The organism is Paraburkholderia sp. NPDC080076 (assembly GCF_050281145.1).
GTDB lineage: Bacteria > Pseudomonadota > Gammaproteobacteria > Burkholderiales > Burkholderiaceae > Paraburkholderia.
Map to the genome: position 1 here is coordinate 402,771 of NZ_JBNNWQ010000004.1, position 113,435 is coordinate 516,205.

Here is a 113,435-nt window from a genome sequence, read left to right on the forward strand (position 1 = left end):
TGAACAGCAGCAGGCCGTAGCTGATGCCGTTCAGCAGGTTGATGACGAACGACTGCACGCGCCTAGTCCGGCTGTTCTGCGACGCTCAACGGTTCGAGCGCCGCGCGCAATGCGGCGGGCAGATTCACCGGGCGCCTTGTGACACGATTCACATACACATGCACGAAGTGCCCTTGCGCGGCGGGTTGATCCTCGCCTTCCTTGAAGAGACCGACCTGATAGCGCACGCTCGACGTTCCGAGCCGTATGACGCGCAGACCCGCGTCGATCCGGTCGGGAAACACCAGCGGCGCGAAGTAGTTGCATTGCGTCTCGACCACGAGACCGATCGTCTCGCCCTGCTCGAAATCGAGCACGCCGGCGCGGATCAGATACTCGTTCACCACGGTGTCGAAGTAGCTGTAGTAGACGACGTTGTTCACGTGACCGTAGACGTCGTTGTCCATCCAGCGGGTGGGGATCGTCAGGAAATGCGGGTACGCGCTGCGCAAGGCGGATGCGGGTTTGTTCATGCTGGTGTGGTTGTCTCGGGTGTGGTTGTCTCGGGTGTGGTTGTCTCGGGCGTGGTTGTCTCGGGCGTTATCGTGAACGTTGTGTGGCCGGTTGTTTTGGTCAATGCCACTTGGTCAGCATGCGGCACGAGCGCCTTTGCTACCGGCGCACGGTCGGACAGGAAATATAAGCCATGCCGCGCTCCTCGCTGAGCGTGGGTTCATCGCACCGCTCATCGACGTGTTTGTCGGCTGGCTCACTGCCCCGGTCTTTCGACGAACTCGAACGGCAGGCCGCGCCGCCGCATCCATTCGCCGAGCGCCTGGCCGGTGCCCGCGCGCCATGGGCGCAACCTGGCCGGCTCGACCAGCCGGTACTCCAGCAATTCCGGCGACAACGCAATCGTTCCGTAAGCCTTCACGTGATACGCAATGATCAGTTCGTTCTTGCGAATGAATTCGTACACGCCGATCAACTCGACCGTCTCCGCGTGCAACGAGGTTTCCTCGAGCACCTCGCGGGCAATGCCCTCTTCCGGCGTCTCGCCGTTTTCGAGGAAGCCCGTGATCAGCGCGAACATGCCCTCGGCCCAGGCGGCATTGCGCGCCAGCAGAATCTTGCCTTCGTACTCGACGATCGCCGCCACCACCGGCAGCGGGTTGTTCCAGTGGACGTAGCCGCACGCCGGATCGGGACAGGTCTGGCGGATGCGGCCGCCTTCGTGTTCGGCGTCGGCGCGCTGGGTCAAAGGCGTGGCGCAACGTGGGCAAAATCGGTATTCGGTCATGGCGAAGGTGACGTTCCGTTTGTCTTGTGTGATGGCTTGCAGCTTATGGGTGTGACGCTTGGTTTGCGGTGCCGTTTTAGTCGGCGCGCCCAATGGTGCGCAGGGTCGCGTTCAGGCCGGTGCTCGGGTTGGCGCTCAGGTTAGCGCGCGATCTCGACGCGCTCATGGCCCGGCACTTCAGCGCCTCCGGTCCAACACGGCCTCACGCCGCGCACAACTCGCGCACCTCGGCGGCGAACCGCTCGACCGTTTCCGGTTGCGTATCCCACGCGCACATCAGCCGGCATCCGCCCGCGCCGATGAATTCGTAAAACTTCCAGCCGCGCGCGCGCATGGCCTTGGCGGCTTGCGCGGGCAATTGCGCGAAGACCGCGTTCGACTCTCCGGGAAACATGATGCTCACGCCCGGAATTTCCTGCAACCGCGTTTGCAACAGTTGCGCCATCGCGTTCGCGTGACGCGCGTTGCGCAACCACACGTCGTTATCGAGCAGGCCGAGCCACGGTGCTGAAATGAAGCGCATCTTCGAAGCCAGTTGGCCGGCCTGCTTCAGACGGTAGGCGAAATCGTCGGCGAGCGCGCGGTCGAAGAACACCACCGCTTCACCGACCGGCAAGCCGTTCTTGGTGCCTCCGAAGCACAGCACGTCGACGCCCGCGCGCCACGTGATCTCCGACGGATGCACGTCCAGCGCGGCGACCGCATTGGCGAAACGCGCGCCGTCCATATGCACTTTCAGATGACGCCGTTTGGCGATCGCCGCGATCGCCCGCACTTCCTCGACGCTGTAGACCGTGCCGACTTCCGTCGATTGGGTCAGCGTGACGACTTTCGGCTTCGGGTAATGGATGTCGGCGCGGCGCGTGACCACCGCTTCGATCGCGTCCGGCGTGAGCTTGCCGCCAATGCCCGGCGCCGTCAGCAGCTTCGAACCGTTCGAGAAGAACTCCGGGCCGCCGCATTCGTCGGTTTCGATGTGCGCGAGTTCGTGGCAAATCACCGAGTGATACGACTGGCACAGCGACGCGAGCGCCAGCGAATTGGCCGCCGTGCCGTTGAACACGAAGAACACTTCGCAGTCGGTCTGGAACAGTTCGCGCAGACGGTCGCACACCTGGTTGGTCCAGGAATCGTCGCCGTAGGCCGGCTCGTGGCCGCTGTTGTTGGCGGCGATCAGCGCGTCGAGCGCTTCGGGACAGATGCCGGCGTAGTTGTCGGACGCGAAATGTTGCATGGCTGGCGGCGCGTCCGGCGATGGGCGCGCTGGGATGACGGGAAAGCGGTCATTTTAGTGCGCCCTTCGGTTATTTGTTTTCCGGCTATGGGATTGACTGGGACGCCTGCATCCACGCGCTTTCAATGGCAGCCGCATTCGGGCATGCGGCCCCGGCCACGCGGCATGCGCGCGACGACGATCAGCCCGGCCGCGCCCAGCAGCAACGCGCCCGCGGCCAGCCACAAGGCCGGCGAAAACGATCCGGTCTGCTCGGCGATCGGCGCGGCGACGAGTGGGCCGATGATCTGACCGACGCCATAGGCCGCCGTCGCGTAGCCCATCAGACCGGCAGCGTCGTCGCCGCGCAGACGCCGCGCCTCGCGCATCGCGAACAGCGTGATCGCGGTGAACGGCAAGCCGATCAGGATGCTGCCGAATGAGAAGCCGCCCGCCGTCGGCCAGACGATACCGAGGGCGATGCCGCACGCCTGCAGCACATAGCAGCCGGCAAGCAGCGTGCGGTTGTCCCAATGCACCGGCAAACGCGCAGCCAGCAGTGCGCCGACGATCAGCGCCGCGCCGAACATCGGCCAGAACAGGTCGGGCCATGCAGAGCCAGGCAATGCGTGACGCGCGATGACGGGCAGGAAGGTCGCAGTGATGATGTAGCCAAAACCGGGGACGCCGTAGAGAAGGATGAGCCAGAGGGCGTCGGCGTGGTGGTGGGTGGCGTGGTGGGCGGTGCTGGTCGTGGTGGGTTGGGCGGCGGGGCCTTGGATTGGTGTGGCTTGGGTTGCTGCGCTTTGACCTGCGGCGCGTTCCGTCGCGCCGAATTCACCGGTGTCACGTTGGCTCATCGCGCCAACACTCGTCTGATCACCACGACCAGAACCAACCATGCGAGCGCGCAGATTTATTTCTCCACTGCCGGACGCCGCGCCAAACACCGGCCAAACCACAACCGACAGAGCCGCCGCAATCAACCCGAACCCGAGCCACCCCACCGTGGCCCCATACCCGCCCGCCACGCTGACCAGCAGGCCCGTACCGACGATGCCCATGCCCGGCCCCGTGTAGATCACCCCGCCCCATCCATGCGCACCGAGCTCGGCGAGCCGCCGCAAGCCCCACTGGGACGCGAATACGAACGTCCAGGCGCTGACCGCGCCCGCGATGAACCGCACCACCGCCCATATCCAGAACTGGCTCGCCACACCCATCGTCAGCGTCAGCAGCACCGTCGCGACGAGCCCCCAACGCACCATGCGCGCCGGCTCGATCCGCAGCGCCGCGCACGTGACCGCGCCGAGGAAATACCCCGCGTAATTGAACGACGCCAGCCAGCTGCCATGCTGAATATCGAGCTGCGGCTGACCGAACGCGTCGCCGTGAAGCATCAGCGGCAAGAGCGGCGTGAATGCAAATCGCCCGATACCGAGCGCGACGGCCAGCGTGACCATGCAGGCAAGCGCCGCGCGGCGGGCGGGGTGGCGTCCGGCGAAGCTGCCGTGCGTGGTGGAGGCGAGATTGTTCATGAGCAGGCGACGATACGTGCGGTCAATCGATCAGATGGCTTACGTCCATAGTAGCTTGACCTTTCAATCACGAAAAATGAATAATTCGGATACCACCCATCGCCTAGAGAGAATCATGGATCTGGCCGCTTTGACCATTTTTCGTGCCGTCGTGCGGGAAAACGGCGTGACGCGCGCCGCTGCCAAGCTCAATCGCGTGCAATCGAACGTCACCACGCGCATCAAGCAGCTCGAAGAGCAACTGGGCACCGACCTGTTCATCCGCGACGGCCGCCGCCTGGTGCTGACGCCCGCCGGCGAGACGCTGCTGCCCTACGCCGAACGCCTGCTCGCGCTCGCCGACGAGGCGCGTCATGCGGTGCGCGAGGACCGTCCGAGCGGGCGGCTGCGTTTGGGCACCATGGAAAGTGTCGCCGCGACGCGTCTACCCGCGCTGCTCGCGCGTTATCACCAGCAGTGGCCCGCCGTCGCGCTGGAACTCGAGATCGGCACGACCGGCAAGCTGATCGAGCGGGTGCGTGAATTCGAAGTGGATGCCGCGTTGGTGGCGACGCCGTTGGACCCGGCTGCGCTCGGCGAATTATTCGAGTCGGTGTCGGTGTTCAGGGAAGAACTGGTGATGCTGACGCCGCGCGGGCATCGGCCGATTCGCGACGTCCGGGACATCGCACTGTCGACGCTGATTGCGTTCGAGCGTGGCTGTGCTTACCGGTCCTATATCGAGAAGTGGTATCTGGAGCACGGCGTGAGGCCGGCGCGCGTGCTGGAGCTGGGCTCCTACCACGCGATCGTGGCATGCGTGGCCGCTGGCGCAGGGGTGGCGGTGGCCCCGCGGTCGGTGCTGAATTTGCAGACCGATGCCAGCAATATCGCGGTGCATGAGCTGCCCGACATCGGAGTGATCGAGACACTGCTGGTGTGGCGACGCGGGCACTTTTCGTCCGCACTGAATGCGTTGAAACAGGCGCTGGTGATGCGGCAGGATGCGGTGAGCTTGCCCGAGACTGTGACTGCTGCGGAAGGGGCGTCCTGATTTTTTGACTGCACGGTTGTTGACAGCACGGTTGCTGCGCTTCCGCCAGACGCTCAAAAAACTTAGGCCACGCGACACGCCCAACCTCCCGACGCTCCGCGTGGCCCAATCACATCAGAATCAAAGCTGGCCTTCGACCCAACCCTTCACGCCGGCCAGTGCCGCCGGCAGATTCGCCGGCTCGGTGCCGCCAGCCTGCGCCATATCCGGACGGCCGCCGCCCTTACCGCCGACTTGCTGCGCCACGAAGTTGACAAGCTCGCCCGCCTTGACTTTCTTGCTGGCGTCCGCCGTGACGCCGGCGATCAGGCTCACCTTGCCGCCTTCGACGGAGGCCAGCACGATCGCCGCGCTCTTCAGCTTGTCCTTCAGCTTGTCGACGGTTTCGCGCAGCGTCTTGACGTCCGCGCCTTCGAGCGTAGCGGCCAGCACATGCACGCCGCCGACTTCGATCGCCTGACCCGCCAGTTCGTCGCCCTGGCTCGACGCCATCTTCGACTTCAGCGCGCTCAGTTCCTTCTCCAGCGACTTCACCTGGTCCTGTACCTGCGTGATCCGCTGCGTCAGTTCCGACGGTTGCGCCTTCAACACAGCCGCGGCCGCGTTGATGCGCGCGTCGAGATCCTGCACGAAGCGCACGGCGTTGTCGCCCGTGATCGCTTCCACGCGACGGATGCCCGCCGCCACGCCGCCTTCCATGACGATCTTGAAGAAGCCGATGTCGCCGGTGCGATGCACGTGCGTGCCGCCGCACAATTCACGCGAGAAGCCCAGGTCGAGCACGCGCACTTCGTCGCCGTATTTTTCGCCGAACAGCGCCATCGCGCCGCCTTTCACCGCTTCGTCGAACGGCATGACGCGCACGATGCCCGGCGCGTTCGCCAGCACCTCGGCGTTGACGATTTCCTCGACACGGCGGATCTGCTCGTCCGTCATCGGCGCGTTGTGCGCGAAGTCGAAACGGGTCTTGTCGGCGTCGACGAGCGAGCCCTTCTGCTGCACGTGCGAACCGAGCACTTCACGCAGCGCCTTGTGCATCAGGTGCGTGGCCGAGTGGTTGCGTTGCGTGCGGGCGCGGCGCACCGCGTCGATTTCCGCCTTGACCACGTCGCCGACCTTCAGCGTGCCCTGCTCGAGCGTGCCGTGATGACCGACCACGTCGGCCTGCACCTTCAGCGTATCGCTCACCGCGAAGCGCACGCTCGCGTTGGCCAGCACGCCCTGGTCGCCGACCTGGCCGCCCGATTCCGCGTAGAACGGCGTGTGGTCCAGCACGACGACAGCCTGCTGGCCGTGGCTCACTTGCTGCACCGAGGCGCCGTCCACATACAACGCGACGACCTTCGCGTCGTCGAAGACGATTTCTTCGTAACCGTGGAACGTGGTTTTCGCGCCCGAGTATTCGAGGCCTTGCGCCATCTTGAACTTGCCCGCCGCGCGAGCCTGCTCGCGTTGACGCGCCATGGCTTCGTCGAAGGCGGCTTCGTCGACCGTCACTTCGCGCTCGCGGCACACGTCCGCCGTCAGATCGAGCGGGAAGCCGTACGTGTCGTGCAGCTTGAATGCGAGTTCGCCGTCGAGCGTCTTGCCGCCCTTGGCTTCGAGGTCGGCCAGCGCGCCCTCGAGAATCGACATGCCGTGCTCGATGGTCTCGAAGAAGCGCTCTTCTTCCTGACGCAGCACGTCGGTCACGCGCTGTTCGGCTTCCTTCAGTTCCGGGTACGCGCCGCCCATCTGCGCGACGAGGTCCGCCACCATGCGATGGAAGAACGAACCCTTCTTGCCCAGCTTGTAGCCGTGGCGGATCGCACGGCGCACGATCCGGCGCAGCACATAGCCGCGGCCCTCGTTGCCCGGAATCACGCCGTCGACGATCAGGAACGAGCACGCGCGGATGTGGTCGGCGATCACCTTCAGCGAATTATTGGTCAGATCGCTCACGCCGGTTTCGCGCGCGGCGGCCTGGATGAGCGCCTGGAACAGGTCGATCTCATAGTTGCTGTGCACGTGCTGCAGCACGGCGGCGATGCGCTCCAGACCCATGCCGGTGTCGACGCACTGCTTGGGCAGCGGCGTCATGTTGCCTTGCGCGTCGCGGCTGAATTGCATGAACACGAGATTCCAGATCTCGATGTAGCGGTCGCCGTCTTCCTCGGGCGATCCCGGCGGGCCACCCCACACGTCCGGGCCGTGGTCGTAGAAAATTTCCGAGCACGGGCCGCACGGACCGACGTCGGCCATTTGCCAGAAGTTGTCCGACGCGTAACGCGCGCCCTTGTTGTCGCCGATGCGGATGATGCGCTCGACCGGCACGCCCACTTCCTTCGCCCAGATGTCGTGCGCTTCGTCGTCTTCGTGATAGACGGTGACCCACAGCTTGTCTTTCGGCAACTGGTACACGCCCGTCAGCAGTTCCCACGCGTAGTGGATCGCGTCGCGCTTGAAGTAGTCGCCGAACGAGAAGTTGCCCAGCATTTCGAAGAACGTGTGGTGACGCGCGGTGTAGCCGACGTTTTCCAGGTCGTTGTGCTTGCCGCCGGCGCGCACGCTGCGCTGCGCGGTCGTGGCGCGCGAATACGGGCGCGATTCCGCGCCGAGGAACACATCTTTGAACTGCACCATTCCCGAATTGGTGAAGAGCAGTGTCGGGTCGTTGCCGGGCACAAGGCTCGACGAGCGAACGATCGTATGGCCCTTCGATTCGAAGAACTTGAGGAATTTCTCGCGGATTTCGGCGGCTTTCATAGCGGGCGGGGGACGGGTTTGCCAGTTCCCTGGCTGTTACCGGCGGCATCGTGGGATGCGCCAACTGTTTGTTTCTTAAACGACTGATTATACGGGATCGGCGCCCGTGCGCGGCAGCGCGGCCTGCATGGTTGGCCGTTCGGCCAGGTTTGAGCGGGCAACGTAGGACATCGCGGGACTTTGTGGCGCGTGTCATTCGTCCTATGCCGTTCGGCCGACTGCGCCTGCGCGCGGGAATCGCTTAAGATTGCCCCCATTCGCGGCGCCTTGCGCGCCGCTTGGCCACAAAGGAGACATTGACCAATATGGGCGCTCTCAGTCATATCCGCGTGCTGGATCTCACACGCGTGCTCGCCGGACCCTGGTGCGCGCAGACTCTCGCCGATTTCGGCGCCGACGTGATCAAGATCGAACGCCCCGAAGTCGGCGACGACACCCGCCACTGGGGGCCGCCGTACCTCAAGACGCCGGAAGGCGAAGACACGCGCGAGGCCGCGTATTATCTCGCGGCGAACCGCAACAAGCGCTCGGTCACCGTCGACATCGCCTCGCCCGAAGGCCAGCGGATCATCCGTGAATTAGCCGCGCAGAGCGACGTGGTGCTGGAGAACTACAAGGTCGGCCAGTTGAAGAAGTACGGTCTGGACTACGCGTCGCTTAAGGAAGTGAAGCCCGACCTCATCTACTGCTCGGTGACCGGCTTCGGGCAGACCGGGCCGTATGCGCAGCGCGCCGGCTACGATTTCATCGTGCAAGGCATCGGCGGCTTCATGAGCATCACCGGCGAACGCGACGGCCAGCCAGGCGGCGGCCCGCAGAAGGCCGGCGTCGCGATTGCCGACCTCATGACCGGCATGTACTCGACCATTGCTGTGCTCACCGCCCTCACCCACCGTGACCGGACGGGCGAAGGCCAGTACATCGACATGGCGCTGCTCGACGTCCAGGTGGCGATGCTCGCCAACATGAATTCGAACTACCTGGCAAGCGGCCAGCCGCCGGTGCGCTGGGGCAATGCGCATCCGAACATCGTGCCGTACCAGACCTTCCAGACGAGCGATGGCTGGATCATCGTCGCGGTCGGCAACGACGGGCAGTTCCGCAAGTTCGTCGAAGCGGGCGGCCGCCCCGAACTGGCGGACGACGAACGTTTTGCCACCAACCCGGCGCGTGTGCGCAACCGCGAGATCCTCGTGCCGATTCTCGCGGACATGGTCCGCCTGCAGGGCAAGCAGCAATGGATCGCCACCCTCGAAGCTACTGGTGTGCCATGTGGGCCCATCAACGATCTTGGCGAGGTGTTCGAGAATGAGCAGGTGGTGGCGCGCGGGCTACAGGTGGATCTGCCCCATCCGTCGGGCGGCACGGTCAAGCTGGTGCGCAATCCGATCAATATGACCGGCACGCCGCCTGAAGCGCTTGCGCATCCGCCTACGCTCGGTGAACACACCGAGACCATTTTGCGCGACGTGCTCGGGTATGACGAAGCGAGGATTGCGGCGTTGCGGGGGCAGTCGGTGATTTGATTCTGGTGGGCGCGCGGTGGGCGCGTTCAGCGCGGGCGTTACTTAGCGACAGTTTGGCGCGTCAAACGACTCCAGCCACTCGCGCCCTTCGTTCCAATCGCCGAGCCCGCTGTCCGCGTTGATATGGCCGCGCGGGCCGATGTCGATCCAGCGGCTGCCCCACGCGTTCGCACAGGTCTTCGAAAACGGCACGCCGCCGTAGGGATCATCGCTGCTGGCCACGACGATCGTCGGAAACGGCAGCCGCTTGAGCGGCACCGGTGCGAAACCGGTCGCGTCCCGCGGAAAATGCGCCTCGGCGGGATCGGGCAGCGCGACCAGCAGTGCGCCCGCCACCTTCGCTAGCTGCGCGGCGCTCGCGTATTGCGACGCCCAGAAAGCCGTCGTCAGGCAACCGAGGCTGTGCGCGGCGAACACCACGGGCGCGTCGGCGGCGGCCACCGCGGCGTCGAGCGTGCGGCACCAGGCGTCGCGCTGAGGGTGGTCCCAATCCGGCATCTGTACGCGCACAAATGCCGGGCTCAATGCTTCCCAGCGTGTCTGCCAGTGGCCGGCGCCGGAGTTCTGGTAGCCTGGCAGCACCAGCGTGTCAGGTTGTTTTTGTCCGCTCATCGCGTTCCCCGTAGTTGGTCGTTATTCGCAGTTTATTGTTTTTGTTCGCGCCGCCGCCAGGCCGCGTCAATGCATCACGCGCCCCACACCCACGCCGCGTGGGTCCGCCGCCGGCTCGGGCGTCGTGCCCTCGATGCGGATCAACTGCACGTCGCCGTTGAACGACTGCCCTTCGAGCGTGTAGCCCTTGGCTTGCAATTGCTCGGCCAGCTCACCTGTGATCGGACGATACGGCTCGAAATAGATCGTCTTCTGCGGCAGCAACTGATGGTGGAAACGCATGGCGGCGAGCGCGTCGACGGGCGACATGTTGAAGTCGTACAGATCGGTCATCACCTGGAAAATCGACGTCAGAATGCGCGAGCCGCCGGGCGTGCCGATCACCAGCGACACCTTGTTGTCCTTCAGCAGAATGGTCGGCGTCATCGACGACAGCGGCCGACGTCCGGGCGCCACCGTGTTCACTTCGGCGCTGCTTGCACCGGACGCGCTTGCGGCAGCGGGCTTGGTGACGAAGTCATCCATGGCGTCGTTCAGCAGGAAGCCGCCGCCGTCCACCACCACGCCTGAACCGAAGTCTCCGTTCAACGTGTAGGTGTTCGACACGGCATTACCCCACTTGTCGACCACCGAGAAATGCGTGGTTTGCGCTTTCTCCGGGGCCGCGTCGCCGAGGCCAGGCTTCACCGGCGCCGCGCCCGGCACTTCGTCAGGCTTGACTTCGTCGGCGCGCTGCGCGAGGTAGGCGTCGTCGATCAATTTGCCGGTCGGCACCTTGTACGCATCCGGATCGCCCAGGTATTGCTGGCGATCAGCGAACACGCGGTCCTCGATCTGCGCGATCAGATGGATATACGGCACGGAGTTCAGCTCGAGGCCGTCGAACGCCTGCTTCAGATCGGCTTTCATCTTCAGCATCTGGATCAGCCCAACGCCGCCCGAACTCGGCGGCGGCGCGGTCACGATCTGATAGCCGTTCCAGTCGGCGGTAAGCGGCTGGCGCCACACGGCCTTGTATTGAATCAGATCCTGTTTCGTGACCAGACCGTGGCCGTACATCTGCTGGGCGATCAGATCCGCAGTGCGGCCCTCGTAGAACTCGCGCCCGCCGTCGCTCGCAATGCGCGACAGCGTCTGCGCAAGTTCCGGCTGGCGGTACGTCACGCCCGCCTTGAGATTCGAAAAGTAGGCGTCGAAATTGGTCTTGCCGGCGAAGGTCTTCGCCGCCGCGTCGTGGCGCTGCTGCAACCACGGCTCGACCTGGAAGCCGTCGGTGGCGTAGCGGATCGCGGGCGCCAGCACCTGCTTCCACTTCAGCTTGCCGAACCGCTGCTGCGCCTCCCACATCCCCTCGACCGTACCCGGCACGCCCACTGCGCGATGCCCGACGGCGCTCATGCCAGGCAGCAGGTTGCCCTTGTCGTCGAGGTACATTTCGCGGGTCGCCTGTTGGGGAGCGCGCTCGCGATAGTCGAGAAAGTACGGCTTGCCGTCCATGAACACGGTCATGAAGCCTCCGCCGCCGAGATTGCCCGCATCCGGCGCGGTCACGGCCAGCGTGAAGGCGATGGCGACGGCGGCATCCACCGCGTTGCCGCCGGCGGCGAAGATCTGCTGCGCCGTGTCCGCGCTGTAGCGGTCCGGCACGGCCACCGCCGATGCGTCGAACACGGCCTTCGGCGGCGGCGTTTTTGCCAGCGCGGGCACGGGCGCGACGACGACGCCGGTGAACGCGGCGAGCATGGATACCGTCAGGATCCGGGCCAGAGAAAGCGAGGTGAAAGGCGCGCGAGGCGCGCCGTGCGTCGGGACAGACATCCGAGAAACTCCGGCAACTAAGGGCGCCATGGTGCACGAACGGCAAGAATTCGTGCAAGGCGACAAAGGGCGGTGCGGCCTGCGTGGACGGCTGCGACGAGTGCACGCGCTGCGCGTCATGGCGCAAGCTGCACTGCCCCGGGAAATGATCGGGCGGCGGGCATGTGAGGCAAGGCGGGACGGCTAATGCGCCTTGCTATACGCGGTGATTTTCCGCCCCGCGCGCTCAGGTTGCGAGAAAAGCGGCCTGATGCTGCGCGATGCGGCCTGAACGCGGGCGCACAACGCCTATTGCGGCGTCCGGAAACCCCACGCGGACCTACCATGCGGCCCTCGCGGACGAACCCGCGCCGCTGGCATCCTAAGGCGGCGGCGGGCGCGCGAACAAAACGTTTTACCTCCTGTTACAGCGCCGGCCTGCCCCCTGAATTGCCGCCAAAACCGCTCAAACGTTGGCTGCACGCCGCACTCGCCTGCTGCGACGGGACTCGTCAGGTAGAATTGTCGGATAAGTGGACGCATTGCGCGCCCCCGACAGACTTTCACCTTCTCGCATGAATACCGAACGCAACGACGCGCCAGCGGCATCCAATTTCATCCGCAACATCATTGACGACGACAACCGCACCGGCAAGTGGGGTCAGCGCGTCGAAACGCGCTTTCCGCCCGAGCCGAACGGCTATCTGCATATCGGTCACGCCAAGAGCATCTGCCTGAACTTCGGCGTGGCGCGCAGCTACGGCGGCGTGTGCCATCTGCGCTTTGACGATACCAATCCGGAAAAGGAAAGCGTCGAATACGTCGACTCGATCATCGACGCCGTGCGCTGGCTCGGCTTCGAGTGGGAAAAAGGCGGCAAGGAAGAGCTCTACTACGCGAGCGACTACTACGACAAGCTGTACGAATTCGCCGAACTGCTGATCGAACGCGGCAAGGCCTACGTGGACAGCCAGTCGGCGGAAGAAATGCGCGCGAACCGCGGCTCGGCCACGGAAGTCGGCACGCCGTCGCCCTTCCGCGAGCGTTCGGTGCAGGAGAATCTCGACCTGTTCCGCCGCATGAAGGCCGGCGAGTTCCAGGAAGGCGAGCACGTACTGCGCGCGAAGATCGACATGTCGTCGCCGAACTTCAATATGCGCGATCCGGTGATCTACCGGATTCGTTTCGCGCATCACTACCGCACCGGCGACAAATGGTGCGTGTACCCGATGTACGACTACACGCACTGCATCTCGGACGCGTTGGAAAACATCACGCATTCGCTGTGCACGCTGGAGTTCGAGGACCATCGTCCGCTGTATGACTGGATCCTGAACGAACTCGCCGAGGCCGGCATTTTCACGCGCCCGCTGCCGCAACAAATCGAATTTTCGCGCCTGAACCTGACCTACGCGATCACCAGCAAGCGCAAGCTGCTGCAACTCGTGACCGAAGGCCATGTGGACGGCTGGGACGATCCGCGTATGCCGACCATTGTCGGCGTGCGCCGGCGCGGCTTCACGCCGGAAGCGATCCAGCTGTTCTGCGAGCGCATCGGCGTGACCAAGGTCGATTCGTGGATCGACATGAGCGTGTTCGAAGGCGCGCTGCGCGACGATCTGGACGATAAGGCGCCGCGCACGGCCGCCGTGCTCGATCCGGTGAAGCTGATCATCGACAACTTCCCCGAAGGCGTGACCGAGCCATGCAATGCGCCGGTCCATCCGCATCACCCGGAAATGGGCGTGCGCGAGTTTCCGATTTCACGCGAGCTGTGGATCGAACGCGATGACTACAACGAAACGCCGCCGAAGGGCTACTTCCGCCTGTTCCCGGGCAACAAGGTACGTCTGCGCTACGGCTACGTGATCGAATGCGTCGGCGCGGACAAGGATGAGAACGGCAACATCGTCGCGGTCCATTGCAACTACTTCCCGGACAGCAAATCGGGCACCGAAGGCGCGAACAACTACAAGGTCAAGGGCAACATTCACTGGGTCAGCGCGGCAGCCGCGTGCCCGGCCGAAGTGCGCATCTACGACCGCCTGTTCAAGGAACCGCAACCGGACGCCGGCGGCCGCGATTTCCTCGAAGCGCTGAATCCGGATTCGAAGCGCGTGGTCAACGCCTACCTGGAACCGGGCGCGCGCGAAGCGCTGCCGGAGCAACGCTATCAGTTCGAGCGTCATGGCTATTTCGTCGCCGACCGCGTCGATTCCAAGCCGGGTAAGCCAGTATTCAATCGCATCGTCAGTCTGCGCGACAGTTGGGGCAAGCCGGCGTAAGCTGGAACGCACCCTTTTGCAGCGCATCTGAAGTTGGATATGGCGTGCGTCTTGATAGAAAGATGCACGCCGTTTTGTTGCATCATGTTCCATCGACAGCGACGGCGCGGCATCCGCCAACGCCAGTCCGGGAGGTCCGATGAAAGTTGCAGCCCGCCGCAGGGCGAGTACCCGGCGCACAACGGGAAGCACGGCGCGCGCGGCGCGTTTCGTTCAGGGCGCGCGTTGCGCGCTCATGGCGCTGACCACGTTCGGCGCGGCGTCGCTCGCCTGCTCCGCTCAAACGGATGAACTCACCGGCACGCTGAAAAAAATTCACGACGACGGCGTGGTCGTGCTCGGCGTGCGTGAAGCGTCGATTCCTTTCTCTTACTTCGACGGCAAAGGCACGGTCGGCTATTCGCAGACCATCGCGCTGCAGATCGTCGACGAGATCAAGAAGACGTTGGGCATGCCGCAACTGAAGGTGCACGAGATCACCGTGACCTCGTCGAACCGCACGCCGATGCTGCTGAACAACCAGATCGATCTGGAATGCGGCTCGACCACGCACACGGTGGAACGCGAAAACGTGGCCGCGTTCTCGAACAGTTTCTTCCAGTACGCCGTGCGCATGATCGCGCGCAAGAACAGCGGCATCACGGATTTTCCCGACCTGGCCGGCAAAGCGGTCGTGACGACCGCGGGCACCTCGGATGAACGCCTGCTGCGCCGCCTGAACACCGACAAGCACCTGAACATGCGCATCACCAGCGCACGCGATCATTCGGAGGCCTTTTCCGCGCTCAAGGACGACCACGCCGTGGCCTTCGTGATGGACGAGCCGATCGTGTACGGATTCAAATCGACCGATCCGCGTCCCGACGATTTCGTGGTGACCGGCACGCCGCTTGGCTATGAAGTCTACGCGTGCATGTTCCGCAAAGGCGATGAACCGTTCCGCACGCTCGTCAATGGCGTGATCACGCGCAGCCAGACTTCCGGCGAAGCGGAGCGTCTGTACAAGCAGTGGTTCACGCAACCCATTCCGCCGCACGGCATCAATCTGAACTATCCGCTGTCGGAGCAGAACCGCGCTTTGTTCGCGCATCCGAACGACCGCGCACTCGACTGAGTGTCGGGCGGTCCACGCAGTCGCTGGCCTCGCCGCTATAACAACCGATGCAATTCCGCGAGCGACAGCGTGGTCTGAAAGAGCCGCGTGAGACTGCGGCTCGCATACTTGTCCACTTCGTGAGGCGCGGCCCAGCGGTAGGCATCCATTTCGGGAATCAGCGTGCCGTCGGAGCGGCGCGGAAAGAGCGACGTGCAGGTGCACACGCTCAGATCGAGTTCATCGACAGTGGCACGCGCGCCGAACAGATGCAGGTCCTTGTCGCGCCGATAGACGAATAGGCCGAGGTCTTTCAGACGCTCGGGCTCGATTGCGATACCGGTCTCCTCGACCATCTCGCGCAGCGCCGTGACGTGCGGCGCCTCGCCTTCTTCGCCGTGTCCTTTGGGAATATCCCAGTGCGACGTTTCAGTGGCGTGCGCGAGCAGCACGCGGCCGTCCGGGTCGAGCAAGACGATGCCGCACGAGACAATCCGTGTGCTCATTGCCGCACCATTTCAAGCGAACGCAACGAACCATCGACACGCACATGCATGGCTTCGAGCCGCGCCGTCTGCCAACCGGCGCGCGCCGCCATCAAGGCCCGCATGTTCAGTGCTTTTTCTGCAATTGCCAGTTGCCGCTGCCGTGCTTGCAGAACTGCGGGCGCAGGTTCATCGATTGCCCCTTGGCGCTCAGCACGACGCCGACGTCGCGGCAGGTACGGTCGCCGTCCTTGGCCGTGCTGGCCATCGTGATCGCGGCGTCGATCTTCACGCTGTTGCCCGTGCCTTCATTGACCCAGTTCATGGTTTCGCCGTCCTGCTTGTCGTTCAGTGCGGAGAAGACCGCCTTCTTGACGGAGTCGATGTCGCGTTGCTTCATGTAGCTGATCGGCGTGTCGTTCAGAAAACCAAGATTCGCAGCTTGCGCGCCGATCGCAACACCCAGCAACAGGCTACCGGCAGTCAGTTGAGACAGGACACGGGTTCGCATCGACATGAAGGGTTCTCCTCGAAATTGTTCGGCGGTCTCGAGCGCGCGGGGCGCATCGTGATCTGGACCCCAAAAGCATAGCATGTCCCCCTCGAAGGGACCGCGAGAAACGGCCGGGCTCTCAGCCGAACAGGGCGGCCGCCAGCGGAATCTGCGGCGCGCTCTATTGCTTGAATCACGCGCCACCGGACACAACGAGCGCCCCTAATTTTAGGACAGCTCCCATTCCTAGCAGTAGGACGACTTCTTAAGATTGATTGATTGCGCATCCGCCCCAATCAGAATCTTAAGACGCTCCGCCATGCACACCCTCTCCGCCCTCAAAACTTTTGCTATCGCACTTGCGCTGCTGTGTGTCGCGCTCGTACCGGTTGCGATCAGACGCGATCCCGGACTCGCGCGGCGCGTCGTGCGGATGGACGCGTTGCCTCGCGCTCGCTGGCCGAATCTGCTGACGCGTGTTGGCGTCGCCTGCCTGTTGCTGTCCTTCGCCATGCTGCTCGTCGGCTGCTATTACATGCTGGCGAGCGTCGGCAACTAATCCTGACCTGAGCGACCGGCTACGCCAGCAGCCATCGCGTCACCTGCCTCACTTCGCGGCCACTGAATCGGCCGCCCCGCTTCCCGCCTTATACCCGTCGGTCAGCGTATTCAAAAACGCGACCACGTCCTTGATTTCAGCCTCGTCGAGCGCTGGCTTGTCACCCGGCTTGCGATCGAACGGCGGGTCAGTATTCAGATTGGCCCAGTACTGCTGGGGCAGATCGTCGAACTTCCGCACTTTGCCTTTCGCGACCGGATAGAACTTCTCCGGGTTCGTGTCGCGCTCGGCATAGAAGCGCACCACCTGATCGAGCGAATGATAGATGCCGTTGTGAAAGAAGCTCTTCTTCAGCGCCACATTGCGCAGCGTCGGCGTGCGGAAGATGCCGCAGAACTCGGCGCGACCCTTCAGATCGGTGCGCTCCGGGCCGCAGGCACCAAGGTCATAGAAATGCGGATCGCGATTCACCGACAGCGCGCGATTGCGCGGCACGCCGATCGCGATCAGACCGAAATCGCTGAACTGCGGCGGCGCACCGTCCATGGTCCGTTGGCTGATGTGGCAACTCGCGCAATTGCCTTTTTTCTCGTCGTTGAACAGTTGCAGGCCGCGCAGTTCGGCTTGCGTCAACTGAGCCTTGCCCGCCAGATAGGCGTCGTACTTGCTGGTGTACGGATAGAAAGTTTCCGGCGTCTGCTCGAAGGTTTCGAGCGCTTGCAACACGGCTTTGAAGGTGGCGTCGTCGCTATCGAAAATATGTGCGCCGAAGGCCGCGCGGAAAGCATCGGCGTAGGGCGCAGCCTTGAGCGCCGCAGTGACTTTGGCCGGCGTGCTGCCCATTTCAAACGACGACAGCAGCGGAATGCGCGCCTGGTCGCCACCGCGGTCGACGCGGCCATCCCAGGTCAAGCCGCCGGTCGGGCCGGCATCGACGCTTTCGTCGCCTTCGTCGTCCGACTCGTGGTAGTGCTCGGCGAATGCGGGCACCGATTGCAGATACTTCAGCGTCGGCGCGGCGCGCATGCCGGTGCGGTGCATGTCGTTGCCGCCGAGTTGCACCGACAACGCATTGGCCGGCGAAAACCCATGGTCCGGACTGTGGCACGACGCGCAAGCGAGCTTGCCCGACCCGGAGAGCGACGCGTCGAAAAATAACTGCTTGCCGAGCGCCGTCATCTGCCGCACGGATTCGTAGACTTGCGCACGGGACTGCCCCGCTTCATGGGCGGCCACCTGCACGGCCGACGCCGCCACCGGCGCGGACGAAGCCGAACCGCCCGCGACCGTGCTCGCCGCGGCACTCGCGACGGCTGCCGTCCCTGGTGCACCCGCATCGCACGCGGCAAGCGTCAAGGTCATGGCTGTCAGCGCGAACGCCGTCGCTTGCCGCACGCGCATCGTCGCGAGACCGGCGCCACGCCGCGCCTCGACCCGAGCCATTATTTTCCGAATCCCCGTCAGACCTGGCCGCATAAGAAAGATGTGAGTTTGCGATAGTGAAGTCCGCGAGCGTATTTCATTCCCATGTCTTTTAAATGACATACAGCCGACGATATTTTCATATCAGAAGCAATTCGTAATTAATTACATCTTTCTGTCAAATTGCCTTGCCAAACTTTCGCCCGCGGTCATCCGTGTAAGGAGTGCAGGTGACCCGTCCCCAACGCGAGAGAGAGAAACCACATCAAATGAACAAGAAACTGATCTGCGCGACGCCTATCGCGATCGCAGCAGCGTTGAGCCTGTATGCGTGCGGCGGTGACAAAGTCAACGAACCGGACATCACTTCGATCAAGAATGTCGTGGTGATCTACGCGGAAAACCGCAGCTTCGACAACCTGTACGGCAACTTCCCCGGCGCCAACGGTCTGCAGAACGTAACGGCGGCTAGCGCCACGCAGGTGGACCGCAACGGCACGACGCTCGCGACGCTGCCGCAGGTGTGGAACGGCCTGACGCAAACCGGCGTCACGCCGGTGGTCACGCAGGCCATGACGGCAAACCTGCCGAACAGCCCGTTCGCCATTGACGACCCGAAGGGTTTCAACACGCCGATCACGGCGACGACGCGTGACCTGTATCACCGCTTCTACGAGAACCAGATGCAGATCAACGGCGGCAAGAACGACAAGTTCGCCGCGTGGGCGGATTCGGGCGGCCTCGTGATGGGCCACTACACGCTCAACGCCGACAAGCTGCCGCTGTGGAAAATCGCCCAGCAGTACACGCTCGCCGACAACTTTTTCATGGGCGCGTTCGGCGGTTCGTTCCTGAACCACCAATGGCTGATCTGCGCGTGCACGCCGACCTATCCGAACGCGGACAAGAGCGTGGCGGCCAGCTCGATCTCGTCGGTGGAAAGCGACGGCGTCACGCTGAAGCTCGCGTCCAACTCGCCCGCTTCGGCGTTGAGCGGTCCGCCCAAATACGTGAACTCGGGCAACCTCACGCCTGACTTCTTCGCGATCAACACGATGCAGCCGCCGTATCAGCCGAGCGGCAACAAGCCGGCGACCGGCGGCGACGCGAACTTCGCCGATCCGACCCAGGCGACCACGCTGCCGGCACAGTCGCAGCAGCACATCGGCGATCTGCTGAACAACGCGAAGGTGTCGTGGGCATGGTACGGCGGCGCGTGGGGCGCGGCGGTGTCGGCGGCGCAAAACGGCACGTCGAATGTGATTTACGGCGCGAATCTGACGGCGCCGAACTTCCAGCCGCATCACCAGCCGTTCAACTATTTCGCCGACCTCGCACCGGGCACCGCGAACCGTTCGCAGCATTTGCTCGACGGTGGTCTCGCCGGCTCGGAGTTCATCAAGGCGATCGACAACGGCACGCTCCCGCAAGTGTCGTTCTACAAGCCGCAGGGCAACCTGAACGAACACGCGGGCTACACCGATGTCGCATCGGGCGATCAACACATCGCGGACGTGATCTCGCATTTGCAGAAGAGCCCGCAGTGGAACAACATGGTGGTGGTCGTGACCTACGACGAAAACGGCGGCTTCTGGGATCACGTGTCGCCGCCGAAGGCCGACCGCTGGGGTCCGGGCACGCGTATTCCGGCACTGATCATCTCGCCGTACGCGAAGAAGGGTTTCGTCGATCACACGCAGTACGACACCACGTCGATCCTGCGCTTCATCGCGCACCGCTTCTCGCTGCCGACGCTGCCGGGCATCGCGGCGCGCGACGCGGCACTGGTGAGCAACGGCAGCAAGCCGATGGGCGATCTCACGGCCGCGCTGAACATCAAGCAATGAGCGCAGGGCGAAAGGCGTTCGATTTCAGACGGACGACGTTAAGCGGTAAGCAACAGTCCGCCTGAGGGTGAGACTTTGACAGGGCAGCTTCGGCTGCCCTTTTTTATGGCTGCCGTGGAGTCCGACGCGTTTTCACGAGCGGCGTATGCTTCGACCCAGGACGCGATCGTCTCGTCGATGGCGGCTCGATATCCTCCGCAACACGTTGCAGCCTCGCCCACTCATTCAGGAGTTCGACAACATGACTGAAAAAACCATCAAGGTGCCCGGTCCCGATCATCCGATCACGGTCGTGCCGGCCAAAGCGCGCGTGGTCGTGACGGTAGCCGGCAAGGTGATCGCCGATTCGAAGAAGGCCCTCGTGCTGTGCGAAGCATCGTATCCAGAGGTGTATTACATTCCGCGCAACGACGTGGAAATGACGCTGCTGGAGCGCACCGATCACGCGACCTACTGCCCGTACAAGGGCGATTGCGCGTACTACAGCATTCCGCTTGGCGGCGAGCGGACGGTGAACGCGGTGTGGACTTACGAGTCGCCGTATGCGGCGGTGAAGGAGATCGCCCAACATCTGGCGTTCTATCCGAACCGCGTGGACTCGATCGATGTGAAACCGGCGGAGTGACAAGCGAACGTGGCGCGGCGCAAGCTATGCGCGACTCTGGCCGCGTGGTGCGGCGCGCGCGCGCCAACATGAGAAGTACGGCAGGAGGGACTCGAACCCCCCACCCTCGGCTTAGAAGGCCGATGCTCTATCCAGCTGAGCTACTGCCGTATTGAAGTGAGGCGATGCAACCACGCACGACGTGCATCACCCGCAATGAGAACCCGCTTTCGGGCATTGGAACCTGTGCACCTGCAAGCCACAGGGTTCGTCGAATACCGAAATTCTAACTGACCGTGCGGTAGACGGGAAATCCACTCCGGCGCCGCGCGGACATTCCGCGCGCCACAGCGGCCGTTGCCAGTCACAAAACAAACGGGCCCGGCAGGTTGAGCCGGGCCCGGATTATAACCGATCGCTCCCTGCCCGCCAGCACGCGCTAGCGGACATGGCGAACTCAATCACACCGGCTGCGGATGCAGCATGAACCAGCCGAGGAACACGATGCCGGCGATCACGCAATACACGCCGAACGAAGCCAGACGTCCGCGGCCTTCGAAATAGCGCATCAGGAAACGCACGCTGAGATAGGCGGCGATCGCGGTCAGCACGCCGCCGAGCAACGCGTCGGCGAGTTGGCCCGGCGCATGGAACAGCTTCGGCAACTCGAGCACGCCGGCCGCGAAGATGATCGGCGTGCCGAGCAGGAACGAGAACTCCGCCGACTTCTCCGCCGTCAGGCCGGCCGCATTGCCGGCGATCATCGTCAGACCGCTGCGCGAGAAACCCGGAATCAACGCACCGATCTGCGCGAGACCGACAAAAAACGCCTGGCCGAAAGTCAGCTTCTCCGGCGCCTGATGCGCACGCGTACGCTGCAGGCGATCGCCGAACCACAGCAGCACGCCATTGACGATCAGCGCGATCGCCACGATCCGCAGGTCGTGAAAAAGCCGTTCGAGCCGCTTTTCCAGCAGCAGTCCGACCAGACCCGCCGGAATCGTGCCGATGACGAGCGCCCACATCATGTGCGCGTCGTCGTTGCGGCGGCCGCCGAACGACGCGAAGAAGCCGCGCACCAGCGCGCACCAGCGCTTACGGAAGTACCACAGCAGCGCGAGCGCCGTGCCGAGATGCAACGCGACGAGGAACGGCAGCAATTGCGGCGCGTGTTTGTCGATATGCATGCCGAACAGTGCGGGCACGAGCAACGTATGGCCGAGGCTGCTCACCGGAAACAGTTCGGTGACGCCTTGCAGCACGCTCAGGAAAATGAGAAACGACAGGTTCACGCGGGGCGTCCTTGTAAGGAAAATGTCGGGGAAAGGCGCACCGGATAAGGAATCCACGGCCGCCTCGAAGCGCACCGATTATGCCTGGCTGCAATGTCAGCGCCAAGCGTTTGGACCGCATTCAGGGAAATTTTGTGCGTTGCGTCACAACTCGAAACCGTTGTTACGGCGCAGAAAAAGAAACGGGCCGCCGTGAATGGCCGCCCTGTGGATCAGCAGAATGACGTGAAGCGAACTACGTGGTGCCCGGCAGAAGAATCATCCACGGGACCGGATGCCCTTTGACGAGCTGAGCAAGACGATGCGAATGCCCGGATCAGCGTTCGAGCTTGTAAAAGAAGTAGACCGTGCTTGCCGCGAACATGCCGAACAAAGTCACAGCCATTGCCATTGCGAGATCCATACAGCCTCCTGAGGCAGTCTCGCCCGGTCGTCGAAGTTCCGAGCAGTCAGACGAATTATCAGCAAGGATGGCCTTGCGGCGACACCCGCAATTTCCCGAGAAGGGTTTCCCCGTAGCGGAAAGCAGCGCAAAATCATTCTCTCGCGCGGCGCCGCGCGGCAAATTCCGACGCTCGCATGCGAGGATTGCGCCGCTTCCGGGCCGCCTCGCTTCTGCCTTCAACCTCTTACTCATCAGTCCATCGACCATGCCCCTCTCCCCGCAACCGGACATTCTCGAGATCGCCCAGGATGCCTCCGTGCTCCGTTTCGCGCCGCAAGCCGGCGGCCGTCTGATGTCGTGGACGATCGACGGCGAAGAAGTCATCCATTGGCCGGAGCATGCCGACTGGAGCCAGCCCGCGCGGATTCGCGGCGGCAATCCGTTGCTGTTCCCGTTTCTCGGCCGGCATCGTGTCGACGGCAAGATCGGCTACTGGCGTGACGCCCAGGGCAAGGTGCGCGAGCTGCCGATGCACGGCTTCGCCCGCGACCTGCCGTTCGAAGCCCACGCGGACGTGCATGGCGCCGGCCTGCGCATGGTCCTGACCGACAGCGAGGCGACCCGTGGCGGCTATCCGTTCGGCTTCCGTTTCGAGGCCGCCTACGACCTCGCGGATGCGCACACGCTCGACGTCACATTCACCACCACCAATACCGGCAACGCGCGGCTGCCCTACTACGCCGGCCATCACTTCTATTTCACGCTGCCGCACACGCAGCGTGGCGAGACCTCGCTGGAGTTGCCACGCACGCAGCGGTGCTATCAGCAGGAGGACGGTTCGATCAGCGCCGCCGAGCCGGGCGAAGCGCGCTACACACTCGACGAGGCGCGCATCCATGACCGCTTCCATTGCCTCGTCGGCACGCCGGATCAGCCGGTGCGGCTCGTCGCGCCGGGTCTCGACCGGGTCGTCACGATCGACCTGCAACGGCCGGGCTCGGTGCCTTGGTACGCCGTCACCACGTGGACCGAAGCCGCGGAGTCGGACTTCTACTGTGTCGAACCGTGGCTCGGTCTGCCGGACGCGATTCACAACGGCAGGGGTCTGCGCTGGCTCGAACCGGGGCGGACCGAAGTCGCCGCGCTGCGAATCAGCGTCGCCAAGCCAGGTTGATTGCGGGGATTGCGGACCGAATCGCGCGGTCGGCTTTGAAGCCGGATTTGGAGCGAGGTTTCGCCAAAAATTTCGCTGCATTTTGTCGCATTGCGCACCGCACGAGCCTGCCGCGTTGCCCGCTTTTCGCGTGTTGCAGCGCAAAACCGTTAGAATCGAGCGCTTTGTATCCACCTGCCGCGTGATCGGGATCGGCGCGCGGCAGCGCTTTGCGAGGTCCAATGCGTAACACAACAAGAATGATGAAACGGCTCGCCTGCGCGTCGTTGGTGGCACTGCTCGCCGCGTGCGGGTCGGCGCCGGTGGGGCCGGGGTTTTATCGGGTGGAACGGGGCGATACGCTGTCGAAGATCGCACGCAGTAGCCGGCAATCGGTGCAAAGCATCGTGCGCTGGAACAATCTGACCAATGCGGACAGCATCGAGGTCGGCCAGGTGCTGCGCGTCGCGCCGCCGGGCGGCACGGCATCGACCAGTGGCGCGGTACGCAGCAGCGGAAGCGGCAGCGCTTCGGCCACGCCGCGTCCGGCGCCCGCCGATAGCGCGCCGTCCGCCGCGCCGGCTTCGACGATCTCGCTGGTATGGCCGGCCGACGGCACGGTCATCCGGCGTTTTGACGGCGGTAATTCGAAGGGCATCGATATTTCGTCGGCGGCGGGCACGCCCGTCATCGCTGCGGCGCCCGGCACGGTGGTGTACGCCGGCAACGGCTTGCGCGGCTACGGCAATTTGCTGATTCTCAAACACAACGCCGAGTATCTGACCGCCTATGCCCACAATCGCGTGCTGCTGGTGAAGGAAGGCCAGTCGGTCACGCGCGGCGAGAAAATCGCCGAGATGGGCGACACGGATACCGACCGTGTGATGCTGCACTTCGAACTGCGCTATCAGGGCCGTTCAATCGATCCGTCGCGGGCGCTGCCGCCCCGTTAGAGGCTGACTTGGGGCACGGCACTGTGCCGTCAGCGGGCGCTCTCGGCTCGCCCTGCGCGGTCCGTGCGCTTTCCCGCCGCTCGCGGCGCCTGCCACCGGGCACGCGCCCTGCAACCGCGGCCGAGGGAACCCGGCGTGTTATAAAACGCTCAATCAGGACACGACGTGGCTTCGCGTCACGTCTTCCTCCGTCAATCTGTAAGGAATTTGTATGAAGAGCGCATTTGCGTCCGTCGCAACGGCCGCGGCGATCGGTCTCGGCCTGCTGGCACTCGGCAGCCTCGGCGGCTGCTCCAGCACCACCACCATGACCTACCTGCCGAACGGCGACACCGGCTTTGCAATCAACTGCAGTGGCAGCGACGCAAGCTCGAGCTGGGCCGAGTGCTACAAACGCGCGGGCGAAGTCTGCGGCAACTACGGCTACGACGTGGTGTCGAAAGACGTCGACAATGGCGCGACCTCGGGTGGAACGGTCGGCGGTATTTTCGGCGCGAACGTGAAGAACCGGTCGATGGTGGTTCGCTGCAAGCAATAACGACGACGCCCGCGCACCGCCGCTCGGACTAGCGGCGGCGCCAGCGTCCCGAGCGCGGATCGATGCGCGCGGAGAAGGCGATCAGCACGCCAAGCGCAACTGGGCAGATGCCGAGAAAAATGATTAACGCGCTCATGCTCTGGGAAAGGGGAACTAAGTTTTCATGATCCACTACACATGTGAATCCGCAGTGACTCGGACGTGACTCGACGATGAGCGCGGCGAAAAAAAAGCCCGGCACGAGGCCGGGCTAACGGGGGTTCGGCGCATATCGGCAAAGGACCGGTTCACCATGCGCCAGAACGAAATCTAACAATCCCCTTTTACAAGCGCAATATATTAATTTCGCAGTCAATGTGATGCGGCGTACTGATTCCGCGTTACGTGAAGCGGAAAAGTCGGAAATAAACAGGCTAAATTCGCCCACCGTTTCACATTAAGCGCTTCAAATGGCCCCGGCTCGAAACTCAGGTATTGCCCGCCGGACCGCGCAAAGCAAGGGTCCGCCTGAAAGCGCCCGGAAAAGGCCTGAGGAAAGGGCGCTGGCCGATTTCGGCTAACCCATCCAGCATGATTCGGACGCTTTGCGTACTGCGTAGCTTTAGTGCGCCACCGCACTCTTTCGCATTATTAACCGATATTGACGGTTCAATTAAAGCAGTGATTTCTTCACAAAAAATTCGCGAATAGCGAAAATATTAAAGAGATTCAAATCCGCCGACGAATTCCTGCACTGAAAATCGAGCGGCTTTTGATTCGACCAATCGAATGATAAACATCGGCATCCAATCGTTCAAGCTGGCCGAATGGCTAAAAATCGGCCAGCCTGAGGCCGCGCTCACATGACCCGCAAACCGAGTTCGGTGACGAGCACGGCCGCCTGGGCATGCGAGATCGTCGCGCCCTTGAAGAGCGCCGCGTCCACCAGCCGCACGCCGCTCAGGTCGGCTTCGCGCAGATCCGCGCCGTCGAAGCGCGCGCCCTTCAGATGGGCGTCCTTCAGGCTGCCGCCGTCGAAAATTGCTTCACGGAAGTCGACACCGGCGAGATCGGCATCGGAGAAGTCCAGTTGTTGCAGCGTGGCCTTGCGAAACGACAGGCCGCGCAAGTGCGCGCCGACCAGCAGCGTTTCGACGAAGCTCAAACCCAGCGCCGTGCACGCTTCGAAATTGGCACCGGTCAGCTTGCAGCTATGAAACGACGCCGAAGCCAGCTTGGCGCGCCGCCAGCTGGTGTTGTTCAGGTCGCTCGACTGAAACGCCGCGTCGACCAGGTCGGCCGATGCGAAATCCGCCTCGCGGCCACGGCATCGGACCCAGCGGGTATGCGAGAGCGTCGCACCAAAAAACGAGGTCTCGACGATCGTGCAGCGATGAAACTCGGCGCCGCGCAGATCGAGTCGCGACAGGTCGGCGCCTTCGAAATCGCAGTCGGTGAAAAGCAGCGGCGCTTTATTGCCGGCGAGGCTCGCCGCGATGAGTCGCTCCACCTCGGCGCGCGTGAGCGCGGCATCGGTCACGACGTGAGCTTGCGCGCCCGAAGCCGGCGCCGTTGAATCCAGTGACATGAAGGTTCAGAATGAATTTCGAAGAACCCATAGCCTACCGGAACGCGCGCCGCGCCGGCGGCCCGCCCCAATGGTTTATAGTAACGGCCCCGTCAGAACCCGCTTACGATGACTTCCAACGACGCCACCCATAGCCCGCTGTACGCCAAGCTGCTCGCCGAAACCGCCAAGATCGGCTGGCCCGAACTCGAACGCTTCTTCGCACGCGGGATGCTGCTGCGCGTCGCGCGCGACCTCGATCTGGTGAGCGTCGCCGAAGCGATCGCCAGCGACGACACCACGCAGGTCACGCAATGGCTGTCCTCGGGGCTTGTCGAGCGCGTGCAGGCGGAAACCGCCGCCGACTTCGCCGAGCGCGACCCAGATCTCTGGGCCGTCGTCGTCTCGCCCTGGGTGTGCGTGCAGGAACGCAATTGAGCGAAGCCGCGCGCGACGCGGACCCGTCGGCCGCGGCACCCGCCGTCCCTGTGCACTGGCACCGCCGGGTGCTCGCGCTGGCGTTTCCCATCGTTCTCGCCAATCTGACGCAGCCAATTCTCGGCGCGGTCGACACCGCCGTTGCCGGCCATCTGGATGGCGCGTCGTATCTCGGCGGCGTGGCGCTCGGCGGCCTGTTCTTCAACTTCGTGTTCTGGGGCTTCGGCTTCCTGCGCATGGGCACGACGGGTCTCGTCGCGCAATCGCACGGCGCGGACGACCACGCCGAGTTGCGCAACAACGTCGTACGCGCGCTGTTGCTGGCGGCCGCGATCGGCGCCGTAGTGCTGGCACTGCAAATGCCGCTCATCGATTACGCATTGCGCGTGATCGGCGGCAGCGACGCGGTGCAACGCAACGCGCGGCTTTACTGTCATGCGCGCATCTGGGCCGCCCCGCTCGCCCTCGGCAACTATGTCGTGCTCGGCTGGCTGCTCGGCACGCAGCAGGTGCGGCTCGCACTGCTCTCGCAGGTGTTCATCAATAGCGTGAACATCGCGGCCGTGCTGCTGTATGTGTACGGATTCGATTGGGGCGTGGCCGGCATCGGCGCGGCCACGGCCACCGCCGATGCGCTCGGCTTCGTGCTCGGCGCCGCCCTGTTATGGCAGGGCAGGCCGCGCGGCCTGCCCGCGCTGAACCGCACCGCTTTGTTCGACGCGGCGGCGCTCAAGCGGCTCGTCGTACTCAATCGCGACATCTTCGTGCGCACCTTGTGCCTGCTCTCGTCGTTCGGCTGGTTCGCGCATCTGGGCGCGAAGCAAGGCGACGCCACGCTCGCCGCCAACGCGCTGCTGCTCAATTTTCAGACCTTCATGGCCTACGGACTCGACGGCTTCGCGCACGCCGCCGAAGCGCTGGTCGGCGCGGCGATTGGCGCGCGCGACCGGCACGCGTTCACGCAGGCGATCAAGGTGACGGCATTGTGGTCCACGCTCGGTGCGCTGGGGTTCTCGCTGGTGTATTGGGGCGCGGGCTCGTGGATCGTCGAACGTCTGACGGATCAGGCCGCGGTGCGCGCCACCGCTGAAATGTATCTGCCGTGGGCCGCGCTCTCGCCGGTAGTTTCCGTGTGGGGCTTTCTACTCGACGGCGTCTTCATTGGCGCGACCCGCACGCGCGAACTCATGATGTCGATGGTGGTGTCGTTCGCGCTGTTCGTGGCGGCGTCGTGGGCTTTGCTGGCGCTGTACGGCAATCACGGCTTGTGGGCCGCGATGCTGCTCTTCATGGCGCTGCGTGGTCTCACGCTTGCGCGCTATCTGCCGGGCGTCGTGCGCGGCATGGCGGGCGCGGCTGCTTAAGCGCCGTTTCGCCATGCGCGTGTGCTACTTATCTCGCCCAGCGCACTATTGCACCAAACCTCCAAGCGCGCCGACGTATCGGTGCATCGCGCTTCCCAGGCAAACGGGCACGAACCACCGCGCATCCATTTCGCATCGCGGCACCCGGTTACGGCTTGAAACAAGCGCACACATATCGAACGCGACGCTCGCCCTAGAATGACCTCAGCCCGCGCTCTCCGCGCGAAAAGTCTGCGCGGGTCAGAAGCGCCGGCGTGCCCGCGCCGGAGCTTCGCTTCCGCTGTTCACACCGTTGCCGAATCCGCTATCAGCCGACGCTCAGGGCGTGACCGGCGCAGGCACCATGGCGGGCGGACGGCTGTCGGTGGGCACGCCGTGATAGTCGGCGGGATCTTGCGGCGGCGGGCCGCCGTGATGGCCGGACGGGCCATTCGCGCAACCGGCAACGCCGGCAACCAGCAGCAACGCAAGCATCGAAACGCGGATCATAAACAGGAGTCTCTCGAAGCAGAATGAAAGAGCGGCTGCCCGGCGGTGACCGGGCAAGCGCGAGCGCCGAGAGTCTACCTGTAAAGCGCGTTCCACGACGCCGCGGCGAGCAGCGGGCCCCCTCCCATTTCGTTACGCGTGAGCTACTATGAAGTCACAGCCGCATCTCACAGGAGACTGCCATGGACGCTGAAACGATCGCGGGTCTGATCGGACTGGGAATAGGTCTGCTCGTGCTGCTCGTGTTGTCGATTTACGAATCGAGAACCTATCGGCGCGAACACAATGGCGAAGGCATGGTGCATCACTGGCTGACTCATCAGCACATGCCGCATTGGATGCGTCGCCGGCACTGAACGGAAAACCGGCTGCCAGCTGCGCCTGCGGCAGTTCCGGCTGATTCAACGGTTGATACGCTGCACCGCACGTGCGAGCCCGCCGCTCGCACGTCGGGCGCTGGCGCGGCGATGGCGGTCGCGCACCCGCCATCAGCGCGCAAGTTTTTCCTGCCTGCCATTTCCCCTGACGCATCACCGCGCCACGGCTAAAGCACGCAGCCGCCCGCCCTCTCCCTTCGAACTTGTTTTCCGTTCAGGCACATGCCTTGCTGCATGTAAGCCTGCAAGGAGCGCGCAGATTGCGCGTCGAGCGTCCCGGCGCGAATGCGCCGAACCAACAGACCAAATGGCTCAGGCCAGACAGGGAGAACTCGAATGACCATCGGAACCATACTGCTTATCGTGCTTATTCTTCTGCTGATCGGCGCATTGCCGACCTGGCCGTACAGCAGTGGCTGGGGCTATCGGCCGACCGGCGTACTCGGGGTCGTGCTGATCATCGTGATCGTGTTGCTGCTGATGGGACGCATATAACGCGGCGAATCGCGCATTCGAGCCTCCGTTTCGCACCGGCGCAATTCGTGATTGACTCTGGCACCCAATGCCACGTAGAATCTCGGATTCGTCGGAGCGTAGCGCAGCCTGGTAGCGCATCTGATTTGGGATCAGAGGGTCGAAGGTTCGAATCCTTTCGCTCCGACCACGAAAAGCAACACGGAACCCGCGTAGCCTCCGGCTTCGCGGGTTTTTGCTTTTTGGGCTTTCGGGCCGTGCTTGCGATATACCGGAACGCTTATACGGTCAGCTTGAGCCATCGCCTTGCGGCCTGGCGAGCCCGCGTGCGACAGTGATTGAAACCTGGCGCACGCCTGATCAGGCTCAAGCGCCGCAACCAGAGTCAAGGAGACACCCATGGATCTGATTCTCTGGCGTCACGCCGAAGCCGAAGACATCGCCAGCACCGACCTCGCGCGCGCGCTCACCACCCGTGGCCGCAAGCAGGCGCAAAACGTCGCCAAATGGCTGCGCACGCGGCTGCCCGACGACGCCGTGGTGCTCGCAAGCCCAGCCGTACGCACCATCCAGACCGCCGAGACCCTGAGCGATCAATATCGCGTGGTGCGCGAACTCGCGCCCAACGCGAGCGCGGACGACGTGCTCAACGCCGCCGGTTGGCCCAAGGGCATCGCGCAGACGGTGGTGATCGTCGGCCATCAACCGACGCTCGGTCACGTCGCCGCGCGTCTGCTCGGCAACAGCGCCGCGAGCTGGCCGCTGAAGAAAGCCGGCGTGTGGTGGATTGCGAGCCGTGAGCGCGACGGCGACGATCAGGCCGTGCTGCGAGCCGCCATGAGTCCTGATCTGGTCTGATCCGGAGTCGCGTCTCAACCAAACCAGCGGTCCATAAAATCCCACGCGGCGCAGGAGCGCCGCCGCTCTGCCCGCATCGATCACACACTTCACCCACATCGCCGGGATGGCACCGTCCCGGCGCTGAATCGCTCCCACCGTTTCCTCGACCCCACGTTTCGCACGGAAACAACACTCGCCGCTCCCCCTCGCGACATTACAAGCAGCGGGCAAGCAGCTTACGGGCAGTCATCCAATCGTCATGGGTTTGCCATGCGAGCGTCACCAGGCGTTACTACATTGGCGAAAAAAGAAATCTCCCTTTTTTCGACCAGGACCCCCCAATGCGAGAACTGCCGACGCCTACCCTGCCCCTCGCTTCGATCTTCGAGTCGCGCCGTCTGCCGCGCGCCGAGGAAACGGTCACCGCCCAGCATCGCCTGCAAGTCACGTGGGCTCGCACCGACGAAGAGCTGCGCGAAGCCCAGCGTCTGCGCTACCGCGTATTCGCCGACGAAATGGGTGCACGCCTGACGGGCCCCGCGGGTCTCGACGTCGATTCGTTCGACTCCTACTGCGATCACCTGCTGGTGCGCGATCTCGACACGTTGAAAGTGGTCGGCACGTATCGCGCGTTGCCACCGCATCAGGCCGCGCGTATCGGCCGCCTGTATGCGGAAAGCGAATTCGACGTGTCGCGTCTGACGCACCTGCGCGCCAAGATGGTCGAAGTGGGCCGTTCGTGCGTGCATCCCGACTATCGCAGCGGCTCGGTGATCATGTCGCTGTGGGCGGGTCTCGCCGCCTACATGAAGCACAACGGCTACGAGACGATGCTCGGCTGCGCGAGCGTGGCGATGGTCGACGGCGGCCACTACGCGGCGAATCTGTATTGCTCGCTGCGCGACAACGCGCTGACCGCGCCGGAATATCGCGCGTTTCCGCACACGCCGCTGCCGGTCGATGAACTGCAGACGGGCGCCGAGGTAGCGCCGCCGCCGCTGGTGAAGGGTTATCTGCGTCTTGGCGCAAAGATTTGCGGCGCGCCGGCATGGGATCCCGATTTCAATACCGCGGATTTCCTGACGCTGTTCCGTTTGTCCGATATCAACGCGCGTTACGCTCGCCACTTCCTCGGCGATGCGCTGCCGCGCTGAGCGGACTCGTTCGCGCGACGCGCTTTGATGCGCGTCGGCGAAACAAAACACGCTGCGACAAAAAAAGCCCGGCAATTGCCGGGCTTTCTCATTCATGCGCAGTGCGCGGGCAAGACCTCAATCGTCCGTATAGACCACGCGATACGGAATGCCGACCTTCTCCCACTCCGCGGCCTCCTGAATCAGGCTGTAGTCGGTCAACGGATTGTTCGCAACCCACTCGTTCGGCAAGCGCACCTCATAACCGCCGTTGACCTGCGCCACCGAGATGCCCGGCAAGCCGACATCCGCACGCCGCCGGCACAACAGCGCCGCGAGCCGCAGACAGAACAGCAGCGGCCACTCCACTTCCCGCGTTTGCGACAGCTTGCCGAGCTTGCCCGCGTGACCGAGCACGAGCGCGGCGAGCCGCGCCTGATCGGTGCGCGAAAAGCCCGGCATGTCCGCGTTGCTCGCGATATAGGCCGAATGCTTGTGATACGCGCTGTGCGAGATAGACAGCCCGATTTCGTGCAGCGCAGCGGCCCAACCAAGGAACATGCGGTTTTCCGCGCGGCGTTCTTCGTCGGGTTCCGCGAACTGGTCGTAGAAGCGCACCGCGAGTTCGCCGATGCGCCCAGCCTGCGCGCGATCCACGCCATAGCGGCGCATGAAGCCTTCCACCGTCACCGTGCGCATGTCCTCGTGCTGCGAACGGCCCAGCAGGTCGTACAGCACGCCGAGGCGCAGCGCGCCGTCCGTGGTATCGACATAGTCGACGCCGAGTTCGTCGAACACCGCGATCATGATCGACAGGCCACCGGCCAGCACAGGAACGCGATCGCCCTTCAACGCGACGAGCTTCAGCCGATTGACGTTCTCCGCCTTGATCAGCGCGCGCTTGAGCCGTTCGAGCCCACCGCGCGAGATGCCATGCGTGACGCCCGGATCGTTGAAGCCGTTCGCCTCGACCAGTTCGGCCAATGCGCGCGCGGTGCCCGACGAGCCGATCGCCTGCTCCCAGCCGGTTTTCTTGTACTCGGCGGAAATGATCTGGATTTCGCGGCCCGCGGCGAGTTCGGCCTGGCGCATCGTGTATTCGTCGACGTTGCCGGCCGGAAAAAACGCACGGCTATGGCTCACGCAACCGATATACAGGCTCTCCATCTTGATCGGCGTGTAATGCGAGCCGATGATGAATTCCGTCGAGCCGCCGCCGATGTCGACCACAAGACGTTTGCCCGGGCTCGCGGGCACGGAGTGTGCTGCCCCCGCGTAGATCAGGCGCGCTTCTTCGCGCCCGGCAATCACTTCGATCGGGAAACCGAGCGCGGCTTGCGCCTCGCCGAGAAATTCGCCGGCATTCTTGGCGATGCGCAACGTGTTGGTGGCGACCGCGCGAACGTGATCGGGATGGAAATCGCGAAGACGCTCGCCGAAACGCTTGAGTGCGTCCCAGCCGCGCACCTGCGAAGCACGGTCGAGCATCTTGTCGCGCGACAGACCGGCGGCAAGGCGCACCGGCTCGCGCAAGGCATCGACCTGATAAATCTGGCTGCCCGCGTCGGTTTCCTCGACCCGGCCCACGATCAGCCGGAAGCTGTTCGAGCCGAGATCGACGGCAGCGAGGAGTTGCGGAGTATTGACCATCGGGTAAGCGTGCTCCATGCGCGCGAGCGCGGCAGCGTTGGATGCAGAGGGCGCCGCATATCCATTGGGTGCCTTGGGCGCCTTATGGCCGGCCGCGCTGTTCAAAGACGCCATTCTAAGCGTACCGGGCCTCACGATGTCACCTCGCAGCAATGGGGGTGCCCCATGGTCCCATACACACTGCGTCATATTGACGACACGCGGCGAATACGGCGTAGAATTTAAAACATCGAGAATGTCATAACAACGTCATCATACTGTGAGAATTTCCGAGCGTCTTTCCGCCTCCCTTCCTGACATTCCATTCTCGCTGCCGATGTCCATCCGCTACCCCTTATTGAACCGCGAGCTGGGCATTCTGGGTTTCAACGAGCGTGTGTTGGCACAAGCTGCCGACCCAGCCGTCCCTTTGCTCGAACGCCTGCGTTTCATCTGCATCACCAGTAGCAATCTCGACGAATTCTTCGAAGTCCGCATGGCCGGACTGCAGGAACAGATGCGCGACAACCCCGGCGCACTGTCGCCGGACGGCATGTCGCTGCAGCACGTGTACGACCTCGTGGTCGAACGCGCGCAGAAGCTCGTACATCGTCAATACACCATGTTGCACGACACGGTGCTCACCGCGCTCGAAACAGAAGGCATCTATTTTCACGGCACGGAAGCGTGGAACGAAGCGCAGACCGAATGGGCGCGCAACTACTTCTTCGACGAACTTTTGCCCGTGCTCACGCCGATCGGACTCGATCCGGCGCACCCGTTTCCACGCGTGCTCAACAAGAGCCTGAACTTCGTCGTCGAACTGGAAGGCAAGGACGCGTTCGGCCGTCAGGCGATGATGGGCATCGTGCAGGCGCCACGCGCGTTGCCGCGGCTCGTGCGCATGCCGCAAGACCTGTCGGGCTATCCGCATGGCTTCGTGCTGCTGAGCTCGCTATTGCAACGCTTTGTCGGCGAGCTGTTTCCGAACCTCGTAGTGCGCAGTTGCAATCAGTTTCGCATCACGCGCAACAGCGAACTGTTCGTCGACGAAGATGAAATCACCAACCTGCGTGTCGCGTTGCAGGGCGAATTGCCGGCGCGGCATCTGGGCAACGCGGTGCGGCTCGAAGTGTCGGCGGAAACGCCCACGCATGTCGTGCGGCGCCTGCTCGACGAAAGCGGCCTGTCCAACAAGGATTGCTATTACGCCGACGGCCCCGTCAATCTCGTGCGGCTGATGCAATTGCCGGAGATGGTGGACCGCCCCGATCTGAAGTTCGTGCCGCACATTCCCGCGATTCCGCCGCAGATCGCCAACAGCGCCAACATGTTCGACGTGATCGATCAGGGCGACGTGCTGCTGCACCATCCGTATGAGAGTTTTCAGCCGGTGCTCGAACTGTTGCTGCAGGCGGCCAAAGATCCGAACGTGGTCGCGATCAAGCAGACCATCTATCGCACCGGCACCGATTCGCCGCTGATGGACGCGCTGATGCAAGCCGCGCGCAACGGTAAAGAAGTCACGGTGGTGGTCGAATTGCTCGCGCGCTTCGACGAAGAAACCAACATCAATTGGGCCTCGCAGCTCGAAGCGGTCGGCGCGCACGTGGTGTACGGCGTGGTGGGCCACAAGTGCCACGCGAAGATGATGCTGATCGTGCGGCGCGTGTCGGTGGGCGGCAAGGCCACGCTCAAGCGCTATGTGCACCTCGGCACCGGCAACTACCATCCGCGCACGGCACGCCTTTACACCGACTTCGGCCTGATGACCGCCGATCAGAAAATCTGCGAAGACGTGCATCACGTGTTCCAGCAGCTGACCGGCATTGGCGGCGAACTGAAGCTGCACGAGTTGTGGCAATCGCCGTTCACGCTGCATCCGAAACTGGTCGAAGCGATTCGCGCCGAAGCCGAGCATGCTCGCGCCGGCAAGAAAGCACGCATCGTCGCGAAGATGAACGCGCTGCTCGAACCCACGGTGATCGCCGAGTTGTATGAAGCCGCGAAGGCCGGCGTGAAGATCGATCTGATCGTGCGTGGCGTGTGTTCGTTGCAGCCGGGTGTGGCGGGGCTTTCGGAGAACATCACCGTGCGCTCGATCGTCGGGCGCTTTCTCGAACACCATCGCATTTTCTACTTCTACGACGGCGGCAAGGAGCAGGTCTACCTGTCGAGTGCCGACTGGATGGACCGCAATTTCTTCCGGCGCGTGGAAGTGGCGTTCCCGGTCAACAATCGCCGTTTGAAGCGGCGCGTGATCGCCGAAGGTCTGTCGGCATTTCTCGGCGACAATCAGTCCGCCTGGCTCATGCAAAGCGACGGGCATTATCGGCGCCGCCGGCCGGGCAAGTCCTCGCGCAACGCGCAGATGAGCCTGCTGGGGAAATTCTGTTCGTAACGTTAGAGATTGCACTCGCTTCGGCGAGCTAGCGACAGACACGCGAAAAAAAGCCCGCAACATGCGGGCTTTTTTTCAGGTCGATGCATTTACGTTCAAGCCGGCGCAGGTTGCCGGCGCGCCGTGCGATACACCGGGAAGCGCACGGTGAACGTGCTGCCACGTCCCTCTTCACTTTTCACATCAAGCTGCGCATCGTGACGTTGCAGCACGTGCTTGACGATCGCGAGGCCGAGGCCCGTACCGCCGGTGTCGCGTGAACGGCTGCGATCGACGCGATAGAAACGCTCGGTCAACCGCGGAATGTCCGCAGAGGGAATGCCGAGTCCGCTGTCCGTCACGGAAAACACCGCATTGCCGCCTTGCGCGTGCCAAGCCACCTTGATCGCACCGCCGTCCGGCGTGTAACGGATCGCGTTCGTGACGAGATTGCCGAACGCACTGAGAATTTCCGTTTCGACGCCGGTGACGGTGAGCCCTTCGTCGGCATCGAACACGATCTTGTGATGATCGCTCGACAGGTTTTCCGCGTCGTCGCGCAGATGCCGCAACACCGCGCGCATATCGATCATCTGATCGCTCGGCGGCTTGTTGTCGCCTTCGAGTTTGGCGAGCACCAGCAGATCGCTGACGATATGGCGCATGCGCGAAGCCTGCTGCTCCATCAGTTCGAGATAGCGCGAACGCTCGCCTTCGCTCAACGGCAACTCGCGCATGGTTTCCAGAAAACCCGAGAGCACCGTGAGCGGCGTCTTCAGTTCATGCGAAACATTGGCCACGAAGTCGCGCCGCATGGCGTCGGTCCGCTCGAGTTCGGTAATGTCTTGCGAGAGCACCAGCTTGCGATTCTCGCCGTACGGAAACACCTGCACCGACAGCACGTTCTGGCGCTTGTCGCCCATGCCGCGCATGATCAGCATTTCTTCGTAGCGGGACGAATTCAGATAGCGAACGAAGTCCGGCTGACGTACCAGATGCGTGATGTGCTGGCGCAGATCGCGCTTCGCATCCAGGCCGAAATGGAGTTCGGAGATCGCGTTGCACCACTCGATCTGATCGTGATCGTCGAGCATCGCCACGCCGTTCGGCGAGGCCTGGATCGCCTGGATGAAGCGCGAATGCTGCTGCTCGACCTGGCGCACCTGGGCGTGCCAGCGCTTCGCGAGCTTGTGCAGACGGTAGTAGATTTCGCCCCAGATGCCGGGGGCGCTCGGCACTTCGCCGTAAACCGGCGCGTCGAGCAAACGCCACAGACGCTGTTTATGAAAGGTGCTGAAAAGGCTCTGCGCGAGCAGCATGACAATCGCGAGGACGAGCGCTGCCTTGACGTTCACGAGTGCGCCGACCACCACGCACAGAACAGCCAGCAGCACGACCGACACGATGGAGCGCGCCCAGATGATGTTCATGGTCTAGCGATCGAAGAGAAAGGCCTATGCGCCGTGATGGGAACCGCGGCGCCTATCGTTGCGAAGATGACGTATCCGAAGCGGGCTCGAACAGCGCCACTGCTGAGCGAGCGTCAGGCGCTCTTCGCAAGCCGGTAGCCGCTGCCGCGCACTGTCTCAATCATAGCATCGCATCCAGCAGGCTTGAGCGCCGCGCGCAGACGCTTGATATGCACGTCCACCGTGCGCTCTTCGACGAACACGTGGTCGCCCCACACCTGATCGAGCAGTTGCGTGCGGCTGTGCACGCGCTCCGGGTGCGTCATGAAGAAGTGCAGCAGACGGAATTCCGTCGGGCCGAGATCGAGCTTGATCTCGCTGCCTTCGGCATGCGCGGCCACGCGGTGGGTTGCCGGATCGAGCTTGAGGCCGTTGATCGCGACCACGTCTTCGGTCAACTGCGGCGCACGGCGGCGCAACACCGCCTTGATGCGCGCCATCAGTTCTTTCGGCGAGAACGGCTTGGTGACGTAGTCGTCGGCGCCGATTTCGAGGCCGAGCACTTTGTCCTGCTCATCGCCACGCGCGGTCAGCATGATGATCGGAATATGCTTCGTGCGCTCGTTGTTGCGCAGATCGCGAGCGAACGCGATGCCCGATTTTCCCGGCAACATCCAGTCGAGCAGGACGAGGTCGGGCAGTACGTCGCTGATCAGGTTCTGCGCCTGTTCCGCGTTGTACGCGCGAATCGGGCAGTGACCGGCGTGTTGAAGATTGACCGAAATCAGTTCGGAAATGGCGGGCTCATCTTCAATGACGAGAATGCTGCTGGGCATCGGCACCTCTGGTCCTTATATCTGGATTAACTGAGTGCTTCGCGTTCGAGCGCGTCGCGCGACTTGTGCCGCACGTCCGTGCCCTTGACGATGTAGATGATGAATTCGGCGATGTTCTTCGCGTGGTCGCCGATCCGCTCGATCGCCTTGGCGATGAAGAGGAAGTCGAGGCCCACCGAGATCGAACGCGGATCTTCCGTCATGTACGAAATCAGCTTGCGCACGAAAGCGCGGAATTCTTCGTCGATCGCTTTGTCGTCGCGCACGATCTGCGCGGCGGCGACCGTGTCGAGGCGCGCGAACGCGTCGAGCGCGCGGCGCAGAATCGACACCGCCATTTCACCCGACAACTTGATCTCGGCGATATTGATGGTGCGCGAGGCGCCGTCTTCCATCAACCGCTTGGTGCGCTTGGCGATTTTTTCGGCTTCGTCGCCGGCGCGCTCGAGATTCGTGATGGTCTTCGAAATCGCGATCAGCAGGCGCAGGTCACGCGCGGCCGGCTGACGGCGCGCGATGATGTTGCTGCACTCTTCGTCGATTTCCACTTCCATCTTGTTCAGGCGCTCTTCCGCGGCGATCACCTGTTCGGCGATGTCGAGATCGAATTCGTTGAGCGCCTGCATGGCCTTGACGATCTGCGATTCGACCAGGCCGCCCATTTCGAGCACCTTGGAGGAAACCAGATTCAGGTCGGCGTCGAACTGGCTGGACAGGTGTTTGTCGGACATGTCGTACTCCCTTGTTTTGCTCGGCGTTTTAACCGAAGCGGCCAGTGATGTAATCCTCGGTTTCCTTGCGGACCGGCTTGATGAAGATCTTTTCGGTATCGCCGAATTCGATCAACTCGCCGAGGTACATGTAGGCAGTGTAGTCCGAACAGCGAGCCGCCTGTTGCATGTTGTGCGTGACGATCACCACCGTGTAATCGCTCTTCAGTTCGGCGATCAACTCTTCGATACGGCCCGTCGAAATCGGGTCCAGCGCCGAGCACGGCTCGTCGAGCAGGAGCACTTCCGGACGAATCGCGATACCGCGCGCAATGCACAGACGCTGCTGCTGGCCGCCCGACAGACCGTAGCCGCTCTGGCCGAGCTTGTCCTTCACTTCGTTCCACAGCGCGGCCTTGGTCAGCGCCCATTCCACGCGGTCGTCCATTTCCGAGCGCGGCAGCGTTTCGAACATCTTCACGCCGAACGCGATGTTGTCGTAGATCGACATCGGAAACGGCGTCGGCTTCTGAAACACCATGCCGATCCGCGCGCGCAAGAGCGAGATATCGCGCTTGGAGGTCAGCAGGTTTTCGCCGTCCATCAGGATCTCGCCTTCGGCGCGCTGTTCCGGATAGAGCGCGTACATCTTGTTCAGCGTACGCAGCAGCGTGGACTTGCCGCAGCCCGACGGGCCGATGAACGCGGTCACCTTGCCTTCGGGAATCTGCAGATTGATGTTCTTCAGCGCGTGATACTTGCCGTAGAAGAAGTTCAGGTCGTTGATCTCGATCTTCGGGCGCGACGACGCCTGCGACTGGCCACTCTGGGCGGGATCGAAACCGGCGGGCGCAGTGGGACGCGCGATCGGATTGAGTTGAGTTTCTGCCATATTCATCGGATTACACTCCGCCCTTACTTGTTCGAGAAGATCGTGCGCGCGAGGATGTTCAGTCCCAGCACCGCGAGCGTGATCAGGAAGACGCCGGCCCACGCGAGCGATTGCCACTGCGCGAACGGGCTCATCGCAAACTTGTAGATCGTGACCGGCAGGTTCGCGACCGGCTGGCCCATGTCCATCGAGAAGAACTGATTCGACAGCGCCGTGAAGAGCAGCGGCGCGGTTTCTCCTGCGATACGCGCCACGCCGAGCAACACGCCGGTGACGATACCCGCGATCGACGCCTTCAGCGTGATCGACAGCACCATCTTCCACTTCGGCGTGCCGAGTGCGAAAGCCGCTTCACGCAGTGCGTTCGGCACCAGTTTCAGCATGTTTTCCGTGGTGCGGATCACGATCGGAATCTGCAGCAAGGCGAGCGCGAATACGCCGGCCCAGCCGCTGAAGTGGCCCATCTTCGCGACGACCAGCGCGTAGACGAACAGACCCACCACGATCGAGGGCGCCGACAACAGAATGTCGTTGATGAAGCGCGTGAAACTCGCGAGCCAGCCCTTCTGACCGTATTCGGCAAGATAGACGCCCGCCAGAATACCGATCGGCGTGCCGACGAAAGTCGCGAGCCCGACCAGCATCAGGCTGCCGACGATCGCATTGGCGAGACCGCCGCCGTCGGTGTTCGGCGGCGGCGTCGATTGCGTGAACAACTCGACCGACAAGCCACCGATACCGAGGCGCAAGGTCGTGTACAGAATCCAGATCAACCAGATCAGGCCGAACGCCATCGCGGCGAGCGACATGGTCAGCGCAACGGCGTTCTTCATGCGGCGGCGGCCTTGCAGACGCACGCGCATCGCTTCGAGCGCGACCGCGTCGTTCGAACCCGGCATATTCAAAGTGGGCTGGCTCATTTCGCGCCCTCCCCTTTTTCGAGGCGAAGCAGCATGACCTTGGAGATCGCCAGCACGATGAAAGTAATCACGAACAGAATGAGGCCGAGTTCCATCAACGCCGACGTATGCAGACCCGGATCCGCTTCGGCGAATTCGTTGGCGAGCGCCGACGTAATGCTGTTGCCCGGCGAAAACAGCGACACGTTGTCGAGCAGATTGGTGTTGCCGATCACGAACGTGACAGCCATGGTCTCGCCGAGCGCGCGGCCCAGACCCAGCATCACGCCGCCGATCACGCCGCTCTTGGTGAAGGGCAGCACGATCTTCCACATCACTTCCCACGTCGTGCAGCCGATGCCGTACGCCGATTCCTTCAGCAAGACCGGCGTGACTTCGAACACGTCGCGCATCACCGAGGCGATGTACGGGATGATCATGATCGCGAGAATCACACCCGCGCACAGGATGCCGATGCCGATCGGCGCGCCCTGAAACAACGCCCCAACCACCGGAATGCCGCCGAGCACTGCGCCGAGCGGCTTTTCGAACCACGTCGCGAAGATCGGCGCGAACACCAGCAGACCCCACATGCCGTACACGATCGACGGAATCGCGGCGAGCAGTTCGATCGCGATGCCGAGCGGGCGGCGCAGCCACGCGGGCGCGAGTTCAGTCAGGAAAAGCGCGATGCCGAAGCTGACGGGCACCGCGATGATGAGTGCAATGATCGACGTGGCGATCGTGCCGTAGATCGGCACCAGAGCGCCGAATTGCTTGCTGGGTGGATCCCAGTCGGCGGTCCACAGGAAGCTGAGGCCGAATTGCTTGATCGACGGCAAGGACGCGACGATCAGCGAAACGATGATGCCGCCGAGCAGCAACAAGGTGATGATGGCGGCGAGGCGCGTGAGACCGCCGAAGATCACGTCGCCGGCGCGGCTAGGCGCTTTCTGCTGCGAAGCGCTGCCGGGCGGGGTCGACCTGCTCGCGCCGGACGCTAATTGGATATCGGACATGAGAGCCTGATGGACCTGTTTCCAGTTGCCGTATGACACGTGTCGTGCGGCCGGTAGTGCCGGTGGTTAAAGCCATTGGCCGTCCTCGCATGAGGACGGCCAACGTGTTACGTACTACGGATGCTGAGCGCTGTGCTCATTGCCTCTTTTACTCGGCGATAGCCTTGCCCGAAGCGTCCTTCACCTTCGACTTCCACTGCGTGCGGATTTCCGACACGACCGAATCCGGCAACGAGATGTAGTCCAGATCGTTTGCGGCTTGCGTGCCGTTCTTGAATGCCCAGTCGAAGAACTTCAGCGTTTCGGTGCCTTGCGGCGCCTTGTCCTGCGTCGTGTGAACCAGCACGAACGTCGCGCCGACGATCGGCCATGCGTTCTTACCCGGCTCGTTCGTCAGGATCTGGTAGAACGACTTCGACCAGTCCGCGCCTGCTGCCGCTGCCTTGAAGGTGTCCGTCTTCGGCTCGACCACTGCGCCCGACGAATTCTTCAACGCCACATACGTCATGTGGTTCTGCTTCGCGTACGCCCATTCCACGTAGCCGATTGCGCCCGGCAGACGTTGCACGAAGGCCGCGACGCCGTCGTTGCCCTTGCCGCCCGTGCCCGTCGGCCAGTTGACCGTCGAACCTTCACCGACCTTCGACTTCCAGTCTGCGTTGACCTTCGACAGATAGTTCGTCCAGATGAAGCTGGTGCCCGAACCATCGGCGCGGCGAACCACGGCGATGTCGGTATCCGGCAGCTTGACCTTCGGGTTCAGCGCAACGATCGCCGGATCGTTCCACTTCTTGATCTTGCCCAGATAGATGTCGCCGAGCACTTCGCCCGACAGCGTCAGTTCAGCCGGCTTCACGCCCGGCACGTTGACGACCGGCACCACGCCGCCGACCACCGTCGGGAACTGGAACAGGCCTTCTTTGGCGAGTTCGTCGTCCTTCAACGGAGCGTCCGAACCGGCGAAGTCGACGGTCTTCGCGACGATCTGCTTCACGCCGCCCGACGAACCGATGCCCTGATAGTTAACCTTGCCGCCGCCGGACTTCTGATACGAGTCGGCCCACTTCGTGTAAATCGGTGCTGCGAAGGTGCTGCCCGCGCCGGTGATGTCTGCGGCTTGCGCTGCGATCGCGAAAAGCGCGCCAGCGACGCCAGCGAACACGGTTTGCATCAATTTCATGAGACCTCCAAAGGTGTGAGCGGTGTGAGCGTGTAAGACGAACACCGCGAAGCTTAGGGTCTCTTTGTGACAGTAACGTGACTGACCGTGAAACGGATGTGACAGTGAGATTACAGGCCTGAAAGGCGCTTGAACGGAGAAATTGCCGGTTTCGCGACGATCGGGGCGTCGCTCTACAGATTAGGCGAAAAAGATGGGGCGCGAACGTTTGCGGGTGCGTGTTCGGGGGAAGATGAGTGAGGCCGGGTGGTGCGGCAATGGGCCGCGGGTGGGAGAGGGTTGGTGGAGACGGGGGTGGCGGTGGGGGTTTGGTGGCGGGTTGCCGGTGGCGGGTTGCGAATGGGCGGCACAGCGCGGCGAGGCGATGGCAACATCGCCCCGCCGCGCTGTGCCGCTAAAGCACGTGGCTTACGCCGTAGCCTCTTTCACCGCGTCGGCAATCGACTCCGCATGATGAAGCGCGTCGGCGACATTCTCCGCTTCGACCATCACGCGCAGCACCGGCTCCGTGCCGGACGCGCGGATCAGCACGCGGCCGCGGCCGTTCAGCGCGCTCTCGGCCTTGGCGATGGCACGGCGGATCACGTCGCTGCTCTTCCAGTCCGCGTCGGGCTTCATGCGCACGTTGATCAGCTTCTGCGGGAACAGCGTGACGCCGTCGAGCAGGTCGGCGAGCGATTTTTCGCTGCGTTTCATGGCCGCGAGCACCAGCAACGCGGACACGATGCCGTCGCCCGTGGAATGGCGGTCGAGTGAAAGAATATGGCCGGAGCCTTCGGCGCCGAGTTGCCAGCCGTGTTCGCGCAACTGCTCGAGCACGTAGCGGTCGCCGACCGCCGCGCGGACGAACTTCACGCCGGCTTCCTGCAGCGCCACTTCCACCGCCATATTCGTCATCAAGGTGCCGACCGCGCCTTCCACCTTGCCGTCGGTCGCAACACGATCCTTGACCAGGACGTACAGCAGTTCGTCGCCGTTATAGAGGCGCCCTGCCGAATCGACCACCTGCAGACGGTCAGCGTCGCCATCGAGCGCAATGCCCAGGTCTGCATGATTCGCGCGCACAGCGCGCACCAGCGCATCCGGTGCGGTCGCGCCGACACCGTCGTTGATGTTGAAGCCGTTCGGCGCGACGCCGATCGGAATCACTTCGGCGCCGAGTTCGTGGAACACATGCGGCGCGACGTCATACGCGGCGCCATGCGCGCAGTCGACCACCAGTTTCAGACCGCGCAGATCGAACGCAGCGGGAAACGTGCTCTTGCAGAACTCGATGTAGCGGCCCGCCGCGTCGTCGAGACGCCGCGCCTTGCCGAGTTGCTCGGATGCGGCACAGGCGAGCGGCAAATCGAGTTGCTCTTCGATCAGCGCTTCCACTTCGTCCGGCAGCTTGTTGCCGTCGGCGGAGAAAAATTTGATGCCGTTGTCGTAGTACGGGTTGTGCGATGCGCTGATGACCACGCCCGCAGCGAGCCGCAACGCGCGAGTCAGATAGGCGATGCCGGGGGTCGGCATCGGGCCGGCCAGCATCACATCCACACCGGCCGCGGAAAAACCCGATTCGAGCGCGGCTTCGAGCATGTAGCCCGACACCCGCGTGTCTTTACCGATCAACACAGTTGGCCGCGTGCCTGTCCTCGCCCAGCGGTCCGCGCCTGCCAATACCTTGCCGGCCGCGTAGCCGAGCCGCAATACAAACTCCGGCGTGATAGGTCCTTCGCCGACTTTGCCCCGAATGCCGTCCGTTCCGAAATAACGACGTGCCATGTTTTATCTTCCTCCTTGGCTGTGGGTTCAACCGCGCGCGCGGCTGTGCTTCGCCGCGTCGCGCATGGCTGCCCATACTTTCAATGCATCTACTGTTTGCGCGACGTCGTGCACGCGCAGAATCGCAGCGCCCCGTTCAGCGGCGCACACCGCCGCCGCAATACTGCCCGCGACGCGGTCCGGCGCCGGGCGTCCAACTACCGCGCCGACCATCGACTTGCGCGACATGCCGGCAAGAATCGGGTACGGCGGCTCCGCTCGCGGCGCCGTTTCCGGCAAGTGTGCAAGCAGCGCGTAATTATGCTCGACTACGGCTTTGCCGAAGCCGAAACCTGGGTCCACGCTGATACGAGCACGCGCGATGCCCGCCCGCTTCAGCGCCTCGACACGCTCCTCGAGAAAATCCCGAACCTCGCTCACTACATCATCATAGACGGGCTCGCCGAGCTGCATGGTCTGCGGCTCGCCAAGCATGTGCATGACGCACAGGCCGCATTCACTGTCGCGCACCGCGTCGATTGCGCCGGGCATCCGGAAGCCCCAGATGTCGTTGATCAGATCCGCCCCAGCAGCCAACGTGTGGCGCATCACTTCGGGCTTGTAGGTGTCGATCGACAACGGTACATTCGCGCCGCGCAGTTGCTCGACGAGCGGGATCACCCGCTCCAGCTCTTCGTCGAGCGGCACCGGGGGCGCGCCGGGACGCGTCGATTCGCCGCCGATATCGATGATGTCCGCGCCGTCGAGCATCATGCGCTCGGCCTGGCGCAACGCATCGCCGCGCATCGCGTACTTGCCGCCGTCGGAAAAAGAATCGGGCGTGACGTTCAGAATGCCCATGACCAACGGGCGTTCAAAGGTCAGCTTGAAGCGGCCGCATTGCAGCGGCTCGGGAATAGGCAAAGAAGGGAATTCGACTTTCGACACGTGGTGGTGCTTCACGCAAAACGGATAAATGCAAAACGGGCCGGTGTGAAACACACCGGCCCGCACTTTCTACTGGTCGCCTATCAGGCCGGCGCGGTCGCGCTGCCCGGCTTGACCTCGGTGCCCGGGCTGCCGCCCGACGAGGCGTCGCTTGCCGACGGCGGCGAGCTCTTCGGCGAACGCGGCGGACGGCCTGCCATGATGTCGTTGATCTGATCGGCGTCGATCGTTTCCCACTCCATCAGTGCGGCGGTCATCGCTTCGACCTTGTCGCGGTTCTCGTCCAGCAGACGCTTCGCGAGGTTGTATTGCTCATCCAGCACGCGGCGAATTTCTGCGTCGACCTTCTGTTGCGTCGCTTCCGAAATGGTGCGCGTGAAACCGCGGCCAAACGGCGTGGCGTCGTTTTCGTCGTCGACGTAGACCATCGGTCCGAGTGCGTCAGTCATACCGAAGCGAGCCACCATGGCACGCGCCGTTTGCGTCGCCTTGTTGAAGTCGTCCGATGCGCCGGTGCTGATCAGGTTCAGGAACAGCTCTTCCGCGACGCGGCCACCGAACAGGATCGCGAGACGATCCAGCAGGTAGTCCTTCGAATATGTTTCGTTGTCATGCTCCGGCAACTGCCACGTCACGCCCAGCGCACGGCCACGCGGAATGATCGTGACCTTGTGCACCGGATCGGCCTTCGGCAACAGCTTGGCGATCACCGCATGGCCCGACTCGTGGTACGCCGTGGCGCGCTTCGATTCTTCGCGGATCACGGCCGACTTGCGCTCCGGACCCATGAAGATCTTGTCCTTCGCGTCTTCGAAGTCCGTCATTTCGACGATGCGCTTGCCGCGGCGAGCCGCGAACAAAGCCGCTTCGTTCACGAGGTTCGCGAGGTCGGCGCCCGAGAAGCCCGGCGTGCCGCGTGCGATCACCGCTGCGTCGACGTCGTTCGAAATCGGCACCTTGCGCAGGTGAACCTTCATGATGTGCTCACGGCCGCGAATATCCGGCAGACCGACATACACCTGGCGGTCGAAACGGCCCGGACGCAAGAGCGCCTTGTCGAGCACGTCCGAACGGTTCGTTGCAGCGATCACGATCACGCCCGAGTTCGCTTCGAAGCCGTCCATCTCGACCAGCATCTGGTTCAAGGTCTGTTCGCGTTCGTCGTTACCGCCGCCCATGCCGGCGCCACGGTGACGGCCGACCGCGTCGATTTCGTCGATGAACACGATGCACGGTGCGTGCTTCTTGGCCTGCTCGAACATGTCGCGCACACGCGCCGCGCCGACACCGACGAACATTTCCACGAAGTCCGAACCCGAGATGCTGAAGAACGGCACTTTCGCTTCACCCGCGATAGCACGCGCGAGCAGCGTCTTACCGGTTCCCGGCGGACCGACCAGCAGCACGCCGCGTGGAATGCGGCCGCCCAGCTTCTGGAATTTCTGCGGATCGCGCAGGAAGTCGACCAGTTCGGAGACTTCTTCCTTGGCTTCGTCGCAACCGGCGACGTCGGTGAAATTGATTGCGTTGTTGTTTTCGTCGATCAGACGTGCACGGGATTTACCGAACGAGAACGCACCACCTTTCCCGCCCCCCTGCATCTGTCGCATCATGTAGAACCAGAAACCGATGATCAGGATCGTCGGCCCGAGGTAGTACAGCGCGGACACCAGCGCATTGGGTTCGTCATCAGCCTTGCCGCTCACCTGAACGCCATACTTCATCAGATCGCCGACCATCCAGATGTCGCCGGGCGACACGATCTGGTACTTCTGGCCGTCTGCTGGAGTGACCGTGAGGTTCCGCCCCTGGACAATGACGTTCTTGACTTTGCCGTTCTTCGCGTCGTCCATGAACTGCGAATAGGAAACGCCTTCCTGGACACGGGGCTTGTCGAACTGCTTGAACACCGTAAACAGCACCAGTGCGATAACCAGCCACACTGCTGCTTTCGAAAACATATTGTTGTTCAAAGCACCACTCCTTCACTTAGACGGGCGCCTACATTTGCCTTGCGGCACCACGAAAGCATTCTAATCCAGTCCGCAGACCCCTGCCATAAGGTTTCACTACCACAGAAATAGCGCAGCGGGCCATTGCTCCACCCATTTCCGGGGCCGTGATCGCATTATCGGCAGATACGGAACCGTCCTGCAGCGCCCCTATGCGGGCCGCTTGAGATGCTTACCCAAAATAAATGTTTCTGACGACTTGTCCCGCGAGGCTTTCGGCTTGCGGGCCGCCACCACCTTGAACTGATGCTTGAACTTTTCGACAATCTGGCTGTAACCGCTGCCGTGAAAGCATTTGACTAAAAGGGCACCATCCGACTTCAGGTGATTTTGTGAGAATTCCAGCGCGAGATCGCACAAATGCTCGATTCGCGCCGCATCCGCCACCGCCACTCCCGACAGGTTGGGCGCCATATCCGAAATTACAAGATCAACCTGGCGTTCTCCGACCAATTCTTCGAGTTGGCCCAGCACGGTGTCTTCACGAAAGTCGCCCTGAATGAACGTGACGTCGGCGATCGGCTCCATGGGGAGGATATCCAGCGCGATGATCGTGCCGTCAATGCCTCCTTCGCGCTCGGCGTCGCGCTGCGAACCCTTTGCGAGCTTGTTACGCGCGTACTGACTCCAACTGCCCGGCACCGAGCCGAGGTCGACGATCACCTGCCCCGGACGGATCAGCTTGTCCTGCTCGTCGATTTCTTTGAGCTTGTAGGCTGCACGGGCACGATAGCCCTCCCGCTGCGCCATTTTTACGTACGGGTCGTTGATGTGATCATGCAACCACGCCGTGTTGAACTTGTTTTTTGCCATTAAGCGTTGAACTCTTGCTGCGTTATGACACGCTTTAGGGGATAATACGCGGTTAATTCGCGCGGACACCGCCAAAACTGGCAGTCATCCGCGATTCTGTTGTTCTGACGCGCCGCCCTGCGCAATTGGCCGAATCTCTCGGAAATGCAGGTGCCGCCATTTTAGTCGAGTCTCCCACTTTCCATGCCCGCCCTCAAAGTCTCTTCCGACCAACGCGCCGAGTTGCGCTCCCAGGCACATGCGCTCAAACCGGTCGTGCTCGTCGGCGCCGAAGGCTTGACCGACGCTGTGCTCTCCGAGATCAAGGTCCACCTTGGTGCTCATCAGCTCATCAAAATCCGCGTGTTCGGCGACGAACGCGAAGAGCGCATCGCAATCTATGAAGAAATCTGCGACAAGCTGAACGCCGCGCCGATCCAGCATATCGGCAAGCTGCTGGTGATCTGGAAGCCGGAAACCGCGCAGCCGGCGGTGAAGACCAAACGCGGCGCGTTGCCGAGCGCTCGCGAAGCCGCCGTGGAAGCCAAACCGGGTAAAGGCCGCGCGCCACGCGTCGTGACGGTCGTGAAGCCCAGCGAAATCCCGATGCGCAAACCCAAGGCCAAAGCGGTCGTGGTACGCGGCAATGAACGCGTGACGCAAGGCGGCAACATCAAGCGCGCCAAGAAGCGCCAGACCAGCGCGAAGCGCTCGCATCAATCGTCGAAATAAGCGAATGATGATAGGTGCGGGCGGCGTCCGCACCTTGACGTGGGCTACGTGATCAAGACCCGAAAGCCCAACGTTGCCTATCAAGCTCGCTGCGTCAGCTTGCACGCTCAGGCGCTGCAAAGCAGCTTCAGCGGATTGCCTCAGCCAGCGACCTTCCCCGCCGTGCCGCGAGCACCCTGCTCCGCCGGCACAATGCCTGCTCCGGCAGGCAGTTTCCACACCAGCGCCACGCCCAGCAGGCTTTCGATCAGATAGAACAGACTCGAGACGCCGTGCAGAATGCCGAAGCGCGTCGCATAAACCGAGTGTCCGACATCGCTGCCCGCTTCTAGCGCGGCAATGCGCATTGCATTCATAAACGGCTGTAAGGCGAAGTAACCGACCAGCACGCACACCAGCATGCCGGCAATCAGCCAGCGCAAACGGCGATACGCATCGCTGCCGCGCCGAACCAGCACATTCGCGAGACCGAGCAGCAAAATGCCGCACACCGCACCCAGCACGCCTTCAATGCGAAACAGTTGCGCCGCCACCGCGCCCGCCGTCATCCGGTCGAGCGAAGTGAACAGCACGGGTGCGACGGCATAGCCGATAGTCAGCAGACTACCGACCCACACCACCGTCAACAAACGGAAAAATCGATGCGGCATCTGGGACACCGGAACCGCCTTCAAACGTAGCTAACCGCGATGATTTCGTATTCGCGCACGCCGCCCGGTGCCTGCACCGACGCAACGTCGCCTTCCGACTTGCCGATCAGGGCGCGCGCGATCGGCGAACTGATCGAGATCAAACCATGGTCGATGTCCGCTTCGTCGTCGCCGACGATCTGATATTTGACGGACGCACCCGAGTCCAGATCTTCCAGTTCCACCGTCGCGCCGAACACCACGCGACCGTCCGCTTCCACCGCCGCCGGGTCGATCACCTGCGCGCCGGCCAGCTTTGACTCGATTTCAGCAATCCGGCCTTCGATAAAGCCCTGCTTTTCCTTCGCCGCGTCGTATTCCGCGTTTTCCGACAGATCGCCCTGGGCACGCGCTTCCGCGATCGAATTGATCACCGAAGGACGCTCAACCGATTTCAGGCGCTGCAATTCATCGCGCAACATTTCCGCGCCGCGCTTCGTCAATGGAACAGTGCTCATAAACAACTCTATGCAAAAAACAGCCGTAAAAAAAATCACCGCGGTTAAGTGCATTCCGCCGGGGCCAGAGCGCTGAGCAAAGCTCGGCGCCAAGCACCTGCGGAACGCCGCTTAACCGCGGCACTTACATCTTGGACAGGTATTCGAAGCCTTAGTTTAGGCGAGCGTGGAGGCCTTGTAAATCATAGACTTCCAGGTCCTTCAAATAGCGCAAACCTTCGACGGCAGCACGCGCACCCGACATGGTCGTGTAGTACGTGACCTTGTTCGCCTGCGCGCTCATGCGGATCGAGCGCGAGTCAGCGATCGCGGCACGGGTCTCGTCGACAGTCGTGAAGACCAGCGCGATTTCGCCGTTCTTGATCATGTCGACGATGTGCGGACGGCCGTCCTTCACCTTGTTGACGACCTTCACCGGCACGCCGGCCGCTTCGATCGCGGCGGCCGTGCCCTTGGTCGCGACGATCGGATAGCCGAGTTCGTGCAGCATGCGCGCGACTTCGACGGCCTTCGGCTTGTCCGCGTCCATCACGGTCAACAGCACCGTGCCCGACTCCGGCAGACGCGAACCCGCCGCGAGTTGCGACTTGAACAGCGCTTCGCCGAACGTCTCGCCCACGCCCATCACTTCGCCGGTCGAACGCATTTCCGGTCCGAGCACCGGATCGACTGCCGGGAACTTGACGAACGGGAACACGGCTTCCTTCACGCTGAAGTACGGCGGATCGATTTCCTTCGTCACGCCTTGCTGCGCGAGCGTCTGACCGACCATCGCACGCGCCGCGATCTTCGCGAGCGGCAGGCTCGTTGCCTTCGACACGTACGGCACCGTGCGCGAAGCGCGCGGATTCACTTCGAGCACGTAGATGACGTCTTCTTTCGAGCCGTCTGCCTGCGGCACCTGCTGAATCGCGAACTGCACGTTCATCAGGCCGATCACGTTCAGTGCTTTCGCCATCGCGCCGGTCTGGCGCTTCAACTCGGCCACGGTTTCCTTCGACAGCGAATACGGCGGCAGCGAGCACGCCGAGTCGCCCGAGTGCACACCGGCCTGTTCGATGTGTTCCATCACGCCGCCGATGAACACGGCTTCGCCGTCGGAGATGCAATCCACGTCGCATTCGATCGCGTCGTTCAGGAAGCGGTCGAGCAGCACCGGCGAATCGTTCGACACCTTCACGGCCTCGCGCATATAGCGCTCGAGGTCGCGCGGTTCGTGGACGATTTCCATCGCGCGGCCGCCGAGCACATACGACGGACGCACCACCAGCGGATAGCCGATTTCGTCGGCGAGCTTGAGCGCTTCGTCTTCGGCGCGCGCGGTGCGGTTCGGCGGCTGACGCAGGCCGAGGTCCTGCAGCAGCTTCTGGAAACGCTCGCGGTCTTCGGCGGCGTCGATCATGTCCGGCGACGTGCCGACGATCGGCACACCGTTCGCTTCGAGATCGAGCGCGAGCTTCAGCGGCGTCTGGCCGCCGTATTGCACGATCACGCCAACCGGCTTTTCCTTGTCGACGATTTCGAGCACGTCTTCGAGCGTCAGCGATTCGAAGTACAGACGATCGGACGTATCGTAGTCGGTCGAAACGGTTTCAGGGTTGCAGTTGACCATGATCGTTTCGTAGCCGTCTTCGCGCATGGCGAGCGCGGCGTGCACGCAGCAGTAGTCGAACTCGATGCCCTGGCCGATCCGGTTCGGGCCGCCGCCCAGCACCATGATCTTCTTGTTGTTGGTCGGGTTCGCCTCGCACTCGTCCTCGTAGGTCGAGTACATGTAGGCGGTTTTCGTGGCGAATTCGGCCGCGCACGTGTCGACGCGCTTGTACACCGGGCGCACGTTCAACTCGATACGGCGTTGACGCACTTCCGCCGGCTTCGCGCCGAGCAGCCTGGCGAGACGGCGATCCGAGAAGCCGCTTTGCTTCAGATACTTCAGCTCTTCCTTCGAGAGGCTCGCGAGCGTGCGGCCTGCCAGCGCCTTTTCCTTCAGGATGATCTGTTCGATCTGCGCGAGGAACCACGGGTCGATCGAGGTTTCTTCGAAAATCTCTTCGGCCGTCATGCCGACACGGAACGCGTCGCCCACGTACCAGATGCGATCCGGACCGGCTTCGCCGATCTCGCGGATGATCTCGTCGCGGTTATCGGTCTTTTCGTCCAGACCGTCGACGCCGACTTCCAGACCGCGCAGCGCCTTCTGGAACGACTCCTGGAAGGTGCGGCCAATCGCCATCACTTCGCCGACCGACTTCATCTGTGTGGTCAGGCGCGAATCGGCTTCGCGGAATTTTTCGAACGCGAAACGCGGAATCTTGGTGACAACGTAGTCGATGGTCGGTTCGAACGATGCCGGCGTTTGACCGCCGGTGATTTCGTTCTTCAACTCATCCAGCGTATAGCCGACGGCGAGCTTGGCAGCGACCTTGGCGATCGGGAAACCGGTTGCCTTCGACGCCAATGCCGACGAGCGCGACACGCGCGGGTTCATTTCGATCACGATCATCCGGCCGTCTTTCGGATTGATCGAGAACTGCACGTTCGAACCGCCGGTATCGACGCCGATCTCGCGCAGCACCGCGAGCGATGCGTTACGCAGGACCTGATATTCCTTGTCGGTGAGCGTTTGCGCCGGCGCGACGGTGATCGAGTCGCCGGTGTGGATGCCCATTGGGTCCAGGTTTTCGATCGAGCAAACGATGATGCAGTTGTCCTTCTTGTCGCGGACCACTTCCATCTCGTACTCTTTCCAGCCGAGCAGCGACTCTTCGATTAGCAGCTCGCGCGTGGGCGACAGATCGAGACCGCGCTTGCAGATCTCTTCGAACTCGTCGCGGTTGTACGCGATGCCGCCGCCCGAACCGCCCAGCGTGAACGACGGACGGATCACCACCGGATAGCCGCCGCTGCCCGTTTGCGCGGCGATCTCGGCCTGCACCTGAAGCGCTTCTTCCATGGAATGCGCGGTGCCCGATTTGGCCGAACCGAGGCCGATCTTGGTCATCGCGTCCTTGAACTTCTGGCGGTCTTCCGCTTTGTCGATCGCTTCCGGCGATGCGCCGATCAGCTCGACCTTGTACTTCTCCAACACGCCGTGCGCGTGCAGATCGAGCGCGCAGTTCAGCGCGGTCTGACCGCCCATCGTCGGCAGGATCGCGTCGGGGCGCTCCTTTGCGATGATGCGCTCGACCACTTCCCACGTGATCGGCTCGATGTAGGTCACGTCGGCCGTGTTTGGGTCGGTCATGATCGTCGCCGGATTGCTGTTGACGAGAATGACCTTGTAGCCTTCCTCACGCAGCGCCTTGCATGCCTGCGCGCCCGAGTAATCGAACTCGCACGCCTGGCCGATGATGATCGGACCCGCGCCGATGATGAGGATGCTCTTGATGTCTGTCCGCTTGGGCATAACGCTCTCGCTAATGTATTCCTGAATTCTTTCCGTCGGCGCGCGTCGCCGTGACGTTGCGCGCGCTCTGCTCTGTCTGGTGCGGCTCGCCGCGCGTGCGCCGCTGTATGTCGCGTGTGCGTCGATGACGCGCACCGCAGCGCGGCGCGAGCCGCGCGCCGCCGAGACTTGTATGCCGCTTTATGCCGCTGCGGTCTTGCCGGCCTTCTTCGTATCCATCAACGCCGCGAAGCGATCGAACAGATAGGCGATGTCATGCGGACCTGGCGACGCTTCCGGGTGACCCTGGAAGCAGAACGCCGGCTTGTCGGTCAGCGCGAAGCCCTGCAGCGTGCCGTCGAACAGCGAGACGTGCGTGGCGCGGGCGTTGGCGGGCAGCGTGTCGGCATCGACCGCGAAACCGTGGTTCTGCGACGTGATCACCACGCGGCCGTCGTCCAGATCTTTCACCGGATGGTTCGCGCCGTGGTGGCCGGTCTTCATCTTCATGGTTTTGGCGCCGACCGCGAGGCCCATGATCTGATGACCGAGACAGATGCCGAAGGTCGGAATGCCGCGCTCGATCAGCTCCTTCGTGGCGCGAATCGCGTAGTCGCACGGTTCCGGGTCGCCCGGGCCGTTCGACAGGAAGATGCCGTCCGGATTGAGCGCGAGCGCGTCAGCGGCGCTGGCTTGCGCCTGCAGCACGGTGACGTGGCAGCCGCGTTCGGCCAGCATGCGCAGGATGTTGTATTTGACGCCGTAGTCGAACGCCACCACGCGATACTTCGGCGCCTTCTGCGTGCCATAGCCTTCGCCCAAACGCCATTCGGTCTGGGTCCACTCGTAGGTTTCCTTCGTCGACACGACCTTCGCCAGGTCCATGCCCGAGAGGCCGGGGAACGAGCGTGCGAGTTCGATTGCCTTGGCTTCGTCGTCCGAACCGGCGAGGATCGCGCCGTTCTGCGCGCCCTTGTCGCGCAGAACGCGCGTCAGCATGCGGGTGTCGAGACCGGCGATGGCGACCACGCCTTCGTCCTGCAGATATTGCGAGAGCGTGCGCTCCATGCGGAAGTTCGACGCGAGAACCGGCAGATCGCGAATGATCAGGCCGGCGGCATGGACTTTCGTAGCTTCGACGTCTTCGGCGTTCACGCCGACGTTACCGATATGCGGATACGTGAGGGTCACGATCTGGCGCGCGTAGCTCGGGTCAGTCAGGATTTCCTGATAGCCGGTGATAGCGGTGTTGAACACGACTTCGCCGATGGTGTGCCCGGGGGCGCCGATCGAGTAACCACGAAAGACCGTGCCGTCGGCGAGCGCGAGCAGAGCGGGAGAAAATGACGGCAACACGGGAGACTCCTTGGGGAACACCCTGTTGCCGACCTGTCTATCCGACTGCGAGCCGCAGCGAAACGCATCCGGGATGCGCGCGCAGACTCGCTCGCGAACTGCCGTTGACGTTGCAAGAGGCGCGATGGGTCCATTGTGTGGACGGATCGGCTGGGGGCGGGGCCCTGCTTGCTACGCCGGTGGCGCGCGGCGGATGAACGGTATGGGAGAGGTAGGCGCTAGGGTGCGGGTTGATAAGCTCAAACCTTGGAATTATAGCGTGAAACTACCCTTCCCTCCAAATCCGAGATGGCTTCGACTCGTGGGACGGCGCGGCTCGAAATCGCTCAAAGCCTTGCTGCGGCTGGTGCGGACGGCGCTCCGCGGCGTTTCCATGAGCGCGAATCGGGATAGTGCCGGCAGATGGGGCGCGACCGACGAAGCGGCGCACCGGCCGGGCTCAGGCGTCCTGTTCGGCGGGGATTTCGGCCGGACGAACCAGCTTGCGGCCCGGCAATATGTACCAGATCGCGCTCAGCACCTGCAGCGCGACCAGAATGCCCCACGCGGTCAGATGCGCGGCCGCCGGATAATGGCCGCCGCTCGCCGGCCAACGCGACAGCACCGCGCCGACGCCGATCTGAAAGCCGAAAATCAGCAGGAAGATGATCAACGTCAGTGTGGTATTCACGCGGCCGATCATCTGCGCCGGGAAGTGCCGGGTCATGACCGCGTAGCTGAGAATGCCAGTGCCGCCGAAAATCCCGTACGCCGCCCACAACAGACCCGCGGGCAACGGCGCCTTGAACATGATCAGCAACTGCGTCAGAACGTACAGCGCCATGCCGATGCCGCAAAACGCATGGAGTGAGATGCCGCGCCGCTCGAGACTGCGCGCCGCCGCGCCGAAGCCCACGCAACCGGCCATCATCGCGAAACCGAGAATCGACACGAGCGCGGCGGCCTCGCGCGGCTCGAAGCCTTGCACGTCACGCAGCCACGCGCCGACCCAAAGCGACTGCATCGCGTAAAAGACGCCTTGCGTGACGACCGAGAACGACGCGACTTTCCAGAACGCCGCACTGCGCAGGATATGCAGCGTGCCTTTGAACTGGGCGCCGATACTGGCCTGGTGATGGGCTTCCTTCGTGTCCGGCGCGAGCGTCCACTGCGCCAACGCGACCAGCACGGTCAGCAAACCCAGTCCGATGCAGACCACGCGCCAGCTTGCGAACGTCAGGACCCACGTCAGCGGCGAGCCAACCATCACGCCGCCGAAGCCGCCGATCGCCATCACCAGACCGTTCATTAATGGCAGGCGCGCCGCGGCGAAGTGCTGCGCCAATGCCTTGAACGCGGCGCCAAGACAGACAGAAACGCCGACGCCGATCAGCAGTCGCCCCACCATCATCATGCCGACGCTATGCGCGGCGCCGAACACCCAGATGCCGAGCGCCGCAAACAGCAGCGTGACAGCCGTGACGCGCCGCGCGCCGTAGTGGTCGAGCAGCACGCCGGCCGGAATCTGGGCGCCCGCGAAACCGAGGAAGTAAAGACTGGTGAGCAAGCCCAAATCCGCAGCCGACAAACCCAGATCGTGCGTGATGAACGGCGCAAAGCCGAGGTTGACGCCGCGGAACACGTAGGATACGAAATACCCGGCGGAGAACAGCAAAAAGACGCGCAACTGGGTCGACGACATGAGCTTTGAATTTGGCGGCTGGCCGAATGGGTTTGGGCGAAGCACGAAAGATAAAGGAAAAGCGCTCGCTTTGCCGGAAATGATCTGCACAATGAAAAACGCCGTCACCACAGGTGACGGCGTTGGAAAAAGCACGGTGCGTGATCGGAGCGCAATTCATGCGCTGCCCCCGCAACGCATGTGGTCACTACCGTCTGAGCCGCTATTGGTCTACTTACCCTTCTTCGCGTTGGCCACGGTCTTCGGGCGGCTCTCTGCCGCAGCCTTCGACGCCTTGCTGGACGTGGAAGCCGACACCTTGGTCACCTTGCCCTTATTGGCGCTGGATGCCGTCGGCTTGCTGACCTTGCCAACAGGTTCGGAGACTTTCACCACCTCTGTCCGGCCACGACCCTTCTTCTTATCGTAGCGCGAATCACTGCGCGTGTCTGCGACGCGGGTGCCGATCTTCTCGACGCCGCCGCCTTGCACGTCGGTCGCGATGCGCTCCGGACCCGGCTCGCTCGGCATCGCCTTGCCGACCGGCACGTGCAGCACGATTACCTGGCCGCGCGACACGCTGTCGCGATGCGTGCGGTTCCACGCCTTCAACTGGCCGACCGACACGCCGTAACGCACGGCGATGGCGGCCATCGACTGATTACGGCGCACGCGGATCAGCATCTTGCGCGTATCGGGGACGTCGGGCTCCATTGCCAGCACGGCGCTTTCAGCCACGTCGGCGCTGATGTCTTCGTCGTCGTCCGAACCGCGCGGCACCACGATTGTGGAGCCGGGTTTCAAACGCATGCCGACCGGAATCTTGTTCACTTCCATCAGCGTGTCGGCGTCGACACTGATCTTCTGCGCGATCGCCGCGGGTGTCGCGCGTTCGGTGACCGTGTACGTGGTCCACGACGACAGCGAACCGGAGTACGTCTTCAGATTGCGCTCGAAGGCGCTGGCGTTGTCGAACGGCAGCAGGATCTGCGGCTGCGTCGCGCCGAGAATCACCGGCTTCCTGAACGACGGGTTCAGCGAGCGGAATTCGTCTGCGGACAGATTCGAGAGCTTGGCGGCCATGTCCACGTCGATGTCGTGCGAGGTGGTCACCGTCACGAAATACGGGTGGTTCGGAATGGACGGCAGCGTGAGCCCGTACATTTGCGGGTTCATCACGATGTTTTTCACCGCCTGCAGTTTCGGCACGTAGTTGCGCGTCTCGTTCGGCATGCGCAGGCTCAGATAGTCGGTGGGCAAGCCCGCCGCTTCGTTGCGCGCAATCGCGCGCTGCACGTTGCCCTCGCCCCAGTTGTACGCCGCGAGCGCCAACTGCCAGTCGCCGAACATGTCATGCAGACGCGACAGATAGTCGAGCGCGGCGCTGGTCGAGGCCAGCACGTCGCGGCGCTCGTCCTGCCACATGTTCTGCTTGAGGTTGTAGGTGCGGCCCGTGCCCGGCATGAACTGCCACATGCCGGCCGCCTTCGCCACCGACAAAGCCTGCGGGCTATACGCCGATTCGATGAACGGCAGCAACGCGAGCTCGGTCGGCATATGGCGCGCCTCCAGCTCTTCGACGATGTGGTACAGGTACTTCTGCGAGCGCTCGGTCATGCGCTGCACGTAATCAGGACGCTGCGCATACCAGTTGACCTGCATGTCGACGAGGTCGGTTTGCAGGTCCGGCATCTGGAAACCACGGCGAATCCGGCCCCACAGGTCGGCGTCGGCGCTCGTCAACTGAGTGACGGAGCCCTGGTCGACGTTGATCGTCTCTTTGGCGGTGGCTGTCTTGCGAAGGGCGTCGGCTACGGCTTGCTGACTGGCGGGGCTTGTTGCGGTGTTCGGAATACTCGTCGTCGGTCCCTGGCTCGCGCAAGCGGCGAGCGTCAGGACCAGCAACGCACTAAAGATAAATCGCATGAACGTCTCGGCTTCCACAAGGGCTGGAATTTGCAGCCGATAGTACGAAACGGCAACGTTTACGTCAATCGGAAAATTACGAAAAAATCAAGTAAATCTTGGGCTTGGCGAATTTTTCCGATTCATCGCGTGAGGAATACCCCTCCTGGGATCGGGTCACCGGAAGCGGTTTTTCCATTCGCGCATCAAAGTAAAGGCCGTCAATCGATCCGGCACCTTCTCGTGCAACTGCTCCCGCAAGCTCGCCTGCACCGCTGGATCGCCGGCGCGCAAAAACGGATTCACGGCGCGTTCATGGGCGATCGTGGTGGGCAGGGTGGGCACGTCGCGCGCGCGCAGTTCGCTCGCTTTGTCCCGCCAGGCCTGCAGTTCGGCGTTGCCCGGCTCGCACGCGAGCGCGAAGCGGATATTCGACAGCGTGTACTCGTGCGCGCAGTGAACCTCGGTCGTGCCGGGCAGCGCGGCGAGCGCATCCAGCGAGGCGAGCATCTGCTTCGGCGTGCCTTCGAACAGCCGGCCGCAACCGCAGGCGAACAGCGTGTCGCCACAAAACACGTGCGGCGTGCCTTGCGGGTCGGCCGCCTGGAAATAGGCGATGTGGCCGCTCGTGTGACCCGGCACGTCGAGTACGCTCAATTCGAGCGCGGGCGCCGCAATCGACACGTGATCGCCATTTTTCAGACGGCGCGTGAGATGCTCGATCGCTTCACCGGCGGGGCCGTAGACGGGCACGGCCTGGCCATTCAGCAGATCGGCCACCCCGCCGACGTGGTCTTGATGATGGTGCGTGAGTAAAATAGCGCTCAGCCGCCAGCCCCGTTTCGCCAGATAGGCTTTTACGGGGGCGGCCTCACCCGGATCGACGACCGCCGCGTGGTGTCCGTCGGAAACGACCCAGATGTAATTGTCATCAAACGCCGGGACCGGTACGTACTCGAGCGCATTCATAGGCGACGCATTCTTTGATATGACTGACCGAGCGATTATAGACTGGCCCGCCTGGACCGACTCGCCACCTGGCCGATACGTACTCGAATGGGAGCAAACCCAACTCGACCGCGTGGTGTCGGACGTGTTCGGTTACCATGCGCTGCAACTCGGCCTGCCGCAACTCGACGCGCTGCGCGAGAACCGCATGCCGTGCCGCGGACTCGTGCTCGACGCCGCGAGCGGGGCGAGCGCGCCGTATGCTTTTCCGCGCGGCGCGGGGCACGTTGGCAATGGCAATCGCAACGGTTCGAGCAGCAATTCGGGCAGCGGCGCGGCGCAAAGCGCACTCGCGGGCCTGCCGGCGCCGGCCGGACGCAGTGCCGTATGGTGCGACCTGCTGGACCTGCCGTTCGAGGCGCAAAGCGTCGATCTGATCGTGATGCCGCACACGCTGGAATTCACGAGCGACCCGCACCGTCTGCTGCGCGAAGCCGAGCGCGTGCTGATGCCCGAGGGCCAGTTGATCATTCTCGGCTTCAATTCGCTGTCGCTCTGGGGCGCGCGGCAATCGGTCGGCAAGATGACCGGCCGGCCTTTCGTGCCGGCGGCCGTCGACCTGATCGCCTTCACCCGGCTGAAAGACTGGATCAAGCTGCTGGGCTTCGACCTTGAACGCGGGCGCTTCGGCTGCTATCGTCCGCCGCTTGGCAGCGAACAATGGCTCGCCCGCTACGGTTTCATGGAAGCCGCCGGCGACCGCTGGTGGCCGATTTTCGGCGCCACCTACATGATCAAGGCGATCAAGCGCGTGCGCGGCATGCGTCTCGTCGGCCCGCTGAAAGTGAAGAAACCCGTCCTCGCCGCGGGCCTCGCGCCCGCCGCCACACCGAATACACGCAACCACACTCAATGACTTCCGATCTCATCGACATTTATACCGACGGCGCCTGCAAGGGCAACCCCGGCCCCGGCGGCTGGGGCGCGTTGCTGCGCTTCGGCGACCAGGAAAAAGAACTGTTCGGCGGCGAAGCCAACACCACCAACAACCGCATGGAACTGATGGGCGTGATCGCCGCGCTCGAAGCGCTGAAGCGGCCCTGCAAGGCGGTCGTGCACACCGACTCGCAATACGTGCAGAAAGGCATCAGCGAATGGATCCACGGCTGGAAGAAGAAAGGCTGGATCACCGCCGCGAAGCAGCCGGTCAAGAACGCCGACTTGTGGAAGCGGCTCGATGCGCTCGTCGCGCAACACGAAATCGAGTGGCGCTGGGTGCGTGGGCACAATGGCCACCCGGAGAATGAGCGCGCCGACCAGCTGGCCAATCGCGGCGTCGCGTCACTCGCGCAGATGTAATTCCTGCTGCGACGCCGCGCCGGCTAACCGCGCGCGCCATTTTTTTGCTGCAATTATCTTTGGCAGGCTAATCCGACATGCGTCAACTCATCCTCGATACCGAAACCACCGGCCTGAATGCCCGCACCGGCGACCGGATTCTCGAACTCGGCTGTGTCGAGCTGGTGAACCGCCGGCTCACCGGCAACAACCTGCACTTCTACATCAACCCGGAACGCGACAGCGATCCGGGCGCCTTGGCCGTTCATGGCCTGACCACCGAATTTCTGAGCGACAAGCCGAAGTTCGGCGAGATCGCCGACCAGTTCCGCGACTTCATCCAGGGCGCGGACCTGATCATTCACAACGCACCGTTCGACATCGGCTTTCTCGATGTCGAGTTCGCGTTGCTCGGCTTGCCGCAGGTGAGCACCTACTGCGGCGAAATCATCGACACGCTGGCGCGCGCCAAGCAGATGTTCCCCGGCAAGCGCAATTCACTCGACGCGCTGTGCGACCGCTTCGGCATCAGCAACGCGCACCGTACGCTGCACGGCGCCCTGCTCGACTCGGAACTGCTCGCCGAAGTCTATCTGGCGATGACGCGCGGCCAGGAAAGCCTCGTCATCGACATGCTCGGCGAGTCGCATGCCGGTGGCGATGCGCACGCGCCGCGCATCGCGATCAGTTCGCTGGATCTGGTCGTGATCGCCGCCAGCGACGACGAACTTGCTGCGCACCAGGCGGTGCTCGACGGTCTCGACAAGGCGATCAAGGGCACGAGCGTGTGGCGCCTCGAACCTGCGCCCGCCGCGGATGAGCAAACCGCTTAAAAAGTACTGGACGAGGCCGAAAATCCCTGACATAATTCGGCTCTCTTCGGGTGGTTAGCTCAGCGGTAGAGCACTGCCTTCACACGGCAGGGGTCACTGGTTCGATCCCAGTACTACCCACCAGAATTTTGGTGTGTCGATCACCGAAGACTAAAGGGCTCACGTAGAAATGCGTGAGCCCTTTTTCATTTCGTGATTCGGCGTTTGGAAACCGTACGGAATGCCAGGCAGATTCCGGCTCTCAACGTCCGCCTCAGGCGTCAACTCCGGATCTTCGTACGTTTGCGGACGCCAGATACTGCTGCTATAGTTGGCGCTCGGGCATTCGCCCCGTCAATTTTCTTCACTTCATTCGACCATAGGGAGGCGCCACATGTTTGCAATGCGTATCGCCGTCCCCGGCATGGTCTCGCGAGCGGTTTCGCGATCTTAATCCGTTCGATTAAGTCGCCTGATCGCCGTTCACGTGGTGTCGCCTGAAAAGGCACTCCGCGCAATTCCCAGACAGTCCGCAGTTCAATCGCCGGTGCATTCCGGCGCGTTTTGACTGTCTCGTCCTTTCGCTTCTGACTGGAACCTCGGTGCGCTCATGCGCCACCGGGTCGTGGCAAATGACCAGAAAAAAACTCGACTTTCGTGGACAAGCCTTCAAAGATGTCCTCGGCTTTACCTTCCGTCACTGGGCGCAGCAGCCCTGGCGCATCGTCGTCATTACGGCGCTGGTGCTGCTCTCGGCGTTGGCCGACGTACTCACGCCGATGTTCGCCGGACGCCTCGTCGATGCCATCGCATCCTGCGCGGCCAGCGACGCCGTCGCCTGGCGTGCGGCGATCACGGCCTTCTGCGTGCTGAGCGCGCTCGGCCTCGGCGCCACGCTGCTGCGGCAAGGCGTGTACTTCAACATCATCCGGCTCACGCTCAAGATGATGAGCGAGATCGCCGCGAATGCGTTTCATCGCGTGCAACGCTTTTCGACCGACTGGCACGCCAACAGCTTCGCCGGCTCGACGGTGCGCAAGATCACCCGCGGCATGTGGGCGCTCGACCTGCTCAACGACACGCTGCTGATCGCCCTGTTGCCGTCGCTCGTGATGCTGGTCGGCGCGACGGTTCTGCTCGGCTGGCGCTGGCCGATGATGGGCGCGGTCGTCGGCATCGGCTCGGTGCTGTATATCGCGGTGACCGTGGCCATGTCGCTCGGCTTTGTCGCGCCGGCCGCGCGCCTCGCGAATGCGTGGGACACGCGCATGGGCGGCGCGCTCGCCGACTCGGTCAGCTGCAACGGCGTGGTCAAGGCGTTCGGCGCGGAAGAGCGCGAAGAAGTGCTGCTGTCGCGCGTGATCGGCAAGTGGCGGCACCGCACGCGCCGTACATGGATGCGCGGCACGATCAACGGCGGCGTCCAGGGTGGCATGCTGGTGGCGATTCAGGCCGCGATCCTCGGCGCCGCGCTGCTGCTGTGGGCGCGCGGCGAAGCCGGCGTCGGCGACATCACGTTCGCGCTGACCATGTTCTTCATGCTGCAAGGCTATCTGCGCGACGTGGGCATGCACATCCGCAACCTGCAACGCTCGGTCAACGACATGGAGGAACTGGTGTCGCTGGAGAGCCAGCCGCTGGGTATCGAAGACCGTGCCGGCGCGGGTCCGATCGCGATCGGCAAAGGCGAGATCCGTTTCGAGCACGTGACCTTCCACTACGGAACGAACGGCCAGCCGCTTTACGACAACTTCTCCGTGCGCATCGCGCCGGGCGAACGCGTCGGATTGGTCGGGCATTCGGGCTCGGGGAAGACGACGTTCATCAAGCTGATCCAGCGCCTCTACGACATTTCGGAAGGCCGGATCACGATCGACGGTCAGGACATCGCCCGGGTGCGGCAGGCGTCGTTGCGCAGCCAGATCGCGATCGTTCAGCAGGAGCCGGTGCTGTTTCACCGCTCGCTCGCCGAGAACATCGCGTATGCGCGGCCCGGTGCGAGCCGCGCCGAGATCGAGCGCGCCGCAAAGCTCGCGAGCGCGCACGACTTCATCGCGGCGCTGCCCAATGGCTATGACACGCTGGTCGGTGAACGCGGCGTCAAGCTCTCGGGCGGCGAACGTCAGCGCGTCGCCATCGCGCGGGCGTTTCTCGCCGACGCTCCGATCCTGATTCTGGACGAAGCGACGTCGAGCCTCGACAGCGAAAGCGAAGTGCTGATCCAGCAGGCCATGGAGCGGCTGATGATGGGCCGCACTACGTTGGTGGTGGCGCACCGCCTTTCCACCGTGCGTGCGCTGGACCGGCTGCTGGTGCTGGATAAGGGCAAGGTAATCGAGGAAGGCAGCCACGAAGCGCTCATCAGGCTCGAGAAAGGCCTGTACCGGCGGTTGTTCGAGCGTCAGGCGCTGGAGCTGATCAAGGGGCTGGGTGAGCCGGAACTCACGACGACTCGGGCCGCGCGGCCGAACGCGAACCGGACCGACGATTCCAGCTTGCTGGTCGGGAAGTGATTTGAAGGGGGCGCGTGGAAGGTCGACTGGAAACCGCTAGTATGCTGGCGGCGCTTTCGGCTGGCGTTCCACCGCCCATTTTTTACGAGCGCGAGCGTAGGTTCAAGCGCGTAAGCGCTAGCGGCTGGTCAGCACGAACCGCCTAAACGCCAACGCGCCCGCGCCGGAGTTAAACCACGCCCGCAGGCAATCCCACACCACGCGCCATCCCTGTCGCCGCAAACACCATCAGCACCATCAAAATCGTCTGTATCACGCTATAGCGTGCGTAAGAGCGCGCCTTGCGCAGATCCGGCGCCGCGCCTTTCCTGATCGCTGCGCGCCAGCGCATCAGCGCGAGCATCGACGGGACTTCGAGGATGAGAATGATCACGAGCAGCGTCATCTTGAGATGAAAGAGCGGCTCGTGGAGATAGTAGTCGGTGCCCTTTTCGAAACCGCCGAAAACGCGCATCAATCCGGTGACAATCAGCACCAAGGCCGAGATGCCCCAGCCTGTATCCGCCCGGAACACGGAGCGCAGCGCGGCAGGTACGGTGGCGCGGCGGAGCGCCCACGTGCGCCGCAGAATCGACGCGAGCGCGAAGCCATAAGCAAGCAGATGGATGGCGGCAATCAACCAGCGAACCAGCATAGCGACTCCTGCAAAGGACGCGATACGATCGTTGTGTGTCTCATTCGCCCGCGCTGAAGCGCCGGGCGCCATGACTTCATTATCGACTACGGCTCAATCTACAACGCCTGCTTCGGCCACGGGGTGTGGCCGACTGCACAAATCGGCAGACTCAGACCTGCTGCAAGGATGTGTCAAGCGCGCGGGCGGCGACGCGATCGCCTTCGGTCGTCAGCGCGGTGCGGAATACGGTTTGCCGGTTGTGCCCCGCGGCGGCCGGCGAATCCCACAGCAACTCGATCTTCGGACGGCGCCCAAAGGCGCCGTGTGCCAGCGACGGCGCAGCGGCCGAGCCCGACGCGCCGGACCCTGCCGGCTCGCCTGCGGTGCCGAACGCGACCGTGGGAGTGGGCGTCGGCGTCGTTCGCACGCCCTGCCCGGCCGCCCAGCGCACGGACAATTCGCGCGCGTCGTACTGTCCCACCTTGCGACGCTCCGCCCACACGATCACCGTCCGCGTGACCGGATCGAGCGCGACCGCATAGCGGCCGATCGCGAAACGGCGCGCGGCGATATTGGTGCGCCATAGCGCGCGCGGCCGGCAGATCCACAGCACGGCCGCATACAGCGCCGGCGCGGCCAACAACCAGCCGTTGGAAGCTGCCACCGCATTGGCGGCACGCCGCCAGCCGGCGCTCGCGGTAAACGCGCCGACCGACCAGACCGCAAACAGGAACCCGAGGAAAGCGAACAGACGCAGCGCCTGCCGCAGCCATTGCGGCAGCGGATGAAACGGGCGCTCGGCCACGGCGCGCGCGCCCGGCAGGAAGATCAGCAGGAACAGGAAAACGAGGTTGATGCACGCCCACGGCGAGGACAGCATGGCCAGCAGCGACGCGCCCGCATCCAGGTCCGCCATCGAAAAAAGCCAGCGAGCAAGGATCACGAGACCGATGGCGCGCAACGCGAAAATCGTTCCGGCGCCGGGCGCCGCGTTCGCACGCGTCTCTTTCGTTCTCGCCAAGGCATCCTCCTGTCGTCGGCGGCGCCGCAGCCAAATTTGCGGCAGGGCCATTATAGGGATATAACGGAGAGTGGCTCATTCTTACCGGCCGAAACCCGCACTTTCGTCCGCTGATTAAGAAAAACGCGGCGCGCCTGCAACAACGCCCCGTGGGCAAGTGCCGCACGGGGCGTTGCTGGCGGCCGCCGGAGCGCCTGAAAGCGCTCCTCGAGCCGATGCGACTTTTTTAATTGCCGCGCATCACGTCGATTAGCTGGCGTTGACTTCGCGCAGCACGGTGCGATGCTTCTGGCGCAGCAGTTCTTCGTAGGTGGCGACGTAGTTCTTCGCCATCACCTTCGACGAGAAGCGCGACTCGAACGCCTTGCGCACACCGGCGCGCGACAGCGTGTGCAGACGCTTGACCGCGGCGACCGCGCTGATTTCGTCTTCGACGACGAAGCCCGACACGCCGTTTTCGATCACTTCCGGCACCGAACCGCGGTTAAACGCGATCGCCGGCGTACCGCACGCCATCGCTTCGATCATGACCAGACCGAACGGCTCAGGCCAGTCGATCGGGAACACCAGTGCATGCGCGTTGCCGAGGAACTCACGCTTTTCGGCTTCGCCGATTTCGCCGATGTACTCGACGTGCGGGAGCGCCATCAGCGGCTTGATCACTTCTTCGTAATAGGCGCGGTCGGCCTTGTCGATCTTGGCGGCGACCTTGAGTTTCATGCCTGCCTGGCCGGCGATGCGGATCGCGCGGTCGAGGCCCTTCTCCGGCGAGACGCGGCCGAGGAAAGCGAGGTAGCCCGGCTCGACGTTGGCGATCGGCGTGAGCACGTTTTCCGGCAGGCCGTGATAGACGGTTTGCAGCCAGTTCGCCTGTTGCAGCGGAATGCGCTGGTTGTCCGAAATCGACACCACCGGCACGTCGCTGAACGTATTGAAGATCGGCTGCAGTTCCGGCAGATCGAGACGGCCGTGCAGCGTGGTCAGGAACGGCACCGGCTGGCGCGCGAACAGCGAGAACGGGTAGTAGTCGATGTGGAAATGCAGCACGTCGAATTCGTCCGCGCGGCGGCGCACTTCTTCGAGCAGCAGCATGTGCGGCGCCATCACGTCGCGGATGGTCGGGTCGAGGCGCAGCGCCTGCGGCCAGAAGGCTTCGAGTTTCGCCGAGGTTTGCGAATCGCCGCTCGCAAAGAGCGTGACGTCGTGCCCCTGCTCGACCAAAGCTTCAGTCAGATAGGACACCACGCGTTCCGTACCACCGTACAGCTTGGGAGGAACCGCCTCGTGCAACGGAGCGATTTGAGCGATTCGCATATGAAGAACTCCTCGTAAAAAATCAGGCAAAAGTACTGCGTTTGGTAAAAGCGACTCGCTTGCTCGCCAGGGCAGTCTGGCCGGAACATGCCGGCGCGGGCCTGATTCTTTCGAGAAATCCTGCGATGGATCGCTTGGGTAGTGAGCCCAGACCAGTGATCAATGTCTGCGCATGTGCCGGTAAACGCACACATGACACCTACGTTGACAAACTGTCAGAAAATTCGACGGGCCTACAGAGCATGCATTATCAATGCCGGCATTCTCGCTGCACCACAACATTTCAAAGTCTTTACGTTGTTACAAAGGCGAAACACTTTGCAAACCCTTGTTTTCTAAGACAGTTCTACAGTGGCAACTGGCTTGCGGCATGGACCGCCGAGGTGGCGTCGTAAGCTCTTGCGTCAACTTTGCCGGCAAGCGTTGAAGAAATGCCGCATCGCGGTTGAATGCAATTTGTAATTATATCCCTAAAAGTTCCGCAGCCTGCGTGAACCCTGACCCCATGAACGGGTCGAGTAGCAGTAGGTCGCGGACGTCTATCGCGAAATCAATCGCGCCAAGGCCCGGATACACAGGGCGCAATCGCTTTTGCATGTTTACAATGCGAAGCATCGGCTTCGCGGCGAACCTTTTCCATGTGGCCTACGCTTTGCATGCACAACCCGAAACACATCGACCTCACGATCAATTGGAACATTTAACCATCGCCCAGCGTAATGCCCAGAACGCAAAGCTCGCGAGCTATGCGCACCGGCCTCTTGCGTTCCTTTTCCGCTTTATCCGCCGCCATCCGCTCGCGCATGCGATCGTCCTGTGCAGCGTGTTTGCGGCCGTGGGCTGTGCGCTCGCTTCGCAATACGCGATTAAACACCTGATCGACGTGCTCGGCGAAGGCCGGCATCATCCCGGCCCGCTGTGGGGGGCGTTCGCCATCCTGGTCGGCTTGATCGCCGCCGACAACATGCTGTGGCGGGTCGGCGGCTGGGTCGCCGCGCATACGTTCGTCGCCGTGACCGGCGACCTGCGGCGCGACCTGTTTCAGTATCTGAGCGGACACTCGCCAACGTACTACTCCGAGAAGCAGCCGGGCATGCTCGCCAGCCGGATCACGGCGACCTCGAACGCGGTCTACACGGCGGAGAACACCACCGCGTGGAACGTGCTGCCGCCGTGCATCGCGGTGCTCGGCGCGATCGTCATGATCATCGCGGTGAATCCGCTGATGGCCTGTGGCCTGATGCTGTGCTCGGCCATTCTGTCGGTCGTGCTGTACAAGCTGGCCGGCCGCGGCTCGGCGCGCCATCACCATTTCGCCACCAAGGCGGCGTCGGTGGACGGCGAGCTGGTCGACGTGATCAGCAACATGGGCCTCGTGCGCGCCTTCGGCATGACGTTTCGCGAGCAGCAGCGGTTCGGCGCAACGGTCAAGGCCGAGATGGACGCGCGCCAGCAGAGCCTGCTGTATCTGGAAAAGCTGCGTCTGCTGCACGCGGTGATCACCGCGCTGCTGTCGGCGGGCCTGCTGGGCTGGGCGCTCTGGCTGTGGGATCAAGGCAAGGCGACCTCGGGCGACATCGTGCTCGTCAGCTCGCTCGGTTTCACGATCCTGCACGGCACGCGCGACCTGGCCGTGGCGCTCGTCGACGTCACGCAGCACGTGGCGCGTCTCGCTGAAGCCGTGCGCACGCTGCTGGAGCCGCACGGCATGCCGGATCGCGACGGTGCGACCGAACTCGTGCCGCAAGGCGGCCGCATCGATTTCGAAAGCGTGACGTTCGCTTACCCGCGCCGCCGCCCGATTCTCGATCACTTCGACCTGCATATCGAACCCGGCCAGCGCGTCGGCCTGATCGGCAAGTCGGGCGCGGGCAAATCCACCGTGCTGGCGCTGCTGCAGCGTTTCTACGAGACGCAAGGCGGCGCGATCAGGATCGACGGCCAGGACATCGCCACGATCACGCAGGACAGCCTGCGCCACACGATCGCGCTGGTCCCGCAGGACATCTCCCTGTTCCATCGCACGGTGTACGAGAACATCGCCTACGGGCGCCCGGAGGCGAGCCGCGAAGAAGTGCTCGCGGCCGCGCGCGAGGCGCGCTGCGCGGACTTCATCGAGGCCATGCCGGAAGGCTACGACACGATCGTCGGCGACCGCGGCGTGAAGCTCTCGGGCGGCCAGCGTCAGCGTATCGCGATTGCACGCGCAATTTTGAAGAACGCGCCGATCCTGCTGCTCGACGAAGCCACCTCGGCGCTCGACAGCGCGTCGGAAGAAGCGATCCAGAAGGCGCTCGACCGGCTGATGGTCGGCCGCACGGTGGTCGCGATCGCGCATCGTCTGTCGACGCTGAACAACTTCGACCGGATCATCGTGATGAGCGCCGGCAAGGTCATCGACGACGGCAGTCCGGAAGAACTGCGCCAGCGCCCGGGCCTATATCGCGACCTGCTCACCAAGCAGTATGGCAAGGGCCACACGCTGCACATCGGCGGAAAGAAGGTCGACGAACAGCACGTGGTCTGAACCCGCGCGGCAGGCTTCGAGCCGCGAGCCGTCACCGCCAAAAGAAAAAGCCGCTCTTGAGCGGCTTTTTCTTTTACACGCGCTGCAAGCAGCCTCGAACGCAACCTACCCGGCCTGAGTTTCGCGCGCCGCCTTTCTCCCCGACACGGCGCGCGCCTTCCCGCTTCGGGTGCTCTTTGCACCAGCGACGCCCTGCAAATCGCGCATGAAGTTATCGCGCCACACCGACACATTGTTCTCGCGCAACTGCACCATCATGTCGCGATGACGCGCCTGACGCTCCGCAAGCGGCATGGCGAGCGCCCGCGCGAGCGCCTCGGCCATGCCGTCGATATCGACCGGATTGACGATCAGCGCTCCATCCAGTTCCTGCGCGGCGCCGGCAAAGCGCGACAGCACGAGTACGCCGGGATTCTCCGGATCCTGCGCCGACACATACTCCTTGGCGACGAGGTTCATGCCGTCACGCAACGGCGTGACATAGCCGACGTGCGCGGTGCGGAACAGCGCGGCCAGCACCGAGCGCTCGTACTGCTTGTGGATGTAGAGAATCGGCGTCCAGTCCAGTTCGGCGAAGCGTCCGTTGATGCGCCCCGACTCGCCTTCGAGCTGCAAGCGGATATCCTGGTAGGCGTGCATGTCGGCGCGCGTCGGCGGCGCGATCTGCAGGAAGGACACCTTGTTGCGTTGCGCGGCCGCGTGTTCGAGCAGCCGCTCGAAGGCGCGAAAACGCTCGACCAGTCCCTTCGAATAATCGAGCCGGTCCACGCTCATGATCAGCTTGCGCGAATGCAGCGTCGCCTTCATCGTGCGCACCGGTTTGCCGCGCTCACCCGCCTTCGCGAGTTCGGCGATCTCGTCCGGATAGACGCCGATCGGATACGCCGCCGCGCGCAGCGTGTGGCCGAACGCGTGGATCGTCAGCGGGCCTTGCGCCGATGTGTCGACCGTGCCGTTCGCCTCATTGACGATGTAGTCGCAGAACGCGCGCAGATCCGGCGCGGTCTGGAAGCCGAGCAGATCGAACGAACACAGCGCCTCGACGAGTTCGCGATGCGGCGGCACCGCCAGCAGCACCTGCGAAGCCGGAAACGGGATGTGCAGGAAAAACCCGATGCGATTCTTCACGCCCGCCGCGCGCAGCGCTTGCGCGAACGGAATCAGATGGTAGTCGTGGACCCAGATCACGTCGTTTTCGCGCAGCAGCGGCACGAGCTGTTGCGCAAGCCACGCATTCACGCGGCAGTAGCCCTCGAAGTCATGCCGGTCGTATTGCAGCAGGTCGGCGCGATAGTGGAACGCGGGCCACAGCGTGGCGTTCGAGAAGCCACGATAGTACTGATCGTAGTCGCGGCGCATCAGCGCGATGGTCGCGAAGGTCACCGGGCCGCGCTCCTCGACCTTGATCTGCGGCTGGCCTGAGGTGAGAACGTCGCCGCTCCAGCCGAACCACATGCCGCCCGTTTCCTTCAGCGCGTCGTACACGCCGACCGCCAGACCACCCGCCGCCGGGCCGCCCTCCGAGATTGGCGCAACCCGGTTCGATACGATGATCAGTCGACTCATGAAGCGCGATTCCCGATACGGTGCGTTGTTTGCTGCGAGCGACGCGGCGTGGTCATCATGCTGTGCGCGCCGCCGCGACGATCGATGCCAGCCAGTCGAGCAGGCCCGACACCGAGCCTATGCGCGTATGCGCCATCGTCTCGCCCGGACCGACCTTGATCGACACGCCGCCACGTTCGTTGACGACGGCGAAGCCCTTCTCGTCGGTCAGATCGTCGCCGGCAAAGACCGGCTTGCGGCCGACGAACGGCGGCTCGTCGAGGAACGCGCGCAGCGCGCGGCCCTTGTCGACATCTTTAGGTTTGATTTCGTAGACCATCTTGCCCGGCTGCAGCACGTAGGAGCCGGCGTAATCGGCCACCAGCCGCTCGGTCGCCTCGCGCGCCAGCGGCTCGCGATCCGGCGCATTCCGGTAGTGCAGCGCCACGGCCGCGCCCTTGATCTCGAGCAGCATGCCGGGGTTTTCGTTGACCACCTGCGCGAGCACCTGCTCCATGCGCAGCAGCCGCTCGTCATGGAAGCCAACGCGCTGCGTGTCGCCGTTCGCATCGCGCCGCTCGGCGCCGTGCAGACCGGCAATCGGCAGATCGGGCATGTTCAGAAAACTGTCGATGCTGTCGATACCGCGGCCCGACACGACCGCGACCGCGCCGTTCGTCAAACTGCGCAACTCGCTCAGCAAGTCGTTCACGCGAGGTTGCACCAGCACGCCGTCCGGCGTGGGGGCGAGTTCGACGAGCGTGCCGTCGAAGTCGAAGAAAAATGCCGTCTCGCTCGGAGACAGAACAGCCGGAAGTGCTTGCATCGGTTAGTTTTGCCTTTCAGCCTTCTGCGGCCGGAAAAGTGTGCGCATCTTACCGCGCATCCACCAATTTTTCGAGAAAGTAAGGCTGGGCACAAGCCCAGCCGGGCGCCACACGCGAGCCTCGCCGGCGATTGCGTTCAAAACGGGAACAATCGGGCTTCACCCAGCTTTCAGCCACCTGCGTCAAATTGCCTCGCAAACCGCGCGCCCGTGGGCGCTGCGCGACGCCATCGGCCAATTTGCGCTAAAGTCGCTGCCACGCGGATCATTGCCGTTACGACCATATTTGCACACTATGACCGCGCACGCGCCACACGCGCATCGAGCGGCGCCGCAATTCAATCGAGTCACTGAACCCTGCTTTGTTCCCGATCTTCTCATCCCGGCACCCGCAACCGCACCCCGCAATTTCACGCAGGCCGTGGTCCGCGCGCCTGTTTGCGGCGACGGTCGTGCTGGGCACGCTGACGGCGCTCGCCGGCTGCACGCATCGCACGGAAACGTGGCAATTGACCAATGTGACCGGTCACTTGCCTGACCTCGATTTCAAGCTGACCGGCGACGATGGCCGCCCCGTCAACGGCGATTCGTTCAAGGGCCGCGCCTCGCTCGTTTATTTCGGCTACACGCATTGCCCGGACGTCTGTCCTGAAACGATGGGCCGGCTGATGCAAGTGCTCGGCAAGCTCGGCCCCGACGCGCAGAAGGTGCGGATCCTGTTCATCACCGTCGATCCCGCGCGCGATACGGCGCAGGCCTTGCACGACTACGTCGGCGCCTTCGACTCGAAACATGCCGAGGGGCTGACCGGCACCGACTGGCAGATCGAGTCGCTCGCCAAGCGTTACCGCGTCGCCTATCAGATGGAAAAGCGCGACCCTTCCGGCAACTATGAAGTCACCCATAGTTCCGCCGTCTACGTGTTCGACAGCGAGGGCCACGCGCGCCTGCTCGCCACCGATCACGACACGCCCGATGCGATCGCACAAGACCTGCGCCGCATCATCGATGACCGTTCCTGACCTTTCCCGAGTTCAACCATGTCGATCAAGATCAAAACGTTCGCTGCACTGAGTTGCGCCCTCGCCCTTTCGTTCGGTGCCGCATCGACCGCGCAAGCGGCGGGCGCCAACGCGATCAGCGCGAAGGACGCGTGGGTCCGCTGGCTGCCCAACAACCTGCCCGCCGCCGGCTATGTGACGCTCGTCAATGCGAGCGACAAACCGGTCGACCTCGTCGATATCTCCAGCAACGACTACGGCGACGCGATGCTGCATCAGACCGTGTCGAACGGTTCGTCGCAGAAGATGGTGATGGTCGACAAGCTGACGGTGCCCGCGCATGGCCAGGTCGCCATCGCGCCCGGCGGCTATCACGTGATGCTCGAAGACGCGAAGCACAAGGTCGCGCCGGGTGACACCGTGCATCTCACGCTCAAGTTCTCCGACGGCGAAACGCTCGACACGCCGTTCGCCGTCAAGTCGCCGGCGCAAACCAAGTAACCAGGTAACGTGCCGCGATGAATCTGCTCTACTGGCTCGATCCCTGGGAGTTTTCGCCAACCGTCGTGATCGCGCTGCTGGTGCCCGCGATCCTGTTCGTGCGCGGCGCGCGTAAAGCGAAGGTGACGGTCGCGCGGCGCATCTCCTTCTGGTTCGGGCTGGTGGCGTTGTATGTCGCGTTGCATACGCGGCTCGACTATTTCTTCGAGCATGAGTTCTTCATGCATCGCGCGCAGCATCTGGTGCTGCATCACCTCGGGCCGTTCTTTATCGCGCTGTCGTATCCGGGCGCGGCGTTGCGCGCGGGGATTCCGTTCAACTGGCGGCAGCGTTTCGTGCGGCCCGCGCTGGAAACACCGGTAGTGCGCAAGCTGCTCGACGTGGTGATGCATCCCGTCGTCGCGGTGACGCTGTTCGTCGGGCTGATCTACTTCTGGCTGATGTCGCCGATTCATTTCATGGCGATGCTCGACTGGCGGCTTTATCGCGTGATGAACTGGAGCATGGTGATCGACGGCCTGCTGTTCTGGTGGCTCGTGCTCGATCCGCGTCCCGCGCCGCCGGCGCGTCTGTCGCCGGGCAAGCGCGTGCTGGTGGTGATCGCCGCGATTCCGCCGCAGATCATGCTCGGCGCCTTCATCTTCTTCACGCCGCGCGAGTTGTATCCGATCTACTCGATCTGTGGCCGCGCGTTCACGTGGTTGAGCCCGATGCGCGATCAGCAGATCGGCGGACTGTTGCTGTGGATTCCGGGTTCGATGATGAGCGTGATCGGCGCGCTGCTCGCCTTGCGTCACTGGATGCGACTGTCGGCGCGCGGACGCCTGCGCGGCGAACAGCGTGTGAAAGCCAGGCAGACCCTGGCGCCCACGGCTTCGGCGCCGGCGCGTGGCCAGCACTGACTCTACGATTCGATTGACAACCCGGCGCGCCCGCGCCGGGCTCTGTATGCAGTAGCCGCTTCAGGCCGACCGCATCCACACATGCGGGATGCCGTCTTCTTCGTGAATCTCCGAAACCGGGGTGAAGCCGAACGCACCATAGAAACCTTGCAGATGCGCCTGCGCATGCAAACGAATCGGCGTGCCGGGCCACTGCGCGCGAATGTGCGTCAGCGACCGTTCAAGCATCGCGTTGCCCAGACCGATGCCACGGAATTCAGCGGTCGTGAGCACACGGCCGATGCGGATGTCGGCGTCGTCCGCATCGGGCAACAGCACGCGCAGATAACCCGCGAGCGCCGGCCGTTTTTCATCGGGGCCATAGACCAGCAGATGCCACGCATCCATATCGAGCCCGTCGATATCGCCATACAAGCAGTTCTGCTCGATGACGAACACCGTGCTGCGTGCGCCCAGCATCGTATAGACCTCGAGGCCCGTGAGGTCGTCGAAGGATTTCCAGCGCCAATCAAGTTGCGCCAGCCGCGTGGCGGCGGTTTGCTGCGGTTCAGTCATGACAACGTTCTAAAGAAAGAGTCGCATCGCACGGAGAGCCGCGATGCGTGATTATGCCGCGCGCGACGGTTTTTTCGCCGCCGTGCCGCGCTCAGTTGCGATGGACCGCGCGCGCCTTCGATGCCTGTTTGTGGCTGTACATCGCGGCGTCGGCGGCCGCCAGCAGTTCGGCAATCGATTGATGCCGCGCAGAATCGTATTGAATCTGCCCGACGCTATAGCGGATGTCATAGCCACGCTGCGCTTCGGCATTGCGCTCGGCCAGCAACTGCGTGAGACGCTGCGTCACTTCCTGCGTGGCGCCGCTGTCCGAATCGGTGAGCAGCACGACGAACTCATCGCCGCCGAGCCGCCCGATCACATCGCTTTCGCGCAACGCGGTGCGCAAGACATCGGCGAAGGTCTTCAGCGCGCGATCGCCTTCGGCGTGGCCGAGCGTGTCGTTGATCTGCTTGAAATCGTTCAGGTCGAAGAACAGCAGCGATGCCGGTTTGTGCATCCGCTTGCAAACGTTCAGCGCGTGTTGCGCGAGTGCCTCGAAACCGCGCCGGTTCGACAGCAGCGTCAAATCGTCGAGCGTGGCCAACTGCACCGCCGCCAACTCCTGCTCGGCCATGCGCGCCAGATCGCGCAGCAGTTCGCGCTCTTCTTCGTCGAGGCCGCGCGGCTTGGTGTCGATCAGACAGAGCGTGCCGAGCTTGCTGCCGTTGGGCACCGTCAGAGGACAGCCGGCGTAGAAACGGATATTCGGGTTGTCCGTGACGAGCGGATTGTCGTGAAACCGCTCGTCCGCGAGCGTGTCGGGCACCATCATGATTTCGTCGCCGAGAATCGCGTGCGCGCAGAACGACACATCGCGCGAGGTCTCGCTCGTCTTCAGGCCGACGCACGACTTGAACCATTGACGGTCCGCATCGACCAGACTCACGAGCGCGATGGGCACACTGAAGAGTCGCTTGGCGAGCCGGGTCAGACGATCGAAGCGCTCTTCCGGCAACGTATCGAGAATATGCAGCGCACGCAGGGTGTCGAGACGGGTGCTTTCGTTACTGGGCGTCGGTGGCACATGCATGTTGTATTCCCTAAGGCGACCGGCGTGGCCGAAGTGGTAGGCGGGTAGTGTATAGCGACGTGCTTTACCTTGGGGCAAAACCCCGGCGCGAGAGTTCCCTCGGATCGCGTGCGCGCCGGAGCCGCATTCGAACCGATGCAGGCCGCATCAGGCTGCCACGCTCGCGCGGCGACGGCTCTGCTATGGGTTGGCAAAGACCGGCTCGACGGGCCGCGCGAGACAGTCGATCAGATTGCCGGGGCCGCACAGATGCAGCGCGCCGACGACCACCAACGTGCGCTCCGGCCGCGTGAGGACCTCAGTCAAGCGCGCCGCCCATGCGCGATTGCGCTCGTCGAGAATCGCATGCCGGATGCCCGGCAGATTGAACATCGGCGACTCGATGGCGATCTGGTGCACGGCAAGCAGATCGCCCTCCAGCCAGGCCGCGTGCATGCGCTCGAGCGTGCGCTGCGGTTCGTCGAGGTCGGCCATCAGCAGGCCGAGCGCCGCACCGACAGCGTCGAGCGGAATCGATTCGAGCGCCGCCGCTACCTCCTGCGCGCTCTCGAGATATCGATAGGGCTTGGCCTGCGTGATCGCCGAGCGCAACATGCGCGGCTCGACACCTTCGACGACTTGCTGGAACAGCGTCGGCGCGACGATCAGCGCAGCCCACGGACGCAGATCGGTGAGCGGCGCCAGCGGCCCTTCAACGGGCCACGCGGCGTGAAGTTGCTGCCATGCGTCGGCGGATAGCAAGGGCTGCAGTTGCTCCGCGCCGCCTTGTCGGTCGGCCTTCAGAAACGGCAGGATCGTCGGCGGATCGGACTCGAAGACGAGCGCTTCGGCCCAGTCATACGCTTCCGCGATCCACGGCGGCGTTCTTCGGCTTGTCGCCGGAAATAGATGCATCGAGCCGAGCAGGCGAACGTGGGTGCCGGTGAGTTGTAGGTACATGCAGCCTCGGTGTGGACAGGCAATGACGTAAAGCAGGCGCGCTGTTCAATCGATCACGCGCAGCGCAGTGCGCCGGTTCACAGCCCCTCGCCCGGCCGTACGGACCGTGAACGCGACGAACAGTAGAAAGACGATCTGCGAGAGATACAGGTCCATCCGGACCGGGTGATGAAGCGCGAACCACGAATTGTGCGCCACATCCGTCACGATAACGGCAACGCAGAGAATCAACCCGGCTGCCGGCGCGATTAGCAGGAGCAAAGAGAACTGCTGCCACGTCAGCATATGTATCAACTCCGCCGAAGAACCGACGCCGAAAAAAGAAAAGCCCCGACAAGTCGGGGCTTTTCTTTACATCAACTACTGGAACTACTGGAGGCGCGAGCCGGAGTCGAACCGGCCTAAACGGCTTTGCAGGCCGCTGCATAACCGCTTTGCTATCGCGCCGCAAGCGGACTGGAACCTAGCAACAGATTCGCAGATTTTGTTTAGCGGACAACCGGATGGACCGGGCCACCAAACAAAAAGGGAAGCGTTGCTTCCCCTTATGTATGGAGCGGGAGACGAGGCTCGAACTCGCGACCTCAACCTTGGCAAGGTTGCGCTCTACCAACTGAGCTACTCCCGCATTGAACTGCTTCACAACGCCTTGCACTGTTACTTGCCAAACAACGCGTTGCTTCAAAAATTTGGAGCGGGAGACGAGGCTCGAACTCGCGACCTCAACCTTGGCAAGGTTGCGCTCTACCAACTGAGCTACTCCCGCATTGTGCTGCTTTTGCCGTGCTATCTGCTGCCTTGTTACTGCAACTACTCTTTACTGCCACCGATGTTTCGAACTGCGTGCATCGGAGAAACGAGATTATGGAGAAACGACTGAAACGTGTCAACCCCTTTTGCGTATCTCTTTTACCGAACAAATTTCACTCATGCGCCAGCGAAGTTCGGACACGCGCCGGGCGCCCTCCACAACGACGAAAACTCAGGCCACGCCGCCCCGTTCGCGAATTTGCGGCCATGCGAGCTTCATGTAATAGAGCATCGACCAGATCGTCAGGAACGCGGCCAGATAGATGAGCCACAAGCCCCACACGCGCGTATCGACCACCACGCCGCCGCCGAACGACAGCGGCCCGTAGAACAGCAGCATGGGAATCGCCACCATCTGACAAACGGTCTTGAACTTGCCGAGCGAATTCACCGCGACGCTCTTCGATGCGCCGATCTGCGCCATCCATTCGCGCAGCGCCGAGATCGCGATCTCGCGCCCGACGATCACAAGGGCGATCGCTGAATCGATTCGCGCGAGTTGCACGAGCACCAGCAACGCGGCGGTCACCATCAGCTTGTCGGCGACCGGATCGAGGAACGCGCCGAATGCCGAGGTCTGATTCCACTTGCGCGCCAGAAAGCCGTCGAACCAGTCGGTCAGCGCCGCCAGAATGAAGATGGTCGCGGCCGCCAGATTGCGGTGCGCGGGGCTCATCATCATGTCGGGCAAATAGAACACACCGACGACGAGCGGAATCAGGACGATCCGCAGCCAAGTCAGGAAAATCGGGAAATTAAACGGCATGGGCAGGCGCAGCGTCTGACAAGGGAGATGCAATTGTGCCGTGTCACAAGGCCTGCCACAAGCAAAGCGGCGCGCCGGGCGCTGCCGCGCGCGCCGCGGCAGCGCCCCTCGAAGGTGGCTGAGCGGACGGCCGAAGCCGCCGAGATCAGTGCAATTGCCGGTAAATCTGCTCCGCGAGCGCCTGCGAAATGCCTTCGACGCTTGCCAGATCTTCGACACTGGCGGCGACCACGCCGCGCAGTCCGCCAAAGCGCGCAAGGAGCCGTTGACGCCGCTTAGCGCCCACCCCTTCGAGCTCTTCGAGCCGCGAGGTCTGACGCGTCTTGCCGCGCTTCGCGCGCATACCGGTGATGGCGAAGCGGTGCGCTTCGTCGCGGATCTGTGCGACCAGCATGAGTGCGGCGCTTTCCTTGCCGAGTTCGAGCGGCGCGCGGCCGTCGGCGAAAATCAGGGTTTCGAGGCCGACCTTGCGTCCCTCGCCCTTCGCGACGCCGACCAGCATGCCGGTATCGAGACCCAGTTCCGTGAACACCTGGCGCGCGATTTCGACCTGGCCCTTGCCGCCGTCGATCAGCACGATAGTCGGCAGGATGCCGCCGGCCGCGACCGGCTCCGCGGCGTCCGGCGTGAGCGACGGATCGGCGGCCGCGTCGCTTTGCAACTCCGCGGCTTCGTCAGCGGCATTCGCGGCGGCTTGCTCGACCATCTTCTCGTAGCGGCGCGTGAGCACCTGGCGCATCGCGGCGTAATCATCGCCGGGTGTAATGCCGGTGATGTTGTAGCGGCGGTATTCCGACGACTGCATCTTGTGATGGTGATACACCACGCACGACGCCTGCGTCGCTTCACCCATCGTGTGGCTGATGTCGAAACATTCGATGCGCAGATGCGCGAGATCGTCGCACTCCATGCCGAGCGTATCGGTCAGCGCGCGCGTGCGGGCTTGCTGCGAGCCTTGCTCCGAGAGCAGGCGCGCGAGCGCGAGCCGCGCGTTCTGCTCGGCCATGGCGAGCCAGGCGCGCCGTTGGCCTTGCGGCTGGCGCAGCACGGTGACCTTGTGGCCAGCCTGCTCGATCAGCACGTCGACGAGTTCGCGGTTGGCGGGGACGTGGCTGACCACCAGCACCGGCGGCACGCGATTGCCCAGGTAATGCTGGGCGATGAACGCTTCGAGGACTTCGGCTTCGATCCCGCCGGTTGCGCGGACTTTGCGCGGTTTCGTGGGTTCGGAATCGGCTTCTCCGAGTGCGTCGTCTTCGTCGGGTGCGTCGTCGGGTGCGTCGTCGGGTGCGTCGTCGGGTGCGTCGTCGGCTTCATCGGACGCGTCGTCCTCTTCGTCTTCCGATGGCATCTCTTGCGCGATCGCGAGCGCATCGGCGGCATCGGCCGACTCCGCCTCACCGCCCGCGTTGTCTTCCGCGAGCGAACCGGACTCGATAGCGGTACCGGTCAACGCCGCGCCGTCGTCTTCCAATCCCCCCTCATCAGCCGTCAACGCGCTTTCGACATGCGCCGGGAAATACGCCTTGTCGCCCAGATGCCGTCCGCCGCGCACCATCGCCAGATTCACGCACACACGGCCGCCCAGCGCGACCACCGCGAGAATATCGACGTCGCTGTCGCTGCCGACTTCGATCGCCTGCTGGTGCAGCACCGTCGACAGCGAACTCATCTGGTTACGCACCGCCGCGGCCTGCTCGAACTTCAACTCGCCGGCGAAGGCGTGCATCTTCTGCTCGAGTTCCTTCATCACCTCGCCCTGGCGGCCGAGCAGAAAGCGCGATGCGTTGGCGACGTCGCGCGCGTAATCCTCTTCGGTGATCGCCGCGACGCACGGCGCCGTGCAGCGGCCGATCTGATGCAGCAGACAAGGCCGCGTGCGGTTGTTGAACACGGAGTCTTCACAGGTGCGCAACTGGAACACGCGCTGCAGAATCTGGATGCTCTCGCGCACCGCCCACGCACTCGGAAACGGACCGAAGTACTGATTCTTGCGATCCACCGCGCCACGGTAATACACCATGCGCGGAAACTTGTGGCCGGTCAGCTTGAGGTAGGGATACGACTTGTCGTCGCGAAACAAAATGTTGTAGCGCGGCGCGAGCGCCTTGATCAGGTTGTTTTCGAGCAGCAGCGCTTCGGCCTCGGAGCGCGTCACGGTCGTCTCGATGCGCACAATGCGCGTCACCATCATCGCGATGCGCGGCGACAGTAGCGTCTTGGTGAAGTAGCTCGAGACGCGCTTCTTCAGATCGCGCGCCTTGCCCACGTAAAGCACCGCGCCGTGCGTATCGTAATAGCGATAGACGCCGGGCAGATGCGGCAGTTGGGCGAGCACTTTTTTCGGCTCGAAAGCGTCGGTTGCTTCGGGTTCGGTCATGCAGAATCGGTTGAGGTGGGACGGTCTCGCGAAGCCTTGCTCTGCGTGCCGCGCGCCGGGACGAACCGCAGGACGCCTTGCGCGCGCAATCGTGAACGAGTGCTTTAGAATCGCCAGTTTAGAACATTCCGCGTGCGTCCGAACGCTGTTGCCTTGAATCGGGCGACGCGTCGGCAGCCGTGGGTCGGCGCGCAACGCAGCGCGGCACCGACGCATCATTCGCATCGCCCCCACTCCTTCCATCCGTTCGAATCCGCGACCCAGGCCATCATGTCTTCCGCTACGCCCCATTCCGAGCAAGCCGCTGACACGCCCACGGCGATCGCCTGCGACATCTTCTGCGCGGTGATCGACAATTTCGGCGACATCGGCGTGTGCTGGCGCCTCGCGCGCCAGCTTGCGAGCGAGCACGGCTGGCAGGTGCGCGTGTTCGTCGACGACCTGCATGCGTTCCAGAAGCTGTGCCCGTCGCTGACGCTGGAGCACGCTCGCCAGACGGTCGGCGGCATCGTCGTCGAACACTGGCATGAGCCGGCTCATGCGGGCGATAGGCTCGAAGTCGCCGATGTCGTGATCGAGGCGTTTGGTTGCGAACTCCCGTCCATCTATGTCGCCGCGATGGCGGCGCGCGAACGTACGCCAGTGTGGTTCAACCTCGAATATCTGAGTGCCGAGGACTGGGTCGCGGATTTTCATCTGCGGCCCTCGCCTCATCCGCGCTATCCGCTGACCAAGACATTCTTTTTCCCCGGACTCGGCCCCGGCACCGGCGGCGTGCTGAAGGAGCGGCATCTCGACGGCGCGCGCGCGGCTTTTGAAGCATCGCCCACCGCGCGCCGAGCATGGTGGCAACAGACCACCGGCCACGCGCCGCCGCCCGCCGCGGCCACCGTCGTCTCGCTGTTCGCCTACGAGAACCCCGCCGCCGACAACCTGCTCGAACAATGGCGCGATAGCGCGGACCCGGTCGTCCTGCTCGTGCCCGAAGGCCGCGTTTCAGGCGCGGTCGCGCGCTTTTTCGAGCTACCCGCGTTCGCCGCCGGCGCTCACGCCGTGCGCGGCAACCTCAGCGCACGTGCCCTCGCCTTTACCGACCAGCCCGGCTACGACGCGCTGCTGTGGGCAAGCGACATCAATTTCGTGCGCGGCGAGGATTCGTTCGTGCGCGCCCAATGGGCCGCGAAACCCTTCGTCTGGCATATCTACCCGCAAGCCGACGACGCCCATCTGCCGAAGCTCGACGCCGCGCTCGCGCACTACGCGCGCACTCTGCCCGCCGACGCCCGCGACGCCCTTGCGCGTTTCTGGCACGCGTGGAACGGCACGGGCCGGCCGGACTGGGCGGAATTCCAGCGTCACTTGCCGGCGCTCAAGCAACGCGCAGCCGATTGGGCCGGCGAACTGGCTCAAGTGGGCGACCTCGCTGGAAATCTGGCCTTGTTCGCAAAAACTCAGTTAAAATAAGCGGTTATCCAACGGCCGACGACGCAAGCGCGGCCCGATCGCAACGGCGGAATCCGGTCAACTCGTTTGAGCGGCCCGCCAACCCGGCATCGCAAGATGCAACACCTTTCCCCAATATCAAAGCGTGAGAGGTGGAATGTCAAAAAAGGGACGTATGTTGCGAATCGGCGCCACTCGTGTACACGCCCGCACCGGGTAAAAAGCAGGTAACGGATTGCTGGGAATGGCAGAGACCGCGGGTTTGCGGCGCTCCCGCCGCTCCCCGCGGCAAGCCGGCCACGCTTGACTCGCTCGCGACCCGCCGAGCCGCTTCGGCGGCGCGGCGCGCGGTGAGCAAAGCGCCGAAGCCGCTTGCGCCGTATGCCGTTGAGCACAAGTTGAAGCTACTAATTTCGTACAGGACAGTTTTATGAAGACCGCACAGGAACTCCGCACCGGCAACGTCGTGATGATCGGCGCAGACGCAATGGTTGTGCAAAAGGCCGAATACAACAAATCGGGCCGCAACTCCGCCGTCGTCAAGATGAAGTTCAAGAACCTGCTGACCGGCGCAGGCATGGAAAGCGTGTACAAGGCCGACGACAAGTTCGACGTCGTCGTGCTGGAACGCAAGGAAGTTACGTACTCGTACTTCGCCGACCCGATGTACGTGTTCATGGACGCTGACTACAACCAGTTCGAAGTCGAAGGCGAAATGATGGGCGACGCCCTCCATTACCTCGAAGACGGTATGGCTTGCGAAGTCGTGTTCTACAACGAGAAAGCCATCTCGGTCGAACTGCCGACCACGCTGGTCCGCGAGATCATCTACACGGAACCGGCTGTCAAGGGCGACACGTCGTCGGGCAAGGTGTTGAAGAACGCCAAGCTGAACACCGGCTTCGAACTGCAAGTGCCGCTCTTCTGCAACATCGGCGACAAGATCGAAATCGACACGCGTACGCACGAGTACCGCAGCCGCGCTTAAGCGCCCTGCTCGCCTGAATCCAGCGCCCCAAAGCGGGCGCTGCGAAAAAAATGGCAAAAAAAGCGCCCAATTTGGGCGCTTTTTCTTTTTTGCGCCGCCGTGTATGGTTGAGGAAAACTTTACCGGCGATCTTCTCGAAATTGCCACACCGCAACCTCAAATTTCCCGTATGTCGGTCACCAAATCATTGATAAGTTTAAATAAATTATCGTGGCACGGTCCATGCTTCTCTCTGGATACAGGCCAGTACGGCTTTATTTTCTTCAACTCCGGAGATGCGACATGAATAACGACATCGCTGAAGGCAAGTGGAAGCAGATGGTTGGCAAAGCCAAGACGGCATGGGGTGAACTCACGGACGACGAGTTGACCAAGGCCGAAGGTCGCGCTGACAAGCTCGCCGGCCTGATCCAGGAACGTTACGGCAAGACGCGCGAACAAGCGGAACTCGAAGTACGCCGCTTCTTCGACAGCAATCGGGATTTCTGACCGCCCGAGTGAAGGAAATACAGGCGTCCGTCTGTGCTTACAAAACGTCAGGACGGACTCCCAAATTAATAACGCAAAGGACCTGAACGACTTGAGTCGAATCGCCGCTTTTCTGCCCGGTGCCGTGCTTGGTGCGCGCGCCGGACGACCTGTCTACCTCAGACGCGGCCGCTCTTGCGCCGCGCGAGCCAAGGTTGCGCGCGCGGCGCTGGATTCGACTCGGAATTCGACCGACAGTACCGGCCAGCATCGCGCCCGTGCCGCGCGCCAACGTATCGGCGCAGCGCATCGGGTATTCCATCCATCTAAAAATTGCGCTCGCCATGCCACACGCCCTGATTGTTGAAGACGATCCTAATAGCCTGTCAGGCCTGTCCGCCATCCTCGCCGCCGACGGCTTCTCCGTCGACACCGCGACCACGATCGCGGAGGCCCGGGCCGCGTTGACACGCTTCATTCCCGACGTCGTGCTGGTCGACCTGAACCTGCCGGACGGCAGCGGACTCGACCTGCTGCAACACCTCCCCGCGCATCCGCCCGGCGGCGCCTTGCCCGTGATCGTCATGACCGGCAATGCGACAGTGGAAAGCGCGATCGAGGGTTTGCGGCACGGCATCTGGGACTACCTGCTCAAGCCGGTCAACATTCCGCGTTTGCGCAGCCTGCTCGCGCGTATCCCGCGGCCGTACGAACTGACCGAAGAAGTGCAGACGCTGCGCGCGTCGCTGCGTCAACTCGGCCGTTTCGGCTCGATGCTCGGCCGCAGCGGTGCCATCCAGCACGTCTACGACACGATCGAACATATCGCGCCGACTGAAGCCGCCGTGCTGATTTCCGGCGAAACCGGCACCGGCAAGCAGATCGCGGCGCGCACGATGCATGACATGAGCCGGCGCCGTAAAGGTCCGTTCATCACATTCGACTGCCGCAGCGCGAATAGCGCGGCCGGACAACGCTCGCTCGACAGCCTGCTGTTCGGTCACGAACGCGGCGCGTTCAACGGCGCCGAGCAGCGCGAACCGGGCCTGTTCGAGCAGGCGAGCGGCGGTACGCTGTTCATCGACGAAATCGCCGAGTTGCCGCGCGCCCAGCAGGAAGCGCTGCTGCGTGCGCTCGATTCGCAGACCTTCATGCGGGTCGGCGGCACGAATCAGGTGGTGACGGACTTCCGGCTGATCGCCTCGACACGCAAAGCGCCGCGTGCGGCGGTGGCCGACGGCAGCCTGCACGAAGATCTGGCGCTGCGCCTCGAAGCGGCCGCCGTCACGCTGCCGCCGCTGCGCGAGCGCGGCGAAGATCCGGCGCTGATCGCCCAGGCGTTGGTCGACGAATTGAATCACGAAGGGTTGACGCGCGGCTCGGCGGAGACCGCCAAGCAGGTTGCGCCGAACTTCCTGCGCGAGTGTCTCGCGTATGAATGGCCGGGCAATGTGCGCGAGTTGCAGGACCGCGTGCGGCGCGCATATCACGCGTCCGGCGACGTGCTGGAATCGCTGCGCGCCGATGAGGCGGGCTCGGCGAACGGCCGCGATCTGAATGGCAGCCGCGTGCAAGTTACCGTGGGCACGCCGCTCGCGGACGTCGAGGAAATGCTGATTCGCGCTACGCTCGACGCAGTCGGCGGTACGCGTCACCGGGCGGCGTCGCTGCTGGGCATCAGTCCGAAGACGCTGTACAACAAGCTGCAACGCATGCGCTTGAATTGAGTGGAGTGCCTCTGCGATCGCTCGCCGTCGGCCCTGGCTGAAAAAAAACGGCGCCTTCAATGAAGGCGCCGTTTTTCTTACTTGCTTGCCGACTGTTCGCGCGGCTTATGCAAACGCGCTACGCAACAGCGCCTGCGCTTGCAGGTACTGCGGATCAGCGGCCAGCTTGCTCCACTTCAACGCCTTGCCGCGCGGCCGCATGCGTTGCAAGCGCCGTTGCGATTCCTTCGACGGCGTAAAGCGCAGCGTATCCAGTACCTTCTCCGCTTCGTCCGGCTGATTGCAGATCAGCACCATGTCGCAGCCGGCTTGCAGCGCGGCGCTCGCGCCTTCGGTCAGCGTGCCGCCTTGGCGCGCGGCTTCCATCGACAGATCGTCGCTGAAAATCGCGCCTTCGAAGCGCAGCTTGTTGCGCAGAATGTCCTGCAGCCAGACGCGCGAGAAACCCGCCGGCTTCGAATCGACCTGCGGATAGATCACATGCGCGGGAATCACCGATCCCAACGACAAGCCGAGCCAGTCGTACGGCGCCACGTCGTCGCGCAGAATCTCCTCGAGCGAGCGGTCGTCGACCGGCATGGCGACATGCGAATCCGCCTGTGCGAAGCCGTGCCCCGGGAAATGCTTGCCGCAATTGCTCATGCCGGCCAGCGCGAGTCCGTGGTTGAGGCTCTTGGCGAGCAAGGTCACCACACGCGGATCGCGGTGGAACGAGCGGTCGCCGATCACCTGCGATTGACCATAGTTCAGATCGAGCACCGGCGTGAAACTCATATCGATGCCGCACGCGCGCAACTCCGTCGCGAGGATATAGCCGACGGCCGTTGTCACTTTGGTGGCGTGCAGCACATCGCTGTCCCACAACGTGCCGAGCTTGCCCATCGCAGGCAGCACGGTGAAGCCGTCCGTGCGAAAGCGCTGCACACGCCCGCCTTCGTGGTCGACGGCGATCAGCAGATTCTCACGGATCGCGCGGATCGAGTCGGTCAGCGCGATCAGTTGCGTGCGGCTCTCGTAATGGCGCGCGAACAGGATCACGCCGCCGGTCATCGGATGGGCAAGGCGGCGCTTGTCGTCGTCGTTCAGCGTTTTGCCGACCACGTCGAGCATCACCGGTCCGGGAATGGTTTTCATCGATTTCCGCTGGAAAAAAGCCTGAGGCAAGGAGAGACGCGGCCGGCCTGCGCCGCGTTCAAAAGTATTTTTTATTCGGCGACGTCGTCGGGCGTACCCGCTTGCGTCGTTTCCGCAATCACGAACGACACCGCGTAATCGCGCTCGTCGCTGATCGTGACGCGCGCCGTGATGCCGCGCGCGTCGAGCCATTCGGCCAATTCACCGGACGCGACCACCATGGGCTCGCCGCTCGGCTTGTTGAGCGTCTGCAGCGCGCGCCAGGTCATCGGCCAGTGCATGCCGAGGCCGATCGCTTTCGAGAATGCTTCTTTCGCCGAGAACCGCGTGGCGAGAAACGCGAGCCCGCGCGCCGCTGAGCGCGCGTGCCGCGCATGATAGACGCGCAGTTCGTCCGGACCGAGCACCTTCTCGGCGAAGCGGCCGTTGGTGCGCGTCATGACCGCGGCCACGCGACTCACCTGAACAATGTCCGTACCAATGCCGTAGATCGTCATGCGCGGGTTGCCGTCTCAAGTCGCATCAGGCGCGCGCGCCGAGACGCGCGGCGACCATGATCGCCTTCATCTCGCGCACCGCGTTGTCCCAACCAGCGAAGATCGCATGCGCGACGATCGCGTGGCCGATATTCAGTTCGTCGATGCCCTCGATCGCCGCGATCTGCTGCACGTTCGTGTAGTGCAGGCCGTGGCCCGCATTGACCTTGATGCCGAGTGTCGCGCCGAATTCGACGGCACGAACCACGCGCTCGAATTCGCGCTCCTGTTCGGCGGGATCGTGGGCTTCGGCGTAACGTCCGGTGTGCAGTTCGATCACCGGCGCGCCCGCTTCGTGCGCGGCACGAATCTGCGTTTCGTCCGGATCGATGAAGAGCGACACGCGCGAGTTCGCGTCGGCGAGCTGCTTGCATGCGGCACGCACCGCTTCGAACTGGCCGGCGACATCGAGGCCGCCTTCCGTCGTCAGCTCCTGACGCTTTTCCGGCACGAGGCAGACGTCGTGCGGCTGGACTTCACATGCGATGTCGAGCATCTCCTGCGTGACCGCGCATTCGAGATTCATGCGCGTCTTCAGGAGCGGGCGCAGCTTGTGCACGTCGGCGTCGACGATATGGCGGCGGTCTTCACGCAGATGCAGCGTAATGACATCGGCACCGGCCTCTTCGGCCATCAGCGCGGCGCGGATCGGATCGGGGTAGGACGTGCCGCGCGCGTTGCGCAGCGTAGCGACGTGATCGATGTTCACGCCCAGGTCAATCACATTCGGCGACGTAAGAAAGAAGCTCATAAGTTCTGCAAGTCGATCAGGATCTGGCGCGTCGCGAGCGGCGTGCCGCCAAGGTAAGTGTTGAGCAGAAAGCGCATTAGCGTTTTGCTTTGCGCAACGGTCTGCGCTCGATGGTAATCGTCCTGTTCCATGTCGAGCAAGGTTTGCCCCGCGATTACCGGCCATTGCGCGGGCAGATCGTCGGAGGCTTCACGCACGCCGCGCTCCGGGTCGAACACGTAGCGGCCTTCGGCCAGCACCGCTTTGCGCGCGACGGTGCGATCCAGCGCCATCGCGTAGCCGGTTTCGCGCAGCAGCACGCGCTCGAACGAACGCAGCACCTGCACGGGCGGCTCGTCGTGCGCGAGACGCGTCATCGTGACGACGTAGTGATGGAACAGTTGCGGATGCGGATCTTCGCGCGCGCAGAACTTGACCAGCAGTTCGTTGACGTAGAAGCCGCACAGCAGCGCGTCGCCGGCCAGCGGCAACATGCCGCCGACCCATTCGGCGCCGGTCAGCGTGCGCACTTCGGATTTGCCCGACCACGACAGCGCGAGCGGCTGAAACGTCTGCAACACGCCGCGCAGCGCGGAGTGCGGACGCTTCGCGCCCTTCGCGACGAGCGCGAGGCGGCCATGATCGCGCGAGAGCACGTCGATGATCAGACTGGTCTCGCGATACGGATAGCTATGGAGAACGAAGGCGGGTTGCTCCGCGATCCGGTAGTCGGACGCGGAGGTGCGTGGAGCGCGGCGAGGCGGCGCTTTACGTGGTTCGCCTTCGGCGCCCTGGGCGCTTTTAGTCGAGGACTTTCGGGTGCTACGAGCGGGTTTGGACGGCTCGCGTGCCGGCGCTGCCGGCTCCGAATCGTCCGGGTCAGCGTCGGAATTCAGCGTCATCCACGCGTCATTCGTACCCATACGCACGGAGCCCGGCTTCGTTGTCGGCCCAGCCGCTCTTCACCTTGATGAAGGTTTCCAGATACACCGGACCGTCGAACAGCTTTTCCATGTCGAGGCGCGCTTCGGTGCTGATCTGCTTCAGCTTGGCGCCCTTCTGGCCGATGATCATCGCCTTGTGCGTGTCGCGGTCGACCATGATGGTCGCGAAAATGCGGCGCAGGCGCCCTTCGGTTTCGAACTTGTCGATCAGCACGGTGCTCGTGTAGGGCAGTTCGTCGCCGGTCCAGCGGAACACTTTCTCGCGCAGGATTTCCGCCGCGAGGAAGCGCTCGCTGCGATCGGTCAGGTCGTCTTCGCCGTAGATCGGCGCGCCTTCCGGCAGGAACGGCTTGACGGTCGCCATCAGACGTTTGATGTCGTCGGAATTCTTCGCCGACAGCGGCACGATCTCGGCGAACTTGTGCAGCGCGCTGACCTGCTGCATGAACGGGAACAGCGAATCCTTATCCGACACGCGGTCCAGCTTGTTCGCGATCAGCAGCGTGGGCACCGAAGGCGGGATCAGGTCGAGCACCTTCTGGTCGTCCGGGCCGAAACGGCCGGCTTCGATCACGAACAGGATCGCATCGACCGAAGTCAGCGTGGACGTGACCGCGCGATTGAGCGAACGATTCAGTGCGCCGCTGTGCTTGGTCTGGAAACCCGGCGTATCGACGAAAATGTATTGCGCGTCTTCGAGCGTATGAATGCCCGTGATGCGATGGCGCGTGGTCTGCGCCTTGCGCGACGTGATACTGACTTTCTGGCCGACCAGCGCGTTCATCAGCGTGGACTTGCCGACGTTGGGGCGGCCGACGATCGCGACCATGCCGCAGCGAAAACCAGTGGGAGTGGGAGCGTTCATATTCGGGCTACGGCAAGTTTCAGATCGACGCGCGGGAATGGCGCGCCGATGGCAATCAATGGCCCGCGTCGGCGACGCGCGTTTGCACCGCGTCGGCTACGCCGGGTTCGTGTTCGGTCGGCGCCGCTGCTGCGCTCGGCGCGGGCACGGCGGGACCGGCTGTGGCTTCGCGACTGCGGTGTTTGTCGACGCTGCGGACCGCAGCGGCTTCCGGCTTGGCTTCTGGTTTCGCTTCGGCGGACTTGGCTTCGGCGGGTTTCGCATCCGCGGCCTTGGTGTCGAGCTTTTCGGCGGCTTTGTCAGCTGCGGCTTTGTCGCCCGCGTGAGCGGCCGTCTTCTCTGCCTTCTCGGCGCGCTCAGTTTTGTCCTGTCCGCTGTACTCCACGTGCGCGGCGCGAATCACCGCCAACGGCGCAGCGGCGGCTGTCAGCGGCGGGCGCTCGGCTGCCGGTTCCGCAGCGGCGGCGGCGCGGGACTCACCGCGCCCCGCTCCGCGCTCGTTCTTGCGATCCGGGCTGCGCAAATCCAGCGCGGCCTGCACACCGGTCACGCCGGGGACGATTTCCGGCTCGGCGTTCTTCGCCGCGCGAGCGCCTTTCGAGCGCTTGGGCTTGGCGACCACGGCAGGCGCCGCGGCCATCACTTCGTCGAGCGCTTTCTTGGCCGCCGCCTGCTCCGCCGCGCGACGGCTCGCGCCGGAACCGGAGACTTTCACGTCCAGTTTCGGCACCGTGCATTCGACTTCGAATTGTTGATTGTGCGCCGCACCATGCGTGGCGACGACCGTGTAGGTCGGCAGCGCGATCTTGTGGCCTTGCAGATACTCCTGCAGCAGCGTCTTGGCGTCCTTGCCGAGCGTGCGTGGGTCGATGTGATCCAGAATAGGCACGTAAAGGCGCTTGATGACCGTCTGAGCGGCTTCGAAGCCGCCGTCGAGGAACACTGCGCCCAGCACCGCTTCGAGCGTGTCAGCGAGGATCGAGGGCCGGCGGAAGCCGCCGCTGCGCAACTCGCCTTCCCCCAGCCGCAAGCCTTCGGAGATATTGAGGGCCTGAGCGATTTCGTAAAGCGACTGCTGTTTGACCAGATTGGCGCGGACGCGCGACAGGTCGCCCTCGTCCAGTTTGCCGAAACGTTGGAACAAAAGCGCAGCCACCGCGCAATTCAGAACGGAATCGCCGAGAAACTCGAGCCGTTCGTTATGCGTGGAGCTATGACTGCGGTGCGTTAAAGCCTGGCGCAACAATTCCGCATTGCGAAATTCGTAGCGCAGACGGCTTTCCAACGGAGATAGGGGCATGGGCAGAGTATAACGCGGGCGCCAGACCCGGCGAAAACGCGGGACGGCCAGCGGAAAAAGCGTGGTGAAGCGACGTTACCGCGGGATCTTAAAGTAGCGTGATAACACGCCGCGGCTCACGTGACCTGGTGAAGGCCAACCGCGCGGCGTGTCGTGCAATCGACGCACGCGAACTCAGTTGAATGAGCCGATGCGTTTCAGATTGCTGAAGTTCATCCAGATAAAAAACGCGCGGCCGACGATATTCTTGTCCGGCGCGAAGCCCCAATAACGGCTGTCCGCGCTGTTATCGCGGTTGTCGCCCATCATGAAGTAGTTGCCCGGCGGCACCTTGCAGATTACGCCGCGTGCGTTGTACGTGCAGTTATCGCGATACGGATAATCTTCGGCGCCGACGATGAACGGCGGCACGGCCGAATTGTTCAGAATCGCGTTCTTGCGGCCGTCGATATCTTCTTCGAACTGCTTCGCGTAACCCATGCGTTCGTCGTCGAGGTAATCGGGCAGCGGCGTTTCCGGCACCGGCTTGCCGTTGATCGTGAGCTGCTTGTCCTGATACGCAACGGTGTCGCCCGGCAGGCCGATCACGCGCTTGATGTAGTCGACCGATTCGTCTTTCGGGTAGCGGAACACCACCACGTCGCCGCGTTGGAGCGGGCGGCCTTCGGTCATCTTCGTGTTGGTGATCGGCAGACGGATGCCGTAGTCGAATTTATTCACGAGGATGAAGTCGCCCACCAGCAGCGTCGGCACCATCGAACCCGAAGGAATCTTGAACGGCTCGACCACGAACGAGCGCACCACGAACACCACCAGAATCACCGGGAAAAAGCTCGCTGAATACTCGAGCCACCACGGTTGACGCAGCTTGTCGTCACGCAGACGCGCGCGCGTTTGCGCCGCGTTTTCGTCGGCGAAACGCTCGCCGATGCGTGCCTGCTGGCGGTCGAACTCGGCGACCGCGGCTTCCGCCGCGCGGCGCCGTTGCGGCATGAAAACCAGTTTGTCTGCGACCCATGCGACGCCCGTCAAAATGACGAGCACAAAAAGAATCAGCGCAAAATTCATAGGGTTCCGTTGTTCGTCTTATTTGTCTTCGACACGCAGGATCGCGAGGAAAGCCTCTTGCGGAATCTCGACCGATCCCACCTGCTTCATTCGCTTCTTGCCTGCCTTTTGCTTTTCCAGCAGCTTCTTCTTACGAGAAATGTCGCCGCCGTAGCATTTTGCCAGCACGTTCTTACGCAACGCTTTAATGTTCTCGCGCGCGATAATGTTCGCGCCGATGGTGGCCTGAATCGCGACGTCGTACATTTGACGCGGAATCAGTTCACGCATTTTCGACGCCACTTCGCGGCCGCGATACTGGCTTTGCGAGCGGTGCACGATGACCGACAGCGCGTCGACCTTGTCGCCGTTGATCAGCATGTCGACCTTCACGACGTCGGCCGCGCGGTATTCCTTGAACTCGTAATCCATCGACGCATAGCCGCGCGAAATCGACTTCAGACGGTCGAAGAAATCGAGCACGACCTCGCCCATTGGGATTTCGTAGGTCAACTGCACCTGACGGCCGTGATACTGCATGTTGATCTGCGTGCCGCGCTTTTGCGTACACAGCGTGATCACCGAGCCGACGTAGTCTTGCGGCATGTACAGATTCACGGTGACGATCGGTTCGCGCACTTCTTCGATCTTCGACGGCTCCGGCATCTTGGCCGGATTCTCGACCATGATGGTCGTGCCGTCGCGTTGCAGGACTTCGTACACCACGGTCGGCGCCGTGGTGATCAGGTCCATGTCGAACTCGCGCTCGAGACGTTCCTGCACGATCTCCATGTGCAGCAGCCCGAGGAAGCCGCAGCGGAACCCGAAACCAAGTGCTTGCGACACTTCCGGCTCGTACATCAGCGAGGCGTCGTTCAGCTTCAGCTTTTCCAGCGAATCGCGCAGCGCGTCGTACTGGTTCGCTTCGACCGGATAGAGACCGGCGAACACCTGCGGCTTCACTTCCTTGAAACCCGGCAGCGGTTCGGGCGCCGGACGGTTCACCAGCGTGACGGTGTCGCCCACCTTCGCCGCGGCCAATTCCTTGATGCCGGCGATGATGAAGCCCACCTGCCCGGCCGACAGCGATTCGAGATTCTTCGACTTCGGCGTGAACACGCCGACGTGCTCGACCGGATACTGCGCGCCGGTCGCCATCATGCGGATCTTGTCCTTGGGACGCAGCGTGCCGTTGACGATGCGCACCAGCATCACGACGCCGACGTAGTTGTCGAACCACGAGTCGATGATCAGCGCCTGCAACGGCGCTTCCGGATCGCCCTTGGGCGGCGGCACTTTGGCGATCAGCGCTTCGAGCACGTCTTCGACGCCGAGGCCGGTCTTCGCGCTGCAATGCGTCGCGTCGGTTGCGTCGATGCCGATCACGTCTTCGATTTCGGCGATTGCGTTTTCAGGATTTGCCGCCGGCAGATCGATCTTGTTGAGCACCGGAATCACGTCGACGCCGAGTTCGATCGCCGTGTAGCAGTTGGCGACGGTTTGCGCTTCCACGCCCTGGCTCGCGTCGACGACCAGCAGCGCGCCTTCGCATGCGGACAGCGAGCGGCTGACTTCGTACGAGAAGTCGACGTGGCCCGGCGTGTCGATCATGTTCAGGTTGTAGACTTGCCCGTCACGGGCCTTGTATGTCAGTGCGGCGGTTTGTGCCTTGATCGTGATGCCGCGCTCGCGTTCGAGATCCATCGAATCGAGCACTTGAGATTCCATCTCGCGGTCGGACAGGCCGCCGCAAATCTGGATGATGCGATCGGCGAGCGTCGACTTGCCATGGTCGATGTGCGCAATGATCGAGAAGTTACGAATATGATCCATTCAGTGCCGATCAAGCAAAAAAGGCGCGCTCGGACAATAGCGGAGCACGCCTTGTAAGTAGGTGAAAAACCTATCTATTTTAGCCGAAAAGGCTATCGCCCGGCGCATCTTGCGAAGCTCGGGCGGAAAAGACGGCTCAGGAGAGGCGTGAAACGTGGTGTGAACGGCGCGGCGTTGGCGCTGTGTTCGAACCCTTGAGCCAAGCTCAGGGCGTCGCCGCAACCCGTGTGGCGAGCGCGGCACGAACCCGCGCTTCGTCGAGGTGATAGTGACACAGTTCAACGCCGTCGCAGACCAGAACCGGCACCAGTTCGTTGTAGCGAGCTTCCAGTGTCGGATCGGCGTCGACGTCGATCACTTCGACCTGCGCGCCAAACTCGGCCAGCAAGGGCTCGAGCGCGGCACGCATGTCGTCGCAAAGGTGGCACCACGCGCGCCCGTAAAGCGTGAGCGGCGCCGCCTTCGTCATTTCTGGACGCTGCGCGGGCGGACCGGCACGAACTGCGTGTTCTCGCCGCGGCGAACCAGCAGCGCGACCATCTTCTGCGAATCGAGGTGCGAGCTCACTTCGTCGAACTGCTTCGCGCTGGTGATGTCCGTATCGCCCACCCGCAGAATGATGTCGCCCTTTTGCAAGCCGACGCGTGCTGCGGGACCGTCCACGGCGTCGATCTGCACGCCGTTGCGCAGCTTCAGCGCCTTCAGCTGATCGGCCGGGATATCGCTGACGGCCACACCCAGCGCGTTCGTGGCGCGCTGCTTCGGCGGCTGCGGCTTCTTCTGATCCGCCTTGGCCGATTTATCCGGCTGCATCTCGGCGATCGTCACCGGCAGATCGCGCGTCTGGCCCTTGCGCCAGATCGTGATCGTCGACTTGGTGCCCGGCTTCGTGTCGCCGACCATGCGCGGCAGATCCGTTGCCGTGTCGACCGAATGGCCGTTGAACTTCAGGATGATGTCGCCCGGCTGCACGCCCGCTTTGTCCGCCGGGCCGCCCGGTTCGACGCTGCTCACCAGCGCGCCCTGCGCCTTCGGCAGGCCGAGCGAGTCGGCCACGTCTTTGGTCACTTCGCCGATCGCCACCGCAATGCGGCCGCGCACGACCTTGCCCGACGCCTTCAACTGATCGGCCACGCGCATGGCCTCGTCGATCGGAATCGCGAACGAGATGCCCATGAAACCGCCAGTGCGGCTATAGATCTGCGAGTTGATGCCGATCACCTCGCCCTGCATGTTGATCAGCGGACCGCCCGAATTGCCAGGATTGACAGCCACGTCGGTCTGGATGAACGGCAGATAGTCGCCCGTATCGCGCCCCTTCGCGCTGACGATGCCGGCCGTCACCGTGTTCTCGAGACCGAATGGCGAGCCGATCGCGACCACCCACTCGCCCACGCGCACCTTGTTCGAGTCGCCGATCGTGATGGTTGGCAGATTCGCAGCACTGATCTTCACGACGGCGACATCGGTCCGATCGTCCACGCCGATCAGCTTCGCCTTGAATTCGCGCTTGTCGGTGAGCGTGACGTAAATGGTGTCCGCGTCGTCGACGACGTGCGCGTTGGTCATCACGTAGCCGTCCGCCGACAGGATGAAGCCCGAGCCGACGCCGCTGTTCTGCTCGGCGTCGCTGTTATCCGGCGTGTCCTGGCTGCCGCCACTGCCGCCGTTGTCGCCGCCGCGCGGCGTGCCTGGCGAACCCGGCGATTGCGGCGACTGCGGCAACGGAATGCCGAAGAAGCGCCGGAAAAATTCCGACATGTCACCGTCGTCCATACCTGGCGGCAGCCCGCCGCGAGCACCGCTGTTCGAGACGCGTGTAGTCGTGCGAATGTTGACGACCGCCGGGCCGACCTTGTCGACCAGATCAGTGAAGTCGGGCAGATTGGCGGCGGGAGCCGCCGACGCCATATGCGGCACGAGCGGCAAACACGCCGCTACCACCGCGGCCGCGAGGAATTTGCGCACCGAGAAAGTCGTCATATCGTAGCAAGCCGAGGGATTCAGGATTCGGAGGATTACTTCGGAGCCTTGTATTCTATGGCAGACGCAAATTGCTGTAATGTGGTCTGGGGCACTTCACCAAGCAGAGTAATCCAGAAGTCACCGCGACGCTTGACGAGCACGTGCGTGGCGCCGCTGCTTCCCGCGCCTTCCTTGCGCGTGTTGTTCTCGACCGGTTCGACGAACACCGAAATGGCCGCGAGGCCATCGGAGAACACCGCCTGGTCCACCGGAATAGTCGGCTGGCCCGGATCGCGCGCGGCCATGGGCCGGCGCAGTTCACGAATCTTACGGAAGCCCGGCACCGTCGGCGTGATCTGCCAGCCTTGCGCGGCCATGTCGACCGGCTCGACGGGCGGACGCACCACTGTCCAACCCGCGGTATTACGAATACCGCTGACGATGCCGGCCTTGTCGACCGGCACGCCGATGCGAATCTGCGAAAAGGACAGTTGCTCGAGCACCTGGCCATTCGGGTCGAGCGTTTGGGCACGCAGCAGGAGGCCGGTCTTCTTGTCGGCCCACAGTTTGTAGGCGAAGCGATACGCGTCTTTCGGATCGAGTTCGATCACCTGGCTGTCGACGCCCGCGACGCGGTCGTCGCCGAGCAGCTTGGGCTCGTAAACCGACAGCACCTGCTCGCCACTCACGGCCAGCAGCGCGGGGAACGAATCTTTGTTCTGACGCTTCTCGACGACGCACAGATGCCGCTCTGGCACGAACGTGTAGAGCTCTTCGTTATGACGCAGCATTTTGCGCGGCTTGCCGTCGAGGCTTTCGAGCTGCTCGAATTCGCCGTCCGAGCGGGTCGCATAGTGCGCGATCCGCGAAGTCTGAACGTAATTGCCGCGCTGGTAGACGAACGCGCCCTCGTAATTTTGTTGTTGCGCGGCCTGATGGATGCGATCGAGCAGATCCGCAGCCGTGCGACGGGCGACGAGCGGATCGTCGGTTTGGGCAAAGACCCGCGGTGTAGCGGACAGCAATACGGCTGCGCAGAAAAGAAATGCCGGCAGCCGCCCCCAGATAGTCGTTCTATTCAACCGCGGAGTCTGCATCAAACTATTGGCCTTGCGTAGAGACTGCGGCAGCGCGAATCAGCGGCATCGAGCCCGGCATGACCGGTTGTTGCGCGAATTGCTGGTGAGCTTCCAGATACTGGTCGAGACTGGCGTCACGAATGATGTTGGCGTCCTGCACGGCCGGCTGGACCGTAGCCGCCGGCACCGAAGCCATGGCCACACGTTGCAGCGCGTCGCCATGCGACTGGGCCGACGCGAGTTGCGCCGTGCCCGGACCGCCCGGCACGCCTTGCAGTTGCGGCACGACGATCCACGTCAGCGTGGCGGCGGCGGCTGCGACGGCAAAGGCCGGCACGACACGGCGGCGCAGCGCCAGCAAACGACGTGCGACCGGCATGGCGGCAGGCGCCAGCACGTGCGGCTCGTTGTCGAAACGCGCGGCAAAACCGTTCAGGAACGCGCTGCTTGCCGCCGGGCTGACCGCCAGATCGTCCGAACGCAACGCGTCGCCGATCAGGTGATAGCTCGACCAGGCGGTGCGATCCTCGCCATTCAGCCCGGAAATAAACGTATCCAGATTCAGATGCTCTTCGCCGAACAGCTCACCGTCGACAAAAGCGGACAGACGCTCGCCGCGCGAGCTGGCTTGCGATTGCATCGAGACCGACCCCATGATGCTCCCCATCTTACAAATACCCCGTAGTGACACCACTAATCCAGATATTGCACCCGCGCTCCGTTCGGCAGGCTGGTGGTTTACCAGCGCTTGCCTTCAGGTGTGTCAAGCAACGGACGCAATTTTGCCGCAATGGCTTCGCGAGCGCGGAAAATTCGTGATCTGACTGTGCCAATTGGGCAACCCATCATCTCAGCGATTTCCTCGTAGCTCAAACCTTCAATTTCACGAAGAGTAATGGCGGTGCGCAACTCTTCCGGTAAAACCGCCATCGCAGCATTGACCGTCTCAGCGATCTGCTTGCTCATCAACATCGACTCAGGCGTGTTGATATCCCTTAGTTGGTCCGCGTCCGAGAAAGTTTCAGCTTCTTCAGCATCTGCTTCGGTCGAGGTCGGCGCGCGCCGCCCTTGGGTCGCAAGGTAGTTCTTTGCCGTGTTGACGGCAATCCGGTACAACCACGTATAAAAGGCCGATTCGCCGCGAAACTGCGGCAATGCCCGATACGCCTTGATAAAGGCGTCCTGAGCCACGTCTTCCACTTCGGCGGGGTCCCGCACGAGGCGCGAGATCAGCCGGAGAATCTTGCGGTGGTATTTGGAGACCAGAAGCTCGAACGCGGCCTTGTCGCCCTTCTGGACGCGCTCGACCAGCACCTGATCAATTTCTTTTTCGCTCACCTGATAAATCCGTTAACTATAGGGCGCATGGCGGGGCACCATTGTAGCGTTCCCGTCATCTGGGCACGTTACGCCGGTAACAGCGGTTACAGTCGTTACAGTCAGGCGCCGGCGCTACGCCGGCCCAGCACGGCCAGTTCCCGGAAGATGGGGGCCGGGAGTGCGTCGGCGGCAAGCAGCAAAGTGCGCGAGCGCCCCCGTTCCGGCATCAGCGCCAGAATCAGCAAGCGGCCGCTCCACTGCGAACAACCGGCGATGCGGCCTTGCGCCATCAGCGCGCCGGTGCGGCCCCAGACGGACAAGTCGTCCGGCCCGATTTTCAGCGCAACGGGCCGCGTGCGCTCGTACCGGAGCGCGCAAAGCGCGAGCAACGCCCACACGGCGAGCGTCAACGGAACTGCTTGCCACGCACCCAGATGCGGCGCGAGGCAAGCAAAGACGGCCAAAGTCGCCGTCACAACGAAACCCCCCATTGCAGCCCAGATGGCGACGGAGCGCCGCAGCGCAATCCGCTGCGGCGCTCCGTCGGGCGTGGCCGATTCAGGGGAAAGCGCCGGCAGAGCCGGCGCCGTCGACTGGCGCGTCACCAACGATCAGTCGATCAGGCGCGCTTGAAGACCAGCGTGCCGTTCGTGCCGCCGAACCCGAACGAGTTCTTCAGCGCGACGTCGATCTTCATCTCCCGCGCGGTGTTGGCGCAGTAGTCCAGGTCGCACTCGGGATCCTGGTTGAAGATGTTGATCGTCGGCGGCGACACCTGATGATGCACGGCCAGCACGGTGAACACCGACTCCAGACCGCCGGCGCCGCCCAGCAGGTGACCCGTCATCGACTTGGTCGAGTTCACGACCATGTCTTTGGCGTGGTCGCCGAAAGCGCGCTTGATGCCGGTTGTTTCGGCCAGGTCGCCAAGCGGCGTGGACGTGCCGTGCGCGTTCAGGTAGTTCACCTGATCCGTGTTGATGCCCGCGTTCTTCAACGCAGCCAGCATACAGCGGCGGGCGCCGTCGCCGTCTTCCAGCGGCGCGGTCATGTGATAGGCGTCGCCGCTCATCCCATAGCCGCTGACTTCGGCGTAAATCTTCGCGCCGCGCGCCTTCGCGTGTTCGTACTCTTCGAGCACCATCACGCCGGCGCCCTCGCCCAGCACGAAACCGTCGCGATCCTTGTCCCACGGACGGCTCGCCGTTGCCGGATCGTCATTGCGTTGCGACAGCGCGCGCGCCGCCGCAAAGCCGCCGATACCGAGCGGCGACACGGTCGATTCCGCACCGCCCGCGATCATCACGTCGGCGTCGCCGTATTCGATCAGGCGCGAAGCCTCGCCGATACAGTGCAGGCCGGTGGTACAGGCGGTGACGATCGCCAGATTCGGACCTTTGATGCCGAACTTGATCGACAGATGCCCGGAGATCATGTTGATGATCGACGCCGGCACGAAGAACGGCGAAATCCGGCGCGGGCCGCGATTGAGCAGTTCGGTTTGCGTCACTTCGATCATCGGCAGACCGCCGATGCCCGAACCGACCACCACGCCGATACGCTCCGAATTTTCGTCGGTGACTTCAAGGCCGCTGTCCTGCATCGCCTGGATGCCTGCAGCCACGCCGTAATGGATGAACGTATCCATGTGGCGCGCTTCCTTACCGGGGATGTAGTCCTCGATATTGAAGCCCTTCACCTCGCCGGCGAAACGAGTCGAAAAGTTCGATGCATCGAACTTCGTGATATTGGCAATACCTGACTTGCCGGCGACCAGATTGGCCCAGCCGTCGGCAACATTATTGCCAACAGGCGAAATCAGCCCCAGGCCTGTAACAACAACACGACGGCGGCTCACGGTAACCCCTTTTTCATAGATGACAAAAGCAAAAGCCACAGCGGCCACAGGAACTTGCCCTGTATGCCCTGTGGCTGTTTAACTCGGCAATCGCGCGAAAAATTGCGCAGTCAACATCGCTGGCTCCTGCTTGGCAAAACGCGCGGCAAAAAACGCCAACCCTGCTGGCGTCGGCAACCGACACGGCAGAGCGTCATACGCCGCCAACGCAGAAACGCGGGCGCGAATGACCTTAGGCCTTGACGTTCGCGCGAGCGTAGTCGATCGCTTGCTGAACGGTGGTGATCTTCTCGGCTTCTTCATCCGGAATTTCCATGCCGAATTCGTCTTCGAGGGCCATCACGAGCTCAACGGTGTCGAGCGAGTCGGCGCCGAGGTCGTTCACGAACGAAGCTTCGTTCTTGATCTCAGCTTCTGCAACGCCCAGTTGTTCTGCGACAATCTTCTTGACGCGCTGTTCGATATTGTCCATTACCCCTCCAAGGGAAAAGAAGTTCAAAAATACAGGTGCGCGCATTTTATCAGGTTTGACCCGGCAAAAAAGCGGCGCATCGGGTTGCTGTCAAGGCATGCGCCTTACGCATTTACAAACGCATCAAGGCGCGGATAGTAACCGAATTTGGTTACGCCATGTACATTCCGCCGTTCACATGCAGTGTCGTGCCGGTGATATACCCGGCTTGCGGCGATGCCAGAAACGCCACGGCGTGCGCAATATCTTCCGGGCTGCCGAGGCGGCCCAGCGGAATCTGCGTTTTCAGCGCCGCTTGCTGCTCTTCCGGCAGAGTCTTGGTCATGTCGGTATCGATGAAGCCCGGCGCCACGCAATTCACCGTGATGCCGCGGCTGCCGATCTCGCGTGCGAGCGCGCGGGTCATGCCCGCCACGCCCGCTTTCGCGGCCGCGTAATTGATCTGCCCAGGGTTACCGGCCGAGCCGACCACCGACGTGATGTTGATGATGCGGCCGCCCTTGGCCTTCATCATGGGACGCAGCACCGCGCGCGACAGACGGAACACCGACTTGAGATTGGTGTCGACCACCGCGTCCCAATCGTCGTCCTTCATACGCATGGCGAGTTGATCCTGCGTGATGCCGGCGTTGTTCACCAGCACGTGCAGTGCGCCGAATTCCTTTACCGTGCCGTCGATCAGCGCTTCCGCCGCAGCCGCGTCGTTCACGTTGAGCACCGCGCCGCGGCCGTTCACGCCGGCCGCGTTAAACGCTTCGCTGATGGCGGTCGCGCCGCTTTCGCTGGTCGCCGTGCCGATCACCGTCGCGCCCTGGCGCGCCAGTTCCATGGCGATCGCACGGCCAATGCCGCGCGACGCGCCGGTGACGATTGCGATCTGCTTGTCGAGAGTCTTTTCCATCTGTCAGTCCGGATGCCCTTCGGAGGGCTGATTGATTCTTGATGCGCAGCCCTGATGCCGTCGCGAAGCGCCTGCTGCCAGGTGCCGCGCGACGTTGCGTTCAGCCTGCCTTCACGAGTTTGAGCGTTTCTTCGAGCGAAGCCGGATCGAAAATCGAAGCACCAACCAGGTTGCCGTCGATGCGCTTGGTCAGACCCGCAAGGACCTTGCCCGGACCGCATTCGATCACGTGCGTGACGCCTTGCGCCGACATGGCCTGCACGCTTTCGACCCAACGCACCGCGCCGGCCGCCTGGCGTACCAATGCGTCCTTGATCCCGGCCGGCTCGTTGACCACGGCGACGTCGACGTTGTTGATCACCGGAATCGCCGGCACCTGCACGTCGACACTTGCCAGATACTCACGCAGCTGATCCGAGGCCGGCTTGAGCAGCGACGAGTGAAACGGCGCCGAGACCGGCAGCGGCAAAGCGCGCTTCGCGCCCTTCGCCTTGGCGACTTCGCAAGCCTTTTCGACCGCGGCTTTGTGGCCCGCGATCACAACCTGCGCCGGCGCATTGAAATTCACCGCTTCGACGACGCCCGCGACCGACGCTTCGGCACACACCGCGCGCACCGTGTCGTCGTCGAGACCGAGAATCGCGGCCATGCCGCCTTCACCGACCGGCACGGCCGTTTGCATGGCTTGCGCGCGAAAACGCACGAGCGGCACGGCATCGCGAAACGCGATCGCGCCCGCCGCGACCAGCGCCGTGTATTCGCCGAGGCTGTGGCCCGCGACGAGCGCCGGCTTCGGGCCGCCAGCCTGCAGCCAAGCGCGATACATCGCGTAAGCGGCGGTCAGCATGACCGGCTGGGTGTTGGTGGTGAGGTTCAGATCTTCGGTGGGGCCTTCGGCGATCAGCTTGCCGAGGTCCTGATTAAGCGCATCGGAGGCTTCCTGAACCGTTTCACGCACGACCGCGTGATCGGCGAATGCGTTGAGCATGCCGACCGACTGCGAACCTTGCCCAGGAAAAACGAACGCAAATTTCATATCGTCCCCAAAATCGATTTAGTCAGATGTGGGTGGCGCGCCCAGTTGACTGGCGAGCGAGCGCGCTCAAGCGTAGTCGAGCGCCGCGAAGCGCGCTCGCCATAACGTCGCCGCTATCAGTAGCGGATAACCGACGCGCCCCACGTGAAGCCGCCGCCGACACCTTCGATCAGCACGTTCTGGCCGCGCTTGATGCGGCCGTCCCGCACCGCGACGTCGAATGCGAGCGGAATGGACGCAGCCGACGTGTTGCCGTGCTCGCCCACCGTGACGACCATGCGTTCCTGCGGCAAGCCGAGCTTGCGGCAGGTGCTTTGCATGATGCGGATATTCGCCTGATGCGGAATCAGCCAGTCGACCTGTTCAGCCGACAGATTGGCTTTCTCGAGCGCTTCGACCGCGACCTTTTCGAGCACGTTGACGGCGAGCTTGAACACGGCCTGGCCGTCCATATGCAGGAACGCGCTACCGGCCACCACACCGCCATTCACGTTGCCCGGCGTGCAGAGAATGTTCGAATGGCTGCCATCCGCGTGCAACGCGCTTGCCAGCACGCCCGGTTCTTCGGACGCCTGCAGGATCACCGCGCCCGCGCCGTCGCCGAACAGTACGCACGTGGTGCGGTCGTTGAAGTCGAGAATGCGTGAGAAGGTTTCCGCACCGATCACGAGCGCCGTGCGATGCTGACCGCTGCGAATGAAGCTGTCCGCCGTGGCGACCGCATAAGCAAACCCGGAACAGACGGCCTGCACGTCGAATGCCGCGCCGTGATTCTTGATGCCGAGCTTGTTTTGCAACAGGCACGCCGTGCTCGGGAACACGAAGTCCGGCGTGGAGGTGGCGACGATGATCAGATCGATCGACTGCGGGTCGATATCCGCGGCTTCGATCGCGCGTTGCGAAGCGATGAGCGCCAGATCGCTGGTCGTGACATCAGGGTCCGCGAAGTGGCGCGCATGAATGCCCGTGCGAGCGACGATCCACTCGTCGCTCGTCTCCACGCCCTGCTTGGCGAGACGTTCGGCCAGATCCTGATTGGTGACGCGTTGGGACGGCAGATAGCTGCCGGTGCCCAGCACGCGGGAATAAATTGTCGATTGAGCCATTATGCCTTCGAGGATTGCGCAGCGTAGGGCTCGGCGGGCTGGCCTGCGATCGGGCTTGCGTGACCCGCACCGCTCGCGTCGCGCGCCGCCTGTTCGAGAGAACCCGCATTCTCTTCCATCGCTCGCGCAAGGCGTTCCAGCACGCCGTTTTTGACGGCATCATACCCGCGTTTGATAGCCCACTCAAACCCGTAAGCATCTGCCGAACCGTGGCTTTTGATCACCAGCCCGCGCAGGCCGAGCAACGCGGCGCCATTGTATTGCCGATGATCGACGCGTTTCTTGAAGCGCATCAATACCGGCAAGGCGAGCACCGCCATCACTTTGGTGAGCCACGAACGGCCGAACTCTTCCTTGATGATGTTGGACAGCATCTGCGCAAGGCCTTCCGACGTCTTCAGGGCGACATTGCCGACAAAACCGTCGCAAACGATCACGTCGACCGTGCCCTTGAAGATATCGTTACCTTCAACGTTACCGTGAAAGTTAAGTGTACTCGCGCGCAGCAGTTCGCCGGCACGTTTAATGGTGTCGTTGCCCTTGATGACTTCTTCGCCGATGTTGAGCAGGCCGATAGTGGGCCGATCCTTACCCTCGAGCGCGGACACGAGCGCGTGCCCCATCTCCGCGAATTGCAGCAGATGCTGCGGCTCGCAGTCGACGTTGGCGCCCAGGTCGAGCATCATCGTGTAGCCATTGGGATTGGGTAGCGCCGACGCGATGGCCGGGCGTTCGATGCCCGACAGCGTTTTGAGCACATAGCGCGAGACGGCCATCAGCGCGCCGGTGTTGCCGGCGGAAATGCAGGCTTGCGCCTCGCCTTCCTTGACGCGGTTCAGCGCCACGCGCATGGACGAATCTTTTTTCTTGCGCAGCGCGACTTCGACCGGATCGTCCATGGCGACGATCTCGGAAGCGGATACGACGGTCAGCGCCGGCAGGTCCTGAGCCTTCAACTTTTTCAGCTGCGCACGAATCGCACTTTCAATGCCGACGAGCAGCAATTGCGCGTCGGGATGCGAACGAACGAAGTTGACGGCAGCGGGAACGGTCACGGACGGGCCGTGGTCGCCTCCCATGCAATCTATCGTGAGCTTTACTGTCATGGAGTGCGACGAATTTCAGACGCCCTGCATGGGATCATAGCAAGCGCCAAAGCGCCAACTGCGATCGACATAAAAAAGCGGCAATTGAATGCCGCCTTTTTGCCGAGCCGGGAAAATGTCAAGCGAGCCGATCGCCACGCGAAACGCCACAGGGCGACACGCAACGAAACGCGCAGTGAAACGATTAATCGTTCTTCGTCTTGACGACTTTCTTGCCGCGATAGTAGCCGTTCGGGCTCACGTGGTGACGCAGATGCACTTCGCCCGTGCTCGGTTCCACGGCCAGCGGCGCTGCCGTCAGGAAATCGTGCGAACGGTGCATGCCGCGCTTCGACGGCGACTTCTTATTTTGTTGAACTGCCATGACTAACTCCTAAAAATTTTCCGAATTCTAACACAGCCCGATCCGGTCTCCGCCACTGGCCGAATGGCCAATGCGCCCGCATCGCGCTCCCATGCAACTGTTCAGTGCTTCTTGTCGTCCGGCTCACCGCGCTTCAGACTCTGGAGCGCCGCAAACGGATTGGGCCGTTCGGGCTCGCCGCCCTCGCCAGCTTCGTCCAGTGCGCCCTCGTCGCCCTCGCCTTCGGCACCGGCCACACCAGAGACGAGACTCTCGTGCACTTTGGGGCAGACCTCGTGCTTGGGCACGAGCGGCAAGGAAAGCAGCAACTCTTCTTCGATCAAGTCGATGAGATCGAAATGGTTCGAACCCACGATCACTTCGACTTCATCCTCGTCGAGCGGAAACTCTTCGGCTTCCGCCTCAGTGTTGACGATCCGGTAAGTCGCATCGACGTTGAATGCCTGCAAGTACGGTGTCATGCACCGCTGACATTCGAGCCATGCAGCGCCGTGAATCGCCATCCTCAAATAAGGCTGGGGACCCTCGGTGCCGTCGTCCTGCAATTCCGGCTGCGTCGTGCCTTCGGCTTGCCAGGTGAACGCGGTATCGCGGTCTGGCGCTTCTGCCGGGACTTCGTTTAACATGCGCGGCAGTTGCGAGACGCGCACGACACCCGCGGCCTGACGCCCACTCCGCGCAAATTCGAACAGATCGATATCGTGCGGGTCGGACAGACCTGCAGGGTTGCCAGGATGTTGAGTCATGTGCGCTCCTGCGTCGGCAAAGATTTCGCCGGGTATAAACCGCGAGGTATAACTGATTTGCAAGACAGCCCGCGAGACCCATGTATCGCCTGCAGTTAGCACCGCAGTTGACACACGCCGAGACCCGCTTAGCGCAAGCATACCGATGAAAAGCCCAAAATCATATCCGTTTTGTCTTTTCGAGTCAAACACTTAAGCCCGTACGCGCGCGAGCTTCGCGCAACCCCGTACGCCCTGCCTCTCTAGCCGTTGATTGCCCATGCCAGACTCCCCCAATCGCCCGCCACGCCTGATTCTGGCGTCGAGTTCGCCTTACCGTCGCGAACTGCTCGAACGTCTGCGCGTGCCGTTCGATGTCGTCGTGCCCGCGATCGACGAGACGCCGCGCGCCGGCGAAACGCCCGAAGTCACCGCGCTGCGGCTCGCGCAAGCCAAAGCTCGCGCGGTAGCCGGCGGACTCGGCGCCGGTGAAGCGGCGCTCGTGATCGGCTCCGACCAGGTCGCCACTTACGACGGTCTGCAGATCGGCAAGCCGGGATCGCACGACAAGGCGCTCGCCCAGTTGCAGGCGATGCGCGGCCGCGAAGTGCTGTTTCATAGTGCACTGTGTCTGTTCGACAGCCGCTCGGGAAACGTACAAGCGGTCGACGTGATTACCCGCGTGCATTTCCGCGATCTTCCGGACTCGACGCTGGAAGCCTACCTGCTAGCCGAAACGCCGTACGACGTTGCGGGTAGCGCCAAATCCGAAGGGCTCGGCATCGCCTTGCTCGAGGCCATCCATTCCGACGACCCGACCGCGCTCGTCGGCCTGCCGTTGATCGCGCTGTCGCGCATGCTGCTCGCGGTGGGTTATCCACTATTGGGGGCTCAATGAGCGGCACGCTCTATCTGATTCCGAACACGCTGGGCGAAGGCGACGCCGAGGCGCTCGACGCCGTTCTGCCCGCGCCGGTACGCGCCCGCGCCGCCTCGCTTCACTATTACATTGGCGAAAACGCGAAAACCACGCGCGCTTTCCTCAAGAAGGTCGGCACGGAACGGCCGATCCAGGAAATCGAGATCCGCGAACTGAATGTGAATACGCCGGCTGGCGAGATCGACAAGCTGCTCGCGCCGCTTCTCGGCGGCACGGACGCGGGTCTGGTTTCCGAAGCGGGCTGCCCGGCGGTCGCCGACCCCGGCGCGCTGCTGGTGCGCCGCGCGCACGAGCGCGGCGTGAAGGTCGTGCCGTTTGTCGGCCCGAGTTCGATTCTGTTGGCGTTGATGGCTTCCGGGCTCAACGGGCAGAGCTTCGCGTTCCACGGCTATCTGCCGGTCGACGCCGCGGAGCGCGCCAAGCGTCTGCGAGACCTGGAGCAACTGTCGCGCAAAGGCAAGCAAACGCAGATCTTTATCGAAACGCCCTATCGGAATCGCGCGTTGCTCGACACGCTGCTGGCGACGTGCGCGCCGTCCACGCTCGTTTGCGTAGCGGTCAATCTGACGCTGGAAACGGAGACTATCGCCAGCCGCACCGTGGCTGACTGGAAGAAAAAGCCGGCGATCGATCTGCACAAACGACCGGCTATTTTCCTGATCCTGGCCGTTTGACCCAAGCCGCGTAGAAAAACCAGGCGGAAAACAAAAAGCCCCGCGCGATCATCGAATTCCGATCACGCGGGGCTTTTTCAATACCGACAGCAGATCAACGCAGATTCATCTTCCCACCGAGCGCCATGGCGTGAACCGCGCCACTGCCGACCGCCGCGCCGAATTTGCGCGCAACGCGGTCCGTAATGCTCTCTTTCACCGTGTAATCGACGATATCTGGTGCCTTGAACAGATCGCGCGCCACGTAATCCGCGTCGCCGAAACCGTCGGCAAGGCCGAGTTCGACGCTCTTCTGGCCCGTCCAGAAAAGGCCCGAGAACATGTCCGGCGTTTCATGCAGACGCTTGCCGCGCCCTTGGCGTACCGCGTCGATGAACTGCGCGTGGATCTGATCGAGCATATCCTGGGCATGTTCGTCCATCTTCGGTGTTTCCGGCGAGAACGGATCGAAAAATCCCTTGTTCTCACCCGATGTGTGCAGACGCCGCTGGATCCCCAGCTTATCCATCAAGCCGGTAAAACCGAAGCTATCCATCAACACGCCGATCGAACCGACGATGCTCGCCTTATCGACATAAATCTTGTCAGCCGCCGCGGCCGCGTAATAGCCGCCGGACGCGCACATGTCGCCGACGACCACATACAGGGGAATCGACGGATATTTGGCGCGCAAGCGGCGAATTTCGCTATAGATGATGCCCGCCTGCACCGGACTGCCGCCCGGGCTATTGCAGCGTAGGATCACGCCGGCGGTGCCCGCGTCGTCGAACGCGCTTTGCAGGGCCGCGTTGACATCTTCCGCGTTCGCGTTCGTATCCGCCGATATCTCGCCGTCAAGCGTCACCATGGCCGTGTGACGGCCTGTGGCGACGACCTTGTCGCCGGAGAAGTCGATGGCAGCCCAAATTGCCAGCAGCACTACGATCAGAAAAACGAAGCGGAAAAAGATCCTCCATCGCCGCGCCGCGCGCTGCTCGTTGATCGCCGCGAGCGCGATACGCTCGAGCGCGGCGCGTTCCCAGCCCGGCTCATCGGCAGGCGTGCGGGGGCGGCCTGTCAGGGACGGTTCCTTCGGCTCGGGAGTCAAATTGTCGGACATGCGGTGCAGTGGAAAGGTCGAAAGGGAGAAAAATCAGAGTGTGGCCGGACGAAGTTCGCCGTCGGGCAGCCAGAACACGGCGCGGCCTTCCGGCGTATCGCGCTCGTCCACCTGAACTGGCCGCAATCGGCCGCCGCGGCACGGACCACCGACGCATTTGCCCGTATCCGGCGCGTAAATCGCGCCATGTGTAGCGCACATCAAGTATAAACCGGACGATTCGAAGAACTGCCCTTCGGCCCAATCCAGCTCCATCGGCACGTGGGCGCAGCGGTTCAGGTAGCCGTATGCGCGGCCATCATAGCGAACAAAAAATACGACCACGTCGCCGCCACCGAGCTTCGCCGCGTGGCGCACGCCCGCGCCGCCGTCGACCAGTTCGTCCGATGCGCAGACGCGAACCGCCTCTGCCGGCGCTTGCGTGGCAGCGGTGCTCATGCGTTCTCTCGCAGCCAGCCGGACAGCACACTCACGCTCGACGCAACGAATTTCGGCGACAACGCGCTCAACGAATCCGCAGGATGCGCCCCATATGTGACGCCAATGCCCGCGACGCCCGCATTGATCGCCATTTGCAGATCGTGTGTGGTGTCGCCGACCATCACTGTACGTGCGTTGTCCTGCCCCAGTTCGCGCGTCAATTCGTGCAGCATCGCCGGGTGCGGCTTCGAGAACGTCTCGTCGGCGCAGCGGGTGCCGTCGAACAGGCTCGTCAGGCGCGACTGGTCCAAAGCTCGATTCAGCCCGACGCGGCTCTTGCCCGTCGCCACGGCCAGCAGATAGCCCTGGTCGCGCAATTCCTGCAGCATTTCGCGCACGCCGACGAACAGCTCGGTGGTCTGATCCTTCACCAGATAATGGAAGCGATAGCGCTCGGCCAGTCGCGGATAGTCCGAAGGATCGAGCGTGGGCGCGGCAATCTGCAGCGCGTCGCGCAACCCGAGGCCGATCACATAGCTGGCCGCCTCGTCGGCGGGAACCGGCAAACCGAGATCGCGGCATGCCGACTGGATGCTGCGCGTGATGTGCGCGGTCGAATCCATCAACGTCCCGTCCCAGTCGAAGACGATCAGATCAAATTGCTCTCTAGCCATGCGGTGTCGTCTCCGGGTGTGACCCATTTCGTAATTCGTTGAGCTGTGCGATGAAGCTGCGGCATTCGGCCGGCAACGGCGCCTCGAACTGCAGCGGCGCGCCGGTTGCCGGGTGCGTGAGCTTCAGCCGGTAAGCGTGCAGGAACATGCGCTTCAGGCCAGGCTTGGCGTTGGCGCGCGCCAACGCCTTGTTCAGCGCGAAGTCGCCGTATTTGGCGTCGCCGACGATCGGCAGTTCCAGATGCTGCAAGTGGACGCGAATCTGATGCGTGCGGCCCGTCTTCAGTTCCGCCTCGAGCAGCGCGTACTCCGGCCAGCGGTCGATCAGATTGAACACCGTGTGCGACGCGAGTCCGTCCGGCTGAACGCGCACACGACGCTCGCCGTCGGCCGTCAAATACTTGTGCAGCGGCTCCTTGACCGCGCGGCGGCGGCCCCAGTCGCTCGCCCAGTCGCCGTGAACGCAAGCATAGTAGCGCTTATCCATCTTGTTCTCGCGAATCTGCTCGTGCAGATTGACGAGCGCCGAGCGCTTCTTGGCGAGCATCAGAATGCCGGACGTCTCACGATCCAGCCGATGCACCAATTCGAGGAATTTCGCCTGCGGACGCGCCTCGCGCATCTGCTCGATCACGCCGAACGCGACGCCGCTGCCGCCGTGCACCGCCACGCCGGCCGGTTTGTCGATCACGAGCATGTGCTCGTCTTCAAAAATAATCTTGAAATGGGCGGCCGGCACCGGTGTCTGGGCGGCTGCTTCGTTCTGTTGGGCGACGCGAATGGGCGGCACGCGCACCAGATCGCCGAGCTCGAGACGGTACTGCGCGTCTATCCGGCCCTTATTCACACGCACTTCCCCGCTACGCAGGATGCGATAAATATGGCTTTTCGGCACGCCTTTACAGACGCGTAACAAGAAGTTGTCGATGCGCTGTCCGGCCGCACTGTCGTCGATCTCGATCATCGAGACCTGGTCGCTTGCGACCGATTTCTGGGATATTTTGCCTAACTCTTTCATTCTGAATATAATTTGCCCAGCAGTCTGCGGCGGCCGGCGCAGTGTCCGGAATTCGGGCGGATTGCGCAGGTGCAAGCGATAAACCGTTATTTTACTTGCGCCGGGGTCTGGTTGCTCACCCTGAAAATGAGATGCAACAAGTTGCACGCACGAAGTCAGTGCCCGGCAGGGACGGCGCCCACAGGCGCGTTCGGTCAAGGTCGGCTTCGACGGTAACGGAATTTTGGTAAAAAAGAATTTAACTTTCAGCTTCGGTATCGGGCGGTCTGACGCCCTGCTGTACGAAGCTGCGAGTTGCGAAAATACGGCGTGCGCCCGAGGCGTCTTGTAGAAAGTACAAGACATGGCGACGTCAAAATGAGGCGAGACACCCCCAGCAGGAAAAGACGCGCCGACTGCGCGAACTTCCCGCTGCGGCACGACCGCAGCCTTCGACCCTCCGGTCACGCGTCCAGTTGGCGCACCGGCGCGAGTGGACGAAGGCTTATGAAGGTCGGCCGGCATAACCCGCGGCGTGTCGGGTCGTTATTTGAAGCCGTGTTCGCATGTGCCCTGCGGCACCGTGCCCATTGTTTAATGGGGCCGGGCCCTCTCAGGCAATTCTCCCACCAGCTTTCCCGCTCCAGCGTGCTTGTGAAAACACAGTAAGGCGCGGCATGCCGCTGCCCGCTTCGCTCTCGCGACTGACAACCGCGCAGTGAAGGGGCAGGCTAAGCCGCTCTGGAGCCGTTCAATGAAACGAATGTTGTTCAACGCGACGCAGCAGGAAGAACTGCGCGTCGCCATCGTCGATGGGCAAAAACTCATCGATATCGACATCGAAACCGCCGGGCGCGAACAGCGCAAAGGCAATATTTACAAGGGCATCATTACTCGCATCGAGCCGTCGCTCGAAGCCTGTTTCGTCAACTACGGCGAAGACCGCCACGGCTTCCTGCCGTTCAAGGAAGTCGCCCGCCAGTACTTCCGCGACGGCGTCGACATGCGCTCCGCGCGCATCCAGGACGCGCTGCGCGAAGGCCAGGAACTGATCGTTCAGGTCGAAAAAGAAGAACGCGGCAACAAGGGCGCGGCCCTTACCACGTTCATCTCGCTCGCCGGCCGCTATCTGGTTCTGATGCCGAACAACCCGCGCGGCGGCGGCGTGTCGCGCCGGATCGAAGGCGACGACCGTCAGGAACTGCGCGAAACCATGGCGCAGCTGCAACTGCCGGAAGGCATGAGCATCATCGCGCGCACGGCCGGCATTGGCCGCAGCGCCGAAGAACTGCAGTGGGACCTGAACTACCTGATGCAACTGTGGCGCGCCATCGAAGCCGCGTCGCAAAGCGGCTCGAGCGGCCAGCCGATGCTGATCTATCTCGAATCGAGCCTCGTCATCCGCGCGATTCGCGACTATTTCCAGCCGGACATCGGCGAAATTCTGATCGACACCACCGAAATTCATGACCAGGCACGCGCCTTCATGGATATCGTGATGCCGGATAATGTCAGCAAGGTGAAGCGGTATCACGACGACGTGCCGCTCTTCTCGCGTTTCCAGATCGAACACCAGATCGAAACGGCGTACTCGCGCACGGTGCCGCTGCCCTCGGGCGGGGCAATCGTGATCGACCACACCGAAGCGCTGGTTGCGATCGACGTGAACTCGGCACGCGCCACCAAGGGCGCCGACATCGAGGAAACGGCCGCGCGCACCAACCTCGAAGCCGCCGACGAAGTCGCCCGCCAGTTGCGTCTGCGTGACCTGGGCGGCCTGATCGTGATCGACTTCATCGACATGGAATCGGCCAAGAGCCAGCGCGAAGTCGAACAGCGCCTGAAAGACGCCCTCAAGCACGACCGTGCGCGCGTCCAGATGGGCAAGATCTCGCGCTTCGGCCTGATGGAACTGTCGCGTCAGCGTCTGCGTCCGGCTTTGTCGGAAGGCAGCCACGTGACCTGCCCGCGCTGTAACGGCACGGGTCACATCCGCGATACCGAATCGTCCGCGCTGCAAGTGCTGCGGATCATTCAGGAAGAAGCGATGAAGGAAAACACCGCGGCAATTCATTGCCAGGTGCCGGTCGAAGTGACCGCCTTCCTGTTGAACGAAAAGCGCGCCGAGATCAACAAGATCGAATCGCGTTTCAAGGTCAATGTCGTTCTGATCCCGAACAAGCACCTCGACACGCCGCATTACAAGCTCGAGCGTCTGCGTCACGACGACGCGCGCCTCGACGAGCCGCGTGCTTCGTGGAAGATGGCCGAGGAAGCAGCCCGCGAACTGGAATCGGAAACCGGCTACAGCAAGCGTGCCGAGGAAGTGAAGCCGAAGCAGGAAGCCGCGGTCAAGGGCATCACGCCTGAAAAGCCGGCGCCGAGCGCACCGGTTCGCCCCGTCGCCACCCCGGCTCCGGTCGCGGTCACGCCGGCGAGCGGTGGCTTCATCGGCTGGTTGAAGAATCTGTTCGGCATGCAGCCGGCCGCTCCGGCGCCTGCCGCGCCGGCCACGACCGAAAAGCAGACGCGTCCGCAACGCGGCGAACGCACGGAGCGCGGTGAGCGCACCGGCGAACGCGGCGGCGATCGCAGCCGTAATCGCCGTAGCGGCACGGGCACTCGCGATGCAGCGGGCCGTGGCGAAGGCACGACCGGCGGCCGTCAAGCCCAAGGCCAGCAACCGTCGCAACGCCGCGAGGAACGCGAGCCGCGTGAAGGCCGTGAGGTGCGTGAAGCACGCGAAGGCCGCGAGCCGCGCGAAGCACGTGAGGCGCGCGAACCGCGTGGCACTCGCGAGCCGCGTGAAGCACGCGAAGGCCGTGAACTGCGCGAGGGTCGCGAAACCCGTGACCGCGACAATCGCGGTGCCGAGCGCGCGGAAACGGCGGAGGCCGCACCGCGTGGCGAACGTCAGGAACGCGGCGAGCGCCGTGAACGTGGTGATCGTTCGGAACGTGGCGAACGCCGCAAGCCGCAAGCAGAAACCACGGATGCACTGACGCAAAGCGAAGCGCAAACGGCGGAAGAACTGGTGCAAAACCAGACCGCTTTGGGCGAAAACGGCGCGCCGATCGATCAGGAAGCGGTGGCGCGTGAAGGTGAAGAGCGCCGTCGTCGTCGTCGCGGCCGTCGTGGTGGCCGTCGT

Annotated in this window: 104 protein-coding genes and 6 tRNA genes (2 of these 110 cut by a window edge); 35 read left to right on the top strand and 75 right to left on the bottom strand. The window is 63.1% G+C overall.

Annotation, left to right across the window (positions count from 1 at the left end):
- From ACQKRQ_RS18810 to ACQKRQ_RS18830, 5 genes are all read right to left on the bottom strand, one after another.
- Positions 1–58: the beginning of a branched-chain amino acid ABC transporter permease gene (locus ACQKRQ_RS18810; protein ID WP_427478714.1), read on the bottom strand. It extends 881 nt beyond the left edge of the window; the window shows 58 of its 939 coding nt (coding positions 1–58); its start codon is at positions 56–58; its stop codon lies beyond the left edge, outside the window.
- A gap of 4 nt (positions 59–62) precedes the next feature.
- Positions 63–512 carry an acyl-CoA thioesterase gene (locus tag ACQKRQ_RS18815; protein ID WP_427478716.1) on the bottom strand — a complete coding sequence of 150 codons (450 nt, stop codon included), beginning with the start codon at positions 510–512 and terminating at the stop codon, positions 63–65.
- A 236-nt stretch (positions 513–748) separates the two neighbouring features.
- The gene (locus tag ACQKRQ_RS18820; RefSeq protein ID WP_132373657.1) at positions 749–1,279 is read right to left on the bottom strand and encodes an NUDIX domain-containing protein; all 531 of its coding nucleotides are present in this window, start codon (positions 1,277–1,279) and stop codon (positions 749–751) included.
- Between the two features lie 202 nt (positions 1,280–1,481).
- A complete protein-coding gene (locus ACQKRQ_RS18825; RefSeq protein WP_012433803.1) occupies positions 1,482–2,513 on the bottom strand; it encodes a threonine aldolase family protein in 1,032 nt (343 codons plus the stop codon).
- A gap of 122 nt (positions 2,514–2,635) precedes the next feature.
- Positions 2,636–4,030: a YbfB/YjiJ family MFS transporter gene (locus tag ACQKRQ_RS18830; protein WP_427478718.1), complete on the bottom strand. Its 1,395-nt coding sequence runs from the start codon at positions 4,028–4,030 to the stop codon at positions 2,636–2,638.
- A gap of 115 nt (positions 4,031–4,145) precedes the next feature.
- On the opposite strand from ACQKRQ_RS18830, the gene ACQKRQ_RS18835 reads away from it, so the two are divergent.
- The gene (locus ACQKRQ_RS18835) at positions 4,146–5,063 is read left to right on the top strand and encodes a LysR family transcriptional regulator (RefSeq protein WP_132373654.1); all 918 of its coding nucleotides are present in this window, start codon (positions 4,146–4,148) and stop codon (positions 5,061–5,063) included.
- A 120-nt stretch (positions 5,064–5,183) separates the two neighbouring features.
- Here ACQKRQ_RS18835 and alaS read toward each other — a convergent pair whose 3' ends face one another.
- On the bottom strand, positions 5,184–7,808 hold the full coding sequence (gene alaS / locus ACQKRQ_RS18840; RefSeq protein WP_408291122.1) for an alanine--tRNA ligase: 2,625 nt from the start codon (positions 7,806–7,808) through the stop codon (positions 5,184–5,186).
- A gap of 305 nt (positions 7,809–8,113) precedes the next feature.
- On the opposite strand from alaS, the gene ACQKRQ_RS18845 reads away from it, so the two are divergent.
- Complete coding sequence (locus tag ACQKRQ_RS18845) at positions 8,114–9,334, top strand: CaiB/BaiF CoA transferase family protein (protein WP_408180639.1); 1,221 nt, start codon at positions 8,114–8,116, stop codon at positions 9,332–9,334.
- A gap of 42 nt (positions 9,335–9,376) precedes the next feature.
- On the opposite strand, the gene ACQKRQ_RS18850 is transcribed toward ACQKRQ_RS18845, so the two are convergent.
- Both ACQKRQ_RS18850 and ggt read right to left on the bottom strand, forming a co-directional pair.
- Positions 9,377–9,946 carry an RBBP9/YdeN family alpha/beta hydrolase gene (locus ACQKRQ_RS18850; protein WP_427478720.1) on the bottom strand — a complete coding sequence of 190 codons (570 nt, stop codon included), beginning with the start codon at positions 9,944–9,946 and terminating at the stop codon, positions 9,377–9,379.
- A gap of 66 nt (positions 9,947–10,012) precedes the next feature.
- On the bottom strand, positions 10,013–11,764 hold the full coding sequence (gene ggt, locus ACQKRQ_RS18855; RefSeq protein ID WP_427478722.1) for a gamma-glutamyltransferase: 1,752 nt from the start codon (positions 11,762–11,764) through the stop codon (positions 10,013–10,015).
- Positions 11,765–12,318: 554 nt separating this feature from the next.
- On the opposite strand from ggt, the gene ACQKRQ_RS18860 reads away from it, so the two are divergent.
- Together ACQKRQ_RS18860 and ACQKRQ_RS18865 are read left to right on the top strand one after the other, a co-directional pair.
- Positions 12,319–14,028: a glutamine--tRNA ligase/YqeY domain fusion protein gene (locus ACQKRQ_RS18860; protein ID WP_408291129.1), complete on the top strand. Its 1,710-nt coding sequence runs from the start codon at positions 12,319–12,321 to the stop codon at positions 14,026–14,028.
- A gap of 139 nt (positions 14,029–14,167) precedes the next feature.
- The gene (locus ACQKRQ_RS18865; protein WP_408434556.1) at positions 14,168–15,142 is read left to right on the top strand and encodes a transporter substrate-binding domain-containing protein; all 975 of its coding nucleotides are present in this window, start codon (positions 14,168–14,170) and stop codon (positions 15,140–15,142) included.
- A 35-nt stretch (positions 15,143–15,177) separates the two neighbouring features.
- Here ACQKRQ_RS18865 and ACQKRQ_RS18870 read toward each other — a convergent pair whose 3' ends face one another.
- Both ACQKRQ_RS18870 and ACQKRQ_RS18875 read right to left on the bottom strand, forming a co-directional pair.
- The gene (locus ACQKRQ_RS18870; protein WP_427478725.1) at positions 15,178–15,627 is read right to left on the bottom strand and encodes an NUDIX hydrolase; all 450 of its coding nucleotides are present in this window, start codon (positions 15,625–15,627) and stop codon (positions 15,178–15,180) included.
- 106 nt (positions 15,628–15,733) lie between these two features.
- Positions 15,734–16,123 carry an RT0821/Lpp0805 family surface protein gene (locus ACQKRQ_RS18875; protein WP_132373647.1) on the bottom strand — a complete coding sequence of 130 codons (390 nt, stop codon included), beginning with the start codon at positions 16,121–16,123 and terminating at the stop codon, positions 15,734–15,736.
- A 295-nt stretch (positions 16,124–16,418) separates the two neighbouring features.
- Here ACQKRQ_RS18875 and ACQKRQ_RS18880 point away from each other — a divergent pair, with 295 nt between their 5' ends.
- Positions 16,419–16,658 carry a hypothetical protein gene (locus ACQKRQ_RS18880; RefSeq protein ID WP_132373646.1) on the top strand — a complete coding sequence of 80 codons (240 nt, stop codon included), beginning with the start codon at positions 16,419–16,421 and terminating at the stop codon, positions 16,656–16,658.
- 48 nt (positions 16,659–16,706) lie between these two features.
- Here the strand turns inward: ACQKRQ_RS18880 and ACQKRQ_RS18885 are convergent, their stop codons facing one another.
- Positions 16,707–18,101, bottom strand: a complete 1,395-nt coding sequence (locus ACQKRQ_RS18885; protein WP_427478727.1) for a cytochrome-c peroxidase — start codon at positions 18,099–18,101, stop codon at positions 16,707–16,709.
- 248 nt (positions 18,102–18,349) lie between these two features.
- Between ACQKRQ_RS18885 and ACQKRQ_RS18890 the strand changes: the two genes are divergently transcribed.
- Both ACQKRQ_RS18890 and ACQKRQ_RS18895 read left to right on the top strand, forming a co-directional pair.
- Positions 18,350–19,927, top strand: a complete 1,578-nt coding sequence (locus tag ACQKRQ_RS18890; protein WP_408291137.1) for an acid phosphatase — start codon at positions 18,350–18,352, stop codon at positions 19,925–19,927.
- Between the two features lie 241 nt (positions 19,928–20,168).
- Positions 20,169–20,552, top strand: coding sequence for a DUF427 domain-containing protein (locus tag ACQKRQ_RS18895; protein ID WP_427478729.1), 384 nt, complete (start codon positions 20,169–20,171; stop codon positions 20,550–20,552).
- A gap of 76 nt (positions 20,553–20,628) precedes the next feature.
- Here the strand turns inward: ACQKRQ_RS18895 and ACQKRQ_RS18900 are convergent.
- From ACQKRQ_RS18900 to ACQKRQ_RS18910, 3 genes are all read right to left on the bottom strand, one after another.
- Positions 20,629–20,702, bottom strand: a tRNA-Arg gene (locus ACQKRQ_RS18900).
- A 290-nt stretch (positions 20,703–20,992) separates the two neighbouring features.
- Positions 20,993–21,823 (bottom strand): undecaprenyl-diphosphate phosphatase, encoded by an 831-nt coding sequence (locus ACQKRQ_RS18905; RefSeq protein ID WP_408434544.1) that lies wholly within the window; start codon positions 21,821–21,823, stop codon positions 20,993–20,995.
- A gap of 316 nt (positions 21,824–22,139) precedes the next feature.
- Positions 22,140–22,475, bottom strand: a complete 336-nt coding sequence (locus ACQKRQ_RS18910) for a hypothetical protein (protein WP_427478731.1) — start codon at positions 22,473–22,475, stop codon at positions 22,140–22,142.
- Between ACQKRQ_RS18910 and ACQKRQ_RS18915 the strand changes: the two genes are divergently transcribed.
- From ACQKRQ_RS18915 to ACQKRQ_RS18925, 3 genes are all read left to right on the top strand, one after another.
- The gene (locus ACQKRQ_RS18915) at positions 22,474–23,382 is read left to right on the top strand and encodes an aldose epimerase (protein WP_427478733.1); all 909 of its coding nucleotides are present in this window, start codon (positions 22,474–22,476) and stop codon (positions 23,380–23,382) included. The two genes, ACQKRQ_RS18910 and ACQKRQ_RS18915, sit on opposite strands and share 2 nt — an antisense overlap.
- A 221-nt stretch (positions 23,383–23,603) precedes the next feature.
- A complete protein-coding gene (locus tag ACQKRQ_RS18920; protein WP_132373628.1) occupies positions 23,604–24,314 on the top strand; it encodes a peptidoglycan DD-metalloendopeptidase family protein in 711 nt (236 codons plus the stop codon).
- A gap of 211 nt (positions 24,315–24,525) precedes the next feature.
- Positions 24,526–24,852, top strand: a complete 327-nt coding sequence (locus ACQKRQ_RS18925) for a hypothetical protein (protein ID WP_132373627.1) — start codon at positions 24,526–24,528, stop codon at positions 24,850–24,852.
- 838 nt (positions 24,853–25,690) lie between these two features.
- On the opposite strand, the gene ACQKRQ_RS18930 is transcribed toward ACQKRQ_RS18925, so the two are convergent.
- Positions 25,691–26,419, bottom strand: a complete 729-nt coding sequence (locus tag ACQKRQ_RS18930; protein ID WP_427478735.1) for a pentapeptide repeat-containing protein — start codon at positions 26,417–26,419, stop codon at positions 25,691–25,693.
- A 108-nt stretch (positions 26,420–26,527) separates the two neighbouring features.
- Here ACQKRQ_RS18930 and ACQKRQ_RS18935 point away from each other — a divergent pair, with 108 nt between their 5' ends.
- Both ACQKRQ_RS18935 and ACQKRQ_RS18940 read left to right on the top strand, forming a co-directional pair.
- Positions 26,528–26,836 (top strand): DUF2288 domain-containing protein, encoded by a 309-nt coding sequence (locus tag ACQKRQ_RS18935; RefSeq protein WP_132373624.1) that lies wholly within the window; start codon positions 26,528–26,530, stop codon positions 26,834–26,836.
- Positions 26,833–28,200, top strand: a complete 1,368-nt coding sequence (locus tag ACQKRQ_RS18940) for an MATE family efflux transporter (protein ID WP_427478737.1) — start codon at positions 26,833–26,835, stop codon at positions 28,198–28,200. The genes ACQKRQ_RS18935 and ACQKRQ_RS18940 overlap by 4 nt, the downstream gene beginning before the upstream one ends.
- Before the next feature lie 318 nt (positions 28,201–28,518).
- Here the strand turns inward: ACQKRQ_RS18940 and ACQKRQ_RS18945 are convergent, their stop codons facing one another.
- Positions 28,519–28,689, bottom strand: coding sequence for a hypothetical protein (locus tag ACQKRQ_RS18945; RefSeq protein WP_168794759.1), 171 nt, complete (start codon positions 28,687–28,689; stop codon positions 28,519–28,521).
- 182 nt (positions 28,690–28,871) lie between these two features.
- Here ACQKRQ_RS18945 and ACQKRQ_RS18950 point away from each other — a divergent pair, with 182 nt between their 5' ends.
- The 5 genes from ACQKRQ_RS18950 (at position 28,872) to ACQKRQ_RS18970 (ending at position 31,534) form a co-directional block, all read left to right on the top strand.
- The gene (locus tag ACQKRQ_RS18950) at positions 28,872–29,045 is read left to right on the top strand and encodes a hypothetical protein (RefSeq protein ID WP_165923803.1); all 174 of its coding nucleotides are present in this window, start codon (positions 28,872–28,874) and stop codon (positions 29,043–29,045) included.
- A gap of 357 nt (positions 29,046–29,402) precedes the next feature.
- Positions 29,403–29,561, top strand: coding sequence for a DUF3309 family protein (locus ACQKRQ_RS18955; protein ID WP_427478740.1), 159 nt, complete (start codon positions 29,403–29,405; stop codon positions 29,559–29,561).
- Positions 29,562–29,653: 92 nt separating this feature from the next.
- A tRNA-Pro gene (locus ACQKRQ_RS18960) sits at positions 29,654–29,730 on the top strand.
- 209 nt (positions 29,731–29,939) lie between these two features.
- Positions 29,940–30,398 carry a phosphohistidine phosphatase SixA gene (gene sixA, locus ACQKRQ_RS18965; RefSeq protein WP_132373622.1) on the top strand — a complete coding sequence of 153 codons (459 nt, stop codon included), beginning with the start codon at positions 29,940–29,942 and terminating at the stop codon, positions 30,396–30,398.
- Between the two features lie 323 nt (positions 30,399–30,721).
- Positions 30,722–31,534 (top strand): GNAT family N-acetyltransferase, encoded by an 813-nt coding sequence (locus ACQKRQ_RS18970; protein ID WP_132373621.1) that lies wholly within the window; start codon positions 30,722–30,724, stop codon positions 31,532–31,534.
- A gap of 117 nt (positions 31,535–31,651) precedes the next feature.
- Here the strand turns inward: ACQKRQ_RS18970 and ppx are convergent, their stop codons facing one another.
- On the bottom strand, positions 31,652–33,277 hold the full coding sequence (gene ppx / locus ACQKRQ_RS18975; RefSeq protein ID WP_408291179.1) for an exopolyphosphatase: 1,626 nt from the start codon (positions 33,275–33,277) through the stop codon (positions 31,652–31,654).
- A 202-nt stretch (positions 33,278–33,479) separates the two neighbouring features.
- On the opposite strand from ppx, the gene ppk1 reads away from it, so the two are divergent.
- On the top strand, positions 33,480–35,543 hold the full coding sequence (gene ppk1 / locus ACQKRQ_RS18980) for a polyphosphate kinase 1 (protein ID WP_132373619.1): 2,064 nt from the start codon (positions 33,480–33,482) through the stop codon (positions 35,541–35,543).
- 95 nt (positions 35,544–35,638) lie between these two features.
- Here ppk1 and phoR read toward each other — a convergent pair whose 3' ends face one another.
- The 11 genes from phoR to ACQKRQ_RS19035 all read right to left on the bottom strand — a co-directional run bounded on the left by phoR (position 35,639) and on the right by ACQKRQ_RS19035 (position 47,986).
- Entirely contained in the window at positions 35,639–36,952 is a 1,314-nt protein-coding gene (phoR, locus tag ACQKRQ_RS18985; RefSeq protein WP_132373618.1) for a phosphate regulon sensor histidine kinase PhoR, read from the bottom strand.
- A 113-nt stretch (positions 36,953–37,065) separates the two neighbouring features.
- Complete coding sequence (phoB, locus tag ACQKRQ_RS18990; protein ID WP_006051991.1) at positions 37,066–37,767, bottom strand: phosphate regulon transcriptional regulator PhoB; 702 nt, start codon at positions 37,765–37,767, stop codon at positions 37,066–37,068.
- A gap of 26 nt (positions 37,768–37,793) precedes the next feature.
- Entirely contained in the window at positions 37,794–38,498 is a 705-nt protein-coding gene (gene phoU / locus ACQKRQ_RS18995; protein WP_091792610.1) for a phosphate signaling complex protein PhoU, read from the bottom strand.
- Positions 38,499–38,526: 28 nt separating this feature from the next.
- Entirely contained in the window at positions 38,527–39,375 is an 849-nt protein-coding gene (pstB, locus tag ACQKRQ_RS19000) for a phosphate ABC transporter ATP-binding protein PstB (protein ID WP_132373617.1), read from the bottom strand.
- 17 nt (positions 39,376–39,392) lie between these two features.
- A complete protein-coding gene (gene pstA, locus ACQKRQ_RS19005) occupies positions 39,393–40,289 on the bottom strand; it encodes a phosphate ABC transporter permease PstA (protein WP_132373616.1) in 897 nt (298 codons plus the stop codon).
- The gene (gene pstC / locus ACQKRQ_RS19010) at positions 40,286–41,287 is read right to left on the bottom strand and encodes a phosphate ABC transporter permease PstC (protein WP_132373615.1); all 1,002 of its coding nucleotides are present in this window, start codon (positions 41,285–41,287) and stop codon (positions 40,286–40,288) included. The genes pstA and pstC overlap by 4 nt, the downstream gene beginning before the upstream one ends.
- Before the next feature lie 148 nt (positions 41,288–41,435).
- A complete protein-coding gene (gene pstS, locus ACQKRQ_RS19015; RefSeq protein WP_132373614.1) occupies positions 41,436–42,467 on the bottom strand; it encodes a phosphate ABC transporter substrate-binding protein PstS in 1,032 nt (343 codons plus the stop codon).
- Positions 42,468–42,875: 408 nt separating this feature from the next.
- Positions 42,876–44,234 (bottom strand): phosphoglucosamine mutase, encoded by a 1,359-nt coding sequence (glmM, locus tag ACQKRQ_RS19020; protein ID WP_408181736.1) that lies wholly within the window; start codon positions 44,232–44,234, stop codon positions 42,876–42,878.
- A 27-nt stretch (positions 44,235–44,261) separates the two neighbouring features.
- The gene (gene folP / locus ACQKRQ_RS19025; RefSeq protein ID WP_427479262.1) at positions 44,262–45,074 is read right to left on the bottom strand and encodes a dihydropteroate synthase; all 813 of its coding nucleotides are present in this window, start codon (positions 45,072–45,074) and stop codon (positions 44,262–44,264) included.
- Between the two features lie 170 nt (positions 45,075–45,244).
- Positions 45,245–47,134 (bottom strand): ATP-dependent zinc metalloprotease FtsH, encoded by a 1,890-nt coding sequence (gene ftsH / locus ACQKRQ_RS19030; RefSeq protein WP_006051983.1) that lies wholly within the window; start codon positions 47,132–47,134, stop codon positions 45,245–45,247.
- Positions 47,135–47,323: 189 nt separating this feature from the next.
- Positions 47,324–47,986 (bottom strand): RlmE family RNA methyltransferase, encoded by a 663-nt coding sequence (locus ACQKRQ_RS19035; RefSeq protein ID WP_132373611.1) that lies wholly within the window; start codon positions 47,984–47,986, stop codon positions 47,324–47,326.
- Positions 47,987–48,169: 183 nt separating this feature from the next.
- Between ACQKRQ_RS19035 and ACQKRQ_RS19040 the strand changes: the two genes are divergently transcribed.
- Positions 48,170–48,697 carry a YhbY family RNA-binding protein gene (locus ACQKRQ_RS19040; protein WP_408181735.1) on the top strand — a complete coding sequence of 176 codons (528 nt, stop codon included), beginning with the start codon at positions 48,170–48,172 and terminating at the stop codon, positions 48,695–48,697.
- Positions 48,698–48,837: 140 nt separating this feature from the next.
- Here ACQKRQ_RS19040 and ACQKRQ_RS19045 read toward each other — a convergent pair whose 3' ends face one another.
- From ACQKRQ_RS19045 to gloB, 7 genes are all read right to left on the bottom strand, one after another.
- A complete protein-coding gene (locus ACQKRQ_RS19045) occupies positions 48,838–49,347 on the bottom strand; it encodes a DUF4149 domain-containing protein (RefSeq protein ID WP_132373610.1) in 510 nt (169 codons plus the stop codon).
- 20 nt (positions 49,348–49,367) lie between these two features.
- Positions 49,368–49,844, bottom strand: coding sequence for a transcription elongation factor GreA (greA, locus tag ACQKRQ_RS19050; protein WP_012433846.1), 477 nt, complete (start codon positions 49,842–49,844; stop codon positions 49,368–49,370).
- A gap of 151 nt (positions 49,845–49,995) precedes the next feature.
- Positions 49,996–53,250 carry a carbamoyl-phosphate synthase large subunit gene (gene carB / locus ACQKRQ_RS19055; RefSeq protein WP_427478747.1) on the bottom strand — a complete coding sequence of 1,085 codons (3,255 nt, stop codon included), beginning with the start codon at positions 53,248–53,250 and terminating at the stop codon, positions 49,996–49,998.
- Positions 53,251–53,430: 180 nt separating this feature from the next.
- Positions 53,431–54,585 (bottom strand): glutamine-hydrolyzing carbamoyl-phosphate synthase small subunit, encoded by a 1,155-nt coding sequence (gene carA, locus ACQKRQ_RS19060; RefSeq protein WP_427478749.1) that lies wholly within the window; start codon positions 54,583–54,585, stop codon positions 53,431–53,433.
- 439 nt (positions 54,586–55,024) lie between these two features.
- Positions 55,025–56,266, bottom strand: a complete 1,242-nt coding sequence (locus ACQKRQ_RS19065) for an MFS transporter (RefSeq protein WP_427478751.1) — start codon at positions 56,264–56,266, stop codon at positions 55,025–55,027.
- Between the two features lie 210 nt (positions 56,267–56,476).
- A complete protein-coding gene (locus ACQKRQ_RS19070) occupies positions 56,477–58,171 on the bottom strand; it encodes a transglycosylase SLT domain-containing protein (protein WP_427478753.1) in 1,695 nt (564 codons plus the stop codon).
- Positions 58,172–58,327: 156 nt separating this feature from the next.
- On the bottom strand, positions 58,328–59,119 hold the full coding sequence (gene gloB / locus ACQKRQ_RS19075) for a hydroxyacylglutathione hydrolase (protein ID WP_427478754.1): 792 nt from the start codon (positions 59,117–59,119) through the stop codon (positions 58,328–58,330).
- 19 nt (positions 59,120–59,138) lie between these two features.
- On the opposite strand from gloB, the gene ACQKRQ_RS19080 reads away from it, so the two are divergent.
- The 5 genes from ACQKRQ_RS19080 to ACQKRQ_RS19100 all read left to right on the top strand — a co-directional run bounded on the left by ACQKRQ_RS19080 (position 59,139) and on the right by ACQKRQ_RS19100 (position 63,761).
- Positions 59,139–60,014 (top strand): class I SAM-dependent methyltransferase, encoded by an 876-nt coding sequence (locus ACQKRQ_RS19080; protein ID WP_132373605.1) that lies wholly within the window; start codon positions 59,139–59,141, stop codon positions 60,012–60,014.
- Positions 60,011–60,457 carry a ribonuclease HI gene (rnhA, locus tag ACQKRQ_RS19085; protein WP_106283734.1) on the top strand — a complete coding sequence of 149 codons (447 nt, stop codon included), beginning with the start codon at positions 60,011–60,013 and terminating at the stop codon, positions 60,455–60,457. The genes ACQKRQ_RS19080 and rnhA overlap by 4 nt, the downstream gene beginning before the upstream one ends.
- 77 nt (positions 60,458–60,534) lie before the next feature.
- Positions 60,535–61,269: a DNA polymerase III subunit epsilon gene (dnaQ, locus tag ACQKRQ_RS19090; RefSeq protein ID WP_132373604.1), complete on the top strand. Its 735-nt coding sequence runs from the start codon at positions 60,535–60,537 to the stop codon at positions 61,267–61,269.
- Between the two features lie 48 nt (positions 61,270–61,317).
- Positions 61,318–61,392: transfer RNA gene (locus tag ACQKRQ_RS19095), tRNA-Val, on the top strand.
- A gap of 488 nt (positions 61,393–61,880) precedes the next feature.
- A complete protein-coding gene (locus tag ACQKRQ_RS19100) occupies positions 61,881–63,761 on the top strand; it encodes an ABC transporter ATP-binding protein (protein ID WP_427478755.1) in 1,881 nt (626 codons plus the stop codon).
- Between the two features lie 169 nt (positions 63,762–63,930).
- Here the strand turns inward: ACQKRQ_RS19100 and ACQKRQ_RS19105 are convergent, their stop codons facing one another.
- The 3 genes from ACQKRQ_RS19105 to ACQKRQ_RS19115 form a co-directional block, all read right to left on the bottom strand.
- On the bottom strand, positions 63,931–64,395 hold the full coding sequence (locus tag ACQKRQ_RS19105) for a DUF2214 family protein (RefSeq protein WP_427478756.1): 465 nt from the start codon (positions 64,393–64,395) through the stop codon (positions 63,931–63,933).
- Positions 64,396–64,546: 151 nt separating this feature from the next.
- The gene (locus ACQKRQ_RS19110) at positions 64,547–65,398 is read right to left on the bottom strand and encodes a hypothetical protein (RefSeq protein ID WP_427478757.1); all 852 of its coding nucleotides are present in this window, start codon (positions 65,396–65,398) and stop codon (positions 64,547–64,549) included.
- 249 nt (positions 65,399–65,647) lie between these two features.
- A complete protein-coding gene (locus tag ACQKRQ_RS19115; protein WP_132373600.1) occupies positions 65,648–66,712 on the bottom strand; it encodes a glycosyltransferase family 4 protein in 1,065 nt (354 codons plus the stop codon).
- 691 nt (positions 66,713–67,403) lie between these two features.
- On the opposite strand from ACQKRQ_RS19115, the gene ACQKRQ_RS19120 reads away from it, so the two are divergent.
- A complete protein-coding gene (locus ACQKRQ_RS19120) occupies positions 67,404–69,239 on the top strand; it encodes an ABC transporter ATP-binding protein (protein ID WP_132373599.1) in 1,836 nt (611 codons plus the stop codon).
- 105 nt (positions 69,240–69,344) lie between these two features.
- Here ACQKRQ_RS19120 and otsA read toward each other — a convergent pair whose 3' ends face one another.
- Together otsA and otsB are read right to left on the bottom strand one after the other, a co-directional pair.
- On the bottom strand, positions 69,345–70,805 hold the full coding sequence (gene otsA, locus ACQKRQ_RS19125; protein WP_427478758.1) for an alpha,alpha-trehalose-phosphate synthase (UDP-forming): 1,461 nt from the start codon (positions 70,803–70,805) through the stop codon (positions 69,345–69,347).
- Positions 70,806–70,860: 55 nt separating this feature from the next.
- Positions 70,861–71,610, bottom strand: coding sequence for a trehalose-phosphatase (gene otsB / locus ACQKRQ_RS19130; protein ID WP_427478759.1), 750 nt, complete (start codon positions 71,608–71,610; stop codon positions 70,861–70,863).
- Positions 71,611–71,972: 362 nt separating this feature from the next.
- Between otsB and ACQKRQ_RS19135 the strand changes: the two genes are divergently transcribed.
- From ACQKRQ_RS19135 to ACQKRQ_RS19145, 3 genes are read left to right on the top strand one after another with little or no spacing between them, the layout of a single operon-like run.
- On the top strand, positions 71,973–72,632 hold the full coding sequence (locus ACQKRQ_RS19135; RefSeq protein ID WP_427478760.1) for an SCO family protein: 660 nt from the start codon (positions 71,973–71,975) through the stop codon (positions 72,630–72,632).
- A gap of 18 nt (positions 72,633–72,650) precedes the next feature.
- On the top strand, positions 72,651–73,112 hold the full coding sequence (locus ACQKRQ_RS19140) for a copper chaperone PCu(A)C (protein WP_408181718.1): 462 nt from the start codon (positions 72,651–72,653) through the stop codon (positions 73,110–73,112).
- 17 nt (positions 73,113–73,129) lie between these two features.
- On the top strand, positions 73,130–74,014 hold the full coding sequence (locus tag ACQKRQ_RS19145; RefSeq protein WP_427478762.1) for a cytochrome c oxidase assembly protein: 885 nt from the start codon (positions 73,130–73,132) through the stop codon (positions 74,012–74,014).
- Positions 74,015–74,074: 60 nt separating this feature from the next.
- Here ACQKRQ_RS19145 and ACQKRQ_RS19150 read toward each other — a convergent pair whose 3' ends face one another.
- The 9 genes from ACQKRQ_RS19150 to uvrC all read right to left on the bottom strand — a co-directional run bounded on the left by ACQKRQ_RS19150 (position 74,075) and on the right by uvrC (position 80,536).
- Entirely contained in the window at positions 74,075–74,569 is a 495-nt protein-coding gene (locus ACQKRQ_RS19150) for a GNAT family N-acetyltransferase (protein WP_427478764.1), read from the bottom strand.
- 91 nt (positions 74,570–74,660) lie between these two features.
- Positions 74,661–75,641 (bottom strand): sensor domain-containing diguanylate cyclase, encoded by a 981-nt coding sequence (locus ACQKRQ_RS19155; protein WP_427478766.1) that lies wholly within the window; start codon positions 75,639–75,641, stop codon positions 74,661–74,663.
- A gap of 180 nt (positions 75,642–75,821) precedes the next feature.
- Positions 75,822–76,580, bottom strand: coding sequence for a TraB/GumN family protein (locus ACQKRQ_RS19160; RefSeq protein WP_427478768.1), 759 nt, complete (start codon positions 76,578–76,580; stop codon positions 75,822–75,824).
- A 45-nt stretch (positions 76,581–76,625) separates the two neighbouring features.
- Positions 76,626–76,865 carry a hypothetical protein gene (locus tag ACQKRQ_RS19165; RefSeq protein WP_427478770.1) on the bottom strand — a complete coding sequence of 80 codons (240 nt, stop codon included), beginning with the start codon at positions 76,863–76,865 and terminating at the stop codon, positions 76,626–76,628.
- Between the two features lie 88 nt (positions 76,866–76,953).
- Positions 76,954–77,027: transfer RNA gene (locus ACQKRQ_RS19170), tRNA-Cys, on the bottom strand.
- 105 nt (positions 77,028–77,132) lie between these two features.
- Positions 77,133–77,208 (bottom strand) — tRNA-Gly (locus ACQKRQ_RS19175).
- A gap of 62 nt (positions 77,209–77,270) precedes the next feature.
- Positions 77,271–77,346 (bottom strand) — tRNA-Gly (locus ACQKRQ_RS19180).
- Between the two features lie 216 nt (positions 77,347–77,562).
- On the bottom strand, positions 77,563–78,156 hold the full coding sequence (gene pgsA, locus ACQKRQ_RS19185; RefSeq protein ID WP_132373590.1) for a CDP-diacylglycerol--glycerol-3-phosphate 3-phosphatidyltransferase: 594 nt from the start codon (positions 78,154–78,156) through the stop codon (positions 77,563–77,565).
- Between the two features lie 145 nt (positions 78,157–78,301).
- The gene (gene uvrC, locus ACQKRQ_RS19190) at positions 78,302–80,536 is read right to left on the bottom strand and encodes an excinuclease ABC subunit UvrC (protein ID WP_427478772.1); all 2,235 of its coding nucleotides are present in this window, start codon (positions 80,534–80,536) and stop codon (positions 78,302–78,304) included.
- A 270-nt stretch (positions 80,537–80,806) separates the two neighbouring features.
- Here uvrC and earP point away from each other — a divergent pair, with 270 nt between their 5' ends.
- From earP to ACQKRQ_RS19210, 4 genes are all read left to right on the top strand, one after another.
- A complete protein-coding gene (gene earP, locus ACQKRQ_RS19195; RefSeq protein ID WP_427478774.1) occupies positions 80,807–82,000 on the top strand; it encodes an elongation factor P maturation arginine rhamnosyltransferase EarP in 1,194 nt (397 codons plus the stop codon).
- A gap of 409 nt (positions 82,001–82,409) precedes the next feature.
- The gene (gene efp, locus ACQKRQ_RS19200; protein WP_012433870.1) at positions 82,410–82,967 is read left to right on the top strand and encodes an elongation factor P; all 558 of its coding nucleotides are present in this window, start codon (positions 82,410–82,412) and stop codon (positions 82,965–82,967) included.
- 282 nt (positions 82,968–83,249) lie between these two features.
- The gene (locus ACQKRQ_RS19205) at positions 83,250–83,456 is read left to right on the top strand and encodes a CsbD family protein (protein WP_062127806.1); all 207 of its coding nucleotides are present in this window, start codon (positions 83,250–83,252) and stop codon (positions 83,454–83,456) included.
- A gap of 323 nt (positions 83,457–83,779) precedes the next feature.
- The gene (locus ACQKRQ_RS19210) at positions 83,780–85,162 is read left to right on the top strand and encodes a sigma-54-dependent transcriptional regulator (RefSeq protein WP_132373587.1); all 1,383 of its coding nucleotides are present in this window, start codon (positions 83,780–83,782) and stop codon (positions 85,160–85,162) included.
- A 105-nt stretch (positions 85,163–85,267) separates the two neighbouring features.
- On the opposite strand, the gene nagZ is transcribed toward ACQKRQ_RS19210, so the two are convergent.
- The 22 genes from nagZ to ACQKRQ_RS19320 all read right to left on the bottom strand — a co-directional run bounded on the left by nagZ (position 85,268) and on the right by ACQKRQ_RS19320 (position 105,504).
- Positions 85,268–86,296, bottom strand: coding sequence for a beta-N-acetylhexosaminidase (nagZ, locus tag ACQKRQ_RS19215; protein WP_427478775.1), 1,029 nt, complete (start codon positions 86,294–86,296; stop codon positions 85,268–85,270).
- 71 nt (positions 86,297–86,367) lie between these two features.
- Positions 86,368–86,793: a holo-ACP synthase gene (gene acpS, locus ACQKRQ_RS19220; protein ID WP_132373585.1), complete on the bottom strand. Its 426-nt coding sequence runs from the start codon at positions 86,791–86,793 to the stop codon at positions 86,368–86,370.
- 25 nt (positions 86,794–86,818) lie between these two features.
- Positions 86,819–87,583, bottom strand: coding sequence for a pyridoxine 5'-phosphate synthase (gene pdxJ / locus ACQKRQ_RS19225; protein ID WP_408181702.1), 765 nt, complete (start codon positions 87,581–87,583; stop codon positions 86,819–86,821).
- Positions 87,580–88,485 (bottom strand): DNA repair protein RecO, encoded by a 906-nt coding sequence (recO, locus tag ACQKRQ_RS19230; RefSeq protein WP_132373583.1) that lies wholly within the window; start codon positions 88,483–88,485, stop codon positions 87,580–87,582. The genes pdxJ and recO overlap by 4 nt, the downstream gene beginning before the upstream one ends.
- Entirely contained in the window at positions 88,472–89,371 is a 900-nt protein-coding gene (gene era / locus ACQKRQ_RS19235) for a GTPase Era (RefSeq protein WP_427478778.1), read from the bottom strand. Before era ends, recO begins: the two co-directional genes overlap by 14 nt.
- A gap of 55 nt (positions 89,372–89,426) precedes the next feature.
- Complete coding sequence (gene rnc, locus ACQKRQ_RS19240) at positions 89,427–90,671, bottom strand: ribonuclease III (RefSeq protein ID WP_427478780.1); 1,245 nt, start codon at positions 90,669–90,671, stop codon at positions 89,427–89,429.
- A 174-nt stretch (positions 90,672–90,845) separates the two neighbouring features.
- On the bottom strand, positions 90,846–91,739 hold the full coding sequence (gene lepB / locus ACQKRQ_RS19245; protein WP_427478782.1) for a signal peptidase I: 894 nt from the start codon (positions 91,737–91,739) through the stop codon (positions 90,846–90,848).
- A gap of 18 nt (positions 91,740–91,757) precedes the next feature.
- Positions 91,758–93,551 carry a translation elongation factor 4 gene (gene lepA, locus ACQKRQ_RS19250; RefSeq protein ID WP_132373579.1) on the bottom strand — a complete coding sequence of 598 codons (1,794 nt, stop codon included), beginning with the start codon at positions 93,549–93,551 and terminating at the stop codon, positions 91,758–91,760.
- Between the two features lie 205 nt (positions 93,552–93,756).
- The gene (locus ACQKRQ_RS19255) at positions 93,757–94,020 is read right to left on the bottom strand and encodes a glutaredoxin family protein (protein WP_427478784.1); all 264 of its coding nucleotides are present in this window, start codon (positions 94,018–94,020) and stop codon (positions 93,757–93,759) included.
- Positions 94,017–95,534: a DegQ family serine endoprotease gene (locus tag ACQKRQ_RS19260; RefSeq protein ID WP_132373577.1), complete on the bottom strand. Its 1,518-nt coding sequence runs from the start codon at positions 95,532–95,534 to the stop codon at positions 94,017–94,019. Before ACQKRQ_RS19260 ends, ACQKRQ_RS19255 begins: the two co-directional genes overlap by 4 nt.
- Positions 95,535–95,569: 35 nt before the next feature.
- Positions 95,570–96,613, bottom strand: a complete 1,044-nt coding sequence (locus ACQKRQ_RS19265) for a MucB/RseB C-terminal domain-containing protein (RefSeq protein WP_427478786.1) — start codon at positions 96,611–96,613, stop codon at positions 95,570–95,572.
- A 4-nt stretch (positions 96,614–96,617) separates the two neighbouring features.
- Complete coding sequence (locus ACQKRQ_RS19270; protein WP_427478788.1) at positions 96,618–97,250, bottom strand: sigma-E factor negative regulatory protein; 633 nt, start codon at positions 97,248–97,250, stop codon at positions 96,618–96,620.
- Positions 97,251–97,333: 83 nt separating this feature from the next.
- Complete coding sequence (gene rpoE, locus ACQKRQ_RS19275) at positions 97,334–97,933, bottom strand: RNA polymerase sigma factor RpoE (protein ID WP_006051939.1); 600 nt, start codon at positions 97,931–97,933, stop codon at positions 97,334–97,336.
- Positions 97,934–98,034: 101 nt separating this feature from the next.
- A complete protein-coding gene (locus ACQKRQ_RS19280) occupies positions 98,035–98,520 on the bottom strand; it encodes a hypothetical protein (RefSeq protein ID WP_427478790.1) in 486 nt (161 codons plus the stop codon).
- A 14-nt stretch (positions 98,521–98,534) separates the two neighbouring features.
- Complete coding sequence (gene fabF / locus ACQKRQ_RS19285) at positions 98,535–99,773, bottom strand: beta-ketoacyl-ACP synthase II (RefSeq protein ID WP_132373574.1); 1,239 nt, start codon at positions 99,771–99,773, stop codon at positions 98,535–98,537.
- A gap of 232 nt (positions 99,774–100,005) precedes the next feature.
- Positions 100,006–100,245, bottom strand: a complete 240-nt coding sequence (acpP, locus tag ACQKRQ_RS19290) for an acyl carrier protein (protein ID WP_004197638.1) — start codon at positions 100,243–100,245, stop codon at positions 100,006–100,008.
- Between the two features lie 151 nt (positions 100,246–100,396).
- Positions 100,397–101,146: a 3-oxoacyl-ACP reductase FabG gene (fabG, locus tag ACQKRQ_RS19295; RefSeq protein WP_427478795.1), complete on the bottom strand. Its 750-nt coding sequence runs from the start codon at positions 101,144–101,146 to the stop codon at positions 100,397–100,399.
- Positions 101,147–101,246: 100 nt separating this feature from the next.
- On the bottom strand, positions 101,247–102,182 hold the full coding sequence (gene fabD, locus ACQKRQ_RS19300; protein WP_132373572.1) for an ACP S-malonyltransferase: 936 nt from the start codon (positions 102,180–102,182) through the stop codon (positions 101,247–101,249).
- A 116-nt stretch (positions 102,183–102,298) separates the two neighbouring features.
- Positions 102,299–103,288, bottom strand: a complete 990-nt coding sequence (locus ACQKRQ_RS19305; RefSeq protein WP_132373571.1) for a beta-ketoacyl-ACP synthase III — start codon at positions 103,286–103,288, stop codon at positions 102,299–102,301.
- Positions 103,288–104,394, bottom strand: coding sequence for a phosphate acyltransferase PlsX (plsX, locus tag ACQKRQ_RS19310; RefSeq protein WP_408181047.1), 1,107 nt, complete (start codon positions 104,392–104,394; stop codon positions 103,288–103,290). The genes ACQKRQ_RS19305 and plsX overlap by 1 nt, the downstream gene beginning before the upstream one ends.
- Before the next feature lie 184 nt (positions 104,395–104,578).
- On the bottom strand, positions 104,579–104,758 hold the full coding sequence (gene rpmF, locus ACQKRQ_RS19315) for a 50S ribosomal protein L32 (protein ID WP_006051932.1): 180 nt from the start codon (positions 104,756–104,758) through the stop codon (positions 104,579–104,581).
- Between the two features lie 101 nt (positions 104,759–104,859).
- Positions 104,860–105,504 carry a DUF177 domain-containing protein gene (locus ACQKRQ_RS19320; RefSeq protein ID WP_427478798.1) on the bottom strand — a complete coding sequence of 215 codons (645 nt, stop codon included), beginning with the start codon at positions 105,502–105,504 and terminating at the stop codon, positions 104,860–104,862.
- Positions 105,505–105,763: 259 nt separating this feature from the next.
- On the opposite strand from ACQKRQ_RS19320, the gene ACQKRQ_RS19325 reads away from it, so the two are divergent.
- Together ACQKRQ_RS19325 and ACQKRQ_RS19330 are read left to right on the top strand one after the other, a co-directional pair.
- The gene (locus ACQKRQ_RS19325; RefSeq protein ID WP_427478799.1) at positions 105,764–106,381 is read left to right on the top strand and encodes a Maf-like protein; all 618 of its coding nucleotides are present in this window, start codon (positions 105,764–105,766) and stop codon (positions 106,379–106,381) included.
- A complete protein-coding gene (locus ACQKRQ_RS19330; protein WP_427478801.1) occupies positions 106,378–107,097 on the top strand; it encodes an SAM-dependent methyltransferase in 720 nt (239 codons plus the stop codon). Before ACQKRQ_RS19325 ends, ACQKRQ_RS19330 begins: the two co-directional genes overlap by 4 nt.
- Before the next feature lie 94 nt (positions 107,098–107,191).
- On the opposite strand, the gene ACQKRQ_RS19335 is transcribed toward ACQKRQ_RS19330, so the two are convergent.
- From ACQKRQ_RS19335 to ACQKRQ_RS19350, 4 genes are read right to left on the bottom strand one after another with little or no spacing between them, the layout of a single operon-like run.
- Positions 107,192–108,196: a S49 family peptidase gene (locus tag ACQKRQ_RS19335; protein WP_132373565.1), complete on the bottom strand. Its 1,005-nt coding sequence runs from the start codon at positions 108,194–108,196 to the stop codon at positions 107,192–107,194.
- 33 nt (positions 108,197–108,229) lie between these two features.
- Positions 108,230–108,634 carry a Rieske (2Fe-2S) protein gene (locus tag ACQKRQ_RS19340; RefSeq protein ID WP_132373564.1) on the bottom strand — a complete coding sequence of 135 codons (405 nt, stop codon included), beginning with the start codon at positions 108,632–108,634 and terminating at the stop codon, positions 108,230–108,232.
- On the bottom strand, positions 108,631–109,290 hold the full coding sequence (locus ACQKRQ_RS19345; RefSeq protein ID WP_106309894.1) for an HAD-IA family hydrolase: 660 nt from the start codon (positions 109,288–109,290) through the stop codon (positions 108,631–108,633). The genes ACQKRQ_RS19340 and ACQKRQ_RS19345 overlap by 4 nt, the downstream gene beginning before the upstream one ends.
- Positions 109,283–110,308: an RluA family pseudouridine synthase gene (locus ACQKRQ_RS19350; RefSeq protein ID WP_132373563.1), complete on the bottom strand. Its 1,026-nt coding sequence runs from the start codon at positions 110,306–110,308 to the stop codon at positions 109,283–109,285. The genes ACQKRQ_RS19345 and ACQKRQ_RS19350 overlap by 8 nt, the downstream gene beginning before the upstream one ends.
- 733 nt (positions 110,309–111,041) lie before the next feature.
- On the opposite strand from ACQKRQ_RS19350, the gene ACQKRQ_RS19355 reads away from it, so the two are divergent.
- Positions 111,042–113,435 carry the 5' portion of an Rne/Rng family ribonuclease gene (locus ACQKRQ_RS19355; protein ID WP_427478804.1) on the top strand. Its footprint extends 885 nt past the window's final position, so the window shows 2,394 of its 3,279 coding nt (coding positions 1–2,394); it begins with the start codon at positions 111,042–111,044; its stop codon lies beyond the right edge, outside the window.

Coding starts and splice junctions, on each gene's coding strand:
- ACQKRQ_RS19270 (WP_427478788.1), bottom strand. CDS start 97,250: ATGGGGTCGGTCTCGATGCAATCGCAAGCCAGCTCGCGCGGCGAGCGT.
- carB (WP_427478747.1), bottom strand. CDS start 53,250: ATGCCCAAGCGGACAGACATCAAGAGCATCCTCATCATCGGCGCGGGT.
- rnhA (WP_106283734.1), top strand. CDS start 60,011: ATGACTTCCGATCTCATCGACATTTATACCGACGGCGCCTGCAAGGGC.
- fabD (WP_132373572.1), bottom strand. CDS start 102,182: ATGAAATTTGCGTTCGTTTTTCCTGGGCAAGGTTCGCAGTCGGTCGGC.
- otsB (WP_427478759.1), bottom strand. CDS start 71,610: ATGCAAGCACTTCCGGCTGTTCTGTCTCCGAGCGAGACGGCATTTTTC.
- acpS (WP_132373585.1), bottom strand. CDS start 86,793: ATGACGATCTACGGCATTGGTACGGACATTGTTCAGGTGAGTCGCGTG.
- ACQKRQ_RS18850 (WP_427478720.1), bottom strand. CDS start 9,946: ATGAGCGGACAAAAACAACCTGACACGCTGGTGCTGCCAGGCTACCAG.
- ACQKRQ_RS18815 (WP_427478716.1), bottom strand. CDS start 512: ATGAACAAACCCGCATCCGCCTTGCGCAGCGCGTACCCGCATTTCCTG.
- acpP (WP_004197638.1), bottom strand. CDS start 100,245: ATGGACAATATCGAACAGCGCGTCAAGAAGATTGTCGCAGAACAACTG.
- ACQKRQ_RS18885 (WP_427478727.1), bottom strand. CDS start 18,101: ATGGCTCGGGTCGAGGCGCGGCGTGGCGCCGGTCTCGCGACGATGCGC.
- fabG (WP_427478795.1), bottom strand. CDS start 101,146: ATGGAAAAGACTCTCGACAAGCAGATCGCAATCGTCACCGGCGCGTCG.
- ACQKRQ_RS19265 (WP_427478786.1), bottom strand. CDS start 96,613: ATGCAGACTCCGCGGTTGAATAGAACGACTATCTGGGGGCGGCTGCCG.
- phoB (WP_006051991.1), bottom strand. CDS start 37,767: ATGCCCAGCAGCATTCTCGTCATTGAAGATGAGCCCGCCATTTCCGAA.
- ACQKRQ_RS19260 (WP_132373577.1), bottom strand. CDS start 95,534: ATGACGACTTTCTCGGTGCGCAAATTCCTCGCGGCCGCGGTGGTAGCG.
- ACQKRQ_RS19340 (WP_132373564.1), bottom strand. CDS start 108,634: ATGAGCACCGCTGCCACGCAAGCGCCGGCAGAGGCGGTTCGCGTCTGC.
- ACQKRQ_RS18830 (WP_427478718.1), bottom strand. CDS start 4,030: ATGAACAATCTCGCCTCCACCACGCACGGCAGCTTCGCCGGACGCCAC.
- ggt (WP_427478722.1), bottom strand. CDS start 11,764: ATGTCTGTCCCGACGCACGGCGCGCCTCGCGCGCCTTTCACCTCGCTT.
- ACQKRQ_RS19255 (WP_427478784.1), bottom strand. CDS start 94,020: ATGACGAAGGCGGCGCCGCTCACGCTTTACGGGCGCGCGTGGTGCCAC.
- ACQKRQ_RS19145 (WP_427478762.1), top strand. CDS start 73,130: ATGAATCTGCTCTACTGGCTCGATCCCTGGGAGTTTTCGCCAACCGTC.
- sixA (WP_132373622.1), top strand. CDS start 29,940: ATGGATCTGATTCTCTGGCGTCACGCCGAAGCCGAAGACATCGCCAGC.
- ACQKRQ_RS18870 (WP_427478725.1), bottom strand. CDS start 15,627: ATGAGCACACGGATTGTCTCGTGCGGCATCGTCTTGCTCGACCCGGAC.
- ACQKRQ_RS18950 (WP_165923803.1), top strand. CDS start 28,872: ATGGACGCTGAAACGATCGCGGGTCTGATCGGACTGGGAATAGGTCTG.
- ACQKRQ_RS19325 (WP_427478799.1), top strand. CDS start 105,764: ATGCCAGACTCCCCCAATCGCCCGCCACGCCTGATTCTGGCGTCGAGT.
- ACQKRQ_RS19040 (WP_408181735.1), top strand. CDS start 48,170: ATGCCCGCCCTCAAAGTCTCTTCCGACCAACGCGCCGAGTTGCGCTCC.
- era (WP_427478778.1), bottom strand. CDS start 89,371: ATGAACGCTCCCACTCCCACTGGTTTTCGCTGCGGCATGGTCGCGATC.
- ACQKRQ_RS19100 (WP_427478755.1), top strand. CDS start 61,881: ATGACCAGAAAAAAACTCGACTTTCGTGGACAAGCCTTCAAAGATGTC.
- pstB (WP_132373617.1), bottom strand. CDS start 39,375: ATGAATATGGCAGAAACTCAACTCAATCCGATCGCGCGTCCCACTGCG.
- ACQKRQ_RS19035 (WP_132373611.1), bottom strand. CDS start 47,986: ATGGCAAAAAACAAGTTCAACACGGCGTGGTTGCATGATCACATCAAC.
- pstC (WP_132373615.1), bottom strand. CDS start 41,287: ATGTCCGATATCCAATTAGCGTCCGGCGCGAGCAGGTCGACCCCGCCC.
- greA (WP_012433846.1), bottom strand. CDS start 49,844: ATGAGCACTGTTCCATTGACGAAGCGCGGCGCGGAAATGTTGCGCGAT.
- ACQKRQ_RS18865 (WP_408434556.1), top strand. CDS start 14,168: ATGAAAGTTGCAGCCCGCCGCAGGGCGAGTACCCGGCGCACAACGGGA.
- ACQKRQ_RS18880 (WP_132373646.1), top strand. CDS start 16,419: ATGCACACCCTCTCCGCCCTCAAAACTTTTGCTATCGCACTTGCGCTG.
- ACQKRQ_RS19150 (WP_427478764.1), bottom strand. CDS start 74,569: ATGACTGAACCGCAGCAAACCGCCGCCACGCGGCTGGCGCAACTTGAT.
- folP (WP_427479262.1), bottom strand. CDS start 45,074: ATGGGCATTCTGAACGTCACGCCCGATTCTTTTTCCGACGGCGGCAAG.
- ACQKRQ_RS19115 (WP_132373600.1), bottom strand. CDS start 66,712: ATGCGAATCGCTCAAATCGCTCCGTTGCACGAGGCGGTTCCTCCCAAG.
- earP (WP_427478774.1), top strand. CDS start 80,807: ATGTCTTCCGCTACGCCCCATTCCGAGCAAGCCGCTGACACGCCCACG.
- nagZ (WP_427478775.1), bottom strand. CDS start 86,296: ATGAAAACCATTCCCGGACCGGTGATGCTCGACGTGGTCGGCAAAACG.
- ACQKRQ_RS18820 (WP_132373657.1), bottom strand. CDS start 1,279: ATGACCGAATACCGATTTTGCCCACGTTGCGCCACGCCTTTGACCCAG.
- ACQKRQ_RS18925 (WP_132373627.1), top strand. CDS start 24,526: ATGAAGAGCGCATTTGCGTCCGTCGCAACGGCCGCGGCGATCGGTCTC.
- ACQKRQ_RS19205 (WP_062127806.1), top strand. CDS start 83,250: ATGAATAACGACATCGCTGAAGGCAAGTGGAAGCAGATGGTTGGCAAA.
- ACQKRQ_RS18860 (WP_408291129.1), top strand. CDS start 12,319: ATGAATACCGAACGCAACGACGCGCCAGCGGCATCCAATTTCATCCGC.
- gloB (WP_427478754.1), bottom strand. CDS start 59,119: ATGAATGCGCTCGAGTACGTACCGGTCCCGGCGTTTGATGACAATTAC.
- ACQKRQ_RS18825 (WP_012433803.1), bottom strand. CDS start 2,513: ATGCAACATTTCGCGTCCGACAACTACGCCGGCATCTGTCCCGAAGCG.
- ACQKRQ_RS19070 (WP_427478753.1), bottom strand. CDS start 58,171: ATGCGATTTATCTTTAGTGCGTTGCTGGTCCTGACGCTCGCCGCTTGC.
- ACQKRQ_RS18835 (WP_132373654.1), top strand. CDS start 4,146: ATGGATCTGGCCGCTTTGACCATTTTTCGTGCCGTCGTGCGGGAAAAC.
- phoU (WP_091792610.1), bottom strand. CDS start 38,498: ATGTCCGACAAACACCTGTCCAGCCAGTTCGACGCCGACCTGAATCTG.
- ACQKRQ_RS19105 (WP_427478756.1), bottom strand. CDS start 64,395: ATGCTGGTTCGCTGGTTGATTGCCGCCATCCATCTGCTTGCTTATGGC.
- dnaQ (WP_132373604.1), top strand. CDS start 60,535: ATGCGTCAACTCATCCTCGATACCGAAACCACCGGCCTGAATGCCCGC.
- ACQKRQ_RS18910 (WP_427478731.1), bottom strand. CDS start 22,475: ATGGTCGATGGACTGATGAGTAAGAGGTTGAAGGCAGAAGCGAGGCGG.
- ACQKRQ_RS19350 (WP_132373563.1), bottom strand. CDS start 110,308: ATGAAAGAGTTAGGCAAAATATCCCAGAAATCGGTCGCAAGCGACCAG.
- ACQKRQ_RS18930 (WP_427478735.1), bottom strand. CDS start 26,419: ATGTCACTGGATTCAACGGCGCCGGCTTCGGGCGCGCAAGCTCACGTC.
- ACQKRQ_RS19345 (WP_106309894.1), bottom strand. CDS start 109,290: ATGGCTAGAGAGCAATTTGATCTGATCGTCTTCGACTGGGACGGGACG.
- ACQKRQ_RS19335 (WP_132373565.1), bottom strand. CDS start 108,196: ATGTCCGACAATTTGACTCCCGAGCCGAAGGAACCGTCCCTGACAGGC.
- ACQKRQ_RS19210 (WP_132373587.1), top strand. CDS start 83,780: ATGCCACACGCCCTGATTGTTGAAGACGATCCTAATAGCCTGTCAGGC.
- ACQKRQ_RS18970 (WP_132373621.1), top strand. CDS start 30,722: ATGCGAGAACTGCCGACGCCTACCCTGCCCCTCGCTTCGATCTTCGAG.
- pstA (WP_132373616.1), bottom strand. CDS start 40,289: ATGAGCCAGCCCACTTTGAATATGCCGGGTTCGAACGACGCGGTCGCG.
- ppk1 (WP_132373619.1), top strand. CDS start 33,480: ATGTCCATCCGCTACCCCTTATTGAACCGCGAGCTGGGCATTCTGGGT.
- ACQKRQ_RS19330 (WP_427478801.1), top strand. CDS start 106,378: ATGAGCGGCACGCTCTATCTGATTCCGAACACGCTGGGCGAAGGCGAC.
- ACQKRQ_RS18935 (WP_132373624.1), top strand. CDS start 26,528: ATGACTTCCAACGACGCCACCCATAGCCCGCTGTACGCCAAGCTGCTC.
- ACQKRQ_RS18955 (WP_427478740.1), top strand. CDS start 29,403: ATGACCATCGGAACCATACTGCTTATCGTGCTTATTCTTCTGCTGATC.
- ACQKRQ_RS19045 (WP_132373610.1), bottom strand. CDS start 49,347: ATGCCGCATCGATTTTTCCGTTTGTTGACGGTGGTGTGGGTCGGTAGT.
- glmM (WP_408181736.1), bottom strand. CDS start 44,234: ATGGCACGTCGTTATTTCGGAACGGACGGCATTCGGGGCAAAGTCGGC.
- phoR (WP_132373618.1), bottom strand. CDS start 36,952: ATGAACATCATCTGGGCGCGCTCCATCGTGTCGGTCGTGCTGCTGGCT.
- rpmF (WP_006051932.1), bottom strand. CDS start 104,758: ATGGCAGTTCAACAAAATAAGAAGTCGCCGTCGAAGCGCGGCATGCAC.
- ACQKRQ_RS18890 (WP_408291137.1), top strand. CDS start 18,350: ATGAACAAGAAACTGATCTGCGCGACGCCTATCGCGATCGCAGCAGCG.
- pdxJ (WP_408181702.1), bottom strand. CDS start 87,583: ATGAGCTTCTTTCTTACGTCGCCGAATGTGATTGACCTGGGCGTGAAC.
- ACQKRQ_RS18845 (WP_408180639.1), top strand. CDS start 8,114: ATGGGCGCTCTCAGTCATATCCGCGTGCTGGATCTCACACGCGTGCTC.
- ACQKRQ_RS18895 (WP_427478729.1), top strand. CDS start 20,169: ATGACTGAAAAAACCATCAAGGTGCCCGGTCCCGATCATCCGATCACG.
- pgsA (WP_132373590.1), bottom strand. CDS start 78,156: ATGCCGTTTAATTTCCCGATTTTCCTGACTTGGCTGCGGATCGTCCTG.
- ACQKRQ_RS19080 (WP_132373605.1), top strand. CDS start 59,139: ATGACTGACCGAGCGATTATAGACTGGCCCGCCTGGACCGACTCGCCA.
- ACQKRQ_RS18915 (WP_427478733.1), top strand. CDS start 22,474: ATGCCCCTCTCCCCGCAACCGGACATTCTCGAGATCGCCCAGGATGCC.
- uvrC (WP_427478772.1), bottom strand. CDS start 80,536: ATGACCGAACCCGAAGCAACCGACGCTTTCGAGCCGAAAAAAGTGCTC.
- ppx (WP_408291179.1), bottom strand. CDS start 33,277: ATGGCGTCTTTGAACAGCGCGGCCGGCCATAAGGCGCCCAAGGCACCC.
- recO (WP_132373583.1), bottom strand. CDS start 88,485: ATGGGTACGAATGACGCGTGGATGACGCTGAATTCCGACGCTGACCCG.
- ACQKRQ_RS19165 (WP_427478770.1), bottom strand. CDS start 76,865: ATGCTGACGTGGCAGCAGTTCTCTTTGCTCCTGCTAATCGCGCCGGCA.
- ACQKRQ_RS19155 (WP_427478766.1), bottom strand. CDS start 75,641: ATGCATGTGCCACCGACGCCCAGTAACGAAAGCACCCGTCTCGACACC.
- ACQKRQ_RS19320 (WP_427478798.1), bottom strand. CDS start 105,504: ATGACTCAACATCCTGGCAACCCTGCAGGTCTGTCCGACCCGCACGAT.
- otsA (WP_427478758.1), bottom strand. CDS start 70,805: ATGAGTCGACTGATCATCGTATCGAACCGGGTTGCGCCAATCTCGGAG.
- ACQKRQ_RS18920 (WP_132373628.1), top strand. CDS start 23,604: ATGCGTAACACAACAAGAATGATGAAACGGCTCGCCTGCGCGTCGTTG.
- ACQKRQ_RS19065 (WP_427478751.1), bottom strand. CDS start 56,266: ATGTCGTCGACCCAGTTGCGCGTCTTTTTGCTGTTCTCCGCCGGGTAT.
- ACQKRQ_RS18875 (WP_132373647.1), bottom strand. CDS start 16,123: ATGTCGATGCGAACCCGTGTCCTGTCTCAACTGACTGCCGGTAGCCTG.
- pstS (WP_132373614.1), bottom strand. CDS start 42,467: ATGAAATTGATGCAAACCGTGTTCGCTGGCGTCGCTGGCGCGCTTTTC.
- rnc (WP_427478780.1), bottom strand. CDS start 90,671: ATGCCCCTATCTCCGTTGGAAAGCCGTCTGCGCTACGAATTTCGCAAT.
- lepA (WP_132373579.1), bottom strand. CDS start 93,551: ATGGATCATATTCGTAACTTCTCGATCATTGCGCACATCGACCATGGC.
- alaS (WP_408291122.1), bottom strand. CDS start 7,808: ATGAAAGCCGCCGAAATCCGCGAGAAATTCCTCAAGTTCTTCGAATCG.
- efp (WP_012433870.1), top strand. CDS start 82,410: ATGAAGACCGCACAGGAACTCCGCACCGGCAACGTCGTGATGATCGGC.
- ACQKRQ_RS19140 (WP_408181718.1), top strand. CDS start 72,651: ATGTCGATCAAGATCAAAACGTTCGCTGCACTGAGTTGCGCCCTCGCC.
- ACQKRQ_RS19305 (WP_132373571.1), bottom strand. CDS start 103,288: ATGGCTCAATCGACAATTTATTCCCGCGTGCTGGGCACCGGCAGCTAT.
- ACQKRQ_RS19160 (WP_427478768.1), bottom strand. CDS start 76,580: ATGTACCTACAACTCACCGGCACCCACGTTCGCCTGCTCGGCTCGATG.
- ACQKRQ_RS18945 (WP_168794759.1), bottom strand. CDS start 28,689: ATGATCCGCGTTTCGATGCTTGCGTTGCTGCTGGTTGCCGGCGTTGCC.
- lepB (WP_427478782.1), bottom strand. CDS start 91,739: ATGAATTTTGCGCTGATTCTTTTTGTGCTCGTCATTTTGACGGGCGTC.
- plsX (WP_408181047.1), bottom strand. CDS start 104,394: ATGACAGTAAAGCTCACGATAGATTGCATGGGAGGCGACCACGGCCCG.